The sequence below is a fragment of the Rhizobium sp. CF122 genome (assembly GCF_000282035.1).
In the GTDB taxonomy this organism is placed as follows: Bacteria; Pseudomonadota; Alphaproteobacteria; order Rhizobiales; family Rhizobiaceae; genus Rhizobium.
Genome location: NZ_AKKA01000081.1, coordinates 1 through 89,194 on the forward strand (window position 1 = coordinate 1; position 89,194 = coordinate 89,194).

At 59.1% G+C, this 89,194-nt stretch carries 72 protein-coding genes and 1 pseudogene; 40 read left to right on the forward strand and 33 right to left on the reverse strand.

Translation table 11 applies throughout. The features are described from left to right. Positions 1-9,625 (reverse strand): peroxidase family protein (locus PMI09_RS20075; protein ID WP_007798669.1); only part of this gene is annotated, 9,625 nt, incomplete at its 3' end. Positions 9,626-10,079: 454 nt separating this feature from the next. Next, a pseudogene (locus PMI09_RS20080) lies at positions 10,080-10,659 on the reverse strand (sigma-70 family RNA polymerase sigma factor). A gap of 184 nt (positions 10,660-10,843) precedes the next feature. Between PMI09_RS20080 and PMI09_RS20085 the strand changes: the two are divergent. The 5 genes from PMI09_RS20085 to PMI09_RS20105 all read left to right on the forward strand — a co-directional run bounded on the left by PMI09_RS20085 (position 10,844) and on the right by PMI09_RS20105 (position 18,786). After that, positions 10,844-11,089 (forward strand): pentapeptide MXKDX repeat protein, encoded by a 246-nt coding sequence (locus PMI09_RS20085; protein ID WP_007798675.1) that lies wholly within the window; start codon positions 10,844-10,846, stop codon positions 11,087-11,089. A gap of 87 nt (positions 11,090-11,176) precedes the next feature. Continuing rightward, the gene (locus PMI09_RS20090; RefSeq protein ID WP_007798677.1) at positions 11,177-12,019 is read left to right on the forward strand and encodes a cytochrome b/b6 domain-containing protein; all 843 of its coding nucleotides are present in this window, start codon (positions 11,177-11,179) and stop codon (positions 12,017-12,019) included. Then, a complete protein-coding gene (locus PMI09_RS20095; protein ID WP_007798683.1) occupies positions 12,016-12,792 on the forward strand; it encodes a molybdopterin-binding protein in 777 nt (258 codons plus the stop codon). The genes PMI09_RS20090 and PMI09_RS20095 overlap by 4 nt, the downstream gene beginning before the upstream one ends. 226 nt (positions 12,793-13,018) lie before the next feature. Next, positions 13,019-17,500 (forward strand): DUF4082 domain-containing protein, encoded by a 4,482-nt coding sequence (locus PMI09_RS20100; RefSeq protein WP_007798686.1) that lies wholly within the window; start codon positions 13,019-13,021, stop codon positions 17,498-17,500. Between the two features lie 101 nt (positions 17,501-17,601). Continuing rightward, positions 17,602-18,786, forward strand: a complete 1,185-nt coding sequence (locus tag PMI09_RS20105; protein ID WP_007798689.1) for a GTP-binding protein — start codon at positions 17,602-17,604, stop codon at positions 18,784-18,786. Between the two features lie 48 nt (positions 18,787-18,834). Here the strand turns inward: PMI09_RS20105 and PMI09_RS20110 are convergent, their stop codons facing one another. Next, entirely contained in the window at positions 18,835-19,074 is a 240-nt protein-coding gene (locus PMI09_RS20110) for a hypothetical protein (RefSeq protein ID WP_037083625.1), read from the reverse strand. Positions 19,075-19,104: 30 nt separating this feature from the next. Next, complete coding sequence (locus PMI09_RS20115; protein ID WP_007798692.1) at positions 19,105-19,899, reverse strand: TIGR01458 family HAD-type hydrolase; 795 nt, start codon at positions 19,897-19,899, stop codon at positions 19,105-19,107. 126 nt (positions 19,900-20,025) lie between these two features. Between PMI09_RS20115 and PMI09_RS20120 the strand changes: the two genes are divergently transcribed. Then, the gene (locus PMI09_RS20120) at positions 20,026-20,952 is read left to right on the forward strand and encodes a cation diffusion facilitator family transporter (protein ID WP_007798694.1); all 927 of its coding nucleotides are present in this window, start codon (positions 20,026-20,028) and stop codon (positions 20,950-20,952) included. 14 nt (positions 20,953-20,966) lie between these two features. On the opposite strand, the gene PMI09_RS20125 is transcribed toward PMI09_RS20120, so the two are convergent. Then, positions 20,967-21,404 (reverse strand): VOC family protein, encoded by a 438-nt coding sequence (locus tag PMI09_RS20125; RefSeq protein ID WP_007798696.1) that lies wholly within the window; start codon positions 21,402-21,404, stop codon positions 20,967-20,969. Between the two features lie 384 nt (positions 21,405-21,788). On the opposite strand from PMI09_RS20125, the gene PMI09_RS20130 reads away from it, so the two are divergent. Beyond that, entirely contained in the window at positions 21,789-22,085 is a 297-nt protein-coding gene (locus PMI09_RS20130; RefSeq protein ID WP_244423790.1) for a hypothetical protein, read from the forward strand. Between the two features lie 365 nt (positions 22,086-22,450). On the opposite strand, the gene PMI09_RS32265 is transcribed toward PMI09_RS20130, so the two are convergent. Further along, positions 22,451-22,744 carry a hypothetical protein gene (locus PMI09_RS32265; RefSeq protein WP_244423795.1) on the reverse strand — a complete coding sequence of 98 codons (294 nt, stop codon included), beginning with the start codon at positions 22,742-22,744 and terminating at the stop codon, positions 22,451-22,453. Between PMI09_RS32265 and PMI09_RS20135 the strand changes: the two genes are divergently transcribed. From PMI09_RS20135 to PMI09_RS20170, 9 genes are all read left to right on the forward strand, one after another. Beyond that, positions 22,718-23,953 (forward strand): sensor domain-containing diguanylate cyclase, encoded by a 1,236-nt coding sequence (locus PMI09_RS20135; protein ID WP_244423792.1) that lies wholly within the window; start codon positions 22,718-22,720, stop codon positions 23,951-23,953. The two genes, PMI09_RS32265 and PMI09_RS20135, sit on opposite strands and share 27 nt — an antisense overlap. Positions 23,954-23,976: 23 nt before the next feature. Continuing rightward, positions 23,977-24,123 (forward strand): hypothetical protein, encoded by a 147-nt coding sequence (locus PMI09_RS31430; RefSeq protein ID WP_007798706.1) that lies wholly within the window; start codon positions 23,977-23,979, stop codon positions 24,121-24,123. 3 nt (positions 24,124-24,126) lie between these two features. Further along, positions 24,127-24,573, forward strand: a complete 447-nt coding sequence (locus tag PMI09_RS20140) for a hypothetical protein (protein ID WP_007798710.1) — start codon at positions 24,127-24,129, stop codon at positions 24,571-24,573. Positions 24,574-24,925: 352 nt separating this feature from the next. After that, entirely contained in the window at positions 24,926-25,852 is a 927-nt protein-coding gene (locus tag PMI09_RS20145) for an ArsR/SmtB family transcription factor (RefSeq protein ID WP_007798715.1), read from the forward strand. Between the two features lie 106 nt (positions 25,853-25,958). Further along, on the forward strand, positions 25,959-27,470 hold the full coding sequence (gene arfA / locus PMI09_RS20150; protein WP_007798718.1) for an arabinosylfuranosidase ArfA: 1,512 nt from the start codon (positions 25,959-25,961) through the stop codon (positions 27,468-27,470). A gap of 245 nt (positions 27,471-27,715) precedes the next feature. Further along, entirely contained in the window at positions 27,716-28,816 is a 1,101-nt protein-coding gene (locus tag PMI09_RS20155) for an ABC transporter ATP-binding protein (protein WP_007798721.1), read from the forward strand. Further along, the gene (locus PMI09_RS20160) at positions 28,809-29,744 is read left to right on the forward strand and encodes a carbohydrate ABC transporter permease (RefSeq protein ID WP_007798724.1); all 936 of its coding nucleotides are present in this window, start codon (positions 28,809-28,811) and stop codon (positions 29,742-29,744) included. Before PMI09_RS20155 ends, PMI09_RS20160 begins: the two co-directional genes overlap by 8 nt. Continuing rightward, the gene (locus PMI09_RS20165) at positions 29,741-30,592 is read left to right on the forward strand and encodes a carbohydrate ABC transporter permease (RefSeq protein ID WP_007798726.1); all 852 of its coding nucleotides are present in this window, start codon (positions 29,741-29,743) and stop codon (positions 30,590-30,592) included. The genes PMI09_RS20160 and PMI09_RS20165 overlap by 4 nt, the downstream gene beginning before the upstream one ends. Positions 30,593-30,659: 67 nt before the next feature. Then, positions 30,660-31,985 carry an extracellular solute-binding protein gene (locus tag PMI09_RS20170; protein WP_007798730.1) on the forward strand — a complete coding sequence of 442 codons (1,326 nt, stop codon included), beginning with the start codon at positions 30,660-30,662 and terminating at the stop codon, positions 31,983-31,985. A gap of 98 nt (positions 31,986-32,083) precedes the next feature. Here the strand turns inward: PMI09_RS20170 and PMI09_RS20175 are convergent, their stop codons facing one another. The 6 genes from PMI09_RS20175 to PMI09_RS20200 all read right to left on the reverse strand — a co-directional run bounded on the left by PMI09_RS20175 (position 32,084) and on the right by PMI09_RS20200 (position 38,846). After that, a complete protein-coding gene (locus PMI09_RS20175) occupies positions 32,084-33,286 on the reverse strand; it encodes an MFS transporter (protein ID WP_007798732.1) in 1,203 nt (400 codons plus the stop codon). 92 nt (positions 33,287-33,378) lie between these two features. Then, positions 33,379-34,815, reverse strand: coding sequence for a M81 family metallopeptidase (locus tag PMI09_RS20180; RefSeq protein ID WP_007798735.1), 1,437 nt, complete (start codon positions 34,813-34,815; stop codon positions 33,379-33,381). Positions 34,816-34,823: 8 nt separating this feature from the next. Continuing rightward, positions 34,824-36,743: a beta-N-acetylhexosaminidase gene (locus PMI09_RS20185; protein WP_007798737.1), complete on the reverse strand. Its 1,920-nt coding sequence runs from the start codon at positions 36,741-36,743 to the stop codon at positions 34,824-34,826. A gap of 25 nt (positions 36,744-36,768) precedes the next feature. Continuing rightward, complete coding sequence (locus tag PMI09_RS20190) at positions 36,769-37,545, reverse strand: SDR family oxidoreductase (protein WP_007798739.1); 777 nt, start codon at positions 37,543-37,545, stop codon at positions 36,769-36,771. 27 nt (positions 37,546-37,572) lie between these two features. Then, a complete protein-coding gene (locus PMI09_RS20195; RefSeq protein WP_007798742.1) occupies positions 37,573-38,436 on the reverse strand; it encodes a MurR/RpiR family transcriptional regulator in 864 nt (287 codons plus the stop codon). 20 nt (positions 38,437-38,456) lie between these two features. Further along, positions 38,457-38,846, reverse strand: a complete 390-nt coding sequence (locus tag PMI09_RS20200) for a RidA family protein (protein WP_007798746.1) — start codon at positions 38,844-38,846, stop codon at positions 38,457-38,459. Positions 38,847-38,957: 111 nt separating this feature from the next. On the opposite strand from PMI09_RS20200, the gene PMI09_RS20205 reads away from it, so the two are divergent. The 4 genes from PMI09_RS20205 to PMI09_RS30540 all read left to right on the forward strand — a co-directional run bounded on the left by PMI09_RS20205 (position 38,958) and on the right by PMI09_RS30540 (position 42,444). Further along, complete coding sequence (locus PMI09_RS20205; protein ID WP_007798751.1) at positions 38,958-39,443, forward strand: hypothetical protein; 486 nt, start codon at positions 38,958-38,960, stop codon at positions 39,441-39,443. Between the two features lie 20 nt (positions 39,444-39,463). Beyond that, positions 39,464-40,924 (forward strand): M81 family metallopeptidase, encoded by a 1,461-nt coding sequence (locus tag PMI09_RS20210; RefSeq protein ID WP_037083643.1) that lies wholly within the window; start codon positions 39,464-39,466, stop codon positions 40,922-40,924. A 15-nt stretch (positions 40,925-40,939) separates the two neighbouring features. Beyond that, a complete protein-coding gene (locus PMI09_RS20215; RefSeq protein ID WP_007798756.1) occupies positions 40,940-42,040 on the forward strand; it encodes a D-TA family PLP-dependent enzyme in 1,101 nt (366 codons plus the stop codon). Positions 42,041-42,147: 107 nt separating this feature from the next. Then, a complete protein-coding gene (locus tag PMI09_RS30540; protein WP_007798758.1) occupies positions 42,148-42,444 on the forward strand; it encodes a hypothetical protein in 297 nt (98 codons plus the stop codon). A gap of 28 nt (positions 42,445-42,472) precedes the next feature. On the opposite strand, the gene PMI09_RS20220 is transcribed toward PMI09_RS30540, so the two are convergent. The 6 genes from PMI09_RS20220 to scpA form a co-directional block, all read right to left on the reverse strand. Further along, on the reverse strand, positions 42,473-43,606 hold the full coding sequence (locus PMI09_RS20220; RefSeq protein ID WP_007798761.1) for an ABC transporter ATP-binding protein: 1,134 nt from the start codon (positions 43,604-43,606) through the stop codon (positions 42,473-42,475). Positions 43,607-43,700: 94 nt separating this feature from the next. Continuing rightward, on the reverse strand, positions 43,701-44,903 hold the full coding sequence (locus PMI09_RS20225) for an ABC transporter substrate-binding protein (protein ID WP_443216194.1): 1,203 nt from the start codon (positions 44,901-44,903) through the stop codon (positions 43,701-43,703). 60 nt (positions 44,904-44,963) lie between these two features. Beyond that, complete coding sequence (locus tag PMI09_RS20230; protein ID WP_007798767.1) at positions 44,964-45,824, reverse strand: carbohydrate ABC transporter permease; 861 nt, start codon at positions 45,822-45,824, stop codon at positions 44,964-44,966. Beyond that, positions 45,821-46,705, reverse strand: a complete 885-nt coding sequence (locus tag PMI09_RS20235; RefSeq protein WP_007798769.1) for a carbohydrate ABC transporter permease — start codon at positions 46,703-46,705, stop codon at positions 45,821-45,823. Before PMI09_RS20235 ends, PMI09_RS20230 begins: the two co-directional genes overlap by 4 nt. A 13-nt stretch (positions 46,706-46,718) precedes the next feature. Further along, on the reverse strand, positions 46,719-47,876 hold the full coding sequence (locus PMI09_RS20240) for a Gfo/Idh/MocA family protein (protein WP_037083634.1): 1,158 nt from the start codon (positions 47,874-47,876) through the stop codon (positions 46,719-46,721). A gap of 260 nt (positions 47,877-48,136) precedes the next feature. Next, positions 48,137-50,275 (reverse strand): methylmalonyl-CoA mutase, encoded by a 2,139-nt coding sequence (scpA, locus tag PMI09_RS20245; RefSeq protein ID WP_007798776.1) that lies wholly within the window; start codon positions 50,273-50,275, stop codon positions 48,137-48,139. 371 nt (positions 50,276-50,646) lie between these two features. Here scpA and PMI09_RS20250 point away from each other — a divergent pair, with 371 nt between their 5' ends. From PMI09_RS20250 to PMI09_RS20280, 7 genes are all read left to right on the forward strand, one after another. Then, on the forward strand, positions 50,647-51,645 hold the full coding sequence (locus PMI09_RS20250) for a LacI family DNA-binding transcriptional regulator (protein WP_037083635.1): 999 nt from the start codon (positions 50,647-50,649) through the stop codon (positions 51,643-51,645). A 38-nt stretch (positions 51,646-51,683) separates the two neighbouring features. Continuing rightward, positions 51,684-52,979, forward strand: a complete 1,296-nt coding sequence (locus tag PMI09_RS20255; protein WP_007798783.1) for an ABC transporter substrate-binding protein — start codon at positions 51,684-51,686, stop codon at positions 52,977-52,979. Positions 52,980-53,053: 74 nt separating this feature from the next. Further along, positions 53,054-53,986 (forward strand): carbohydrate ABC transporter permease, encoded by a 933-nt coding sequence (locus PMI09_RS20260; RefSeq protein ID WP_007798786.1) that lies wholly within the window; start codon positions 53,054-53,056, stop codon positions 53,984-53,986. Continuing rightward, positions 53,979-54,863: a carbohydrate ABC transporter permease gene (locus tag PMI09_RS20265; RefSeq protein WP_007798789.1), complete on the forward strand. Its 885-nt coding sequence runs from the start codon at positions 53,979-53,981 to the stop codon at positions 54,861-54,863. Before PMI09_RS20260 ends, PMI09_RS20265 begins: the two co-directional genes overlap by 8 nt. A 3-nt stretch (positions 54,864-54,866) precedes the next feature. Beyond that, positions 54,867-56,576, forward strand: a complete 1,710-nt coding sequence (locus tag PMI09_RS20270; protein WP_007798792.1) for a beta-fructofuranosidase — start codon at positions 54,867-54,869, stop codon at positions 56,574-56,576. A 149-nt stretch (positions 56,577-56,725) separates the two neighbouring features. Further along, on the forward strand, positions 56,726-56,995 hold the full coding sequence (locus PMI09_RS20275; protein ID WP_007798795.1) for a hypothetical protein: 270 nt from the start codon (positions 56,726-56,728) through the stop codon (positions 56,993-56,995). A gap of 240 nt (positions 56,996-57,235) precedes the next feature. Continuing rightward, positions 57,236-58,261 carry a hydroxyacid dehydrogenase gene (locus PMI09_RS20280; RefSeq protein WP_007798798.1) on the forward strand — a complete coding sequence of 342 codons (1,026 nt, stop codon included), beginning with the start codon at positions 57,236-57,238 and terminating at the stop codon, positions 58,259-58,261. Positions 58,262-58,720: 459 nt separating this feature from the next. Here PMI09_RS20280 and PMI09_RS20285 read toward each other — a convergent pair whose 3' ends face one another. Further along, complete coding sequence (locus PMI09_RS20285) at positions 58,721-59,620, reverse strand: LysR family transcriptional regulator (RefSeq protein WP_007798800.1); 900 nt, start codon at positions 59,618-59,620, stop codon at positions 58,721-58,723. A gap of 126 nt (positions 59,621-59,746) precedes the next feature. Between PMI09_RS20285 and PMI09_RS20290 the strand changes: the two genes are divergently transcribed. The 4 genes from PMI09_RS20290 to PMI09_RS20305 all read left to right on the forward strand — a co-directional run bounded on the left by PMI09_RS20290 (position 59,747) and on the right by PMI09_RS20305 (position 62,608). Next, entirely contained in the window at positions 59,747-60,226 is a 480-nt protein-coding gene (locus tag PMI09_RS20290; protein WP_007798803.1) for a carboxymuconolactone decarboxylase family protein, read from the forward strand. A gap of 60 nt (positions 60,227-60,286) precedes the next feature. Next, entirely contained in the window at positions 60,287-61,039 is a 753-nt protein-coding gene (locus tag PMI09_RS20295; RefSeq protein ID WP_007798805.1) for an SDR family oxidoreductase, read from the forward strand. Positions 61,040-61,100: 61 nt separating this feature from the next. Continuing rightward, positions 61,101-61,520, forward strand: coding sequence for a cupin domain-containing protein (locus PMI09_RS20300; RefSeq protein ID WP_007798808.1), 420 nt, complete (start codon positions 61,101-61,103; stop codon positions 61,518-61,520). A gap of 77 nt (positions 61,521-61,597) precedes the next feature. Beyond that, positions 61,598-62,608 carry a mechanosensitive ion channel family protein gene (locus PMI09_RS20305; RefSeq protein WP_007798811.1) on the forward strand — a complete coding sequence of 337 codons (1,011 nt, stop codon included), beginning with the start codon at positions 61,598-61,600 and terminating at the stop codon, positions 62,606-62,608. Here PMI09_RS20305 and PMI09_RS20310 read toward each other — a convergent pair. From PMI09_RS20310 to speB, 12 genes are all read right to left on the reverse strand, one after another. Continuing rightward, positions 62,591-63,079 carry an RrF2 family transcriptional regulator gene (locus PMI09_RS20310; protein ID WP_007798814.1) on the reverse strand — a complete coding sequence of 163 codons (489 nt, stop codon included), beginning with the start codon at positions 63,077-63,079 and terminating at the stop codon, positions 62,591-62,593. The genes PMI09_RS20305 and PMI09_RS20310 overlap by 18 nt on opposite strands. Positions 63,080-63,297: 218 nt before the next feature. After that, the gene (locus PMI09_RS20315) at positions 63,298-64,917 is read right to left on the reverse strand and encodes an FGGY-family carbohydrate kinase (protein ID WP_007798819.1); all 1,620 of its coding nucleotides are present in this window, start codon (positions 64,915-64,917) and stop codon (positions 63,298-63,300) included. Between the two features lie 2 nt (positions 64,918-64,919). Then, the gene (locus PMI09_RS20320; protein WP_007798823.1) at positions 64,920-65,648 is read right to left on the reverse strand and encodes an SDR family oxidoreductase; all 729 of its coding nucleotides are present in this window, start codon (positions 65,646-65,648) and stop codon (positions 64,920-64,922) included. 26 nt (positions 65,649-65,674) lie between these two features. Further along, positions 65,675-66,934, reverse strand: a complete 1,260-nt coding sequence (locus PMI09_RS20325) for a sugar ABC transporter permease (RefSeq protein WP_007798827.1) — start codon at positions 66,932-66,934, stop codon at positions 65,675-65,677. Next, positions 66,931-67,752, reverse strand: coding sequence for an ATP-binding cassette domain-containing protein (locus tag PMI09_RS20330; RefSeq protein ID WP_007798831.1), 822 nt, complete (start codon positions 67,750-67,752; stop codon positions 66,931-66,933). The genes PMI09_RS20325 and PMI09_RS20330 overlap by 4 nt, the downstream gene beginning before the upstream one ends. A gap of 84 nt (positions 67,753-67,836) precedes the next feature. Beyond that, on the reverse strand, positions 67,837-68,922 hold the full coding sequence (locus tag PMI09_RS20335) for an ABC transporter substrate-binding protein (protein WP_007798835.1): 1,086 nt from the start codon (positions 68,920-68,922) through the stop codon (positions 67,837-67,839). 235 nt (positions 68,923-69,157) lie between these two features. Continuing rightward, positions 69,158-70,054 carry a helix-turn-helix domain-containing protein gene (locus PMI09_RS20340; RefSeq protein WP_007798837.1) on the reverse strand — a complete coding sequence of 299 codons (897 nt, stop codon included), beginning with the start codon at positions 70,052-70,054 and terminating at the stop codon, positions 69,158-69,160. A gap of 692 nt (positions 70,055-70,746) precedes the next feature. Next, a complete protein-coding gene (locus PMI09_RS20345) occupies positions 70,747-72,180 on the reverse strand; it encodes an NAD-dependent succinate-semialdehyde dehydrogenase (RefSeq protein ID WP_007798840.1) in 1,434 nt (477 codons plus the stop codon). Between the two features lie 22 nt (positions 72,181-72,202). Further along, positions 72,203-73,795, reverse strand: coding sequence for a gamma-glutamyltransferase (gene ggt / locus PMI09_RS20350; RefSeq protein ID WP_007798842.1), 1,593 nt, complete (start codon positions 73,793-73,795; stop codon positions 72,203-72,205). A 14-nt stretch (positions 73,796-73,809) separates the two neighbouring features. Beyond that, positions 73,810-75,192: an aspartate aminotransferase family protein gene (locus PMI09_RS20355; RefSeq protein WP_007798845.1), complete on the reverse strand. Its 1,383-nt coding sequence runs from the start codon at positions 75,190-75,192 to the stop codon at positions 73,810-73,812. A 121-nt stretch (positions 75,193-75,313) separates the two neighbouring features. Then, the gene (locus PMI09_RS20360) at positions 75,314-76,156 is read right to left on the reverse strand and encodes a lysine/arginine/ornithine ABC transporter substrate-binding protein (RefSeq protein WP_007798848.1); all 843 of its coding nucleotides are present in this window, start codon (positions 76,154-76,156) and stop codon (positions 75,314-75,316) included. Positions 76,157-76,222: 66 nt separating this feature from the next. After that, positions 76,223-77,278, reverse strand: a complete 1,056-nt coding sequence (gene speB / locus PMI09_RS20365; RefSeq protein ID WP_007798851.1) for an agmatinase — start codon at positions 77,276-77,278, stop codon at positions 76,223-76,225. 180 nt (positions 77,279-77,458) lie between these two features. Here speB and PMI09_RS20370 point away from each other — a divergent pair, with 180 nt between their 5' ends. From PMI09_RS20370 to PMI09_RS20405, 7 genes are all read left to right on the forward strand, one after another. Then, positions 77,459-78,157, forward strand: a complete 699-nt coding sequence (locus PMI09_RS20370) for a GntR family transcriptional regulator (protein ID WP_007798854.1) — start codon at positions 77,459-77,461, stop codon at positions 78,155-78,157. Positions 78,158-78,185: 28 nt separating this feature from the next. Next, positions 78,186-78,911: an ABC transporter permease gene (locus tag PMI09_RS20375; RefSeq protein WP_007798857.1), complete on the forward strand. Its 726-nt coding sequence runs from the start codon at positions 78,186-78,188 to the stop codon at positions 78,909-78,911. After that, positions 78,911-79,615 (forward strand): ABC transporter permease, encoded by a 705-nt coding sequence (locus PMI09_RS20380; protein ID WP_007798859.1) that lies wholly within the window; start codon positions 78,911-78,913, stop codon positions 79,613-79,615. The genes PMI09_RS20375 and PMI09_RS20380 overlap by 1 nt, the downstream gene beginning before the upstream one ends. Positions 79,616-79,627: 12 nt before the next feature. Then, positions 79,628-80,431, forward strand: coding sequence for an ABC transporter ATP-binding protein (locus tag PMI09_RS20385; protein ID WP_007798863.1), 804 nt, complete (start codon positions 79,628-79,630; stop codon positions 80,429-80,431). Between the two features lie 242 nt (positions 80,432-80,673). Continuing rightward, positions 80,674-81,117, forward strand: a complete 444-nt coding sequence (locus tag PMI09_RS20390) for a YybH family protein (RefSeq protein ID WP_007798866.1) — start codon at positions 80,674-80,676, stop codon at positions 81,115-81,117. Between the two features lie 407 nt (positions 81,118-81,524). After that, on the forward strand, positions 81,525-84,791 hold the full coding sequence (locus tag PMI09_RS30545; RefSeq protein ID WP_081499095.1) for a rhomboid family intramembrane serine protease: 3,267 nt from the start codon (positions 81,525-81,527) through the stop codon (positions 84,789-84,791). 669 nt (positions 84,792-85,460) lie between these two features. Beyond that, positions 85,461-85,670 carry a cold-shock protein gene (locus PMI09_RS20405; protein ID WP_007792156.1) on the forward strand — a complete coding sequence of 70 codons (210 nt, stop codon included), beginning with the start codon at positions 85,461-85,463 and terminating at the stop codon, positions 85,668-85,670. 741 nt (positions 85,671-86,411) lie between these two features. Here the strand turns inward: PMI09_RS20405 and PMI09_RS20410 are convergent. Next, on the reverse strand, positions 86,412-86,810 hold the full coding sequence (locus PMI09_RS20410) for a VOC family protein (protein WP_007798874.1): 399 nt from the start codon (positions 86,808-86,810) through the stop codon (positions 86,412-86,414). Positions 86,811-86,898: 88 nt separating this feature from the next. On the opposite strand from PMI09_RS20410, the gene PMI09_RS20415 reads away from it, so the two are divergent. Then, positions 86,899-87,606, forward strand: a complete 708-nt coding sequence (locus PMI09_RS20415) for a helix-turn-helix transcriptional regulator (protein ID WP_007798875.1) — start codon at positions 86,899-86,901, stop codon at positions 87,604-87,606. Between the two features lie 87 nt (positions 87,607-87,693). Here PMI09_RS20415 and PMI09_RS20420 read toward each other — a convergent pair whose 3' ends face one another. Further along, entirely contained in the window at positions 87,694-88,209 is a 516-nt protein-coding gene (locus tag PMI09_RS20420; protein ID WP_007798876.1) for a hypothetical protein, read from the reverse strand. Between the two features lie 448 nt (positions 88,210-88,657). On the opposite strand from PMI09_RS20420, the gene PMI09_RS32850 reads away from it, so the two are divergent. Next, positions 88,658-89,125 (forward strand): GNAT family N-acetyltransferase, encoded by a 468-nt coding sequence (locus PMI09_RS32850; protein ID WP_157213390.1) that lies wholly within the window; start codon positions 88,658-88,660, stop codon positions 89,123-89,125. Positions 89,126-89,194 lie beyond the last annotated feature (69 nt).

Sequence of the window (89,194 nt, forward strand, 5' to 3'; positions counted from 1 at the left end):
TGCCGTTGGCCGTCGTCGAGTGGTAGTCAGCCAGCGTCGAACCGGGGGCCAGTTCGATCACGTCTTGCGGCCGTAATGTGCCGACGATGGTGTCGTGGCCGCCATTCGACTTGAAGACGATGCGGTGCGCCGAGGTCAGTGTCGAGATATCGACCGTATCGTTACCCGTCGAACCATCGATCGTGATGGTGTTGGTAAACAATGTGGTTGCCGCGAAATTGCCGATCACCTGGAAGGTATCGCCACCACCGCCACCGGTGATCTGGATCTCCTCGATATTCGCAAGTTCCGCAACGACTACGGCACCGCGCGTGATCACGATCTCGGTGGCTGCCGCGACCGTGATGCCGGCCGCGATCGCATCGGCTCGGGCATAGACCCGGAAGGCCTCGGCGCTCGCGTCGCCCACGATCTGAACGGTATCGGTGTCGCGGCCGCCGTCGATGATGTCACGCCCTTCGGTGGAAGCGACGATGATCAGATCGTTGCCGCGATCGCCAAGGATCGCGTCGTTGCCCGGGCCGCCATTGATGGTGTCGTCACCACGACCGCCGTCAATGTTGTCGTCCCCGGCCCCGCCATTGAGGATGTCGTTGTCGCGATCGCCGAGGATCGTGTCGTCGCCATCACCGCCATCGACAGTGTCGGCCCCGCGGCCGGCGTCGATCGTGTCATTGCCGCCAAGGCCAGTGATGGTGTCGTCGCCACGGTCGCCCGTGATTGTATCGGCAAGCGCCGTGCCAATCAGTGTGTCCGCACCACGCGTGCCGACCAAGGTGATGCCGACGCCCGGTGTTGGCGGCAGCGCTGAATAGATCTGCTCCAGCGTTCCATGGCCGTCCTGGTAGATGGCCCGCACGCGCAGGCCAAGTCCCGCCTCCGCGTCGGTGACCGTGAAGCTCGTGCCATGGGCACGCTCCACCTCCCCGGCACCGAAGGTGAGGATGTCCTCATAGACGCCGGATCCGGGAACCGTCTCGACCTGCCAGAAATAGTCGACCGGTCCGGAGATTGTCCCGGTCAGATTGGTGGCGGTCACATTGTCGGCATCCGTGATACCGGCAAACGACACCGTCAAAACCGTGCCCGCAGCAGCCGTGTCGACAGGAGTTACGCCATCTAGGATGGACATCACGCCGGAAGGCGCGGCATTCGTGCCGCCGAGCAAGACTGAGCCATCGGAGAATTGCAGCCGTTCGATGTTCATCAACCGGTCGGTTCCGTCGGTGCCGAGATTGTCCCTCACAGTCGTAAGACCGCCGACCGTGGTGATCGTGTAGTCCGCCTGCCTGCCCGAGAAGACCGCCGTGTCGAAGGCAGCCGCGCCGGTGATGATCTCGCGCACGATGTTCAACTGACCAGGGTTCCAGGTGCCGTTCAGCATCTTCGTCTGGAGTTCCAGATCGGCCATGCTGTCGAAGGAGGCGATTTCTGGCCCGGTGTGGTTTGTGTCGCCCGCCGCATAGACGGCGATGCGGACGTTCAGCCACTTGTCACCATCGATGACGTCGTCGCCGCCGCGGCCCTCGATGATGTCGCTGCCGTCACCGCCAAGGATGATGTTGCCGCCATCGTAGAACGTCTTGTGTGCGCCGGGCGCCAGATCGGCCGCGTAGGCTGTATCGAGCAGGCTCTGCAGACCGTTGATCAGCGCGATATTGGTCAGCACGCTGCCCGTTGCGCCTTCTGTCGGCAGGGCCGCAGCGTCGACATTGTCGCCGTGCAGTACGTCGCCAAAATGCGAGCCGGAGACACCTTCGACGATATCGAAACGGATCAGCGGCGTTGCCGAACCCGGCAGTAGAGGCGTGTCGAAGAAGCGATCCGAGATGTCGATGTAGACGCCGCGCTCGTTATCCTTGAAGTCGGCCCAGTCGTAGCCGGAGCCGCCGATGTAGCGGTCCCCGAAGCCGGTCTTGCCGACCATTATGTCGTCGCCGCCTTCGCCGTTGAACTTGTCGTTCTCGCCGTCACCGATGAAGACATCGTTGCCGATGATCGGGTCGTTGCCGAGTGGGTCGAAATTGTCGCCAGGCGCTCCGTCTGACGTGCCTTTCTCGATCCAGTCGTCACCCTCGTTGCCCATATCCTGTTCGTTGGCCTTGCTGCCCAGGATAAAGTCGTTGCCCTGGCCGCCAATCGCTTCCGACGCGTCCTCGCCGGTGATGATGAAGTCGCTGCCGAAGCCGCCGATGATCAGGTTGACGCCGTTGCCACCCTGGATCACGTCGTTTCCGTCGCCGCCCTGAATGTTGTCGTCGCCGCCGATGTCGGTGATGATGTCGCTGCCGTCACCACCGCGGAGCTGGTCGTTGCCATAGCCGCCTTCAATGCGGTCGTCACCTCCGTCACCATAGACGGTGTCGTCGCCGGCTCCCGAGATCAGTATGTCGTTGCCGCTCGGATTGGCCGGGCTGCCAGGGTTGGTGCCGCCGAGGACGATGTGGTCCTCGCCGGTATACTTGATGTAGTTGCTGTCGGGACCAACAGTGTCGGGATTGTCGCGAACGACGAGCGGATTGAGCTCCGTGCCTCCTTCTGTCGGGTCGGCGCGATTGTCCGGGCCAAGCGCGGTGAACTGCTTGCTCTGGTCGACCTCGAGTGTCCAGGTCGGCGTTGAGAAGACAAGCGCCGACAGGTGCGTCGCGGTTGTGTTGGCCATGATGAGCTTGGCGAACGAATTCCCCTCCAGCTCGGCGTTGAAGGCCAGGCCAGCGGTGCGCTCGAGATAGTAGAAGCGGTCGCCGTCCTGCAGCTTCTCGAGTTGGTTCTCGAAGATGAAGTTGAAGGTCGAGCCGAGCATGCCCCCGAACGGGTTCTTCTCCTCGGCCAGGCCGCCGATCCACAGATCGATGGCGTCAAGACCTGTCGTGGTGACCCCGTTGGCCAGGCTCGTCCAGGCACCGGCTGAGTTAAGGAAGTCGAGCCGGTCGGCAGGTTCGCCAGCTCCACCGAGGACAAGGAGAGTAGCCGCGGCGCGCTTGGCCGCCGTCGTCGTGGCGCTGGTTATCGAACTATGCGTGCCGTAGGCGGCGATGAAGTTGATCACCGATTCCGGGTGCTTCAGATGCTGCACCAGGTCGGCCCAACTCGTGTACGGCTTAAGGTCGGAATTCCCGGTCTGCCCGTAAATGTCGCGGCGAACGGCATTCAGCGAGGGGATGCCGACATCGCGACCACGCGCGATGTTGATCGCCGGCAAGTCGAGGGGCAGGCCAAGCAGGTTGTTGCGCAGGGCTTCGGTCACGAACTCATCGATTTCGTTGCCGACCTGGCGGGTGACCCCGCGGATGATGGCGCTGGTCGCGTCCTCCGGAGTGGTCCCGCTCGCTGCGAAGGCCAGCGGGTTCAGGAAGGCTGCGATCAGGCCGGTCTGCTGATTGCCGGCTTCGTTCGGGTTTCCGTCGCCCACGACGTTGAAATTCTCGTCGTAGCGGTCGACTGTCTCCGTCAGCATCGAATGGCCGAAACGATAGACCGTATGGGCGAACTCGGCCACGATCGAGGGGTCGAGGTCGGCGTCGTAGACCTGTGTCGGTGCGAAGAACAGGTCGACGTTCGGCTGGATGGTGCGCGCGAACTCCTCGAACACCAGATGCTGGTACTGCATTTCGGTGCCGAATTTCGCGCTCTGGAACAGGCGCTCGCCATTCCACTGCAGGGCCGCGACAGCAGCCGGATCAGTCGGAAACTCCGCCGGCCCTGTGCCGGGCATCAGCCACTCCTTCAGGAAGTCGAGGTTGTTGGCCGCGAGGACCGTCTCCTTCGTCTGGTCGACCAGCCGGTTGTGCTCGTGATGGAAGATCGAGTGCACGGCGGTGAGGCCGATGTTCTCGTTCACGCGGCCGTCGCCGGCGATGTAGTGTGCGTCGAGCAGTTCGTTATCGTAGGAGAGGTTGTTGCCTCCCGGTCCGACGGGAACGGCATTTCCGGTATCCGCATCGGCATCGGGAGCAAGATCGTCAGCCGTCTTGGCAACGCCGTCGGCACCGGGGCCGGGAGCAAACACCGGCACGGCGTTATGCGCGATGTCATTGAGGAACGCGTGACCGGTGCGCACTGCATTGGTGAGCGAGATCGGCGCAAGCGGATTGCCCTCGACAAGGAAGTCGTCATCCGTGCCACCGATGCCGTCCGCCCCCTTCATCACGACCTGCGGGAAGCCATTCGGCCCCTTGGTGAAATTGCCGTAGGCGTCAGTGGCCAGAAGCGGCACGTTGTCGAAATCGGCATCGGTGAGATTGATGCCGAGAATGTCGTTGGCCTGTGCCTTGACGACCTTCCAGGTCGCCATGCCGCCAATCTCGACGTCATCGCCGCCGCCGAAATGCCCATCGGCGCCGAGATTCCAGTTGGTGATCAGCTTGCCGGTGGCGTGCGCTCCGGCACCGTCCAGACTGTAAGCACGCAGGAACACCTGGTGCGATGGATGCGAGGAATAGGTCTGGTTCTGGTCGACAAATGGCGTGGTGGTGTTGGTGCCAGCGTGGGTGTTGTCGGCGGATTCGTCGACGGTGGTGTTCGGGTCGTCGACGAGGATGCCGTCAGGCCCTGCCTGCGTTGCCCGCGTCACAACCATGAAGTTTGAATTGCCGCCGGGGACGTAGAGTGGATCGTCCGGCTGCAGCGGAATGTAGATTGTTCCGTTTCCACCCTTGGTTACGAGGTCTAGGCCGTGGTCGAAGAACTGGCCGAAGAATGTAAACCAAGAGTTGAACGGTGCCGAAAGGCCGACGTCAGGCGCGACCGCGTCGATCTTGAATACGTCGCGGTCGTCGGCCGTGCCGAAGAGCCCGTCGAGTCCAGGGCTCTTGACGATCGAGACCCCGTCTTTAAGGACGTCGTCATTCGCCGCGCCGGATACGCCGAAGTCAAGATGGCCGTTGAGGCCCGGATCGAACGCGGCGGCATAGGCCGACGGGTTGTTGGCGGTCTGGTCGACGACCAGGTTGCTGATCGTGCGCGGATCGGAATCGACGACACTGGTTGAAGAATTGTAGTTGGTGTTGGTGACGGGCGGCGGCCCGCCTGGCCCGAGGCTGAACGGATCTTCGTCCTGCTCGTTCAGGAAATTCGGCGGAACCACCCGCGGGAACGTGTTGTCGGCCGCCCCGAATTCGCTCTGGTCGATACCGTTGAGGTGGACGAGGTTGTTGTTTGAACCGTCGACAGTGCGCAGGCCAAGCGGCGAGCGAACGTTCGGGATCAGGGACAGGAGACTGGCGCCGTTCGCATTGGCTTCGGCAATCTTGATCTGATCAAGAATGAACTGCAGGTCGGACACGGCAAGATGAATGCCGGCGCCACCGGCGGTGACTTCGGTAAGCGGAGTTGTAACGGTCGGCGGGGCGACCGGTGCAGCTGCGATTGCATCAGTCGGTGCCGAGAAGACCGTTTCGGTCACACCATGAGCGTCCTGGTAGTAGGCCTTGACGCGAAGCGGCAGGCCGACGAGATCAGGCGTCACGCGGAAATTGACACCATCCGCGCTCAGGAAGGCAAGGTCGCCCGCCGGCAGTAGGATGATATCCTCAAAGACGCCATCGCCATTGCGATCGACTTGCCAGTAGTAGGAGACGGACTGGGTAATTGCCCCGGGATTGTCTCCATCGGTCACGCCTGCAATCGATACCTCCAGCAATTGGCCGGCTGTGGGCGTGCCGTCGGCGGCATGCGTCGTGGCGTCGCGAATCTCCAGCAGCCCAACCGGTTCGGCGTTGAGGCCGGGCACGACGACCTGGGCCTCGTCCGCGAACTGCAACCGCTCGATATGGGTCAGAGTATCCGTGCCATCGCGAGCAACCACACTGTCGACGACCGTTACGATGTCGTCGCTGAAGTCGGCCGTCCCCCTGTTGTCGATAGTGACGGTATAGTCGGCTCTGTTGCCCGAAAAGACGGCCGTGTCGAAGGCATCGCCACCGGTGGAGCTGCCGTCCATGATCTCGCGGATCGCATGCAGTTGGCCGGGATTGTAGGTTCCCGCCAGCATAAACGGCATCAACTGGACCATGTTGTCGAAGGAGGCGATCGGCGCGCCAGTGTGGTTTGTGTCCCCGGCCGCGTAGACGCCGATGCGCACGTTCAGCCACTTGTCGCCATCGATCAGGTCGTCGCCGCCGCGGCCTTCGATGATGTCGCTGCCGTCACCACCGAGGATGATGTTGCCGGTCGCGAATCCGGTCTGCGACAGCCCGGCATTCCCGAGCAGCGTGGCAAGTTGGTCGATCAGCGCAACGTTGGTCAGCGCGCTGCCGGTGGCACCACCATGGTTGATGATGGTGTCGGCGTTAACGTCGTCGCCGCGCAGCACGTCGGCATATCTCGAACCCGACAGGCCCTCCACCTCCGCGAAGCGGTCGAGGATCGAAGCCGGCGACGAGCCGATGGGCTGGAAAGCTCCGATGTTGGTCGCCGGTGCGCCGTGCGGTTGCGCCAATGCAGCCAGCGTAAGGTCAACGGTCACGCCAAAGCGGTCGTTCAGGTAGGTGACCCAGTCGAAACCAGACATCCCGTCCATCTTGTCCTGGGCGTCGCTGCCGGTGAAGATGTCGTCCCCGCCTTCGCCGATCATTTCGTCGAAGCCGCCGCCGCCAATGAAGATGTCATTGCCGATCACGTCGTCGGCCAGCACGGGCGAGAAGTTGTCGCCAGGCGCTCCGTCCTGGGTGCCCAGTTCGATCCAGTCGTCGCCCTCATTGCCGGTCGGCGGCAGATTGGTCTTGGCGCCGAGGATGAAGTCGTCGCCGGTCCCGCCAAACGTCGTCGAGATGTCTTCCGTGGTGATGATGAAGTCCTGGCCGCTGCCGCCGAGGATCAGGTTGCCCAGGACCGACATGTTGCCGACGACAATGACGTCGTTGCCGGCACCGCCTTCGATGCGATTGTCACCGAAAGAATCGGACAGGATGTCGTCGCCGTCACCGCCGAGAACCGTATCGTTGCCCGAGCCGCCCTCTAGCCGGTCATTGCCGCCATCGCCATAAAGCGTGTCGTCGCCATCGCCGGAGATGATAATGTCATTGCCCGCGGTGCCACCGAGGACGACATGGTCCTCACCGGTGTACTGGAGATAGTTCGTGTCCGTGCCATCCGTCGCTGGATTGTCGCGGATAACGAGAGGAACAACTTCGACGCCGTTGATCTCAAGGCCGCCGGTCGGATCCGCGCGGCCATCGGCGCCGAGCCCGGTGTGCTGCCGCGATTGATCGACTTCGAGCGTGAAGCTTGGTGTTGTGAAGATCGCGTTCGGCAAATGCGTCGCGTCGCTGTTCAGCATTACCAGCTTGGCGAAGGAGTTGTTCTCCAGCTCGGTGCCGAAATGCATGCCGGCCGTGCGCGACAGGTAATAGAAGCGGTCGCCGTTCTGCAGCGATTCAAGCTGGGTCTCGAAGACGAAGTTGAAGGTCGAGCCGAGCATGCCACCAAACGGCATCTTCTCTTCCGCCAGGCCCCCGATCCAGAAATCGACGTCGTTGAGGCCGCCAAGCGAGCCACCCTGATAGGCGCCGGTCGCGTTCAGGAAGTCGAGGCGGTCGATCGGCGCCCCAGCGCCGCCAAGGACGATCAAGGTCGCGGCCGCGCGCTTGTCGGCAAGCGTCGTTGCGCTGGTGATCGACAAATGCGTGCCATAGGCCGCGATGAAGTTGATCAGCGACTCCGCATGCTTGAGGTGGTCGGCAAAGTCGGCCCAACTGATATAGGGCTTGAGTTGACTGTCGCCGGTCATTGCGAAGAATTGAGACCGCGCGTTGTTGAACGAGGGAATGCCGGTGTCACGGCCACGCGCAATGTTCAGCGCCGGCAGGTCGAGTGGCAGGCCGAGCAGGTTGTTGCGCAGTGCTTCGGTAACGAACTCGTCGATCTCATTACCAACCTGGCGGGTGACGCCACGCACGATCGCGCCGGTCGCCTGTTCGGGCGTCAGGCCACTATTGGCGTAGGCGAGCGGATTGAGGAAGGCCGCGATCAGGCCGAGCTGCGGGTCACCTCCGACGGTATTGAAGTTCGGATCCAAGCGGTCGACCGTCTCGGTCAGCATCGAATGGCCGAAGCGATAAACCGTATGGGCGAACTCGGCGAGGATCGCCGGATTGATCGTCGTATCGTAGCCGCTCGGAGCCAGGAATTCGTCGACCTGAGGCTGGACCGTGCGGGCGAACTCCTCGAACACCAGATGCTGATACTGCATCTCCGTGCCGAACTTGGCGGATTGGAAAAGGCGTTCGCCGTTCCAGTCGAGCGCATCGATCTGGGCCTGCGTCAGCGGGAATGTCGTGTTCGGGGCAAGCGGGGTGTCGAGCCACTGGTTGAGGAAGGCGACGTCGCCGGTCGCCAACGCCACGTCCTTGGTCTGCTGGACAAGGCGGTTATGCTCGGAATGGAACACAGCGTGCACGGCGGTGAGGCCGATATTCTCGTTCACGCGGCCGTCACCAGCCATGTAGTGGGCGTCGAGAAGTTCGTTGTCGTACTGGCCGGCCGCAATCGGACCGGTGTTGACGATGTTGTCGGCATCCGCGGTCTTGCCTGTCGGATCGGCATTGTGCGCGATGTCGTTCAGGAAGGCATGACCGGTGCGGGCAGCGCCCGCGAGACTGATCGGCGCTGCCGGATTACCCTCGGTGAAGGTGTTATCCTGCATCATCACCATGGGGAACCCATTGGGCCCCTTGATGAAATTGCCATAGGCATCGACGGCCAGGACCGGCACATTGCCGACGTCGGCATCAGTGAGATTGATGCCGAGAATGTCGCGAGCCTGCGCCTTGACCACGGCCCAGGTGGCCATCCCGCCGATTTCCGTGTCGTCACTGGTACCGAACAGGCCATCAGCGCCGAGATTGCGGTTGGTGATCAGTTCACCGGTGGCCACCGGATCGCCATTGGCATTCAGCTCATAGGCACGCAGGAACACCTGATGCGAAGCATTCGAGGCGTAGGTCTGGCTCTGGTCGACGAAGGGCGAGGTCGTGTTGGTCGCGGCCTGACCCCCCGCAGCACGTTGCAGGACCATGAAGTTCAGAGCGCCGGGAGCCGTGCTAAAGAGCGGATCATCCGGATTCAACGGAATGAAGACGGTTTCGGTCTGGCTCTGGCTCTTGGTCACCAGATCGAGACCATGGTCGAAGAACTGTCCGAAGAAGGTCATCCAGGCGTTGAACGGCGCCGACAGGCCCGCATCGGCAGTGATGTTCGGGATGAAATTGACTGGAACGTCGTCGCCCGTGCCGAACTGACCGTCCAGCCCAGGGCTGATGACGGTGCTTGATCCCGGGGTCTGACCGGCTGCGGCCTGAGCTGCCGGGTTGTTGTCCGTCTGATCGACGATCAGGTTGCTGATCGTGCGCGGCTGAGAATCAACGACCCCCGCCCCCGGGGTCGCATAGGTGGTGCCCGCCTCCGCAGGTCGAAAAGAGGGGTCGGTGAGGCGCGGAAACGCCAAATCCGCAGCCCCGAATTCGGGGTGGACCAGATTGTTGAAAGAGCCATCGACGGTCCGCAGGCCAAAAGGCACCTCGGCGTTTGGCAAGATATCAGTGAGGCTCTCGCCCTGCGCATTCCGCTCCGCAATTATGATCTGCTGCAGGATGAAATCCAGGTCCGAGCGAATAAATTCTACCATGCCACCCTCCAATAGTTGCCATTCGCCTTGGACAAAGCTTCGCCGTCGCACCAAACCAAGTGCGTTGCCGGCTGAACACGCCGCCGAAGCTATGGCCGAAACAGTTGTTAGGCCCTCCCACGGACCAATCGTCGATGATTATGCAAGCTCGAGTATCTGTACGCGAGGGGACTAGGTCGCATGATCAGCTGGACAACGGTCCAGTCGCCGATGGCACTATTGTCGCTCTATGCCGAGTCCTTAGTCTAGCCATTGCTTAGACCAAGGTCCAAGAACTGACGGGTGAATCCACGACGAGGATGAAGACCACACATGGCGGATACCGTTGAAAAATTCGACATTGCTGGCGCTGCAGTGTCGCGATTCAATCGTCGCATTGATTTGCAAGGGATTGAGCGATGATGGGATGTCAGGCAGCTCCAGCGCGACTTTTTTGCAACTTCTGCCTCGATGATCATGTACCTGCCGACCACCTGTTGCGCGGGATCGAGTGGCCTCGCAATCTCTCTCCGAGCGCCTTGAGCGCCCGATGGATGCTGACTTTTACCGCCGATTCAGACTGGCCGGTACTGTTTGCAGTGTCGGCGACCGACCGGCCCTCCAGTTTCACCTGCCGGATCAGCTCCTGCTGTTTCGGCGACAACCCGTCGAGCAACCGCTCGACATCCATGCGGGCGGTCAGCGTATCCTCGCTGAAGTCGCTTTCGATCTCCTTGCCAAGCTCGGTCTCGGCCAGCCGACGTCCACCGCGGCCGCGATGGTGGTCGATCAGCTTGTAGCGGGCGATCGAGAAGAACCAGGCCGTGAAAGCTCGTTTTCGATCATAAGTGGACCGGCGAGCCTGCAGCGCCAGCAAATGTCTCCTGGACCAGGTCTTCCATATCCGCCTTCATCGCCGCAGCCATCCTGCGGCTGTCGTAACCGACAAGCAGCACACGCAATGCAGTTAACAAACGCCGATAGGCGGCCTCGTCCCCGTCAAGGGCCAGAAGCATCAATGCTTTCAGGGCTTCTTCCGAATAAGCGGTCGTCATGTTGTCAGCGAATTCATTCGGACAAACAGCCAGTCGGTTACAGGGCAGATCAAAAATGTTTGGCATCACGGATCTTTCACATGCGTGTGAGGCTGTAACGCATTTCGAGGCGCTCTCGAATGGGTAGGTGTGAGCCATTGGCACGCAGCCGGCGGACACGACAATCCGATTCCAGGAGAATCCCATGACCAAGCTTCTTTCCAGCCTAGCACCCTGCATGTTCCTCGTCGGCCTTTCGCTCGCCGATGCGGCGTCGGCTGAGGACGCCATGAAGTCCGACGCGATGAAGACGGACAATATGCAGAGCAGTGCCATGTCGAAGGACGCCATGAAGTCGAGCACCAAGACAGACTGCATGCACAAGGCCGGCATGGAAAAGGACGCCATGAAAAAGGCCGACATGATGAAGGCCTGCGACGCGATGAAGTAAGCGTTCTCGTATCTCGCGGCCGCTGAAACTTTATCTGCGGCGGCCGCGTATTCTCCTGCGAAACTTCCATACATCCGGAGAACAATCATGGCGACGATCGATTCCAGTAGGGAAACCGGCCGTACACTCATCTACCGCCACAGCCTTGCTGTGCGCCTCTCGCATTGGGTAAACGTGCTTGCCGTCACCGTGCTGCTGTTCAGCGGTCTGCAGATATTCAATGCTCATCCGGCGCTCTATTGGGGCCAGTATGGAGCCGACAACGACCCTTCCTTCATTTCCATGGAAGCCGTCGATGACAGCGGTCAGGTGAAGGGGCTGACGCATGTGGGTTTGCTCACCTTCGATACAACAGGCGTCCTTGGTCTCTCAAATGTCGACGGCGAGGCGACAGCGAGGGGTTTTCCAAGCTGGCTTACACTTCCAAGCTATCAGGATCTGTCGACCGGCCGGCGCTGGCATTTCTTTTTTGCTTGGGTCTTCGTCCTCAACGGCCTTGTCTATTTCAGCTATGGGCTGGTCAGCCGGCATTTCCATCGGGATCTCGCTCCAACCGTCAATGAGCTGACGCTCGCTCATCTCACCTACGAGGTCGTCAACCACGCCCGGCTGCGTTTTCCGAAGGGACCGGAGGCACGGCATTACAACACGCTGCAGAAGCTGACCTATCTGGCCGTGATTTTCCTGCTGCTGCCGTTGATGATCGCGACAGGGCTCACCATGTCGCCGGGCTTCAATGCTGTAGCGCCCTGGCTGCTCGATCTCTTCGGCGGACGGCAATCGGCGCGCACCATCCACTTCCTGACTGCCTTCTTGCTCGTGGCCTTTGTCGTCGTACATGTGGCTATGGTGATCCTGTCGGGTGTCTTCAACAATCTCCGTTCGATGATCACCGGCTACTACGCAATTAAACAGGGAGGCAAACAATGAGCCGCCTCATTACCCGCCGCCGCTTCCTCATTGGTTCGACCTTGACCGCCTCTGCACTGGGCTTGAGCGGCTGCGACGCATGGGTTGAAAGTGACCGGACGAAGTCGGTCCTGAAGATCGCCGAGGGTCTCAGCATGAAGACGCAGCGCTTCCTGCTTCACAACAACGCCCTGGCCCCTGAATTCAGCGAGGCGGATCTCTCGCCGGTCTTTCGCTCAAACGGCACCAGCATGCCGGATAATCCGCAATATCTCGACTGGATGAGCCGGCAGTTCTCAACCTGGAGGCTTGGGATTGGTGGGCTGGTCGAAAGGCCGTCGCAAGTCTCACTCGCACAGCTGAAGGCGATGCCTTCGCGCACACAGATCACCCGGCACGACTGCGTCGAAGGCTGGAGCGCAATCGGCAAATGGACTGGTGTGCCACTCGGCGCCCTGCTGCAATTGGTCGGGCTGAAGCCCGAGGCGCGCTATATCGTGTTCCACTGCGCGGATGAATACGAAAAGACGCTGAACGGCACCGGCTGGTACTATGAGAGCATTGATCTGGTCGATGCCCTCCATCCGCAGACGATCCTTGCCTATTCGATGAACGGCCGCGACCTAGAGGTGGCACATGGCGCGCCGCTAAGGCTCAGGGTCGAGCGGCAGCTCGGTTACAAGCAGGCGAAATATCTGACGCGCATCGAGGCGGTCGCGGACCTCGGCCATCTTTACGGCGGCAATGGCGGGTTTTGGGAGGATCGCGGCTATGAATGGTATGCCGGGATATGAGTTGGGCGAGGGGCTTTGAGTTCGCTTTGCCAGTGTGACGCGTAGGGAATGCGCGTCCAAGATGCCTGTTGGCGAAAGCGACATAGTGCCCTTCGCCAAAAGGTGATCGCCCGATTTAGCTCGAAAGGCGTACAGTGTATTTCGTTCTTTTTCGACTACAATTCCGAAATTGGCAGTTTGAACGATCCTCATCGATTTGATCGTGGTTTTTGCGAGAGGGCATACCATGCATCGCAAAGCTCGCCGCTGGGCTTCCCGCTCAGTGTTGGATTCGTTGGCTCCCCGGTGGTTAACCGCCGGCCGCAGGGCGAAGCCTCGTAATACAGCCAATGGGCAAGAGGATTACTCTCAACTTGCGCTTGGCACACAAACGACAGATGGGACCAGATATGGCGCTGCCGTCGATGGTCCCGTCAACGTCACCGCGCTCAATGAAGATGGCAATGGGCAGGGGGGCATGGTCTGCGACGCGCACGGTCAGGTCAACAGCGACCTCGTACTGCCGTCTTTGACCGACAGTTTCACAGCGATTTATGGAGCCGGAATTCAAAGCGGCGAATTTGCCGCGCCTCGGTCGTTTGCCGGCGAGCGGGGTCTTTCATCTTCAGGGCGGGATGCGACTTCATCCGACACAAAATGGTCACGCCATGGCACTCATGCTGGAACTAGCTTTATGGGCGCTGATCCCTTGGCTCCGTTTTTGCCGAACGGTCCTGCTCAGACAGCCTCAGGGCGAGGTTCGACCACTGTGGCTGCCGGGTCGGCTGCTTCGGGCAAGGTCGTCATCCTCGAGTCGACGCCGTCAGCGCAGGCGGCCGCGCATGAATCGCATTTCTTGGCGTTTGGCATGCCGTTTGGCGTCTGCGGGTGCGGCTACTTTACCTCTCCCACGCGAATGCTCGATTGGGCTCAAGGCGGCGGTATGCTTCAGCGGGACGGTCAGTTGCCCGGAACCAGGCTGACTGAGGGGCCGGACTATGTTCCGACAGCCAAGGGGACGATTGGCGCCTCGATGAGTGACCCGCTTCTCGATCGTGACTTGTCCCCGCTTTCAGGCTGGCGCGGAACCGCAGGATGGACCGAATCAACGGCCTGGAACGGATCGTTGCCAGGCGGCGGAGAGATTGGATCGGGGACCGTAACCTCCAAGGGCGTCGGCATCCTTTCCGGCTCGGTGACCAGACCGTCGGGCACGCAGAGGACAGCGACGCAGAGTCTGGCGGCGACGGCCGCCGCGACCAACATAATCGTGCAGGAAAATCAGAAGCAGGGCAATCCTGAGAGCGAGTGGGGCATCAACGGTGCGGGTAGCTCCAATATCGAGGGGTTCGCGACCGATATCAGCGTCGACAACGGCAAGACGATTAGCTTCAAGATCGATACGGATTCCACCAACTATCGAATCGATATTTACCGGCTCGGCTACTATGGCGGCATGGGCGCGCGCAAGGTCGCCACTCTGCAGCACACCGGATTGCAGAACCAGCCCGATCCGCTGCGCAATGCCTCGACCGGCACCGTGGATGCCGGCAACTGGGCAGTCTCGGCGTCGTGGACCGTGCCAGAGGACGCCGTCTCAGGCGTTTATATCGCCAAGCTCGTGCGTCAGGATGGCACCTTCGGCGAGAACCACATCCCGTTCATCGTGCGCGATGACGACAGCCATAGCGACATGGTCTTCCAGACCGCAGACGAAACCTGGCAGGCCTATAACGGCTGGGGAGGAGCAAATTTCTATGGCGGCAACGGCCCGGCGACCGGGCAGGGTGCTGGTCGCGCCTATGCTGTTAGTTACAACAGGCCGATCGTGACCCGCGGCGGGATTGGCACGTTTGCCGGTCCGCAGGATTATCTGTTCGGTGCCGAGTATGCCGGTATCTACTGGTTGGAACAGAACGGCTATGACGTCTCATACATGTCGGGCGTCGATGTCGACCGTTATGGCAGTCTGTTGCTCAATCATAAAGCGTATGTTGATGCTGGGCATGACGAATACTGGTCTGGACAGCAACGAGCCAATGTTGAGGCCGCACGCGACGCAGGCGTTAACCTTCAGTTTTGGAGCGGTAACGAGGTCTACTGGCGCACCCGTTGGGGCAACAGCTTCAGCAGCGACGCCACGCCCTATCGTACCCTTATCTCCTACAAGGAGACATGGTCGCCCGGTGCCAGCATCGACCCCTCCAATGAATGGACAGGCACCTTCCGCGACCCGCGCCTCAGCCCGCCCGCTGTCGGTGGCGGAAACCCGGAAAACTCACTGACCGGCCAGTTGTTTATGGTCGACGATGTCGGCAGCAATCTTCAGGCAATCACGATACCCTATGATGATGCCAACTTGCGCTTCTGGCGCAGCACCAGCGTTGCCAATCTTCAGCCAGGCCAAACGGCGACGCTCACCAAGAACTATCTTGGTTATGAGTGGGACGAAGCGACTGACAACGGCTTCGATCCGGCTGGTCTCGTGAAGCTGTCATCGACGACGCTTCCGGTGAGCACTTACCTCCTCGACTACGGAAACACGACCGGCAACGGTGTCTCCACCCACAATCTGACGCTCTATCGCGCGCCGAGCGGTGCGCTGGTGTTCGGAGCGGGTACTGTCTACTGGACCTGGGGCCTGAGCGACAATCACGACAAGGAGGTGACGCCGACCGATCCGCGCGTGCAGCAGGCAATGGTCAATTTGCTTGCCGACATGGGCATCCAGCCTGGGACGCTGCAGTCCGGGCTCGTCGCAGCGACCGCCTCGAGCGACCATGTTGCCCCGACCACCGTCATCACGGTACCCGCCACGGTGACGATTGGATCTACCGTTATGATTACAGGCACCGCAGCCGACACGGGAGGCGGGGTCATTGCCGGAGTCGAGGTTTCGACCGACAACGGGGCAAGCTGGCATCCAGCGATAGGCGATGAGAACTGGACTTATAGCTGGTCGCCTCAGATCGCCGGCACCTACACGATCCTCTCCCGCGCGGTGGACGACAGCATCAACCTTGAAACACCCTCGGCGGGACGCACGGTCACCGTCACCGGGCAGAGCTTTGTTTCCCTCTTTTCCGGCGCCGCGACACCAGCGGTCGTCAACACCAGCGATACGTCAGCCGTCGAGCTCGGGGTTCGATTCCAGACCTCTGTGGCAGGTACCGTCAGCGGTATTCGTTTTTACAAGGGCAGCCAGGATACGGGTACTCATACCGGTTCGCTTTGGTCGAGCACGGGTACGCGGCTCGCGACCATCACGTTTTCAAACGAGACCACCAGTGGCTGGCAGACTGCGTATTTCTCCAGTTCAGTGACATTGACGCCTGGGCAGACCTACACGGCGTCCTACCACACCAACACCGGTCATTACTCCACCACCGCCAACTACTTCACCTCCAATGTGACGAACGGCCCGCTGACAGCGCCAGCCGGCGGCAACGGCGTCTACACGTATGGCAGCGCCAGCCTTTTGCCGACCAGCACCTTCCAGTCGACCAACTATTGGGTCGACGTGATGTTCAACCCGGCCTCGTCAAGCAACACGACGCCGACGGCAGTTGCCGATGCGGGAGATGCGACCGAGAAGGGCGGGGTGGCCAATGGCTCGGGCGGCGTGGCCGCCAGCGGCAATGTGCTTGCCAACGACACCGATCCGGATGCCGGTGACACCAAGACCGTCACGGCGGTCAGCTTCGGCGCGACGGCCGGCACGCTCGGCTCGGCGCTCAACGGCACGTACGGCAGTCTCGTGCTCGATGCGTCGGGCACCTATACCTATGCCGTCAACGAGACCAATGCCACGGTGCAGGCGTTGCGCCAGTCGACCAACACGCTGAGCGAGGTCTTCAGCTACACCATGCGTGATACCGCCGGTGCCACCGCCACGGCAACGCTGACCGTCACCATCCACGGCGCCAACGACGCACCGGTGCTCGCAGCCCAGACCGCCACCCAGAACGCCACCGTCGGCACCGCCTTTTCGTTTGCACTGCCGGCCAACACCTTCACCGATGTCGACAGTGGCGAAACCTTCACCTACGCGGCAACCGCCGCCGATGGCTCAGCACTTCCCGCCTGGCTGAGCTTCAACGCCACGACGCGGACCTTCAGCGGCACGCCGACGACAGCTGGCACGTCCGGCATCAAGGTAACGGCGACCGACCTTGCCGGCCTTGCCGCCAGCGAGACCTTCAACATTGCCACGACGACAGCTCCCACGACCTACAGCCTGTTCAGCGCCTCCAATACGCCGGCCCAGACAAACCTCAACGATGGTCAGCAACTCGAACTCGGCGTCAAGTTCCAGTCGAACGTTGCCGGTGATGTCACCGGCATCAAGTTCTACCGCAGCGCCAACGACACCGGCCAGAACGTCGTCGACCTGTGGACCACCGCAGGCACCAAGCTCGCCACCGCCACCTTCACCAACACCTCGGCGAGCGGTTGGCAGACGGTGAACTTCGCGACCCCTGTCACGATCACCGCCAACACCACCTATGTCGCCTCCTACCACACGACCGGCGCCTATGTGGCGACCAATGGCTTTTTCACCAGCGGCGTCACCAGCGGCCCGCTGACGGCCCTGTCAAGTGCCGCCGCCGGTGGCAACGGCGTTTATGCCTACGGCGGGTCCGCCACCGCGGGTCTCTTCCCGACGAGCACCTTCGATTCAGCGAACTACTGGGCCGATGTGGTTTTCCGGCCGCAGCTCGCCGCATGAGGCATCGGACGAGATTGCGGGTAGGCTCCGGACGCGACTGATACAAAGCAGATTCTTGCGGTGGCAACGTCGTTCCGAAGGGCGACATTGAAGGGATGACGATGAACAGGACAGAAAGGCTACCGGTGACCGTGCTTGCCGGTTTTCTCGGGGCTGGCAAGACAGCGCTTCTCAGCCACGTGCTGGCCAATCGCGAGGGTCTGCGGGTTGCCGTCATTGTCAACGACATGAGTGAGGTGAACATAGACGCCAGTCTCATTCGAGAAGGCGGCTGCAACCTGTCGCATACGACGGAGACATTGGTTGAGCTGAGCAATGGCTGCATATGCTGCACCCTGCGTGACGACCTCTTGACGGAAGTGCGGCGACTGGCCGAAGAAGAGCGATACGACTATCTGTTGATCGAAGGGACTGGCATTGCGGAGCCACGCCCTATCGCGGCAACCTTTTCGTTCCGCGACGAGAACGGGGTTTCTCTATCCGATTTTGCGAAACTTGACACGATGATCACCGTAGTCGACGCCGCGAGCCTTTTAGCCGACTACAGTAGCGCCGATCTCCTCCGTGACCGTGGCCTGGAGCGGGACAGTCAGGACCGGCGGACATTTGTTGATCTCTTGGTCGACCAGATCGAATTTGCCGATGTTGTGGTGATCAACAAGATTTCGGACACGACCGAGGAAATTCGCGCCGAGGTCCGCAAGGTGGTCGCTGCACTCAATCCGGATGCGCGCCAGGTGGAAACCGATTTCGGCAGGATTCCTCTTGCGAGCGTCCTCAACACCGGCCTCTTCGATGAGGCGAAAGCGGCTGCGCACCCGCTGTGGCACAAGGAGCTGTACAGCTCAGGCGCCCATGTTCCCGAGACAGAGGAATACGGGGTGTCGAGCTTTGTGTACCGCACAAGACGTCCCTTCGATCCGATGCGGTTTCGAGCATTCCTGGATGAGCCCTGGCCGGGCGTAATTCGCGCCAAGGGCCATTTCTGGCTTGCCACGCGCCCGCGTCATGTGGGGCTCATGTCGGCTGCCGGAGTGCAGCGGCGCTGCGAACCCATGGGGCTCTGGTGGGCGGCCGTTCCTTGGCAAGATTGGCCGAGCCATACGCAGTTTCGTCAGCATCTGAAGAGCCAGTGGGACAGCGTCTGGGGCGATCGTCGGCAGGAGCTCGTGTTCATCGGTGTGGACATGGACGAGACAGGCGTCCGTGTCGCGTTGGACGGTTGTCTGGCCAGCGCCGATCCGCAGGACTGGTCCGCACTCGAAGATCCGTTTCCGGCCTGGTAGCGCGGGCAGCGCTGCTCGACATTGGCCTCGGCCTCGTCGATCTCGCAGTCAATCCTGATCGGCACCGCGCGCGTCGAACTGCTTGAGGACCTTGTAGCCAAGCACAGGCCGCCGCCGGACTTGCCGTCTTCGACACGGGCCCCGAAGGCCGCGATGCGTCTTGGCGGCAAGGTCCTTGAGGAACAACGCATTCATCGTCCCCTTCAGGCCGACATGTTGCTCGCCGATCTCTCCCCCGGCCACTGTGACGATCGGCACGCCTGCGACACCGGCCTGGTCGCGCGTCAAACCAGACAGCGCCCGCAGGCTCCGTTGACGTCAATCGCCGTTAGCAGACATTCTCAGGATGAGCTGGGTGGCCTCCTCGATACTTGCGACGATAGCCGTCGGTCGTGGTTCGACCTGCCTCTCGTCTCCGGCGCGGTATTTCCCCGTTCGAACCAGGATACCCGCGCCGATCCCCGCCCTAAGCGCTCCGGCAACATCGCTCTCGACGTCGTCCCCTACCATGGCGACATCGTGCGGGTGGCAGCCCATGCTTTCCACCGCTGCGGTGAAGAAATCTCGAGACGGCTTGCCGAACAGAATGGCTTTGGTGCCGGCGGCATATTCGAGCGCCTCGACGAAGGCGCCCGCGTCCAGGCTCAAAAGGCCGTCGTGATCCTTGAAAGCGCGATTGCGGGCCAATGCCAGGAATGGCGCACCCTTCTGCAGCTTGCGAAAGGCTGCGTTCAGGCTGTCATAGCCGAAGGCTTGTGCCGCATCACCGACGACGACCGCGCAGGGACCCGAGGTGCTACACTCGGCGAAATCCTCTTCAAGGTCCGGATGAACTAGCAGATGCGGCGCGTATCCGTTCTTTTTCAGCCAAGCACAGGCAGCCGCAGCGGGGGCGAACAGTCTGTGCATCTCAACCTCGATGCCATGAGATCGGAGATGTTGCGCAAGTTGGCGTTTGGATTGCCGCGTCGTGTTGGTCACGAGCCGGACAGGCAGGCCGGCCGATTCAAGGCTCACGATACACTGTGCTGCTCCCGGCAAAACCGTGTCGCCGTCGAGCAGCACGCCGGAAACGTCAAGAAGGACACCCTTGACCATAAGGTAAGACTGCATGAGGGCGGCGCGTCGGTCAACGCACAACAAAGCAGGCGACGGGTCCGAAGGGCTCCGGACGTCTTCACCATCGGTCCGGAAACGATAGAATGAACGCGGTGGCGTGCCATCGTGGGGGCAATGCGGATGTGGAGTGAGCAGGGTTTTTTACGCATTTCGATCGCTGCCACGGTTGTGGTTGCTGCGCTCGGTGTCGTTTTCGGCATATTGTCGGGCTCGTTTTCCATCGCCTTCGATGGCGTCTATTCGCTGGCGGACGCGGCAATGACGGGGCTCGCGCTGTGGGTTTCGAGCCTGATCGTCAAGTCGGCGCAGACCGATGCGCTCTCCGGCAGAATTCGCAACCGCTTCACCATGGGCTTCTGGCACCTGGAACCGATCGTCCTCATGCTCAACGGCTGCCTGCTCATGACGGTGGCAGTCTATGCGCTGATCAACGCGATCATCAGTATCCTCAATGGCGGTCACGAACTGCATTTCGGTGTCGCGATCGCCTATTGCGCGGCGACATTGCTCGTCTGTGTGGCCATGGCCGGAATGGGCATCAGGCTGAACCGCAGCCTGCAATCGAATTTCATATCGCTCGATATCACGGCCTGGATCATGTCCGGCGGGATCGCGCTCGCATTGCTGATTGCTTTTCTGGTCGGCCTTGCCGTCCAACCGACGCCCGCTGCCTGGGTCGCCAATTATGTCGATCCGGTCGTCCTGGCGCTCGTCTGCCTGGTGATGATCCCGCTTCCGATCGGCACCGTCTGGAAGGCGCTGACGGAAATCCTGCTGATCGCGCCGGTCGGTCTGAAGGACCATGTCGATGAGGTTGCATTGGAGACGGTTCGCCGCCTTGGTTTCCTCTCCTACCGCGCCTATGTCGCTCGCGTCGGCCGCGCGACGCAGATTGAGCTCTACTTCATCGTTCCAGAGGGCCTGCCGCCCAAGACGGTGGAGGAATGGGATGCGCTGCGCGACGAAATCGGTGCGGCAATCGGCGACGAGAGTGCCAATCGCTGGCTCACCATTGCCTTTACCGCCGATGTGGAATGGGCGGAATAGACGCCTTATTGCGCTCAGCTGAGTTCTTGGGCGAGTCCGATGAGAAGCCCTTCAGGCCCACGGATGTAGCAGAGCCGATACGCGTCTTTATACTGGACTACTTCGCCGACGAGCTGCGCGCCGCGCGTGCGGAGCCGTTCAAGCGTCTCGTCGATGTCGTCCACTGCGAACATGACGCGGAGGTAGCCTAGGGCGTTAACCGGGGCTTTCCGGTGATCTGCGACGACAGGCGGCCTGATGAAGCGGGAGAGCTCGAGCCGGCTGTGGCCGTCCGGTGTGCGCATCATGGCAATCTCGACCTGCTGATCGCCCAGTCCCGTGACACGTCCGGCCCATTCTCCTTCGATCACGGCCCGTCCTTCGAGCTCGAGGCCGAGTTCGCGAAAGAAATCAATCGTCCCGCCGAGGTCTTCGACGACGATTCCGACATTGTCCATCCGTTTGAGGGCCATGTTTCCAATCTCCAAGGTGTCGTTTCAATCTGCAAGGTGTCGCCTCGTCTAACAAAGGACGTTTGAGGCAACCCAACACCGACAGCCATCTACGCCCAATTCGTTGTTTTCCACATCAGAAGCTTGAACCACGGGCCGCCTCAAATTTCCGCCCCGTTTTCAAACGGTCTCTTAGATCTGTCGGCTATCTGGTAAGCCGCGCTGATGGTCATCGAGGGTAAATGCCTAGACGCAGCAACATCGAAACATGTCGCGTACGAAAACCGGTACCGTTTGGTACTTTTTTTACTTACGAGTAAGGCAGCGCGAAGTAGATAGGTGCAAGTCGCCTATAAGGAGGGTCGTATGGTCACCGCTATTTCGAATTCGTCGACATCGACAACGTTGCTTTCGACATCAACTTCTTCATCTTCGTCGGACGATGCAGCGAGCATCAAGCAAGAGATCGCCAGCAAGAAGGCCGAACTTGCCAGCACGAAGGACCAGAACGAAGCTCAAGCACTGCAAAGCGACATTTCAACGCTTGAGGCAAAATTGGCCAAACTGGAGAAGTCTTCGAATACAGACTCTGGCCAGCAGGGCGGCGGCCAGCCGCCAAGGCTCTCTGGTGAAGATGACCGCATCGGAACCAAGAACTTTGATGACGACAGCGAATTCGGCGAGCGGGTTGCTTACGTCTGATTTCAACGCTCCCGCTCTAAAAGCAGAGCGCTTTGGTGACGAATTCGCCCCCGTCACCCTGCGCCTGACCGGTGGACAGATCGCCGACTGCAGTGCGGTGCGAACGTGAAAACGTCCGCCAAAGCCGCTGGAAACCGGCAAAGGAATAGTTCCTTTCGCCAGACGATGACCGGGCCGACGTTCTCGGTTGCCTCTATCGGCATGGTGTGGAACACAGTCAGCCCCGCAACTGCGCCAACTCACCCGACCTCGATGGTATTTGGCGACCCCCAAAGGAAAGGTGCACGGATTGCTCGCGCGCAATCTCAGTGAAAAATTGGCACAAGAAAGATTGAAACTGAGGCTCTTTCTTCACGACTTCTAAATTAAGCGCGTGCATAGGTCATCTGCAAATGGCGGGTGGTCACACAAGCCAAGAGCGCCGGGTTTTTGGATTGCTCGGCGACCTTCCGCGCAAGAAACGCTGTTCGTTGAGAAAAATGCCCAGACAAATCGATGCCACCCGGCAATTCTTCTTCAGGGTCATTCTGCCACTTGTGCTGCTGACCGCACTGCTGCTCGTTGGTTCGGCTGGCGGTTTGATCTGGCTCGCAAACTATCAGACGAAGACCGCGATCAGTGAACAGGCACGATTGGCGCGTGCCGCAATTGACGTTCACGGCAAAGCCCTTGCCAAGGGAGCGTCAGATTATGGCCATTGGGATGAAGCCGTCGTTGCAATCGTCGATAACTTCGATTTTCCCTGGATCGACGGCAATATCGGCCACGCCGGCGAGGATAGCTACGGCTTAGCAATGTCGTTCGTGCTGGATCCAGAAAATCGCACCGTTTACTCTTATGTCGATAAAAAAGGCGGGGCGGTGGATGCCCGGTCTCTGTTATCGAACGGCTTCAACGAGATTGTTGCGCGCACTCGCGGCGGCGATCGCGTCAGCGCGACGTTTGGCCTGGTCAGCGCTGGAAATGAACTCGCTATGGTGGCGGTAGCGCCCTTGCGTCCTTTCGATGATAAGACACGGCCTCAGGATACGGGCTATCTGGTTGTGTTTGTGGACGTCTTGACCGCAGCCCGCCTGGCCGACCTTGGAAATACCTATCTGCTGCCCAATCTGAGACTCGCCGATATTGATGACGAAAGTGTAGACCCTCGTGCGCGAATCCGCTTTTCCGACGAGATAAAGGCGACGGCCCGCTATCTGGCCTGGGATCCTGCGCGTCCCGGTGATGCGCTTTTGCAAACGGCCGGACCGATTCTTGTCATCACCTTATGCGCCTTCGTGGCTCTGTCGATATTCGTACTTCGCTATTCGGGAGAGGCGGCACGGCTGATCCGCAGCAGCGAGGCGCGCGCCATGCGCGACGCACTTACGGGCTTGCCCAATCGCGTGCTGCTGCTTGATCGCCTGGATCGCCTCGTTGGCCATCTGAAAAGCCGCCAGCCGGGCGTAGCCCTCATGTATCTTGATCTGGATGGCTTCAAAGCGGTCAATGACGGGCACGGCCATGCGGCCGGCGATGAGCTTCTCTGTCAGGTCGCGGAGCGGTTGCGATCGCTCCTTCGCGAGCAGGATACGGCGGCCCGCCTCGGGGGCGATGAATTTGTGGTGGTGATGCCGGGGCTGACAAACCGTGACGAGTTGCGGACACGTGCAAGCAGGATCATCGAGACTTTGCGATCCCCCTACAGGGTGACGGACACTGTTGTCGAAATCGGTGTCAGCATCGGTATCGCAGTCTCGCCCACCGACGGACGAGAAAGCGCCGATTTGTTACAGAAGGCCGATCAAGCGCTCTACCTGGCCAAATCCAGTGGCAAAGGAACAGCACGATTCCACTCGGATCAGGCCCTTCAGGTGGTCGGCGGCTAGCGCATTTTGTGTAGGAAGTCGTCATGGAGCAGGTGCTGGTTCGCATGAGTCCTGAAGGATTCGCCGATTTTGTGGAAGTCCTATCTCGTCCGGCAGCCCCAGTTCCCGAGATGGTGGAGCTTGCCAAGCGGCCCGCGCCTTTGGAACCTGGCTACGTGGCGAAGCGGTAAGACGTGTCGCCATCGGCTCCCGAACCGCTTACCACCACGCATGACGTTTCTAACTTCTCCTGCGGAAAACCCACGCTCGATCGCTGGTTGAAGACGCGCGCTCTCTCCAATCAGCAAAAGGGCTTCACGGCCGTTCTCGTAGTCCACGAAGCCGGTCGAGTGGTCGGATATTATGGCCTTGCCCCTACAGCTGTGGTTGCCTCTATCTTGCCGCGCTCAATTCGCACGGGCCAACCACCCGATCCGGTTCCCTGCCTGCTTCTCGGTCAACTCGCTGCCGTCACGGAATGGGTGGGGTGCGGCTTTGGCACGGGTCTGGTCAAGAACGCCCTCCAGCGTTGCGTTCAGGCTGCCGCACTGATCGGCGGACGGGCCTTGATGGTCAACGCCGTCGACGACGAGGCCGCTGAAATTTTGGCGGCGGCGAGGTTTCACACCTTCGAAGGATGATCCGTTCGTCTTCCGCTCCATCGCAGACACGCCGCATCGCTCGGAGACTTCGGCTAACCGTTCAATGGCGGCCCCGTCCTGATCCGCGTGACTTCCTCCGCAGCGGCTGCGCCCGTAACCTCGCCTCATACGGCAGCTCGCAGCAAGACGCTTTGCGTATTTAAGCCGCTTCATGTCCTAGGCCGACGCAAGACAGCCCAGGCAAATAGAGTTGCCTGGAGGCCCGCCCTGATGCGTTTTCCTGCAGAACACGCCTGTGGTCGCTTCTGATCAATCAATCGCGATCGTCCAATTGATAACATCACATTTTCTGATATAAAACAACGATTGCGTTGTCGTAGATCGGAGTCCCATGAGCCGCAACTTTCTTGTCGTCGAGCCAGAAGAGGGGATGCCTATCCTCAAAGGGCTCGCATCTCCGGCTCGCATCGCCGTATTGAAGCTCTTGCACGAGAGGGGGGCGATGAACGTCAACGAAATTGCTGATATACTTGACCTGCCGCAGTCCAGCGTGTCAACCAACGTGCAGATGCTCGAAGAGGCCGGGCTGATCCAGACGGAAACCCAGAAGGCGCGCAAGGGCAACCAGAAGGTCTGCCGTAGCGTTTACGATGAGATTCTCGTCGTCTTCAAGAACGAAATCAAGGAAACCAAACCGGACGCGATCGAGGTGTCGATGCCGCTTGGGCTCTATACGAGCTTCGAAGTGACGGCGCCTTGCGGGCTCTGTTCAGCCGATGGCATCATCGGGCTACTCGACGTTCCCAATACCTTCCTCGATCCGGACCGGATGAAAGCCGGGCTCATTTGGTTCACGCGAGGCTACGTCGAGTATCAGTTTCCCAACAACGCGCGACTGACGAACACCAGCATCCGCGAGATTGAGTTCGTGATGGAACTGAGTTCCGAGGTTCCTGGCACCAGCGCCGACTGGCCCTCCGACATCACCCTCGCGGTCAACGGTGCCGACATCGGAACCTGGACGTCTCCGGGTGATTTTGGCGACAAACGTGGGGTTTTCACGCCCGACTGGTGGAAGCTGAAGGGCTCGCAGTACGGCAAACTGAAGAACTTCCGCATCAATGACGATGGCGCTTTCGTCGATGGATTGCGCATTTCTGATGTAACTCTCGCCGAGCTGAAGCTGGACGAACACCATTCAGTCCGTCTGCGCATCGGTGTGCGCGACGACGCCAAACATCCCGGTGGCATCAACATCTTTGGCCGCGGCTTCGGCAACTACGATCAGGACATTCTGCTGCGCCTGAAGACTCGATGAGTCTATCGGATTTTCTGAATTTTACGCTTGACCGCGCCTCGGGGTTCCGCTTTATTGATCGCAAATCGTGATATAAATCACAAACGACGATACAGTGGAGGGCAACATGAGGGCTGCGGTTACAGCGCACAGTAAATACACGATCTCTGACATCGATCCGCGCCTTTATGGCTCATTCATCGAGCACCTCGGTCGTGCCGTTTATACCGGCATCTACGAGCCTGATCATGCGACTGCTGACGAAAGCGGCATGCGCAAGGATGTCATCGAGCTCGTCAAGGAACTGAATGTTCCGATCGTGCGCTACCCCGGTGGCAATTTCGTGTCTGCCTACAATTGGGAAGACGGCATTGGCCCCAAGGAAAGCCGCCCGACGCGCCTCGATCTTGCTTGGCACACCTGCGAGAGCAATCAGGTCGGCATCCACGAGTTTGCCGATTGGTGCACGTCGGCCAACACCGAGATGATGCTTGCCGTCAACCTCGGCTCGCGCGGCCTCGATGAGGCGCGCAACTTCCTCGAATACGTCAATCATTCCGGCGGCAGCGAGTGGAGCGACAAGCGCATTGCCAATGGCCGCAGCGAGCCCTGGGACGTCAAACTCTGGTGCCTCGGCAACGAGATGGACGGCCCTTGGCAGATCGGCCACAAGACGGCGGACGAGTATGGCCGGCTAGCGCATGAGACTGCCAAGGCCATGCGCGCCTTCGACAGCTCGCTCGAACTCGTCGTCTGCGGGTCGTCGAACGCACATATGCCGACCTATCCGGAATGGGAAGCAACCGTGCTCGACCACACCTACAATGAGGTCGACTACATCTCGCTGCATATGTATTTCGAAAACCGTGCCAAAAACACGGCCAACTATCTCTCTCGTAGTATCGAGCTCGACAATTACATCGGAACGGTCGCCGGCGTAATCGACTACGTCAAGGCGAAGAAGCGCTCCTCCAAGAACGTATACATCTCGTTCGACGAATGGAACGTCTGGTACCACTCTAAGGAGCGCGACAAGGCAACGCTTGCCGGCGCAAATGGTTGGCCACATGCGCCGGCCCTCCTGGAGGATGACTATAACTTCGAGGATGTGCTGCAGGTCGGCTGCATTCTCAACACCTTCATCAACCGTGCGGATGTCGTCAAGATTGCCTGCCTGGCGCAGCTCATCAACGTAATCGCCCCGATCATGACGATCCCGGGTGGTCCGGCATGGCGCCAGACGATCTTCTATCCGTACTATTTCGCCTCCGTCTACGGACGCGGGACGGCACTGAAGCTGATGGTCGACAGCCCGACCTACAAGGTCGACGATCTAGGCGATGTTCCCTATCTCGACGTCTCAGCCGTGCATGATGCGGACAAGAAGACGGTGACCTTCTTCATCGTCAACCGCCATGGCACGGAGACGCTCGATCTCGACGCCAGCCTGCTCGAATTCGGTATTCTGCGGGTGATCGACGACCAGGTCGTCGCGCATAGCGATCTCAACATCACCAACACCGCCGACAAGCCCGACAATGTCGTGCCGAGGGCCGTGACCGGTTCAAGCATCGTCGACGGCAAGCTCAGCGCAAAGATCGCGCCGCTCTCCTACCGGATGATCCGCCTGCAAGTGTAATCTAAATCCTGTTTTCTGATACGTATCAAACGATATGTTGACAAAGCAATTGTATGATTTAACGTCAGCACACCGGTCTTGACGTGCCACTGGGAGGAAAAGATGGGAGCGAGCGCTTCTGTTTTGGCACTATCACTGACTGAGGGAGGTCCGTTTGTCGTAGCGGACGCTCTCTCGGTGGAAGCATGCCATCTTCGTGTTCATATCGGCATTTCGGGTTCGGCCTGCAATTCAGGAGCAGTCGGATGACCGCCAATATTGAAATCCAGAATGTCACCAAGCGCTATGGCTCGATGACCGTCTTGGACGGCTTGTCGTTGTCAATCAAGGCGAACGAATTCCTGGTTTTCCTTGGCCCTTCCGGGTGCGGCAAGTCTACGCTTCTTCGCATGATTGCGGGCCTTGAAAGCGTGGATGGCGGGACGATCTCGATCAATGGCGAGCGCATCGATACACTGCCGCCCGGCCAGCGCGACATCGCCATGGTGTTCCAGTCCTATGCACTCTATCCGCATATGACGGTGGCCGACAACATGGCCTTCGGATTGCGCAACATCAACGTTTCGGCCGATGTCATCTCCGCGCGCATTGCAGAGGCGGCTCGCATGCTAGAGATCGGCCACCTCTTGGAGCGCAAGCCGGGCCAACTTTCCGGCGGTCAGCGTCAGCGTGTCGCCATTGGCCGCGCGATCGTCAAGGAACCAAAGGCCTTCCTCTTCGACGAGCCGCTATCGAACCTCGATGCGGCGCTGCGCGTTCGCACCCGCGTCGAGCTTGCACAGCTGCGCCATCGGGTCAGATCGACAATGATCTTTGTCACGCACGACCAGATCGAGGCTATGACGCTGGCCGATCGCATCGTCGTGATGAACAATCGGAAGATCGAGCAGATCGGAACGCCGATGGAGATCTACTCACGCCCGGCAAGTCGTTTCGTCGCCACCTTTGTCGGGTCGCCGACCATGAACTTCCTGTCCGTCGGCCTCTCGGAAGAAAATGGTTTCCTGCGTGCCAAACTTCCTGATGGCACGCAATTGCAGACGGCGATCCGTGCAGGTGGAGTCAAGGCCGGCGAACATTCGCTCGGCATCCGTGCCGAGGCCGTCAAGCTCGCCAATGGCGTTGCAGCAACGACGACGGGGAAGGTGGATGTATTGGAACGCCTCGGCGACCGGACGCTTCTCTATACCCGTCTCAAGGATGGCAGCGTCGTCGTTGCCGAGGACATCGGCAACAGTCGCGTCATGATCGGCGACGAGGTGGCACTGGTGCTCGATGGAAGTCGCACGCATCTCTTTGATGATGCCGGTCACGCCTGGCACAATGAGGAGGCCGGTCATGGCTGAGGCGGCACTTTCCTCCGCCCGGTCTGCCGCTGGCATCACTGCCCGGCAGAAAGTGCAGAACATCAATGCGCCACTCTGGCGAAACGCACTCTTCGTCGCGCCCTACCTCTTCTTTTTCGTGACTTTGCTTGTCGTGCCGCTGTTCTGGGGCATCTGGCTCAGCCTTCACAAGGCTGACGCCTTCGGCGTCGGCCGCTTCGTCGGGGTCGATAATTACATCCGGCTCTTCAGAGACAGGGTCTTCATCCAGGCCGTCGGCAATACCTTCTACTTCGTGCTTCTGACAGTGCCGACGCTTGCTATCTTGGGTCTGCTTTTGGCGCTCGCCCTGAACCGAAAGACGAAAATGGCAGCTGCGCTGCGCGCCGTCTATTTCTCGTCCTCCGTCCTGTCCGTGACAATCGTCACGCTGATATGGCGTATCGTCTTTATCGGCAACTTCGGCCTGCTTGCCACCATCTACGGTTGGTTCGGCGTGCCTGCGCCGGCCTTTCTGTCCGACCCGAACCTCGCCATGATCGGCATAGCGATTGCCACTACTTGGTGGTGCATCGGCCTGCCAATGATGCTCTTTCTCTCGGCACTGCAGCAGGTGCCGGCAGAAATCTATGAAGCAGCGGCCCTCGACAATGCCAGCCGCTGGCGAACGCTCTGGTACATCACGCTCCCTTCGATCCGGCGGACTTTCGTGCTCGTGCTGATCATCCAGGTCGTGCTGCAGTTCCAGCTCTTTGGCCAGGCAAAGCTGATGACGCTCGGTGGCCCGAACAACGTGTCGAAGCCTATCGTGCTTTACATCTATGAAGCTGCGTTCAGGCAGTGGGACCTCGGTCTCGGTGCCGCCGCCTCTGAAATCCTCTTCATACTGATCCTGATTGCTGCGATGGCGCAGTACTTCATCTCGCGACGCAAAGGAGAAGAAGGATGAGCGCTTTATCCGGTGGAAACATGGTCGGCCGCTCGACCGGTGATCGCGTGATTCTTCTCCTGGCACTTGTCTGCGCACTGATCATGATGGCGCCGGTGCTGTGGGTGATCGGACTATCCCTCAAGGACAACAAGGAGCTGATGGCGGACATGAACTCCGTCTTCCATGCGCCTTACACGATCAACAACTATATCAATATCCTGGCAACATCGTCGGTGTTCCGCTGGATATTGAACAGCATCATCGTTGCCGGCGGCTTGACGATCTTCACGCTTTGCCTCTCGTCGCTTGCAGGCTACGGCTTCGCACGTGTGAACTTTCCGTTCCGTAACACGCTCTTCATCATCGTGTTGCTCGGACTTGCGATCCCTGAGCAGGCGGTGCTCATCGCTCGTCATCAGATTTTCTCCTGGCTGAAGTTTCACAACACCTATCACGGTCTGATCCTGCCAGGATTGTCGGCACCCTTCGGCGTGTTCCTGATGACACAGTATTTCAGGGCCATCCCGAAGGAACTCGACGAGGCAGCACTGCTGGACAATGCCAGCCGTTTCAAGATCTTCTGGAAGGTGCTGCTGCCGTTGACGGTTCCCGCGCAGGCAACGCTCGGCATCTTCACCTTCCTTGGTGCCTGGAACGATTATCTCTGGCCGCTGATCTCCGGCACCAGGAAGGAAATGTATACTCTGACGATCGGGATCGCCTCGTCGCAGACCAATTTTGCGCAGTCGGAAGGTCTCGGCTTTCTGATGTCGCAAGCGGTCTTCGCCGGCGCCCCGATCCTCGTTCTCTACCTGTTCTTCCAGAAATACATCGTGACGGCAGTGTCTGGCGCCGCCGTGCGCTGACGTCGAAACCGGCTCCCGGGGAGGGGGCCTAGCCAAGGGTCGCAGATCCTATGAGGAGGAGATGGAAATGACGCATACTTTGAGAAAATACATGCTGGCGGCGGCCTCGGTGATCGCGCTTGCCGGCGCAAGTCCGGCCTTTGCCACCACCGAACTGACGGTGCAGCGCTTCTTCGGGGCTTGCGACGCCGATTTCGGTACCAACACCGACGTCAGCAAGGCCGTTGGCGAATGCGGCATCATCACCTCGCTCATCAACAAGTTCAACGCGGACAATCCGGATGTGCATGTGACGGTGACGACCGTCGAATGGCCAGGCTACGATCAGCTAACCGCACAGTTCGCCGCCGGCGATCCGCCTGACATTGTCACCATCCACCAATCGGTGCTCGCCGATTATCAGTCCAAGGGCCTGCTGATGCCGCTCGACGAGGTGCTGAAGTCCGTCGGTGTTGCGGCCACTGACTTTACCGACGCCAGCTTGAATGGCGTGACCAAGGACGGAAAGATCTACGGTCTGCCGATCGACAACTGGACCATGCTGTATCACATCAACATGGACCTCTTCAAAAAGGCCGATCTCGTCAATGCCGACGGCACGCCGAAGCTGCCGACGAGCGTCGACGAGCTCTTGGCTCAGGCTAAGCAATTCAAGGAAAAGACCGGCAAGCCTTACTTCGTCCAGAATCTCGCCAATGAAGTCGCGCTTTATACGCGCAACCTCTACACCTACCTGTTCCAGCAGAATTCAGACTTCTTTGCCGATCCGAAGCAGGTCAAGATCAATACGCCCGAGGCCAAGAAGGTCCTTGAGATGTACAAGGCGGTCTACGACAACGGCTACACGACCAAGGATCTGGACTACGCCGCCGGCATCAACGCCTTCCTCGCAGGCGAAGGCGGTGTTCACCTGAACGGGACCTGGGTCATCGGTGACTACACGGCATCATCCGAAAAGTCCGGCACAGCGCTCAACGCCGGCGGCTATGCCGTCTATCCCTATCCGCAACTCTTCCCGGGCAAGAAGGCGCAATACGCCGACGGCCACAGCTGGGCCGTCTCGCAAAAGGACCGATCCGAGGAACAGACCGCTGCCATCGGGAAGTTCTTGAAGTTCTTCCATGACAACGATTTCGACTGGTCACGCACCGGCCATTTGCCGGCCGTCAAGGCGGTGTTGAATTCTGATCAGTTCAAGGCCCTACCGCATCGCGACACGATTTCGGCGATCGCCACGCTCGGCACGCCGCTTCCGTCCACCGTCCAGCGCCAGTTCGCGATCCAGGACATCATCGGCCAGGAAATGAGCGCAGCGGTCACCGGTCAGAAGGAGATCGACGCGGCCCTTTCCGACATGGAACAGCGCATCAACGAGCTGCTCGCCAACATCTGAGGCTCATACTCTCTCCCGAGCCTGAGAGCAGATGCCCGCCGCCGGTCTCGCGGCGGGCATTTTCGGTGACGTGGCTGACGGTTAAAACATTGATCGTCTCAGCGCCGTCGTTTGGTTCCATCGAAGAAGAGCAGCAGAAAAAGGCCCGAGAGGCCGGCCACAGCACCGATGATTGCCGTTCCGGAATAGCCGCCGAGGCCGGTGCCGATCGCAAAGAGGAGCGCGCTCAGCCCCGCGCTCAGGAAAATGTTGACGGATATCAGCGCACTGCCGAGACCCGGCCGCTCAGCAATCAGATCCTGCAGATAGGTGATTGGGATGCTGATGAGCGCCGCGGCGCCGATTCCACTGATGAGCGTCAACGCATAAGCATGCCATGGCGCGGACGCAAGGCCGAGTAGGACGAGGTAGACGACGTAGATGATCGTACCGATCGCCAGGGCCGTGACGTGGTTCATGATCCGTTGGGCACGGCCCCAGACGACGATAAAGACGACTTCGAGGAAGGCGACGATGCCGACCATGATCCCGACATCGCCAACGGTCCCATGCGCGGCTTCGGTAACGATCAGCGGCAGGATGGCGCCGTTAACATGAAGAGTGCTGCTGATCAGCGACACCGCGATCACACGAATGAAAACACGTGGCGAGATGACTTCTGCAAGCGCAGCAAGATAGGAAAGATGGTGTGTGGCCGCCTTGTCCGTGCCGTTCTGGCCCGGCAGGAAGGCTGCGATCAGGCCAAGACACACCATGCAGGCGAGGCTCGCAAAGAGATAGGCCGGCAGCATGCTTGTCGATCGCGACAGAAGTATTCCGACAAGGCCCGGCACGAGTACCCAGGAGAGCGAGATCATCGCCCGCACACCTGAGTTCACCGTTGCCACGTCGCCGCGTGGCATCCCGTTGGTAGTGGCGCGTACATTGGCGAAGAGCAGGGAATTGAGTGCGTTGTAGATCGGCAGCAGCAACAAGGCACTGACGATGAACGTTGCCTGCGCGGGAAAGAGGTAGACCGCGCCGTAACCGAAGATACCGAAGACGGCGACCGTCACCATCAGCGACCGATACTCGCCAAGTCGGTCCGCGAGATTGCCAAGGAGAATGCTCACGGTGACGTTGACGGCTGCGGCGGCAAATATCAGCGCCGAGTAGAGGGTGTTGCTCAGACCCAATTCGCGAATGCCAATAACCGATTGGTACGGCGAGGTTGCCGCTCCAGCAAAGCCAAAGGCAAAGATAGCAAGCATGCTGACCCGGATCGTCGGGTCGCGGAAAACATCGGGGAGGAGACGGCTCATGACATGTATCGTGCGGCGACAGGTCACCGGGTATTGCGGATGAAGGCGCCTTAGCAGCTTTGGCGTGAGGCCGAAACCTGCTCTGCGATGGATCAGTCTTGCCAGCGCGCCGAAAGGCGCACATGTGGTTCGTATTCGAAGTTGCGATCGAACGGGAAGATCGGTCGAGCGCGTCGGTTACTTACCAAGCCTTCGATGTCCTGGTTCACGACGCCCCCAGTCAATGCCATCAGGTTCGGATTGGCGATCGGCGCCAGTTCCGGGGAAAGATAACCGGACTTGACCACAAGCACCCGCACTGACTTCGGATCGAGCCCGAGACGCTCGAAATCCGCTACATTGTGATAGGGACGCCGCCGTGCCGCGAGCACCACCGTAATGCCCGCAGTGCTTATGACCGCCTGACGCTCGGCGGCCGGGCCTGGGTCATCGAGGAAAAGGACTTCCGCTTCGATGCTGACAGGCGAGCTCGACGCGTCGAGGGCTGCGCCGATGCGGAGTCCGATCCTTGCACCCTTGCCGGCTGCAAAGCATGCCGCGACGGCCGGTGGATCGGTGATACCGGCAACCAGCGCTCCTTCAAATCCACGTGCCAGCAGTGCTCTCAGCACGTCGGCCCGGTCGCCAACGCCGCCACCTGTCGGATTGTCGCCGGAATCTGCCAGGATGACAGGTGCTGTCGAGGCGTTCACCACAATGTCGAGCATGGCGTCGAGCGGACCGGTAACAGGACCAAAGACAAAGTGGTCGCGCGCATTCCAATAGGATAGTGCGATCTCTTCTGCGGCTGTGACGGCCGCTTGCTTGTCCGTCGCTGTGACGACTGCGCAGGCGGTCGCCCGAGGTTCATCCGCCCACACATAGCCGATCATCAAATTGGCATCGAGGATGCCCTCGCGCTGATCGATTGCAGACAGTGCTTTGTAGAGGCGCCTTGCGGGCTCGTCTTCGGTTGACGTTCGCTCGCCCGGCCAGAGAACCGGCACCGGAGCCCAGGCCACCCCTGGCCGCGTGCCCGATCTTAAGGTATCCACCAGCAGCGACCATGCACGCACCATCGTTTCGCGCACATCGATGTGCGGCGCGGTCCGGTAGGCCGCGAATATGTCGAGCTGGTCGATGATCCTCTGGCTGACATTGCCGTGCAAATCATAACTCGCTGCGATCACGCAATCAGGACCGACGACAGAGCGGGCAGCGGCAATCCAGTCACCCTCAGCGTCGTTCATTCCCTCGACATTCATCGCGCCGTGCATCGCAAGGTAGAGGCCTTCGAGCGGCAAGGCAGCTTTCAGCCGGTCGAGAAACTCGGTTTTGAATGCCGCGTACGCCACCCTGGAGATCGGCCCCCCGGGCACTGCGCGCGCATGCAAGAGCGGTAGGTGCTCAACCCCATCGGCTTTCAAAAACCCGAAGTAGTCCGAAGCCAGGAGATCCCCGCCGCGCAGAACGCGAAAGTCCTCGACTGTCATCAGCACCGGCGAATAGGTGCTGCATTCCGTGTGAATTCCGCCCACTGCAATCCGCATTCTCGGCCTCACAATTTCGGGCTCAGAGGCACGATCGCAGCGAAGCGATTCCAGTCCTTCATCGCCCGTGGCGTCCATGCGGCTTCGGCAATCGCCGGCAGGCGTGGGAAAACAAGCCGGTTGAAGTAGCCGCGTGACAGGAAATGTTCCGACCAGATGCAGGCCTGGACGCCCTTCATCTTGTCCTTCAGGTCCTCCGGAAAGTCGCCCTCAGCTTCATAGGCGTAGGTATGGGCCGGCGGCACGGTTCCGGCCCAACTTGCGCCGGGCTCCTGAAACGCCTCCGCCTGAACCATGTCGAGATAGTAGGCCTGGCCGGGAGTCATGACGACCTCGTAGCCTTCTTTGGCCAGGTCGATGCCAACCTGCGGGTTCTCCCAGGCCATCAGCAGTGTGTCCTTGGCTGCAACACCGCCACCATGCGCCACTTCGTTCCAACCGGCGAGCTTACGGCCGCGCGCCGTCAGCATGTCCTTCACACGCTTGAGGAAATGGGATTGCAGTGCGAACGTGCCTGAGATTGCCTCCTTCTCCATCAATGCCTTGGCAAGCGGAGAGGCAAGCCACGAACCGTTCGCCACCTCGTCACCGCCAATGTGGAGGTAGGCGGAGGGAAACAGCTCGACCATCTCGTCGAGCACTTTTTCGAGAAATTCGTAGGTCAGTGGCACCGCGGGATTGAGCGCATTGTTCGGATATCCCTGTACGGAATGATAGCTCTCCGGCGCTTCCTGGCCGTCGGTCAGACCGGGCAGTGCCGTCAACGTCGCCGTGCTATGACCGGGGATATCAATCTCGGGGATGATCTCCACGTTCAATTCCGCAGCATGGCCGACGATGTCGCGCACATCAACCTGGGAGTAGAAGCCGCCAACAGGTTCGGCAGCGTTGCCAAGCTGCGGCAGGAGAGGCTCGTCCGGACCGCGAAGGACGCCTGTCGTCGTGAGTTCGGGATAAGCCTTGATTTCCAGCCGCCATGCCTCGTCGTCGGTCAGATGCCAATGGAAGATATTGAGCTTCAGCCAGGCGAGGATGTCGATCAGCCGCTTGATGTCGGCTGTCGGATAGAACTGACGCGAAACGTCGAGATGGCAGCCGCGCCAGCCGTACCGCGGCCGATCCGAAATCGCGCCGGAGATCGGAAAGCGAAACGTTTGCGGTTGGCTGCGAGCCCCATGCAAGAGCTGCGCAAGCGACGTCAGTCCATATTGACGCCCAGCGGCATCGGCAAATGACAATGTGATCCGCGTGGCCTTGAAGCCGAGCTTGTAGCCTTCAGGGGCAACCGTCGTATCGAGCAGAAACTGCAAGGGCCGTCCCTGCGGCGAGGCAGCGAGATTGAACGGCGCATGATCGCTCTCGAACAGACGATGGCAAAGGGAAAGCACCGTCGAGACTGCCCGCACATCGTCTGTCGACGATCCTTCCGCGGGATAGAGAACGACGGGGAAATCCTCGCCTGGCTCGGCGTCGATTTCCGCCGGCCAGGGCTGCAATGAGAACGGCAGTGAAAGCTTGCCTTCAGGAAGAAGGACCGGCGGCGGCTCGTTCACGCGTCCTTCAAGAAGCAAATCGGAAACGGCAACCGTGACGTGCTTGCCATCCTGAAGCGTCACATAGGCGGACTTCGCACCATCGGTGCAATGGCGAGCCGGCCGGTGCAGGCCGCTGACCGTAAAAGTCCAGCTCTTTCCCGGCTCGAGAAGAAAGCCCTGCGGCGGAGCAAACTCATGGAAATTGGCGTTGCGACGCAGAAAGGTTGCGTTCCCACAAGCCTTCGCATCGATGACGCGCGTCAGCGAGGTATAGACCAGCGTGAAGCCAGAAAGCGCGACCTCGGAGAGATTGAAAAGGGAAAAGCTAAAGCGGCCGTTCGGACCACCATCCGGCTGCCACGAACTCTCCAGGCGAAAAGGCGCCAAAGTCATATCGGTTCCTCTCTTAATATGTCTTTTAATAGTGCTCGGACTGCGAGAATGTCCGAGCGATCTCAGCCTGACCGGCAGTCAGCCCGCAATCCACCGGCAAGCAGACGCCGGTAATCGCGGCAGCCTGCGGTCCGGCAAGAAACGCCACGGCGTTAGCGACATCGCTAGGGTCGACGACCCGCTGGAGCGGGTACCAGCGGCGAGCCTCTTCGAAGACGTTGGGGTTAGTGGCTGCACGCGCCTCCCATGCCTGCGTACGTACAGTGCCGGGCGCAACTGCGTTCGAACGGATACCGAGCTTTCCGTATTCTACCGCCACCAACTTGGTGAAATGCAGCAATCCCGCCTTCGCTGCGCTATAGGCGGGGTGGCCAAAGACGTTCATGCCGTTGACGGATGCGATGTTGATAACCGAGCCCTTCGACGCCTCGAGCAGATCTTCGACGGCGCGGAAGCACAAGAAGGCAGCCTCGAGATTAAGCGCATTGTCCATCCTCCAAATCTCGGGCGTGGTATCGTGGAGGCTGACGGCGCGTGCGGCCCCTGCATTGTTGACCAGCGTACGAACCGAACCAAACGAGGCGGCCTGCTTTGCCATTTCTGCGACGCTTGCTTCGCTGGTCACGTCGCAGCGGTGCGCGGCAAAGTGCTCAACTGGCCCCAGAGCGCGGGCGGCCTTCTCGGCGGCAGCAACGTCGATGTCGACCATCAGGATAACATCGTGATCTTCCGCAAGCCGCTCAGCAATAGCCCGTCCAATATCGCCCGCAGCACCGGTTACGATCGCTACCGTCTGTGTCATTTTGCATCCCTTTTTGGCATGGAATTGTTAGTCCCCGAGCAGTTGCCGGTCGTCGCCATCGCGGTGGGCAACGAGCTGTTGCTTGATGCGACGCAGGGCCACCGCGGCCTTTGGTTGGATCGCGTAAGCAACGAGGCTGGCGAGAATATCGACGACAGCCAGATAGGCGATCCGCGTCGAGGTGGGCCGGAAGATATTGCTTCCTTCCTGTAGGTCGATAGGAACAACAATTTCAGCTACTTGCGCGACCGGGCTATTACTCTGGGTGAGCGCGATCGTCGTCACCTTGGACTCGCGCGCAAGCGCGAAAGCGCGTACGAGCTCGGTGTTTCGCCCGGTGAAGGACGACCCGATCAACACGTCGGTCGACTTGGCGGCGGCGGCCATCATCAATTGCATGCCATGGTCGGAGCTTGCCGTCACATGTAAGCCGAAGCGAAACAGGCGGTTTTGCAATTCGCTGGCAATCATTGACGAGTTGCCGCCGGAGCCGAAGGCATAAATCATGTCGGCGCGCGAAAGCCGTTCAGCAGCCAGTTCGATTGCAGCAACGTCCAGCGAACGATGAAGCAGGAAAAGTGCGTTCTGTGCCTTGGTGATAATGTCCTGCGCGACATCACCCGGGTTGGTGCTTTTGGGCTCCGGCTTCAGGTAACGCATACCGACATAGGCTGTCCTTGCGAGCTGGACCTTAAAATCGGAAAAGCTCTCGCAGCCTAATCGCCGGCAGAAGCGCGTGACCGTCGGCGGCGACACATCGGCCTTTTCAGCAAGCTCGATGATCGAGGCGTTGACCGCAAACTCGAAGTCATTGAGGAGGATATCCGCGATGCGGTTTTCCGAGGGCGAAAGCTTGGCCTTCTCTTCTTGCAATGTCGAGAAAATGTCCATCCCGCCCTCCGTCGTTTGCGCTACTGGTCCTTCGGCCTATACGCTACGCAGTCGATTTCGACCTTGCAATCGACCATCATCGACGACTGAACACAGGCCCTTGCCGGTGGGTGTTCGCCGAAATACTGCTGGTAGATCGCATTGAAGGTCCAGAAGTCGCGCGGATCATCGAGCCACACGCCGCAGCGCACCACGTGCTCAACGCCGTATCCGGCTTCTTTAAGAATCGCCAGCACATTCTCGATCGTCTTGTGCGTCTGCGCGACGATATTTCCATCGATGACTTCGCCATTTTCCATGGCAACCTGCCCCGAGACATAGAGCCAACCGTCGGCTTCGACGGCACGCGCAAAGGGCAGGGGCTTACCGCCGGCACCTTTTTGAACCGTGCCATAACGCTTGATGGACATCGATCGATCCTTGCAAATTATTTTCGTATTAAGTTGACAAATGACCATAGAAAGCAGAATTTGACCAGTGAAAACTGCCATTAATGAAAAGAATTTCAATCCGGGGGAGATATGCGCGATCCGTTCAAGAACCCATTTCCTGCGTCCGACGTTACGCGGCACTCGATCTGGGAGATGCTGGTTTCCCGTGACATCGATGCATTCCTCGCCGCCGACTGGTCGATGGTGGAGCATGATTTCGTCGAGGAAGGCTTTATCGGGATCGATGGGCGCAAGCAGGTAAGCCCCGACAACTGGCGTCTGGCATTTCCGACGCTATCGGCCTATCGCGACGAGTGGCTGCGCCAGGCAAGGGACTTTGCGACGCAATCTTTCGCTGAAGATGCCCGCACCGCGATCTTTGCGACCACCACGCTTGAAGACATCGAGGTTGAGGGCGACATGGCGCTGGTGCGCAAGAAGTTCGACGGTGGGCTCACCAAGGCCGACGGTACGCGTGATGTGATGCAGTGGCAGACGCTTTACTATTGCCGCCTGCATGAAGATCGCTGGAAGATATGCGGCTTTACCGGCTACCTGCCGAACCCGATGGGCTGATCAACACAAAGGCCGAACCCTTGCGCATATTCACGGCGGCGCTCGCAACCGAGACCAATACCTTTTCTCCTATCTGCGTCGATCGGCGCGCGTTCGAGGCGTCTCTGTATGCGCCTCCCGGCCAGCATCCGGAAACCCCAACCCTGTGCTCGGCGCCCATCACGGTTGGGCGCCGGGTCTGCGCAGAGAAGGGATGGGAGCTGATCGAGGGTACGGCCGCCTGGGCTGATCCGGCCGGACTGGTGAACCGATCGACCTATGAGGGTCTACGCGACGAGGTGCTGAACCAGCTCAGGGCTGCTATGCCGGTCGATGCCGTTGTCCTCGGTCTGCACGGCGCCATGGTTGCGGCCGGCTACGAGGATACCGAAGGTGACATATTGGCGCGCGTGCGCGAGATCGTCGGGCCGGACATCCTCGTCTGCGCTGAGCTTGATCCGCACAGCCATCTCACAGCCAAACGGCTCGCGGCCGCAGATTTCTTCGTCTACTTCAAGGAGTTCCCACACACCGACTTCGTCGATCGAGCCGAGGACCTCTGGCGGATTGCCGTCGAGACCCTGGAAGGCCGGCTGGCCCCTGTCATGTCCGTATTCGACTGCCGGATGATCGACGTCTATCCGACCTCGCGCGATCCGATGCGATCCTTTGTCGACAAAGTCATGCGCCTCGAGAAGGAAGACGCAGACATCGTGTCCATCTCGGTCATCCATGGCTTCATGGCGGGTGACGTACCGGAGATGGGGACCAAGATGCTTGTTGTCAGCAACAACAAGCCTAAGAAGGGCGAGGCCTTAGCGCGTGAACTCGGCCTCGAGCTGTTTTCCAAACGCGGCACCTTCATCATGCCGCAGATCGACGAAATTGAGGCTGTGACGCAGGCCGTCGCTGCAACCTCCTGGCCTGTGGTCATCGCCGACGTTTGGGATAATCCCGGCGGCGGCACCGCCGGCGACGCTACCGTGCTTCTCCAAGAGCTCATAGATCGGAAGGTAAGTGACGCCGCGATCGGCACGATCTGGGATCCGATGGCTGTGCAGATCTGCATGGCGGCGGGGGAGGGCGCCGAGATTCCATTGCGTTTCGGCGCAAAGTCTGCACCCGGCACCGGCAACCCTGTGGACGGCGTCGTCAAGGTGGTGAAGCTCGTCGAGAACGCACAGATGCGGTTCGGTGAAAGCTATGCGCCGTTCGGGGATGCCGTGCACATCACGCTCGACGGCATCGATATCATCCTGAATTCGACGCGCGCCCAAAGTTTCGATCCAAGCCTTTTCTCCGTCATGGGGATCGATCCGACGTCCAAGAAGATCCTGGTCATCAAGTCGACCAATCATTTCTACGCCTCCTTCTCGAAAATCGCCGCGGACATCATTTACTGCTCGGCCGGAACGCCTTATCCCAACACTCCAGCCAAGACAGCCTATCGTCGGGCGCCGAAGAATATCTGGCCGATGGTCGCCGACCCTCACGGCCGCTAACGCGGAGAGCGTCATATGCAGGAAAATCCGTTCGCCGTTGTCGCCAAGCCGGGCGACAGGGTCGCCGATCTCTCGACGCCGCGGCCAATCATCGACGAGGATCGGCTGGCGGCAAACATCGCCCGCACGCAGGCCTACATGGATAAGCACGGCCTGAACTTCCGGCCGCATATCAAGACGCACAAGATCCCAGCGCTCGCCGCTGAGCAGATCGCGGCGGGTGCGAAGGGCATCAACTGCCAGAAGATCAGCGAAGCGGAAGTCTTCGCTGCGGCCGGCTTTGAAGACATCCTGATCACCTTCAACATTCTCGGCCGGCAAAAGCTCGAGCGTCTTGGCGCGCTCAACGAGCGGATCTCCGGTCTCAAGGTGGTTGCCGATAGCGCGGTGACGGTCGATGGTCTGTCCTCCTATTTCGCATCTTCTAAGCCATTGACTGTTCTCGTAGAATGCGACACCGGCGGCGGGCGCTGCGGCGTCCAGACGCCGCAAGAAGCACGAAGCCTGGCAAAGCGGATCAACGACGCCCCCGGTCTTACGTTCGGTGGCCTCCTTAACTACCCAAAGCCCGCCTCCGCCGAGGCGGTGCAAGCCTTCCTCAGCAAAGCACTTTCGCTCCTAAAGACCGATGGGATCGCGTGTCCAATCGTTAGCAATGGCGGCACGCCCAGCCTCTTCGAGGCGCATCTCGTCACGGCCGCGACCGAGCATCGCGCAGGTACCTATATCTATAACGACCGCTCCATGGTCCGCGCCGGCCACTGCAGCGAGGCCGACTGTGCCATGCATGTGCTGGCAACGGTGGTGTCCCGTCCAACGGCTGAGCGCGCGGTCATTGACGCCGGATCAAAGGCTCTGACCTCCGATCTGCTTGGCTTCGCCGATTTCGGGACAGTTGTCGGCTATCCTGAGGCGGTGATTACAGGATTGTCCGAGGAACATGGCGTCATCGACCTGTCGAGGTGCGGCGACCGTCGTCCTGAGATCGGCGAGAAGATCCGCATCATCCCCAACCACACCTGCGTCGTCTCCAATCTGTTCGACACGATGGTCTTTCATCGTGACGGCGTTGTAACGCGCATCGAGGATGTTGCCGCCCGCGGCCTCGTCTGGTAGGAACACAATCGCTCCAAGCGCCTTCCTTTGATGTAGAGCCCTTGACCTTACGCAATTGAAAAACATCTTCTTTCGCGCGAGCATTAGGCGCGCGGGAGGTCAAATCGATGAGAATCTCGGTTGCATTGGGAGTAGCAGCAAGTCTGTTGGCGATCTCGGCGGCTGAACCGCCGGGGCAATGGCAAACCTATCATGGCGTACGGATGGATTCCGATCCGGTGCTGTTGGCCCGGTTCGATAGGGCGTATCGCTATTGCGAGCCCGAAGCCGTCTATCGTGGCTCACCCTATCCGGCAAATCCTTGGCACGTGACCGCACTTAGAAGCTGCATGTACCGATTGGGGATCGTGGACCGGGGCGCCTATTCCTACCCCGCCAATAGGCTGTTTTATCCTCTGTATTGAAGAGGCGAGGCCACACGGTCGGGAATGATCATGCGGCCGTCGGATTGATGAGGTTCATGTCGATGTCCGTCAGTTCCACATGACGCTCGAATGATATGCCCGCCTCATCGAACAGATGGCAGTCTGCAACATTGATCCCGGCCCCCAGCGGCTGATCCGGGCGAACTGCCGCGCTCCCTGGTAACATTGCACAGAAATTCTCGCCTTCGCCGTCAAGCGATGCATAGGCCACCGTCTGTGCGCCAAGCCGCTCGATGACTGTCGGCGTAACAGTGAGCGTGATGTCGCCTGTGCCAATCTGGATGTGCTCGGGCCGTACGCCGAGCGTAAGGGATTTGCCCACGACCCCCTGACGCTGCGCGACCGGGATCACCGCCCTTTGCCCCTTGTAGTCAATTTCGACGCCGGCATCGCCGACGCCGGTGCAGGTGACATTGAGGAAGTTCATCTTGGGATTGCCGATGAAGCTCGCGACGAAGATATTCGCAGGCTTGTGGTAGAGTTCCAGTGGCGCACCGGTCTGTGCGATCTCGCCCGCATTCAGCACCACGATCCGGTCTGCCATCGTCATCGCCTCGATCTGGTCGTGGGTCACGTAGATCATCGTCGCCTTTAGCTGACGATGCAGCTTGGCGAGCTCAATGCGCATGTCGGCGCGCAAGGCAGCATCGAGATTGGAGAGCGGCTCGTCGAACAGGAAGATCTTCGGCTCGCGCACGATCGCGCGACCGATCGCCACGCGCTGGCGCTGACCGCCTGAAAGCATCCCGGGCTTCTGCTGCAGGCGCTGATCGAGGTGAAGGATGCGCGCGGCATGCTCGACCTTGGCCTTCAGCTTCTCCTCTTCCATCTTTTCCACACGCAGCGGGAAGGCGATGTTCTCGAAAACGGACATGTGCGGGTAAAGCGCGTAGGACTGGAACACCATGGCGATTCCGCGCTTGACCGGCGCCAGGTCATTCACCCTGAGCCCGTCGATGACGATGTCGCCCGCCGTCGTGGCATCAAGGCCGGCGATCATGCGAAGAAGCGTCGACTTGCCGCAGCCAGACGGGCCAACGAAGACCACGAACTCGCCATTCTTCACCTCGAGCTGGACACCCTTGATGACTTTGAAGTCGCCAAAGAACTTCTGGACCTTGTTGAGATGGAGCTGTCCCACAGTGCTTTCCCCGGCCGCCGGCAAGGCGGCTTGCTGTTTGATGCGGTAAGAAAGGGGTCGCGCAAAAAGCGCGGCCCCTCGCTAAAGCAATGGCCTATTTGTACTGCTCAAGATCGGTGGCAGCCTTCTTCAACGCGTCCGCCGGCTCAGCCTTGCCGGTCACGACCGACTGAACCATTTCAATCATGACATTCTGGAAGCCCTTGTAATCCTTGAAAAGCGGCTCCGGTCCGCCATAGGAGATGCCGTCGATCAGCGGCTTCCAGGATGGATCCTCCTTCACGAATTCATCAACCTTTGCGGACGGACGCAGCGGCGTCAGGCCTGCACCACCCTGGAGCTCGTACTCACCCTGTGGGCCGGGAGCGGTGATGTATTTGGCAAATTCGATAGCCTTGTCTTCAACACCCGATCCCTTGAAGATCGCCAGGCTGTCGGTGATCAGCAGCGTACCTTCCCCCTTGGCCGATGGACCGAGCGGCAGCGGCGCGATACCCCAGTTGATCTTGGTGTCCTTGAGACGGGAGGCAGCACCAGAACCGGCCTGGATCATCCCGACCTTGCCATCGAGGAAAATGGCGCGGATTTCGTTTTGCTCGTAAGCCGTTGCGCCCTCGACGGAATAAGGCGTGATGTCCTTGTAGGCCTGCAGGGCTGCAAGAACTTCCGGGCTATCGGCTACGATCTTGTCACCATCGATGATCTTGCCGTTGTTGCTGTAAACCCAATGCATGAACTGATGCATGGTGTTGTCGAAGGTTTTTGCCGGTAGGCCGTAACCAGCAATTCCGGTCTTCTCCTTGATGGCCTTTGCATCGGCGATTTCTTCGGCCCAGGTGGTCGGCGGCTTTTCGGGATCAAGACCGGCCTGCTTAAAAAGATCCTTGTTCCAGTAAAGTGCCTTGGTCGAGAAAGCGATCGGAACGCCCCACTGCGTGCCATCCGAGGTCACTGTATCGACAATGTTCGGATAATAGCTCTTCTTCTCTTCGTCGGTCATTGGAACAGGAACGATGAGGTCGTTTTCGGCAAATTCCTTGAGCGTGCGCGAGCCAACGTAAGCCATCGCGACCGGCGTGCCCGCGGCTGCCAACGTTGTTGCTTTGTCCTGGCACTGTTCCCAGCCGACGACCTCCGGCTTGACCGACCAGCCAGGGTTCTTGCCCTCCCATTCCTTGATATACTTCTCATGGATCGGATCGATCTTGTCGCCACAATAGATCCAGCTGATCTCCTTGTCGGCGGCCTGAGCGGTCACGGCGCTGAGCGCGGTAGACCCGAGCAGGGCAAGGGCCATCAGCCCGGTCTTGAATTGAATTGTCACTTTGTTAGCTCCCTTTTTTCTCTGGTGGTTGACTTACTGTTTCACCGCGCCCGCGGTCAGCCCGCTGACGAGATACCGTTGAAGGAAGAAAATCACGATCATGGCCGGCGCGATGCCGACGAAGCTTGCAGCCATCAGTTCGTTCCAGACCACTTCTTGACGGCCGAAATAGGCGAAGAGTCCCACTGGCAACGGCGCATACTCGGTTTTCGAGTTGAAGGTCAGCGCAAAGATGAACTGCTGGGCATAAGAGCCGATGAAGGTGGTGATTGCGACCACCATAATGCCGGGCATGGCGATCGGCAGAATGACGCGGCGCAGCGTATAAAAGTGGCTGGCACCATCGACGAAGGCGGCTTCATCCAACTCCCGCGGAATGCGCATCATGTAGGTTCTAAGCAGCCAGATCGCCGACGGTATCAGGAAGGCAACGCCAGGAACCATGATTGCGAAATAGGTATTGAGCAGGCCGAGCGAGCGCATCAACCGGAAGAGCGGAATAAGCAGCACCGCGCCCGAGAACATGTTGACCGCCAGAAACGCGCCGAGCAGCAGCCCGGCGCCCTTGAAATCGAAGCGGGCAAACGCGTAGGAGGCAGGGATGACGAGCACCAGAACGACAGCGGTCACGACTGTCGAAATGAAGAAGGAATTGAAAATGTAGCGCGCAAAGCCTGGCACGCTGATCCACATGGTCCGGTATGCCTCGAAGGAGCCATTCTCGGGGATGAAACGATAAGGCGAGGAAAAGAGCTGGCTGAGCGGCTTCAGCGATACAAGGAAGCCCTCGACGAACGGGGCAAGCACGAAGGTAAGAAACACCAGAATGCCGGCATAGATGCCGATGATCTCGTACCACTTGTACCGATTGATCAGCAGATGGGGTTGTTTCATCGCTTGTCTCCGGAAGCAAGGCGGCTGGTCAGTCGGAAGTAGCAGACGCAGAAGATCGACAGGAAGATGCAGATCAGCACGGCGCGCGCGGCGCCTTCCCCGTATTTGTTCGAGCCGATCGCCGTGCGGTAGGTGTCGATGATCATCGTCGTCGTTTCGCCGCTTGGACCACCACGCGTCAGGATCCAGATGATGTCGAAGGAGTTGAAAGTGGCGATGAGTGACAGCATCGACATGGTGATCATCGAAGGGACGATCAGTGGCAGGGTAATGCGCCGGAAACGATAGAAGCGGCCGGCCCCGTCAGTCCAGGCGGCTTCATAGAGATCCTGCGGAATCGCCTGCATGGCCGCCAGCATGTAGAGTGTTACCAGAGGAACGCCGATCCAGACGTCGGTGATGATCGTCGCCCAGAACGCCGTGGAACCCTGTGCGAGAAACGCGACGGGAGCATCCACCAAGCCAAAGCGTTGCAGCATGCCGGAAATCATTCCGAACTGCCCATTGTACATCCAGCCCCACATGAAGATGCCGATCGCCATCGGGACAATCCACGGTGGCATGGTCAGTACACGGAAGAGCGCCCTGCCAGGTACCGCAGAGTTCAGCATCGTCGCCCCGAAGACACCGATGATCATCTTGATGGAGACGGAAAAGAACGTCCAGATGAAGGTGCGAATGATGACTTCGGCGAAGGTCTCGTTGAAGATCTTCTGATAGTTGACCCAGCCGACCCAATTGGTCACCTTCTTCAGTGACGCATCGGTGAAGGAGAGGATGAACGTGTCGACGAGGGGATAGGCGACGATCACCGCGACGTAGAGCACTGCCGGAAGGAGAAGGATCCAGGCGAAGATGACTGCGTTGCGTTGGACGCTCATCTTGCCGCCCTCCTCAAGCCGCTCTTGCGTGCAGGGCTTCGTCGAACCTGTCCCACACGGGACGCAGATCGATGACCGCCTTCTTCATGCGCGCCTCGTCCATGGATAAGGCGAGAATGCCGGCTTCGAGGGCGTTAAGCGTAGAGACGGGAAGGTCCGTGCCTGTGCGCACACTGTCGAGGAGGTCGGCGGCCATCTGTTCATCGGCACCGTAATGCTGCGACAGCTCGGTCGCCACGTACTTGTTCTCGACCACCTTCTTGCCGGTCAACTGCTCATGAACGTCGAGATAGCCGCGGACGAAATCGCCCTCGGCCATGCCCCGCGAGCCCATGATGGCAAAGCGGCGAAACTGATCGGGGACGTTGAGGTTGGTATGGAAGTTCATACCGACGCCGTTGGCATATTCGACGATCGCCACCTGATAATCGATGATGTCGGCATCGCTGTCGAACACCTTGTCGGACCCCATCCAGCCGCTCGGCTTGCGGTGGAAAAGCTCCAGATCATTGATGCCTTCTCGGGCGGGATCGTTGGCGGGCGTGAAGCTCTTGCGGCCGCCGAAGCTTGCGACGCGCTCCGGTCGCGCGCCGACGACGCCATTGTAGAGATCGAGGTCGTGGCAGCACTTCTCCAGCATGAAGCTGCCGGAATAGCGTTCGTAACGGCGCCAGTCGCGCATGAAGAATGCGCCGTGGTAAGGCTCGATATGCTCCGAGGCCTCGATCGAAACGATCTGGCCGAGCTTGCCAGCAGCCTGGATAGCGCGCAGATCCTTGTAGAGCGGTGAATAGCGCAGAACGAGACCGACCATCAGGCGCTCATGGCCGAACTTTGCCATCAGACGCGCGAGCTCGATGCTCTCGGCGATCGTCGTGACAATCGGCTTTTCACAGAAGACCTTCAGGCCGCTTTCGAGACCCAGCCTGATGTGGTCGAGATGCATGTGGTTCGGGGAACCGATCATCAGCAGATCGAGCTTTTCGCTGGCGATCAGCTCTTCAGGGGAGGCATAGGCCGTACCGGTCGGAATGCCTTTTTCGACGAGGCCCGGAAGACCCGCCGGATCGGGATCAACATAACCGACGATCTCGAAACTTTCATCGACAGACTTGAAGACGTAGCCAAGGTAGCCGAGCCGGAAACCTAGCCCGATAATTCCCACGTTCATGCTGCTCTTGTTCCCACTTACGTAATTTATTTTCGTCAAGTTGGGACAAAAATTCGAACTCGTCAACACGAATCCCGCGAAAAGTTGAAGCTATGAAATTAATTTTCATCTTGGCCCGTTTCCTGGGCTTATCAACTTTCCGCTGAAAATATGGAATCGTTTTCGCCGTCCACGAGCAGCGAACAACGAGGCTCCGTTCCCGCGGACGATGGATGCAAAGGCGAGGGCGATGCCCCGCAAGGCGCAGCAGCACGTAAAATCTAGCGATTTCGTCGCTTGCCTTCGAGCAGATCGAGAACCGAATTTGCCGCATCCAGCACATTCGTTCCGGGGCCAAAGACGGCTGCCACGCCATGGTCCATCAGGTACTCGTAGTCCTGCCGCGGAATGACACCTCCGACGACGACAATGACGTCGTCAGCGCCCCGCACCTTCAGTTCCTCAATAAGTTGCGGTGCCAAAGTTTTGTGGCCGGCGGCAAGCGACGACATGCCAACCACGTGCACCTTGCTGGCGACGGCGAGGTCGGCCGCTTCCTTCGGCGTCTGAAAGAGAGGTCCCGCCAACACGTCAAAACCGATGTCTCCAAACGCCGAGGCGATCACTTTCGCGCCGCGGTCGTGGCCATCCTGACCAAGTTTCGCAACCATGATCTTCGGCCTGTGTCCAAGGATCCTGCCGATTTCGCTCATGCGGTCCTTCAGCACCGCCAGCTCGGGCTCGTCGCGATAGGCTTGACCATAGACGTCCTTGATGACTTCAGGCTCAGCCACATGATCCCCGAAGGCGCGACGCATGGCATCCGAGATCTCGCCAACCGTCGCCCGCGCGCGCGCCGCTTCAACGGCTGCCGCAAGCAGGTTGCCGTTGCCGCACCTTGCCACGTGCGCAAGCGCATCGAGTGCTGCTTGCACGGCGGCTCCATCGCGGCGGCGTTTCGTCTCTTCGATCCGCTTGATCTGGGCGGTGCGCACCGCAGCATTGTCGATCGCCAGGATCTCGATCTCCTGCTCTGACTCAAGGCGGTATTTGTTGACGCCGACAATGACCTCGTCACCCCTGTCGACGGCCGCCTGCCGTCGCGTCGCCGCTTCCTCGATCAACCGCTTGGGCAAGCCATCGTTGACTGCCTTCGTCATGCCGCCGAGCGCCTCGACCTCCTCGATCAGATCCCACGCCTTGTCGGCAAGCTCCTTCGTCAGGGTCTCGACATAGTAAGAGCCGGCAAGCGGATCGACGACCTTCGTCACGCCCGTTTCGTGCTGAAGAATGAGCTGCGTATTGCGCGCGATGCGTGCCGAAAATTCTGTTGGCAGGGCGATCGCCTCATCGAAAGAATTGGTGTGAAGTGATTGTGTGCCACCCAGTACTGCCGACATCGCCTCAAAGGCGGTGCGGATAATATTGTTGTAGGGATCCTGCTCCTGCAGCGACACGCCCGACGTCTGACAATGGGTGCGCAGCATCAGCGACGAAGCCTTCTTTGGCTCGAACTCCTCCATGATGCGCGTCCACATAAGACGCGCGGCCCGCAGCTTTGCAGCCTCCATGAAAAAGTTCATGCCGATGGCGAAGAAGAAGGAAAGGCGACCGGCGAAATCGTCAACGTTCAACCCCTTGGCAAGGGCCGCGCGAACATATTCGCGCCCGTCGGCAAGGGTGAAAGCAAGCTCCTGAACGAGCGTCGCACCCGCCTCTTGCATGTGATAACCGGAGATCGAGATCGAGTTGAACTTTGGCATCTCCTTGGCGGTGTATTCGATGATATCGGCAACGATCCGCATCGAGGGTTCCGGCGGATAGATATAGGTGTTGCGGACCATGAACTCCTTGAGAATGTCGTTCTGGATGGTCCCGGAAAGTTCGGCGCGGGACACGCCCTGTTCCTCACCGGCAACGATGAAACTCGCCAGTATCGGGATAACCGCACCGTTCATCGTCATCGAGACCGAGACTTTCTCCAGCGGGATGCCATCGAACAGGATCTTCATGTCTTCGACACTGTCGATCGCAACGCCCGCCTTGCCGACGTCGCCGACGACGCGCGGATGATCGCTGTCATAGCCGCGGTGGGTTGCAAGGTCGAAGGCAACCGAAACGCCCTGCTGCCCGGAGCTAAGCGCCTTGCGGTAGAAGGCGTTGGAGGCTTCCGCGGTGGAAAAGCCGGCATATTGGCGGATTGTCCACGGCCGACCAGCATACATCGTGGCACGCGGTCCGCGGGTGAAGGGTGCAAAGCCTGGAAGCGATCCCAGGTGCTCGGTGCCTTCGATATCGGCCTCGGTATAAAGCGGCTTGACGTCGATCCCTTCGGGCGTGCTCCAGACGAGCGTTTCGGGCGAGACCTTCAGCTCTCGTTCGGCTAGCGCCTTCCAATCGCCAAGCGTCTTCTTCGTCATGTCATCCTCCGGCATTGTTCTTTGCCGCAGGCTAGCACTTTAACAGCCCGGGGCGCGATAGAGCCTTCGGATATTTTATAAAGGGTTGCCGTGTTCATCGGCGTTGCGTCGAGCCGTTACTCTCGATTCCGACGGCCGAACACACGTTCAGTCCATGGCGTTAGCCTACGACACCAGGAGGAGGGGTGGCAGAACGTGAGGCAAGACTTGCGGCCCGGGCGCGCCCGGATCAACGTCGCGGGAATCGGCGAGACAACCCACTTGTCGCTTGACGGACGGTGAAATGATTGGTCGCGCCCATGGGGGCGCACCTTGACACAGACAGGAGAAGAAGATTATTGGGTAACCGATAACCCACGGAGGAGCCAAGGTTGACGACATCGCTGTCTGATATCGCAGAAAGGGCAGGAGTCTCTGTAAAAACGGTCTCAGGCGCGCTCCATGGCGGCTCGGCTCGGATGTCAGACGAGACCCGCGCAAGGATCAAGGTGATTGCCGACGAGCTCGGCTATGTCACCAATCTTGCCGCACGCGGTGTTCGACAAGGATGGCTGCCGCTCATTGGCGTCATCGCTGACGAGCTCATCACGTCTCCTTTCGCAACGGAAATCATTCGCGGCCTCGACGGTGCGGCCCGGAGTGCGCAAATGGCCGTATTTGCCATGAACCTCAGCGGAAATCGCGACGTTGCGTCAGTACTAGAAGAAGTTCGCCGGTTCCGGCCGCGCGCGATCGCATTTGCCGCCATGTATCACAAGGCAGTGGCGCTGGCCCCCGAGCTTTCCAAGAGCGTTGGCGTCATGATCAATTGCCGAGAAGCTGCAGGTCGTGTGGCGTCCCTGGTGCCGGATGAGGAGGAGGCAGCGGCAGAAATAACTAGGTACCTGATTGCTGCCGGGCGGCGGCGCATTGCCTTTGTCAACCTTCCTGGCATCCTGGCAGGGGAGTTGCGTGAAAAGGGCTTCAGAAGCGCGTTGGACGAAGCGGGGTTGGCTCCTGTTGCCGTTCTTCCTGCTGTCCGCCGGAGCATCTACAGCGATCGCGCGCCAAGTCTTGTCCTGCATCATGTGGCAACGCTGATGGAAGCAGGTGAACGTCCCGACGCGATATTGTGCGGCAACGACCGCGTCGCCATGGAAGTCTACGCCGCGCTGCGTCGCCAAGGCGCTGCAATCCCGGACGACGTCGCAGTAGCAAGCTTCGACAACCAGGTCGAAATTGCCTCGCGTCTTGATCCGCCCTTGACGACCATGGCGCTGCCGCATCGCGCCATGGGTCGCCTTGCTGCCGAGATTCTGCTGGCCCCGCATCCCGGGGAACCGAAGCTGCGAAAACTCCCGTTCCAACTCGTGGAGCGGTCTTCCGTTTAAAATGTCGTCGTACCATGTCCATCAAGGAGGAGACTAACATGGGTAAACGTTTACTATCTGCATTGCTTTTGACCTCGGCCTCGCTTGCCGCGTCCGCCGGCTGGGCCGATGCAAAGACCGTCATCCACATGATGCACCAGGGCGATCCGGGTTGGGTCAAGGCCTATGCGGACGTCGCAAAGCGCTTTGAGGCAGCCAATCCGGATGTCGACATCGAATTCATCTATGCGCCACACGACGCCTACAATGAAAAGTTCAGCGCCGCCGTCATGTCCAAGCAATTGCCTGATATCATGGAAATCGATGCGCCCTTCCTCGCCAACTATGCCTGGTCGGGCTATCTGCAGCCGATCAAGTCGCTGATCGATAAGGACGTCATCGACGACATGACGGCCTCAAACGTGTCGCAGGGAACCTATCCCATCGACAAGGAACTCTATGCTGTTGGCCTCACCGACTCCTCCGTCGTGCTTTACGGCAACAAGAAGTACCTGGAAGCCATCGGCGCCCGCATTCCGAAGTCGGTCGACGATGCGTGGACCAAAGAGGAATTTGAGGGCTATCTCGAAAAACTCTCGAAGCTCGACGGCGTGAAATGGCCAATCGACACCTTCCGCGGCTACGGTATTAAGACCGAATGGATCACCTATGCCTACGGTCCGCTCCTCGAAAGCGCTGGCTGTGACTTGATCGATCGCAAGACCTGGAAGGCGACCGGAACGCTCGACAGTGACGCCTGCGTCGGCGCGCTGACCATGGTCCAGACCTGGGTGAAGAACGGCTGGGTCGTACCGGGGTCGTCGGGCACCAACCAGTTCTATGCGGAAGGCCGTCCGGCTGCTCTCGCGCTTGGCGGGCACTGGTTCTACGCGGAAGCAGCCGCGGCAATGAAGGACGACATCGTCGTCATGCCGCTGCCGAAGCTCGGCGACAAGGGTGTCAGCCCCAACGGCACCTGGATCTGGGGGATCACCAAGACCTCCGAGCATCCTGATGTTGCCGGAAAATTCCTGAGCTTCTTGCTGAAGGACAAGGATTATCGCGAATACGCAAAGCACGAGTCGGCCTTTCCCGGCCTGAAGAGCTTCGCCGAATCCTCCCCGCTCTATGCGCCGGGCGGTGCAATGGCGGTGGCCTTCGAGCAGGCCTCGAAGACTGCGGTCGCCCGGCCGCCGCATCCAGCCTATCCGGCTATTACCTCCGCCTTCATGCAGGCCGTCGACAAGGCCTTCAACGGTGGCGACGTGAAACAGGCGCTGTCTGAGGCCGCTCAGAAGATCGACGAGGATATCGACGACAATGACGGCTATCCGCCGTTCAACGCCCAGCAATAAGCGCCGAGCACGGGGCCGGGAAGCCCGGCCCCGAAAGCGCTCGTCATGACAGAACAAACTGCGAGGAGGAGACGATGACACTGCAACAATCAATTGCCGCTACCCGACCGCGCGTCGGCAGGCGCCGGGATCCCGGCCGGCTCATGCAGGAACTGCTGATGATTGCGCCAGCAGTCATCCTGCTCGCCTGCTTCCTGATTGCACCGTTCCTGTTGTCGTTCTGGACGTCGATGACCAATCAGCCGCTGGTGCCGCGCCCGACACCGGTGCGCTTCATCGGCCTGCAGAACTTCGTCCGCATCTTCAACGACCCGCTGTTTTGGACCTCGTTGTGGAACGTGACCCGTTTCACCATTTGGGTTCTGCCGGTCCAGTGCGGCATGGCATTTGCCACGGCGCTACTACTCCACCAGAAGATTCCCGGCCGCAACGTGCTTCGCGGCATGTTCTTTCTTCCCGCCATCACGTCGATGGTCGTCGTTTGCGTTATCTGGGGTACGCTGTTCCAGTATCCGAGCGGTCCGCTGAACCAGATCGTCGGCTTTCTGTCCGCTGGCCACATCCAGCCGATCGATTGGCTCGGTAATCCCAAGTGGGCGATGTTCTCTATTGTCCTTCTGTCGGCCTGGCAGGCCTACGGCTTCCAGATGATTGTCTATCTCGCCGGTCTTCAGGGAATTCCTGATGAACTGTACGACGCGTCACGGATTGACGGAGCCAACGTCTTCCAGCGCTTCTGGCACGTTACGATGCCGGGCTTGCGACCGACCCACGTCTTCGTGCTTGTGATCACCACGATCCAGGCCTTCAAGCTCTACACCCAGGTCGCCATCCTGACCCAGGGCGGACCGAGCGGAAGCACGGAAACAGTCGTTCACTACATGGTGAGAACCGGATTCGAGCAGCAGAAGCTCGGCTATGCCTCCGCCGTCTCGGTGATCCTCTTCGTCATCGTTCTCGTAATCGCGCTCCTGCAGCGCCAACTTTTGAGACGCTTCGATGTCTGATATCGCTCTTCCTCGTGTCGTGACCGCCGAACGCTCCGGCAAGATCTCGCTTCGCATCGTTCAGACGGCCGCAATCTTCATCATCGCGCTCATCGTGATCTCGCCGCTCTTCATGCTCTTGATCGCGAGCCTCAAGGACGACCGCTTCCAGATCTTGGCGGACATGGGTAGTTTCCGCGCTTTCTGGGTCTCCAATCCAACGCTCTCCAACTTCAACGAGATCGCCCATTTTTCCGGCGAACTCGCCTATGGCCGCTATCTTTTCAATTCGCTGGTGATCCTCGCCGTTACTGTCGCGTCGGGCCTTGTCGTCAATTCCATGGCCGGCTTCATCCTCGCCTGGGGTTCACTGCGCGGCAAGGCAGTGCTTTTGTCACTCGTCGTCGCACTCTACGTCATCCCGCAGGAAAGCATCATCATGCCGCTGGTGGTGATGATGTCGCGGGCAGGCCTGACGGACACCTTCGCGGTCCAGATCCTCCCCTGGGTTGCAAGCCCGCTTTACATCTTCCTCTTCTACCAGTTCTTCGCCCAGCTTCCGAAGGAGCTCTATGAAGCAGCCGAGATCGACGGAGCGTCGATCTTCAGGATCTACCGTTCGATCTACCTGCCGCTCAGCCTTCCCGCTCTTGCAACGGTATCAATCCTGATGGGTATCGAAAGCTGGAACCAGTATCTCTGGCCGACGCTGGTGACGCAGACCGATTATGCCCGACCGATCTCCGTCGCGATCGCCACCTTCTTCGGCCAGGACAGCATTTATTGGGATCGCGCCATGGCAGCCTCGGTCCTGATGATGATCCCCATTCTCGCTCTCTATCTCGCGTTCCAAAGGTGGTTCGTGAGCTCGTTCGTCGGCTCCGCCGTGAAAGGTTGATTGATGACTTACCAGGCAACGTCCACTCCCTCAGTCCGGGAAACCGTGCGCGTCGAACTCGATGCGGGAGCGATGATACACCTCTGGCTCAAGTCGCGTCGACCAAACATGGCGGCTGACCTCAAGGTCAGGATCGACGGCGTCGACCTAAAGCGAGTGATCGCGACGCAGACGGAAGAGTTCCAGTTCAACGAGGTGCTACTGCCCCATGCCGGAAACGTAGAGCTGAGCTACAGCCCCTTAGACGCCGCAGTCTCGGTCATCTACGCGTTCCACCCAGGGCGCGTTCAAAAAGAGGGTATTCACATTCTGCACCATGCAGCCGAGAACGCTCCACCGGCACTCCTGGACGGCTATCATTTCAGGCCGCCCTTTGGTTGGATGAACGACCCGAATGGCTTCGGCCGCTTTGGCGGCAAGGCGCATCTCTTCTACCAGCATTATCCGCACAGCCTTCGCTGGAATACGATGCACTGGGGGCATGCGGTCTCAGATGACTATATCCGTTGGAAGCATCTTCCGATTTTTTTGTTTCCCTCAGATCAACTATCGCAACGAAACGACGGAAGGGGCGGCGCGTTCTCCGGCTCAGCCATACCGGGAGACGGACCTGATGGTTCCATCCGCGTCTTCTTCACCGAGCAGGTGCGCGACCGCAAACCGGAGGAGCAGATCCAGCTCTGCGCCTTAAGCGGGGACGGTCTCGTCGCGCAAACACCCTCGATTGTATTGCGGGAGCGGCCGCAGGGGTTGGACCTGACGCTCGATTTCCGCGATCCATATGTATTCAAGGGGCCGGACGGATACTGGAAAATGCTGCTCGGCAGTCGCGACAAATCCGGCGGCGTAATTCTGCTCTACGAGACGCTCGATCCCCGGGGCGCGGAGGGATGGACTTTTGTCGGCACACTTCATCGGGAGGACCGCTACGGCATGACGGCGGCGGAATGCCCATGCATCGTGCCACTCGGCGACATCGAGTCCCCGGAAACGCGCTGGGCGTTGATTTTCGGTCTCCTCACCAGCCGCGATCCGGCAACAGGCCGCCGCAATTTGACCAAGGTAACGATCGGCCGCTTCGATGGCCGAACCTTCAAACCTGAAACCGAGCAGGAGCTCGATTTTGGCTCCGACGCATACGCATTCCAGGCTTTTGTCGACGATGGCGGTCCAGTCGGAGTCGCCTGGTTGGCAAACTGGACGGATGTCTCGAAAAAGGAGGACTTTCCGACGGCCATGACGCTGCCCCGCCGGGTTCTATGGGACGGTTCTGCCCTTCTTACACCTCCTATCGAGAGCGTCGATAGCCTTCGGCATCTGGCACTCGACGCCAGCCGTCTTACTGCCGGCGAACAATTAGCCTTGGAAACCGGTGCGATCGAGATCGAGATCGATCTTGCGGCACCCGGGGCGCCGTTCGAGCTACGTTTCGGACATCCCGACATCGATCTGGGAGTAAGGCTCAACGAGGACGGATTGGAGGTGCTGTTTTCTGATCGAAGCGGCAACGCTTCTCCACGCTATATCGCAGCGGGCGCGCGACCGTCACAAGTGCGCATCTTTCTCGATGCCGGCTCGATCGAAGTGTTCGCCGATAAGGGCCGCTGGGCCGGGACAAAGCGGCTACCGAGCTTTGCAGGCATAAGCTCGGTGCAGCTTCTGGCCGATGAGCGCACGATTTCGGCCGCGCGCATCTGGCAACTCAAGATTTGATGGTAAGGGAGGAATTTATATCATGGCATCTGTCGCAATAGACGAAGTGCCTAACGCCGCGCGCGATACTTCTCCAAGCGTGGACGCCCTTTCTGTGATACGGTGACGAGGCAGCATACAACTTGTAAACTCAATAGTGGGAGGGTGAGATGACGACGTTGTTCGTAAGGCACGAAGTCTCGGACTACGCGACCTGGCGCCAGGTGTACGACGATTTTAGGTCCGTGCAGAAGGCAAATGGAGTTACGGCGGAAGCAGTCTATCAAGCCGTCGACAACCCCAACGACGTTACCGTCACCCACGAGTTTGCCACGAGTGAAGCAGCTCAAGCCTTCGGTCAGCTTCAGGAGTTAAGGGCTGCAATGCGTGCGGGGGGCGTACTGGGTGCACCGACGGTATGGCTCACCAACAAGGCCTGAAATCAGCTTACAATGTCGTTCGCATAGGCATAATGGAAGCTTTGGCTGCGCCTCTTTGGGTGCGAAGAAGACTCCGCAGACGTCTGCTGATGGCGCGTCTCGTGTGACATGGCTGGCTCCTCAACAGCAGTAAAAACGTCCCTCCTATCCTCAATTCCTCAATCGGCAGATCACGGTGGAAGGAGAGGACCGTCGACATACCCTTAATACCGTCCACTTTTTTATTCGTGGGGAGGAAGCATGAGCCGCGCTGTAGTCATTGTCGATCCATTGCCACGGACCCTTGGCCTAATCATGGGGCCTGACGTCCGCACGAGGTTGGAGCGGCTAGGGGAGGTCGTCATTTCTGAGGAACAACAGATGTCCCCGGAGCTCGTAGACGAGCTTTTGCCAGATACAGTGCTGATCTTCGGGCAGACGGACATGCCAAGGGAGCGCCTGGATCGAGCGCCGAAATTGAAAGCGATTATCAACGTCGAATCCAACTTCTTGCCGAATATCGATTACAAGACTTGTGTGGAGCGGGGAATTTGGGTCATCACGCCTGCTGCAGCATTCGCCTCACCGGTAGCCGAGGCGGCGTTGGCGATGGGGCTGGATCTTGCGCGCGGCATCACTCAGGCGGACCGAGATTTCAGGGCAGGGGTCGAGCAATATGGTTTGGCCGGCAACGCAACGACCTTCAGATTCGCCGGAGCGCCGGTAGGTATCATCGGGTTCGGCGACCTTGGGCGACAATTCAGGGAGCTGATCCGGCCGTTCAAGAATACAGTTCGGGTTTTCGATCCGTGGCTTCCTCTGGAGATCATCACAAATGCGGACTGCATTGCGAGTTCTATGGAAGAGGTGCTGACGGACAGCCAACTGGTTTTTGTCTTTGCCAGCGTGACGAGCGAAAACCAATCATTCCTGGGCAGGCGGGAGTTCGCGATGATGAAGAGAGGCGCCGCTTTTCTACTTATGAGCCGCGCCGCGGTGGTAGACTTTCCCGCCATGTTGGCGGCCGCTGAATCGGGTCACATCCGTGTCGCTACCGATGTCTTTCCTGAAGAGCCGGTTCCCGCAAATGACCCCGTGCGATCTGTACCAGGGATGCTTCTTTCGGCACATCGCACCGGCGGAACGCGCGATGCGTTCTATGCCCTGGGCTCCATGGCCGTTGCCGATGCCGAACTGATTATGAGAGGATTGCCTCCGCAACTTTGCCGGCGGGCAGATCTGGCGACGGTCAATCGGCTCCGGTCGAAACCTGTCACTGTCTCCTAATATCCATTCGTCCCCGCCCCGGCAGAAAATAGGTGATTGATTTCAACACCATGCCAGCGACTGTTCGATCATACTCAGACGTGGCAATCGCAACCGCCCTTACGAGCGACATTCGGTTTCGACCTGACGGGAGGCTTTCGGAATATGCCCGGACTTTCCGCTATCCGATCTGTCGTTGGCTCGCAACGAGCAATTGTTCGGATCGATAGCTGCTGCTGGAAATCCAGTCCCGAATGGTTGTGGCCGTCAGTATCTTCTTGAATCTTTGCCTCCGGCCATGTCCTTCGGGCCGCTTCACGAAGCGATTCTAGGACCGGCACAGTCTTTTCGTAGTCCATATCCAGAGCTTTGGCCGCATGGCGAAACGCCTTACGGTCTAAAAGTAGATAAAGTACGCGCGTCCTGCCAATTCGCCTGCAGAATGAAAATGCCCGCAGATTCTCGCCAGAGCTTGGTGTTCTACGATCCCATAAATGGATCCTCTCTGACCGCCTGTGCCAGGAAATCGAGCACTGTACGAACCCGCAACGGCAGGTTCTTGCGCGTGGGGTAGACGACATGGATTGGCAGGCGCGCGGGAGGGAATTCAGGCATCAGCTTCACCAGCCTGCCAGCCTCTATGTCGTCGCAGGCAAGGAGATGCGAAAGCACCGCAAGACCGCCTCCGGCCAACACCGCGCGATGTACCGCTACTGCATTGTTGGCGATCAGGCGCGGTGCAATGCGCACGGAAATCTCATCCGACCCATCCGAAAACGTCCACGATCGTCCATCTCCGGCGCGGCTGTAGCAGATGCATTCATGACCACTGATCTCATCCGGCGTGTTGGGCATACCATGTTGCTCCAGGTAGCAGGGCGCTGCGACGAGGAAGGCCGTCGTCCAACCGATCCGCCGGCACATCAAGCTACTGTCTGATACTGCCCCGAGCCGCACTTCGAGATCGATGCCATCGCCGATCAGATCGGATGGCTCCTCGCGGAAAATCAGTTCGACCGACAGTCCGGGATGGCGTCCGAGCAGCCCCGCAAGACGCTCGCTGACATAGAGACCGAGAGGGGCGGGCAGGGTAAGCCGCACCCGGCCGGACGCTATGGCTGTCTCGACGCAGGAGGCTTCGTTGAGGGCGTCCACCGCCTCGACAACCCGCAGCGCCATCGCGATCACTTGTTCGCCTTCGACGGTCAGGGCAAGCGCATTTGTGCTACGATGCAGCAGGCGCGTGTTGAGATGTCCTTCGAGTGCGGAAACCTGCCGGGAAACTGCTGGCTGTGTGAGATCGAGATCGATTGCCGCTGCAGAAAACGAGCCTGTCTCCGCCACACGCAGAAAGGCTCTCAGCGCAGATACGATATCCATCTGTCCCCCCATAGGTTTCGACATAAGCCTTATGTCGCAGTTTAGGTCGGAAGAGCTTTACTGTCCAGATATTACGGATATCGTGTGTCCATAAGGATGCCAGATATCCTTAATAAGGAGAAAGACATGACACAGCGCCTCAACTACGCACAGCAATCACCCGAATTCTTCAAGAAGCTTTCAGACCTGAGTATGGGACTAAAGGACAGCGTCATCGAACAGAAACTCCGTGACCTCGTCAACATCCGCGCCTCACAGATTAATGGCTGCGGCTTCTGCCTCGACATGCATGTCAAAGAGGCCAAGATCCACGGCGAAAGCGAACTGCGCCTGTATCATGTCGCGATCTGGCGTGAATCGAACCTCTTTGTTCCACGCGAGCGGGCAGCCCTTGCGTGGACCGAAGCCGTCACGAACCTTCCCGAAGGCGGAATCCCCGACGAACTCTACGAGCGGGTCCGCGGCCAGCTCTCGGAGAAGGAAGTATCCGACCTGACCTTCTCGATCATGGTGATCAATGCCTGGAACCGCGCCAGCATCGCCTTCAAGGCAGTCCCCGGTTCCGCAGACAAGGCCTACGGCCTCGACAAGGCCGGTCTCAACTAAGCCTACGACCTCAAAGCCATCAACACCGCGGCCGACAGCCGCCCTGAAGGGAGAAATCCTATGAAGATCGTCATCATCGGCGGGACCGGCCTTATCGGTTCCAAGACAGTTGATCGCCTTAGCAAGCAGGGCCATGAGGTGATTGCCGCCTCTCCAAACACCGGCGTCAACACGATCACCGGGGAGGGGCTGGCCACGGCACTTGCTGGCACCGAGGTCGTTGTCGATCTCGCCAACTCGCCATCCTTCGAAGACAAGGCGGTGCTGGAATTCTTCGAGACCTCGGGCCGCAATCTGTTTGCGGCTGAAAAGGCTGCTGGCGTCAAACACCATATAGCGCTTTCGGTCGTCGGAACCGAGCGACTGCAGGAAAGTGGCTACTTTCGCGGCAAGCTCGCCCAGGAAAAGTTGATCAAGGCTTCCGGCGTTCCGTACACGATTGTTCATTCGACGCAGTTCATGGAGTTTTTGAGCGGCATCGCACAATCCGGCACGGTCGGCGACACAGTTCACCTTTCACCAGCCTATGTGCAGCCGATCGCCTCCGATGATGTCGCCGACGCGATGGCAGATGTGACCCTTGCTGCCCCCGTCAACGCAACGATCGAAATTGCCGGCCCTGAGCGCTTCCGGCTCAATGAACTCGTTGCTCGCTACCTCAAGGCGATGGGCGATGCCCGCAAGGTCGAACCGGATCCCGAGGCGCGTTATTTCGGCGCCCGGCTGGAGGATGGTTCGCTGGTCTCCGACAACAACCCACGTCTGGGGCGGATCACCTTCGAGCAATGGTTCGCAACCTCCGCGCGGAAATGACCGAGCGCCGCTGCGCCATAGCTCTTAGGTGCAGCGCCCAACCCTTGAAAGGAATCTCGATATGATGAAGTTGATTTTTGTCACGGCTGCCCTTGCAGCGGTATCTTTCAACGTAGCCCTCGCCGATGACGCCGGCGGCAAGGCTTCCAAGGTCACGCTCGTCTATGAGCATGAACTGCCGAACGTTCCGGGCAAGAGCATTAAGGGTGTCCTGGTCGAATATGGTCCAGGCGGGTTTTCTGCGGGCCACACCCATCCGAACTCCGCCTTCATCTACGCAACGGTTCTGGAAGGCTCCATCCGCAGCCAGGTCAATGATGGGCCGGTGAAGACCTACAAAGCCGGAGAGAGTTTTTCGGAGATGCCCGGCGATCGTCATGGCGTCAGCGCAAACGGCAGCAAGACAAAGCCTGCAAAGCTGCTTGCGGTCTTCGTGGTTGACACCAACCAGAAGGAACTGACTTATCCCCTGAAGAAGTAAGTCAGTGCGGGCCGGGTGTTGATCGCACACACGGCCCTTCCGCATGAGGCCGCAACCTATCGCGATTGGAGCCTGCCATGTTCAACGAACAACTCTCGTTGCCGCTTGTTCTGATCAATCTTCTCGGAGTTGCCGGCATTGTCGTATGGCATCTCCAGGGTCGCGACCGTCCAACTGCTCGGCTGGTCGTTCAGATCCTGTTTTTCGCAAGCATGACCGCCGTCCTCGCCCTTGCAGGCATTCTGCCGCATCGCGTTGACGAGACGCACTCAACCGGCCTCATGGCATTCCTGTCCATCTCAGCCAGGGTACTTTGGTGGACACATCTGGCGTGGACGCTCATCGGCTTCGTGCGCATCTATATCGTTCTGGAGCGAAGGCCGCGGGAGGCGCGACTGCTGCAGGATCTGATCGTTGCCGTTGTCTATCTTGGTGTGGCCTTGTCCATCCTGGGTTTCGTCTTCAAAGCGCCCATCGGCACCTTGGTGGCGACCTCCGGCGTCGTCGCCATCATTTTCGGCCTCGCGCTGCAAAATACGCTCGGCGATGTGTTTTCGGGCATCGCGTTGACATTGGGGCGCCCTTTTGCCATCGGCGACTGGATCGTGCTCAGCGACGGTACAGAGGGGCGTGTCATCGAGAACAACTGGCGCTCCACATTTCTGCTCACCGGCGCTCACAACGTGGTCGTTCTGCCGAATAGCGCCCTGGCGAAAGTGGGCCTTACCAATCTAAGCCGTCCTGACGAGACGCATCAGATCACTCTGCTTATCCGTGTCGCGGCAAGCCACAGTCCGCAGCTCGTCGAGGAGGCGATGCGAACCGCCCTGCAACGCTGCACATACATCGTCCAAGACCCGCCGCCGATCGTCGCTCTGAAGGGGATCGACGCTGTGGCAATCGAGACCGAATTGCAGTTTCGCGTGACCAGTCCGGCAAACAGGACGCCAGCGAGGAATGAAGTCATCGACCTTGTCCACAATCACTGCCGGGAAAGCGGCCTCTCCCTTGCGATGCCGCCCCAGAGCTATCTCTACGCATTGCCGGGCGCAAGCGACGTCAAACTGCGCTCATCCGGCTCTCTCTAGCACCCATTCGAAGCTGCTCTTCCAAAGCTCCGCCGGGATATCCCTGGACAGCGTCTCTATCAGATCGGATAGCCTGACGCTGCGTAGTTTCTGGCGCCACGCTTCGTCGGCTTCCCACATGATGCGCGCCACGGCGCAGGGACCACTTTCGCAGTAGCCGAGCGGCCGGCAGGGGTTGTTGGCTCTGATATTGTTGCAAACAAAGGTCCGCGCGTTGCCCTCGACCGCCTCGACGATATCAAGAAACGTCAGCTCTGCCGGTGCCTTTGCCAATCGATAGCCGCCCGACGGACCGAGGGTCGTATCGACGAGACCGGCTTGCGAAAGGCTCTGCAACGCCTTCGAAAGATATTCCTTGGGAAGTCCGTGGAACTCGGCCAGCGCCTTGGTGGACAGATAGCGGCCCGCAGGCAGACCGGCGAGTATGGCGCAGCAATGTAGCGCCCATTCGACTTGGCTTTTCAGGATCATCAATTCAGTCCGGATCGATGCTGAACCGCATCTATTAAGGATATAAAATATCCCTATTTCACCATGAAGTAAACAGACTGACCTGTGCCGCAATAAAACTTGCCCGCATGCCTCCAACGATCCAGCAGTATCTCGATACCACTTGGACCAGCGAACCGACTTGCGGCTGCCAATACGCTCGACGCAGCGCTGTCGGAGGGCAGGGGCACAAAGCCTCGCTAGGTCATGTCACGCAGCTTTCGGCCGGTTTCCTGCAGCAGCTTGAAGGCCTGATATCGCCGATCGTGTCTTTCTCTCATCGCACCCGAGGCAGGCCGGAAGACCTTTGCAATGCGCGACATGACGCCCATCGCGCTTGATATGTCGGAGTAGCAGCCACCGGCAACGGCACCGAGCATGGCAGCGCCAAGCAGCACCGGCTCCCGGCTCGTCACGCTGGCAACCTCCGTCGACGTAGTATCGGCGATCATCTGTAGAACGAGAGGGCTGTTTGCTGCACCACCACTGGCTATGATGAGGTCGATATCGATCGCCTTGGCTTCTAATGCGTCGAGCAGCTGCCGCAACCCGTAGCCAAGCCCGGCGAGGCCGGCAACGTAAAGCGCAACAAGCGATGCTTCATCCTCGTCAAGCGTCAGCCCGGCAATCAACGCACGCGCATCAGGGTCGGCAAATGGCGCGCGGTTGCCCAGGAATTCCGGCACCACAATGATCCCCCCGGCAAGATCAGCGGCGCCGTCGCCGGCGCGGGCGGCTGCTCGCTCCAAATAACCAATGAGCGACAGACCCTCGACCTTGGCGCGTGCCTCGATTTCGGCAGCTGCCGGATGCATGGTCACCAGATGGTCGATGGCCGCGCCTGCCGCCGACTGTCCACCCTCGTTCAGCCACAGGCCCGGGACCATCGCTGAAAAATACGGACCCCAGACGCCGTCAACAAAGGTCGGCTGCTCTGTGGTCGCCATCGAGCATGCCGAAGTACCGAAGATGTAGGCCAGGCGACGGCCGATCTCGGCGCTGCCCAACGCTTCGTTCTCGACCGCCCCAAGTGTCCCGATCCCGCCGGCATGCGCATCGATGAGGGCTGCGCCAACCGGTGTCCCGACCAAGAGACCGAGGTCGGCCGCCGCCTGGCTAGAAAGCCCCGTGCCAAGCGCGGCTCCCGGCGCGACAATTTCCGTCCCAATCCGCTTGAAACCATCTCCTGCCAGATCCTCAAGCCCAATGGCGCGAAAATAGTCAGCGTCCCAGCGCCCTTCATGGGCGAGATAGGTCCATTTGCATGTCACTGTGCAGACCGATCGCGACAAGCTGCCGGTCGCACGCCAGGTCAGATAGTCGGAAAGGTCGAAGAAGTGGGATGCAGCGTGATATTGCGCGGGTAGGTGCCGTTTCAGCCACAGGAGCTTCGGAGTTTCCATTTCCGGCGAGATGCGACCGCCGACATAGCGCAGAACGGCGTGCTCGCCGCCGTTGATCTCGTCGGCTTCCGCAACGGCCCGGTGATCCATCCAGACGATGATGTTCCTATCGGGATCGCCGGAACTGTTTATACTGATCGGGCGTCCGTCCTCGGAGACGGCGACCAGCGAGCAGGTCGCGTCAAAGCCGATGCCGGCGATGGAGGCCGGATCGATGCCCGCCTCTTTGACGGCCTGGCGGACGGTGCGCGACACTGCCCGCCAGATGTCCTCACTGGACTGCTCTACGATGCCACCAGCTTCATGCCAGATGGCAATCGGGTGCTTTGCCGATGATAGCAAATCACCGCTCTCGCTGAACACTCCGGTCCGCGCGCTGCCAGTACCGACATCGATTCCGAGAAAGTGACGTCTCATATCTAGAGATCCGTGCTGTGAGGCAGAATGACGAGGTCGCGGATTGTCACATTCCGCGGCCGCGAGAGCATGAACATGACGGCATCAGCCACTTCGCTTGCCTCTATCAGCCCACCTGCTGCGATGGCTTCTTCGAGCTTCGCCTTCGGCCAATCGCTGATCAGGGCCGTGACAACGGGTCCCGGCGCAACGGCGCCGACGCGAATGCCGTGCTTCATCACCTGTCGGCGAACCGTGTGCACGAAAGCCTGTACCGCAAATTTGGAGGCGGTGTAAATCGGCTCCCAAACGACGGGAACGAGACCCGCAATGGAACTGGTCATGATGATGTCGCCGGTCTGCCGCTCAACCATGTGCGGCAGCACGGCCTGAACGGAACGGAAGGCGGCATTGATATTGAGGTTCAGCATGCGGTCCCAGGCATCCGGATCTCCCTCAACCACGTCTCCGCCAATATAGGCACCGGCATTGGCGTGGAAGATATCGAGCTTGCCGAACTTCTCCAGGACCTGCGGCATCATCGTCGCAACACTTTCCGGGCTTGTCAGATCGACGACCAGCGGGAGCGCCTGTGGCCCCAGTTCGGCGCAGATCCGCTTTAATGAATCCTCAGCCCGGTCAATGAGGGCGACGTTGACACCCTCATTGATCAATGCCTTTGCGCATTCAAGGCCGATCCCCGAGGCCGCGCCGGTGATTGCAGCGACCTTTCCAGAAAGTTCCTGTCTCATAGCATTCCTTACCTTTTGTCTGGGTTTTACGCGCGTCCGTGGGACACTCGCGAACGGCGTGCAAGGGAGTCGACGATAACGGCAATGGCAAGAACGGCGCCGGTGATCATGTAGCGAAGCGACGATGACAGATCGAGCAGCGTCAGGCCGTTGGCAATCGACTGGATAACGATGATGCCAAGCAGTGCCGAATAGGCGCTGCCGCGGCCGCCGAAGAGGCTTGTGCCACCGATAACGGCAGCGGCTATCGCATTCAGGTTGACGTCGCCGGTGCCAGCCTGCTGGCTTGCCGATGCAAGGCGCGCAGCAGACAATACGCCGCCGAGTGCAGCCAGCATCGAGCAGAGCATGAAGGCGCTCGTGTAGATCAGGCGCACGTTGATGCCGGCGCGGCGCGCGGCCTCGCGATTGCCGCCGACCGCCGTCATCGAGCGGCCCCACTTTGTGCGGGTCAGCGCATAGCTCATCGCTACGACAAGGCCGACGAAGAGACCGAACATCCACGGAATGCCGCGGTCCTGGTTGAGATAAAAGACGATCAGCTCGAGCACCACGGTAATAATAACCGCACGGAACACGAGACTGCCAAGCGACTGCGAAGACAGGCTAGCCTCGCGGCGCCGCACGACGGTCCGGTAATCGGTCACGAACATCACGATCCCGGGAATGGCGGCCAGAACGTAGGAAACGGGGTCCGGCATGACCAGCAGCTGGCCGAAGTTCACCACTGCAGAGCCGTAGGGCAGATTAATCGAACCGGTAGCGCCAAGTAGATAAAGCTGCATGCCGAGAACCGCCAGAAGACCAGCCAGTGTCGAAACGAAGCTCGGCATTCCGAGGCGGTTGAAGAGCAATGCATAAAGCGCACCGATGACACCGCCGGCGGCAAGAGCAGCGACAATCGCCAGCGCAACCGGCCAGCCTTCGTTGACCCAGAGCATGCCGACCAGCGCCGAAGCAAAGCCACTGATCGAGCCCACGGACAGGTCGATCTCGCCAACCATTAAGATGCAGACGATGCCAAGCGAGATGACGCCGACGGTCGATGCATCGAAAAGCAAATTGACGAGGTTGTTGGCCGAGAGGAAGATGGGATTGAGCGACGCAAAGACGGTCCAGATGAGAACTAGGCCGACGACGACCGGCAGCGAGCCTAGATCGCCCGATCTCACGCGATCGGCAAAGGCCCGGATGGCGCCGCTCACGCCGGTTTCATGTTTGACGCGAACGTCGCTCCTATCCAGCAACGGTGCGGATGGCGCGCTCTGATTGGCGTTGCTGCTCATGGGGTTCCTCCGTTAGTGATCTCGCGCGGCGCCTGGCGTCGGCTTGCCCTGCGGGAGACGGAATTGTCGGCGGCTCCTGTGATGGCGCTGACGAGTTCCTGATTGGTGGCGTCGGGATAGAATATTCCATTGTTGCGGCCGAGACGCAGGACGACGATGCGGTCTGCCACGGCCCGCACGTCCTCCATATTGTGGCTGATCATGATCACGCCGAGGCCACGGTCGCGGACCCGTTCGATAAGATTCAAGACCTCCGCCGTCTGCGCCACGCCGAGCGCAGCGGTCGGCTCGTCGAGCATGATAAGCTTCGGCTCCAACAGCAGCGATCTCGCAATCGCCACCGTCTGACGCTGGCCGCCGGAAAGCGAGGCGATCGGAATGCGGACACTAGGGATGCGCGCCGACAGCTCATTCAGGAGCTTCCAGGAGCGTACCTCCATCGACACTTCATCGAGCTTTAGCGGACTGGTCTCCCGGCCAAGGAAGATGTTGGCCACCACATCGAGATTTTCGCAGAGCGCGAGGTCCTGGAAAACCGTCGCAATACCGAGATCAAGTGCCGTACTGGGGTCAGCAAGCGTTACGGGTTTGCCCGCGAAAGTGATCGTGCCCGATGTCGGCTGGTGGACGCCGGCAAGAATTTTGACAAGTGTCGACTTGCCCGCACCGTTGTCGCCGACCAGCGCCACGACTTCGCCCGCATGCACGTCGAGATCGATATCCGTCAGGGCCGAAACGGCGCCGAAATTCTTGGAGACGCCACGCAGGCTGAGCACCAGCTCGCCAGTCGGGGGCGCGTCATGTTGGTTGTCCATCATCGAGGCAAGCCTTTCCGTATGACTTCGTGATGCCTGCAATGAGCCCCCCGGCGACATGCGCCGGAGGACCCTCGGGAGGAGTTCTTAGCTGCCGATACCAAGCTTCTTGCAACCCTCGGCGTAACGATCGCCGCAAAGCTGTTCAGGCGTCTGGATCGGCTTACCGTTGACGGTCTTGTCGATGATTTCGGCCTTCAGGTTCTCTGCAGTCACAAGCGCCGGCGTGAAGAGCTGCGTCGGTGTGTCGAACAGCTTCGTATCCGCCTTCGGCGTCTCACCGGAAAGCAGTTGCAGTGCGACGTTGGCGGCGGCGGCAGCAACGATCTCACTCGGCTTGGAAATCGTGTTGTACTGATCACCAGCAATGATCAGCTGCAGGCCGGCAATCGTCGCGTCATTGCCTGTCACTGGCGGGACCGGATCCACACCGGCAGCCTTGAAGGCAGCGACTGCGGCACCACCAGTACCGTCATTGGCCGCTACGACACCAATGATCTTCTTGCCGAAGCGGGTAATCTGGCCGCTTGCCCACTGCTGTGCCTTCGGCGGCGCCCACTCCGGCGTATCGTATTCGGCGAGAACTCGATACCCACCCTCGGCGATGCCGGCATGGATACCCTTCTTGATCAAGCCGGCGGCTGCGTCGGTCGGAGAGCCGTTGATCTCAAGCAGACCACCGTCTTCTGGTTTGACGTTGTTCTTCTTCAAATGCGCGACGAGCGATACGGCAATCATCTTGCCGATCTCTTCATTGTTGAAGGAGACATAGTAGTCGGCTGCCGCGGAAGGGATCGGGCGGTCATAGGCGATAACCTTGACGCCTTGGCTCTGTGCCATCTTCACCAACGAGGCAGCAGCGGTGGAGTCAACCGGGTCGAGGATGATCGCCTTGGCCCCTTGCGAGATCGCGGAGTTGAACTGCTGTTGCTGACGGGATGCATCGCCGTTGGCATTCTGGTAGATCACCTTGCAGCCGGCGCAGAGCTTGGCCATTTCCGCCTGGAAGCCCGGGAAGTCATGCTCTTCGTAACGCGTCGAGCTCTGGTCGGGCATCAGGAAGGCCACAGTCGCGTCGGTGACTTTGGCCGACTGTGCAAAGACGGACGTTCCGCTGAAAAGGCCGAAGGCCAGGATCGCGGCGCCTGCGAGTTTCGTTTTGAGTTGCGTCATTTCGGTTTCTCCATTGAAGAGATCGATTGTTGCAGTTACCGTCTCAGGCGCATGGTTGGCCTGAGTGCAAAGCGCACAAAGCCTCTGCCGGAACCGCGGTCAAAGACCATCGCCGGCCATGCTGCTGAGGCGCACCTGTTATGAATCTGAAGACAAGAGCTCTCGCGCGGAGGCCGCCACGGTCTCCGTTCGAACTTGCCATCAATGTGTCCTGTCTCCTCCCTGTCCTCCCTAGTTAGGCGGCCTCCACCGCTTTTTCGTTTTGTGCCCGCAAGGCTCGAAACCTGGAGGGCGGCATCCCTTTCTGCGCGAGAAAGTGTCTGTTGAAATTCGAAAGGTTGTTGAACCCAGAAGCGTAGCAGATATCGATAACGGGCATGTCCTCGCTGCTCATCAACAGCTGGCAGGCGAGGTTGATGCGCAGGCGGTTCACATACTGAACCACCGAGAAGCCGGTATGTTTGCGAAACGACCTGGAGAACGCACTTGGCGTTTGACCGGCGATCGCCGCCAGGTCGGTTTCGGAAAATGGCTCCGTTAGTCGCTCACGGATAAATGCCAGGGCCTTGTTGGTGCCGATCGACATATAACCGGACGGATCGGGCTGATAGTCGGACGTGGTCAGCGCCACGCGATTGTTGGCAGCCGTCAGAAGTTCGACAAGCTGCATGAAAAGCGCGATGCGACGCGCACCGGTGGCATCCAGCATCTCCTGCATGATCGGTTTGGCGAGTGCGGCGGTCTCGACAGGGAAGAGGACGCCCCGACGGCTGTCGGCGAGCACCGAGCGAAACCCTTTGAGTTCTGGCAGGATGGCAAGCAGGCCATCGATGAATTGCTCGGAGAACTGCAAAACCATGCAGCGCTGCTCGATGCGCCGGTTGTCGAGGACTTCGCTTACCCAATTGTGCGGAAGGTTCGGGCCGGTCATCACAAAATTCCCCGGCTGGAAATCGCCGATGAAGTCACCGACGAAATAGCAGCCGGAGGTTTCGGTGATCAGGTGGATTTCATATTCGGGATGAAAGTGCCACCGCACCGTATGATAGGGATATCCATGCGACCACATCTTGAAGGACTCGCCGGAACGTATCTGGACGACTTCCAGATCGGGCTCTGATACATCCCTCATACGACTACCCCTCCCAGGGTCTCCTCACTCTGTTACTGGGCTAAAAGCAGGTGGAGCTCTCCCGGTTCCATCCCGCGACCATGAAAGAAGTTTAGCCGGATGCGACAGGGCGCTCCACCACATTTGCCCCTACGCACCGATACTTTTTTGTCATCCGATTCATGCTTGCCTGGATGCCCAGCCGTGCATTTCCAGCTAAGTCTGCATCAGCGGCGTTAAGGTCACGGCTCATCTAGGTTCAGCGTGTTCTTCTGGTGCTGCCACGCAGAGCAGGGTGCAATTTTTAGGGGCTGGCTTGAAACGCAAGTTTTGCCGGCCTTCGAGAATCGGATTCTGGCGGTCGGCCTAACCGTTCATCCACGCCAGATTGGCGGAACCAGAATCTTCCAACTACCGATACAGCAATTCTGCGAAATATTCTGCATTGCAGCCGAATCCTGGTCGGCAACATTTTTTGCCACACGGCCTGATATTGCAGACAGTGACGACAGGATACTCAAGTTTTATGACCCAGCTGTTGATGGAGTTCGTCTTACATAGTTGCGAGTTCGAGCGACCCGCGCCGTCGGGGCTCGATTGCAAAGGGAAGGCCACTTCCTCTTATCAGTCGGCTTTGGATTTCCGCTTCGAGGCTACCGGACCAAGTGACCTGCCGCGGAACCTTCATCCGGCTGCAATTAGAACCTCAGCGATCAGATGGATTCCGTCACCAGCTTCGTGTTGAAGAAGCTTTCCATCGCCTCCGTCCCGCCTTCTGACCCATAGCCGGAGTCTTTTATGCCACCGAACGGCAACTCCGGCAGCGCCAAACCATGATGATTGATCGAAACCATGCCGCTTTGCATGTCGCGCCCGAGTGCGGCACTTGTCTTTGCCGACGTGGTATACGCGTAGGCCGCAAGGCCATAAGGCAGGCGGTTGGCTTCCGAAATGGCGGATTCATACGTCGAAAAAGCGTTGACGACAGCAATCGGGCCGAACGGCTCTTCGTTCAAGACGCGGGCGTCGAGTGGCACGTCGGTGAGGACCGTGGGTTTGTAGAAATTTCCTTGGTTTCCAATCCGTTCCCCGCCGGTCGCGATCCTCCCCCCGCGAGAGATGGCGTCAGCCGTGAGAGCTTCCATGGCTTCGACGCGCTTTCCGCTGGCAAGGGGGCCCATTGTTACCTCTGCGTCCAAGCCATTGCCCACCTTGATGGCCTCTGCCGCTTTCACGAAGCCGGCGAGGAACCTAGAATAGACCTTCTCCTGGACGAGGAAGCGAGTCGGAGCAACGCAGACCTGGCCGGCATTGCGGAATTTCGAGCCGGACAGGATCCGCACGGCGACATCCACGTCGGCATCGTCAAAAACGATTGCTGGGGCATGACCGCCTAGTTCCATCGTCATCCGCTTCATATGCACACCGGCAAGTGCGGCAAGCTGCTTGCCGACAGCTGTCGAACCGGTGAACGTAATCTTGCGAATGATTGGGTGCGCAATGAGGTGGTTGGAGATATCGGCGGGAGTGCCATAAACGAGGTTGAGGGCGCCGGTTGGCAGTCCGGCATCGGCGAATGCGTAGACAAGTTCGGCACAGCTCGCCGGTGTCTCCTCCGGTCCCTTGAGAATGATCGAGCAGCCTGCAGCAAGACCTGCCGCAACTTTACGAACGGCCTGGTTCAAAGGAAAGTTCCAGGGGCTGAAGGCGGCAACGGGGCCGACCGGCTCTTTGAGGACGATCTGCCGAACATGGGCGAACCGGGGAGGGACAACCCGACCGTACGCCCGCCGGGCTTCCTCGGCGAACCAGTCGATCATATCGGCTGCTCCCAACGTCTCCGCCCTGGCTTCGGCGATCGGCTTGCCCTGCTCGAGGGTCATGATCGTCGCGATCTTCTCAACCCGGTCCCGCAGCAACTGCGCAGCCTTGTGCAACACCCTCGCACGATCGAAAGCGCTGACCTGACGCCAGATGTCAAACCCGGACTCGGCTGCGACAAGTGCGGCATCGAGGTCGTCGCGGCCGGCATTGGCGACAGTTCCGATGATTTCACCTGTGGCTGGGTTGACGATCGGCAGGCGATCGTTCGAACCGTCCCGCCAAGTGCCATCGATAAAGAGTTGGGTTTCTGGGTAGTCCGACATCTGGTTCTCCGATGCTCTTGAATCAGTAACCGAGGGCACAACCATCCTTGCGATGATCCGACGCCCCGAGCAGGGTTCCGTGCTCTTGGTCAATCCAAATCGCCTGCGCGCCGCCAATGGCCCATTTCGGAGGAACCACTTTGAGGCCTCGGCCCTTGAGATTTTCGCCAATCGCGGTTCGAATTGTTTCCTCCGCTTCAATCGTTAGCGTGCCGGGGAGGGGGAACAGACGAGGAAGATCGATCGCCGATTGGATATCCATGCCGAAGTCGAACAGCTTCGACAGAAAGTGAGCATGTCCCATAGCTTGATAGTGACCTCCCATAACACCGAACGAGAGGGTCGCTTTGCCGTTTCGCGTGACCATTCCTGGGATGATCGTATGCATCGGCCTCTTGCGCGGGCCGATCGCGTTTGGATGCCCCTCCTTCAGCACGAAACTCTGGCCGCGGTTGTGGAACAGCACGCCCGACTTCGGTGCCATTAGTCCGCTGCCGTAGGGATGGAAGACCGAATTGATAAAGCTGACGGCATTGCGGTCTTTGTCGACCACCGAGATATAGACCGTGTCCGAGTGCTCGACGCCTTCAATGACACCCGCGACATTACCAGCTTCTTTCAAGTTGATGCTCGAGGCAAGACGGTCGGCAAGTTCATCCGACAGAAGAAAATCTGCCGGGACATTCGAGAAGGCGGCGTCTGCAAGCCAACGTTCGCGCGCCGCATAGGCAAGCCGGGTCGCCTCGACTTCAACATAAAGGTTGTCGGGATCGAGGGGGTCGCCTGACGGGGCAAAACGCTCAAGAATCTTGAGGATCATCAATGCAATGATACCTTGCCCATTTGGTGGGCATTCATGAACCGTCCAGCCGCGATAGGTTGCGCTGATAGGGGTGACATATTCCCCAGCGGCGGATGCGAAATCCTCGATTGTGTGCAGACCGCCGAGCGAGCGAAGATAAGAGACCATGTCTTCGGCGACATCGCCGCGATAGAAGGCATCCCGGCCGTGGCTGCCGATCGCCGACAACGTCTGTGCGAGTTGCGGCTGACGCTGAATGGATCCAACTGCGGGAGCTTCATCGTTGTCGAGGAAAATGCGGCGCGTCGACGGGTCGAGTGCGAGCATAGCGCGCTGATGCGAAATATCAGCGGAAACGCGCGGTGTAATGCCATAGCCGTCATGCGCAAGCGCGATTGCTGGCGCCAAGATATCGGCCATCGACATGCGCCCATGATCTGCGACGAGGCGCGTCCAGGCGTCGACAGCGCCGGGAACGGTCACCGCGTGAGGCGAAGACCGCGCGATCTCGGAAACTCCCTGGTCCTTGAACCATTTGAGATCCACGGCCGCGGGTGTGCGACCAGACCCGTTATAGGCGATCACCTGGTCGCCTCCGTTGGGGGCTAGCAACGCGAAACAATCGCCGCCAATGCCGGTGGAGCCTGCCTCCACCACGCACTGGACGGCGCAGGCTGCTACTGCCGCATCGATGGCCTTGCCGCCACTTTTGAGGATGTCGATAGCCGTCATGGTTGCCATGGGATGGGAGGTGGCAGCCATGCCGCTATGGCCAACGGCAATCGAGCGCCCCGGTTGTTCGAAGTTCCGCATGCTGTTGTCCTTTATCAATAGAGGTTGTTGGCGCGCGCCCAGCTGTAGGTGTCATCAAGGGCCCTCTCGGAGCGGTCGAACATGTCGTTGATCTGTGTTTCCGTGATGATGAGGGGCGGGCAAAGAGAATAGTTGTCGCCGAGCGCACGGGTGACGACGCCATGCACTTGGGCCCGCTTGCCGGCATGGACCGCGATAGCGTCCGCCGGCTTGAACGGCTCCTTGGTTTCCTTGTTGCGAACCAGCTCGAGCGTGCCAATCAGGCCGCGTCCGCGCGCGTTTCCGACAAGTGGATGGTCACTGAGCGCGTGGAGCCTTCGTTGGAAGAGCGGCGCCACCTGTTGCACATGCCCGACGATGTCGCGCTCTTCATAGATGTTCAGGGTTTCCAATGCGACGGCGGTGGCAACCGGGTGTCCGCTATAGGTGAAGCCGTGCCCGAAGGTGCCGATCTTTTCGCTCTCGGTGACGATGGCTGCATGGACCTTCTCGTTGACCATCAGCGCGGAAATTGGCTGGTATGCCGCAGACAGCTGCTTGGCCATGGCGATCATATCCGGTTGCAGCCCGAAACTCTCGGAGCCAAACATGGTGCCCAGCCGGCCGAAACCGCAGATCACCTCGTCGGCAATCAGGAGAATATCGTACTTCCTCAGGATCGCCTGGATCTTTTCGTAATAGGTTGGCGGCGGAACGATGCACCCACCCGACGCCATCAAGGGTTCAGCGAAAAATGCCCCGATCGTCTCAGGCCCCTCAGCGAGGATCAGATCCTCGAGCGAGGCAGCGCAGCGGGTCGCAAAGTCTTCCTCGCTCTCGCCCGGCTGGCCGTAGCGATAATATTCCGGGCAATCCGTATGGAGGATCCGACCGATCGGCAGATCGAAGTCGCGATGGTTGTTGGGGAGCCCCGTGAGACTTGCCGAGGCAATCGTCACCCCATGATAGGCGCGCCAACGGGAAATGACCTTCTTCTTTTCCGGTTTGCCGATCGCATTGTGGTAGTACCAGACAAGTTTCAGGGCCGTGTCGTTGGCCTCTGAACCGGAATTGGCAAAGAATACCTTCGACATCGGAACCGGAGCCAGGCGGATCAGCCGCTCGGCAAGTTCGATGGCCGTCTCATGCGATTTGCCGCCAAAGCTGTGATAGAACGGTAGCTCCTGCATTTGCCGTGTGGCAGCGTCGACGAGCCGTTGCTCACTAAACCCAAGCGACGCGCAGAACAGCCCACCGAGCCCCTCGATATACCTATTCCCATCGCTGTCGATGATGTAGATCCCTTCACCCCTGGCAATCACAAGCGGGCCGTCCCTTAGATGTTGCGACGCATTCGTATAGGGATGAAGGACAAACGCCGCGTCGCGCGCTTCCAGGGAATTGAGAAGAATGGTCACGATAGTTCTCCAGTTGTGATCGAGGCGAGTGGAAAAATTCGCGGCAGTTTCACGCAGCCGCCGAGTTGTCCGAGCACTCGACGGCTGTCATTTTTCTGCGTTAGAAGGGGCGATCGGTCGATTATTCGAGGCCGATCTTCATCCATTTTTTCGCGAGCGTGTTGATTGTCCCGTCAGCCTTCGCGGCGCTGATCGCCTCGTCGAACATCGCTTTCAATTCGGTGTCGTCCTTGCGCAGGCCGGCAGCGATGCCTTGACCGAATACACCACCGATGAAGGTCGGCCCGGCAATCGTGTAGTCCTTGAAATCCTCTTTCGATAGCGTCGCGCTCAACGATGTCTTCTGTGCCACGACAGCGTCGATGCGTCCTGCCTGCAAGTCGAGGTCATGCTGCTCGACGGTCTTGTATTCGCGCGGCTCGACGACTCCCTTGAAATAGGAATCAAGAAACGCGACGTTTGCGGTGGAGACCTGCGCGCCGACCGCCTTGCCTTTCAGGGCGTCGCGAAGGGGCTGCAATTCCTGTTCGACCTTTGCTTTGTCACCTGCGAGATCGATAGTGGTTCCGGTGCCAGGGAGATTTGCGAGCGGGCCCGATTTTTCAACCATCAAGGCTGCGGCGGTCGGAGCGTACGGTTCGCTAAAGGCGATGACGGCGAGGCGCTTCTGCGTGACGATCATCGATGCCATGATGGCATCGAACTTCTTGGCGTTCAGCGATGGGATGAGCCCGTCCCAGTCCTGCGCAACAATGTTGCATTTGATCTTCATGCGGGCGCAAAGATCATTGGCGAGATCGATCTCAAAACCGGCAAGCTTTCCGTCGGGGCCGGTGAAATTCCAGGGCTCGTAGGCGCCTTCAGTGGCAATGGTGATTTCGGTTGGCTTGGTTTGGGCGTAGCTGCTGCTGGCAGCAACGATGCTGAGAACCAGGCTGGCGAGTGCTAGTTTGCTTTTCATCATTTTCATTCCCCTTTTTGGTTTGCCGCTCATTCGCGTGCGGCGGTTGCTTTTGATCAGCGTGAAGGCTCAATCGTGCCGGGACGCGCGGATCCTTATCGCCTCTGCGGCCAGACAGAGGAGTTCGAATAAAATCTGAGCGGCGACCTGCGCCGTGTTCGTTGTCGGATCGTATTGAGGGGCGATCTCGACAACGTCGCCGCCGACAATGTCGAGACCGGAAAGGCCGCGAAGGATGCCAAGCACCTGCGTGGAGGTGAGCCCGCCGATCTCCGGTGTGCCGGTGCCCGACGCAAATGCCGGATCAAGAGCGTCCAGATCAAAGCTGACATAGGTCGGGCCGTCGCCCGCTATCGCGCGGGCCTTTTCGATCACCCGTTTGATGCCGAGTTCCTCGACCTCTTCGGCGTGAATGACAGTCATTCCAGAGGCGTAGGAGAACTCCCAGAGATATTCGGAATTGCCACGAATACCGATCTGTATTGTCCGGCGCGGGTCGAGCACGCCGTCGAGCACGGCTTGTCTGAATGGGCCGCCATGGTGAAACTTGCAGCCCTCAAACGAGCCGCTCGTATCGCAATGAGCATCGATGTGTATCATACCAACCGGACGATCGCGGCCGACGGCGCGAAGCAATGGCAGCCCAATGGAGTGGTCACCGCCGACTGAGAGGGGCACAACTCCAGCCTCGACGATGCTGCGAACATACCGTTCTATATCCTCGTGCGAACTGGCAAGATCGAAACGGCTGCGAAAGGGCACGTCACCCACGTCTGCGACGCCGACATGCGCAGCCGGAACCGCACGCAGCACGTGATCATATGGCCCGACTCTCTCGACGTTGCGAACGGCGCGAGGACCGAAACGCGCGCCAGGACGGTTCGTAACGCCTAGATCAAATGGGATGCCCAGAAGCGCGACATCAATACCCGTAAAAAGAGGCGCAACATCTTGCCGAAAAGGTGCCTTCAGCAAAGTTGGGACGCCGCAATAGGGGGCTTGGCGGCTGTCGCCTTCTGCGAAGACCAGGTCCGCAACCTTACGAAACTCTGGCTCGAAAATGTCAGCCCCAGATGCATTCTGGTACCGGGCACGGAGTTCCTCAAGGCATAGTATCTCGGGCATGTAACTCCTCCAGTCGCCGCTATCTCGATAAGCTTGCCAATTGCCGACAGAAACCAATTGAATGTTGTGTCCAATATTGTATACATATTCGTATTCCACTTGATCCTGCAAGAGGAAAAAATATAGCGTTCTTCGCAAAGGTCCCGACATTGGGGTCCGTGGACATGAAAGGGGATTGGCTTGACACTCAGCAAGAACGAGCCGCGCGGCTCGCTGCGTGAATCGACATATGCTCAACTGAAGGATTTGATCCTCACCGGACAGCTCCGGCCGTCCGAGCGACTCTCCGAAAACACGCTCGCAAAGAGGTTTGGAGTAAGCCGAACTCCTCTTCGTGAAGCACTGATGAAGCTCGAAGAGGAAGGCTTGGTCGTTGGCCAAAGAAACCTTGGCTACACGGTTTCGGATTTGGATATTACCGCCTTCTGCAATCTTCTTGTTGTCAGGGAGGCGCTGGACGTTTGCGCGGCGCGGCTTGCCTGCACCACGGCAACGGAGGAAGACCTTGAACGGATCCGCGGCGTCATCGCGCAGATGGTGGAACTCAAAGAGACAGAGGAGGACACCCCTTCCGATGCCGCGCGAAACCTCGATCTCGGACTCTACATCCACCGGGTAATCCTGGAGGCGACGGGCAATGAGGCGCTCGTTCGGCTAAGCGACCAGGTGTATCAGCAACTGCGGCTGGCGCTGTGGCTCGAGGTTCTGTGGGTGGATCTGGAGCATACCGATCTGGATGAGCATCGCGCGATAGCGGATGCGATCTGCGCGCGTGATCCCCAGGCGGCCGAAGCGGCAGCTCGCGCGCATGTTCAAAGCTCGCTCAAGAACATGTCAAAGCTTCAGCGCATTTGGGCGCACCGGCGGGCTGTGGACTAAGCGTCGGCAACGAGAGGCTAGAATAAGTATGGAACTCATCGACGGATATCTGACGCTCGTTGGATTTGGGGAAACCGGTTGGGGTGCCTTGCTTCTTGCCGCGGCGGCAATGACGCTCGGGGTTTCGGTCTGCGGTTTCCTGACTGGCACTATCCTTGGATCGGTCATCACGTTCATGCAGCTGTCGCGCTATATGCTTCTGCGATGGCTTGCGGACGGCTATACCACGGTTCTGCGAGGAGTGCCGGACCTACTGGTGATCTACCTCTTCTATTTTGGCGGAAGCGCGTTTCTCGGCTATCTCGGCGGCTTGTTTGGCTATCACGGCTTCATTGGCATGCCGGCCTTTCTTACCGGCACATTGGCGCTGGGCGTCGTCTCCGCCGCATACCAATCCGAAGTCTTTCGCGGTGCGTTCAAGTCCGTTGCCAGCGGCGAGCTTGAGGCCGCCAGTGCCGTTGGAATGCGGCCTTGGCCGAAGTTTCGTCGTATCATCGCGCCGCTGGTTCTGCGCTACGCGATCCCTGGATTGGGCAATACCTGGCAACTCGTGCTGAAGGAATCGGCGTTGATTTCCGTTACCGGTCTCGTCGAACTTCTGCGTCAATCTCAGATCGCAGCCGGTTCGACTCGGCGCCCTTTCGAGTTCTACCTGACAGCTGTCGTGCTTTATCTGATCATCACCTGGGCGTCGTCGATGACTTTCCACCGTTTGGAAACGAGAACGCTTCGTGGCACGCGGAGGGCTTTGTGATGGACTTGGCCTTCATGTGGGAAACGTTTCTTACCCTGTTGCCTGGCCTCCCGCTCACATTGGAGCTGGCCGCGACATCCATTCTAGCCGGTGGTATCCTTGCAGTCATCATTTGCTTCATTGCGGTCGTTGGCGGACCGGTCGGCCGAGGCTTCGCCCAAGGCTATGTTTTCGTCTTCAGGGGATCGCCGCTGCTCGTACAGATGTTCCTCATCTATTACGGGCTGGGACAATTCCGGCCGTTTCTGCAGGAAGTCGGCGTCTGGGCCTTCTTTCGCGAACCCTATTGGTGCGCGGTTATAGCACTGACGTTGAACACCGCGGCCTATACGAGTGAGATCTTCCGCGGTGGCCTCCAGGCAGTGTCTGTACAACAGGTCGAGGCGGCACGAGCCTGCGGCATGTCGGGCCCGCTCCTCTTGCAGCGTATCGTCTTGCCAATCGCCATTCGCCAAGCGCTGCCAGCTTACGGCAACGAGATCATCCTGATGCTGAAAGCGACGGCGCTGGCCTCCGTCATCACCATAATGGAGGTCACTGGCCTTGCAGGAAAGCTGATCGCGGACAGCTTCCGGGCGTTCGAGGTCTTCATCGTCGCCGGCGCTATTTATCTGGCGATCACCTTCCTCGTCACGCGGTTGCTGATGATTGTTGAATTCTGGCTCTCGCCTCATCTGCGCATGAAGCCGCCAGCCTTGACCTAACGGGAGTTATACATGTTTGACAGGGGAACAGTACCAGCGACCGACAACAAAAACAAAACGGCTGCTGTTTCAGTTAAGGACCTTCGCAAATGCTTTGGTCCGCTTGAAGTTTTGAAAGGGATTTCTCTCGAAGCCCAGGAAGGCGACGTCATCTCGATTCTAGGCTCGTCCGGATCAGGAAAGTCGACGATGCTCAGATGCATCAATATGCTCGAGGTCCCCGATAGCGGTGAAATTCGCATCGGCGGCGAAATGTTCGCTCTCAAGAAGGGCCGGTATAAGACCGAGCCAGCAGATCGGCGACAGGTCGATCGCCTTCGCGAGCACATTGGAATGGTGTTCCAGAATTTCAACCTCTGGTCTCACATGACGATCCTTGAGAACGTGATCGAAGCGCCTGTGTATGTCCAGAAGCGCAGCCGGGCGGAATGCGTCGAGGAGGCCGAAGCCTTGCTCGAGCGAGTCGGGATTGCAGACAAGCGTCATTTCTATCCAGCGCATCTATCCGGTGGACAGCAACAACGGGCGGCCATTGCCAGAGCGCTTGCGCAACGGCCAAGGGTCATGCTCTTTGATGAACCAACCTCGGCGCTCGATCCAGAGCTTGTCGGCGAAGTCCTGAAGGTCATGCGCTCACTTGCGGAAGAAGGCCGGACGATGCTTGTTGTCACCCATGAAATGGCTTTTGCCAGGGACGTCTCCAGCAAGGTTGTGTTTCTGCACAAGGGCGTTGTCGAGGAAGAGGGGGATCCTGCCTGGATTTTTCGAAACCCGAAATCCGAACGTTTCAAGCAGTTCTTGTCGAATGAACGGTAATTTGGGAAGGAAACCCGAATTAAGTCTTGTGATGCAACATCCGTTACCAGCGGCAGCGCGAGCGCAGCTGGTGCAGCGTTGCCGAGATATCCCGATACTGGCGGTCATCCTCGCGAAACTCGCTCAGGCGACGTGCGAATTCCTCGGCAACGATAGCCGCGCGCCGATTGACAGTTTGTGAATGACGATGTCGGATTGTCATTCTTCCGATCGTCCTTTGTTCAGGAACAGGAGGATCGCAGATGACCGAAGAGACCAATCCCAACCTCGATGAGGAAGCGATTATCGCTATGCTGATGATGCGCGCCTCCGCGCTCGGCGATAAGAATGCCAAGAATGCACTCTCCTACGAGACCGAGGACTCCGTCGAATTTTCGCTGGCGCCACCACTTGTCTACCACGGCAAGGACGAGGCGGGCCTTCAGGACTGGTTCGATACATGGGACGGACCGATCGGCGGCGAAGTGCACGATGCCAAGCTGACGGTCGGCGGAGACGTCGCTTTCTGGAGCGGCTTGCTCCATATGACGGGAACGAAGACCGATGGCGCCGAGGTGGATCTGTGGTTTCGCCAGACACTCGGCCTCGTGAAGCGCGGCGGGCGCTGGTTGGTGGCCCACCAGCATGCTTCCGTTCCGTTCGCCATGGATGGAAGCGGGCGGGCGCTGCTTGATCTGAAACCTTAGCCCGAGTGTTTTACGCCGCGCTCGCTACCGGATCCCGCTCGCCAAACTCGAACTCGATCCAGTCATAGTCTTAATGCGTCACCACGGCGTTGCCGTCGCCAATCGCGGGCAGTCGATTGATTGGGTTCGTCCAATCAATCGTCTAGTAGATTGTTTGGCTGGACGCGGCGTCCCACACGCTATCAGGCCACCGTGTAAACGCGAACTCCGAGTGCCTCAACCAGTCCGGAACCCATTGAAATCACTAGCGGTGATCTGAAAGCGAAAAGTCCGCATTTCGCATCACGTAGGCTCCAAAACTCGAGCAGGATGAAATCGAAAACACTTCCAAAAAATGTCCAGTGCCGACGCACACGGGAATACAGCCTAACGCAGCGTGCACTTCCGAATCCAGTTGACAATACAGGTTGCATTTCGTAGCGACGAAGCTCAATCATCACTCGCATTTTGATTCCGTCAATGTTCTCCTTTTTTGTATGGCATTGCGCATGACGGCCTGGTACTACCAATATCGAGGCCAGCAGATGGGGCCGGTTTCGGCCTTAGAAATCAAGATTCTAGTCCAGGCAGGCCAGCTTGAGCCCGAAACCAGGGTTTGGTACGAAGGCTTTGCAGATTGGCGAATTGCTTCCGATATCCCAGAGCTAAAAGGCGACGACGAAGGCAAGTCATTGTCGGGGCGTTCGGAGTTCCAGGACGATGCATCCGGGCGAGTTGACCCACGGTCTCCCGACCTGCGATCAGAGGCGGCAAAGTCTTTTCAGACGACTGCTTACCGATGGGACGAAGGCAAATTGCTTAGGGCCGTGCTCGGCAGCTTCGTTTTTGCGGCTTTGATAGTTGCGAACATATGGATCTCGGAAGGCGCAGGCCGCTTTCCGGGAATTGTTGTCTCGTGGCTCGGCGGCGCATTTTTCGGGTCGATCTGCGTATCAGGGCTGCTCAAGCTATTCTCAAGGGAACTTGCTCTTGCGGTATCGGGCGACGGCATTGTGTTGCCGAGTTTCAGCACTCAGCCGATTCCTTGGCAAGCCATCAAGGACCTCGGCAGATTTCAGAGCCGGCATGTAGACAGTCTGAGGCTTGAGCTGGACGCGGGTGTTGCCGACGGCATTCGCAGGCGTGGGTTTCGGGGTTTCCTTTGGTCGATCATGCATGCCTCGAAAGGCAAAGCGACCGTAAATCTCAAGGTGCTAAGCGGGAATCCCGATCGAATTTTCAATCGTTGCTTTGAAGCATGGGAGCATGCTCGTGGAGCAACGACGACTGGCGGTCAGGAGATCGCCACCGAGAATGTCTCAGAAGCTGAAATATCGCTCAGCCCACAGGTCCTGAGCTATGTCTTAATCAGTCTGCTCGTCGCCATCTACGCCGGCGAACTGATATTCGGTGTGGACCCTTCGCAGGCGGGTTCGCCGAGCATCCAAACTTTGTTCATGCTCGGTGCGACGCAGCAGGAAGCCTTGCTTCAGGATCATCAGTGGTGGCGTCTATTCACCGCGCCATTGCTGCATGGATCAATCGTTCACCTCGGCTTCAATTGCCTTGCGCTTTGGTTCGCGGGCAGACTACTGGAACGCTTGATTGGCTGGCGCTGGTTTGCGGCGATCTTCTTCGCAAGTGCCCTGGGCGGGGCCATTGCTTCCGTTTTGTTCAACGCGCCGAACATCGTGGGTGTCGGGGCATCCGGCGGTATCGTTGGACTGTTCGCGGCCACCATGGTCGCCAGTTTTCGGGGTCACCTCGCACCGCTTGCTTCTGCGCTTAGAATTGGCGCGGCGCAAATGTTGGTTCCAGCGCTCATCCCATTCCTGTCCGCCGCCAAGGACGGGCAGATGATAGATTATGCAGGGCATTTCGGCGGCGTGGTGGCAGGTGGTGCTGCCGCTCTTGTCCTACTGATTGCTTGGCCGCGGGAGCGGTCGACGCCACGCTTTGGAGGTGCCGCGGTAGCCTTCAGCGGCCTCTTTGCCATTGTGGCGATAGCGTCCTTGCTGCCTATCGCACGGTTGCGAGAGGAAATGCTAGCTGACCCATTCCGGCAGTTCTTCGCCGGACGCTACGACGACGCCGCGGCAACGTTCTTGTCCAAGGCCGAAACAAATGGCAAGCCGGCTCCATACTACCGGCTTTGGCGATATCTGGCTCAGGAGAGAGGTGGCAACGACAAGGCCGTGCCCGACCTTCAGAGCGCTGCAGCCAAATTAGAGCCCACCCAGTGGCCATACCCTATCTACGACCTCTTTCTTGGGAAACTCAGCCCGGAGGAGGTCGCCACAAAGGCCGAAAATGGTGACGAACTGTGTGAGGCTATTTTCTACGCGGGTGAATGGTACCTCCAGCGCGGCAAAATCGCTGAAGCGAACCGTCGGTTTCAGGGCGCTGTATGGTCCTGCCCCAAGACCTTTATGGAGTACGACGGAGCGGTCGGCGAGCTGAGACTGCTGGCGGCGTCCGCGCAAGAAACCAACAATGCCGCACAAAGCACCCATTCTGAGAAAAATGGCCCTAAGGCTGATCAGTCCGCCAAAAATAGCGCGGCCGACCGTGGGCCGCCCTCGAACCCCAACTCAGATGTAAGGTCCCCGAGCCATTTAAAAGCGCCAGACGTTAAGACTGAGCGGAAACCAGGCGGATCAACCATTCAAACCAAATTCGACTATCGTGCGCGTAAAATCCAAGAGACTGAAGTCACGGTCGATGGGCGAACGATCGAGACGACCTTTGAGGCGTCCATCGGGAGGCCGCGCAGCATTGAACGCAAGAACAAGGACGGGCGGCGGATAAGCGCCACGCTCTTTGATCCCCTCAATACTGAACCGTGGACGAGGGTGGAACAGAGATACGGTCCAAGCGACATGCGGTCGTTCGAAATGCAGTTCAAGGACGACAGCACGAAGGTTGGCGTGGCGTTCGACGCGTCCGGCGCGCAGCGGAAAGTGGACTACTACAACAAAGCGAGCGAGTTAACTCGCACAGTCGAGTTTGACCCCGACAACACGAGGCCATGGTCAACGATCACCACGGAAGTTGACGGGGAAGGGCGTGCTCTAGCGGAGGTCACCGTCATGGACGATGGTTCCAAGAACCAGGTCAACCACGACTTGGAAAACAAGGGGAAATGGACCCGCTACGAACAGGCAGTTGACGCAGGTGGCCAACTCAGATCGGTCGCACAAGAGAATGACGACGGTACCAGCAACTACGTGACGTTTGACATCTCCAATAGCCAAGATTGGTCGAAGCTTGAGCAGTTCAGAAATCGTGCTGGCCAGTTGCAAAACCAAACAACGTTTTCCGATAGCGGCGCTAAAATCGTGACCAGTTACGATGCGGGAGGCACCTCATCGTGGTCGGTCTATGTGCAGCACTACGATTCGGCCGGCTCGCTCCAGTATGTCGACCAAACAAACGATGATCGGAGCCATTACTCAATTACCCATGACGTCGACAACAATCAGCCTTGGGAACGCTATGAGCAGGTTGCGACCAGAAGCGGTGAGATTGCGTCCCAGACGAACTTCAACGACGACGGAACACGGGACCATATCGTCTTTGATACGACTGGAGACTTCCCGTGGGTGTCAAAGTCGGACAGTTATGATCCGTCGGGAAAGCTGATTGCAACGCATTTGATCGACGATGGCGGAGGTCGTCGAACGCTGAGTTATTGAGACGTTAACATGCGAACCTAAATCCGTTTGTTAGCGAAATAATCTGTGCGCAGCTCCAGACGCGGTTGACCGAAGGGCCGCGCGTATCGGCAGCGCGATAGGCTGCTCAGGCGAAAGCGGGGCACCACGGCCGGAAAGGACTAGGGCCGGCGCGGGCTTCCCATATGCGGTGATTGCCGGTTGATATCCCGGCTGGTCAACTCGGCCAACCACTGCCTCTACTTTCTCATCGACACGGAGATCGACGGACAGGACCGCGACCTCGGCGAACTCCTCGACGCTCAATTCGGTTGGATCCGTCATGCTTCAACCTCCTCGGGTTTGCCGAAGCCGCCTGCCTGCTTTAGCGCATTGCAGCGTCGATGACGCAGTGAGAGAGGCAAGTATGCGTCGCGGCAAACAAGGTGAGATTCAGCGTCAATCAAGATGAGACGCGCTATACAAGTACCCATATTGCGTGGCTGAGGCGGCAAAACCCGTGACTGGGGGGGAGATGCCGACCTTCACGTTCGCTTCAAATTGGGAATGATGTATTCCATCGGGTCCAACTCTGATCTTTTCCAGGCGAGATCAGCCTTAGCCAGCGTAGCTGTGAGAGGCGTATTTTCGCTTGCGAAGGACAAGCGTTGGCTACATGTTGGAGCCGTCTCGCAGTTGATGAGGTAAGCAATGCCAACGGGTACAGTCAAATTCTTCAATGCCGACAAGGGGTTTGGCTTTATAAGCCCCGACGGCGGTGGCAACGATGTGTTCGTACACATCTCGGCTCTTCAGGATTCTGGCATCCAATCTCTTCATGAAGGACAAAAGGTGTCGTTCGATACGGAGCCAGATAAAAGGGGCAAGGGCCCCAAAGCTATCAACATCGAAGTGCGGTAATCCTTGAACGCATTGGAAGCTCCCGCGGACTGAAGCGTTCAGTTACCAATTACGGGCTGCGGTCAAGCTCCTTCTCTCCGCGAGCGTGTTGACATCACCGGTTCACACAGCCCTGGCAGCATGGGCCGACTGCCTATGCGATTTCACCGCGTGTATGCGGTGATCGCCCTTGATGATCATCCGAGGAGAATGCCAATGAACCGCGCTTTCATGGTTGCAGCGGTCGCTGCACTCTTTAACCTTACGACCCTTGCGCCATCTGCGGCGGCTCCTGTTTCATCGAAGACACAGCAATCCAACCCAAAGGCAGTGGGTCAGCAGAAGGCCGAGTCTACCACACCGACGACCAATCGATTTCTCACTCCTCGAATGATGGATCGCAAGCGCCCGATGAATCCAGTCTGTGACCAAGGCTTTAAACCTGGCGCTCCTTCCAGCTGTCACTACTGACGCTCCAGCGAACATACTACTGGTCTACATCGGGTGCCCGGAAGGGCTGGACACTTTTCGAAAAAGTATAATGATGGCGTAGCAAATTTCGATATCCAGCCGTCCACTAACCATATTGTTTTTGTTTATTTTCCGCGGCCCGGCTCTGGATGAAACGCATTCGGCGAACCGCGACACGGGCCTCCGTACCGTGGGAGCCTGAAGCCCGAGAGTTGTGTGGGTTGCGCTGGTCCTCTTTGCGCCAATTGCGGTCATCGGCGAGCCGGAAACGAAGACAGGGCCTCTAGCGAATCAACGACCTGCGAAGCGCTGTCTTGCAGCGTCGGTTACGGGTGTATACAGCGCAACGCGCGTACCTTCAGGGTCGCAAAACTGGGCGGTGCGATTACCCCATGGCAAATCCTTGGGCTCGTGTACCACCGCGATCTGGTCTTTCAGCCGCGCGAATTCGGCATCGACATTTGACACCATGAACTCGAGAATGGCGGTCCTGTTCGCACCCGGCTCCGCGCTGCCTTCCTTGAACAAGGCGACGGTTTCAGCGCTTCCGATTGCCAACGCTGCGCCGGGCGTAACGATCTCCGCGAAAACCGGAGCCAGCCAGTCCGCGTGAAAACCGGTAACGAGCTCGTAGAAAGTCACCATGGCTCTGATGTCTGAGGCGATGATGCGTACGGAGGCCAGTTTCATGTTTTTCTCCCTGGGTGTTTGACTATCTCTTTCCCTGTCTCTGTGCCACATCCGTGCTGACACCGTTGTGGCAGCAGGAGTCACTACCATGCGGAAGGCGGATCGCCTTTTCCAGATCATTCAGATCCTTCGCAGATCAAGCCGCCCAGTGACCTCGGCGCAACTCGCGGAGGAACTCGAGGTTGCGAGACGAACCGTCTACCGTGACATCGCTCATCTGATCGCCCAGCGCGTTCCGATCGAAGGCGCGACAGGGTATGGCTACGTGCTCGACCCGGGCTATGAAATGCCCCCATTGATGCTGACGCCCGACGAGATCGAGGCAGTCGTCCTCGGCGTTCAGATGGTGACAAGGTTGAACGACGCGACCATCAGAAATGCCGCCAGCGATGTCATGGCGAAGATCGCATCAGTAATGCCACCGGACCTTCTTCCGTACATTGCCGACCCCTCTGTTGGTATTAAGCCAGGCGAAGTCAGTGACGAGGCGATGCTTGATACCCGTCCAATAAGGCGTGCGATCAGGGAAGGCCGAAAGCTGTATCTCGATTACCGTGCGGCAGACGGCGAGCTGACCAGCCGCGTCGTATGGCCTGTACTTTTAGGCTATGAGGACTCCCATAGCCTTTTGATAGCGTGGTGCCAGTCGAAGCAGGATTTCCGTCATTTCCGGACGGACGGCATTCTCAAAATCGAGATTCTAGATGAAGTTATCGGAGTATCCAAAAGCAAGCTGAGAAAAGAATGGCAGCAACGGCGTTGTGCCGAATTGCTCAAGCGCGGCCCGTCCCGGTGACCGCAAAGGGGCCGGAAGGCGACAACGCGTTCGGCCGGAACGCGCCACTAGCGGTCATGTTGTGCGCCATCCAAGGCCTCGATCGCCTCACGGGCAAGTTTCCAGAACGATCGCTTCGGGGCCGTACACTTCTAGCCAACCCGCACACGCCCTATCCCGATAACTCTGCTCGACCATCAGCGCGCCATCGGCGTCGACAAACAGCTTATAGGTTGGCATGAACACCGCCTTGTCCCGTCCACTTCCAAAAGACACGGCGTACGGCGCGATCTCGCAAGGTACTCCATAGCCATAGCAAAAGCCGGAGGGACGCCCATCGGGTCCGCGCTCTAGCGAAGCACTATTTGGATGAGGTTTTAGCCTGTTGAAATCGCCGATTTCGCAATTGCGGACTCTGCCGCCCCCATAGCGTTCCGGAATTTTGTCGGTCACGATCTGCTCGACCGCCAGCAAGATGCGGCGTTTGCCGTCGATGTTGAGACCAACGTTGCCCTGGAAATCAACCGCCTGTATGTATTCCGGCTTCAGAGGCGGCAGCGGCTCCTTTGAGGTCTTGTAGTATATGCTGACCATGCGCAAGCGGCCAATCAGCACGCAACCCATCACGAACTGCGAGTCTTGGAAACTGTCGCTAAACAGCAGGCGGTAAGATTCATGCTCGCCTCTCGTTCCGCCGCTAGGATGAAAGGTCCTTCCAAAGGGGGCACCCCTTCCTCTTGGCACCGATCGTAGAACCTGTCGGCTTCAGGTAAGAGTTTCCGGCATTGCCGATCGAATTCGCTCGCGCTAGCCATTATTGCAAGCGACAGCACGGTGATCGCTGCAGTGAAGGCAAGTTTAAGATAGAACATTGACTGTAAACCCAACGCCTCGCTGTCCTATCACAGCGCAATTTTCAAAGGGTAAGGCAAACGTTCTAAAATTGGGTATCTGGAAGTGGCCGTGCCTCAATGACAGCTTCGCGCGCCAGAAGCGGACATTGCGGCTATCGCAGAATTCCGTACCATGCGCCATCGCAGAAGTTAGGAAAACAAGTGTCGCTTTTATCGGGATGTTCGCGAGGGTGCTCGTGCAGGTAACGATCCAGCTCGTCAGAAATCCAGGTTCACATGAACGGTCCGCCATTGCCGCGTCGCTGATTGAGTTCAACGCGTCTCGTATCGGGCGTCCGACCGAAGATAAACTGCTGGCCTTAACTGTCACTGAGCCCGAAACGGGAAATATCATTGGTGGGCTTTGGGGCAGCACGATTCATGACCACCTGCATGTCGATCTACTGGTAGTGCCGGAAGCGCTTCGCCATGGTGGTATTGGCCGTCGTCTCATGGCGCTCGCTGAGCAAGAGGCGATAGATCGCGGCTGCCGAGGCGCGTGGCTCACGACCCATAGCTTCCAGGCGCGCGGGTTTTACGAACGGCTTGGGTATGAGGCCTTCGGCATTATGGATGATTTTCCACCGGGACACAGCTTCATCTTTCTGCGGAAGCGATTTGAGACGCCCGGAGACGTAGCGCGATGAACCAGCTGCCGTCATCGCCGCGCAGCACGCCCCTGCGATTGTTGCCGCCGCTGGCATCCCGTTCCTTCC

Excerpts from the sequence above, each read along its gene's own strand:
- PMI09_RS20085 (WP_007798675.1), top strand. The coding sequence starts at position 10,844 with ATGACCAAGCTTCTTTCCAGCCTAGCACCCTGCATGTTCCTCGTCGGC.
- PMI09_RS20090 (WP_007798677.1), top strand. The coding sequence starts at position 11,177 with ATGGCGACGATCGATTCCAGTAGGGAAACCGGCCGTACACTCATCTAC.
- PMI09_RS20095 (WP_007798683.1), top strand. The coding sequence starts at position 12,016 with ATGAGCCGCCTCATTACCCGCCGCCGCTTCCTCATTGGTTCGACCTTG.
- PMI09_RS20100 (WP_007798686.1), top strand. The coding sequence starts at position 13,019 with ATGCATCGCAAAGCTCGCCGCTGGGCTTCCCGCTCAGTGTTGGATTCG.
- PMI09_RS20105 (WP_007798689.1), top strand. The coding sequence starts at position 17,602 with ATGAACAGGACAGAAAGGCTACCGGTGACCGTGCTTGCCGGTTTTCTC.
- PMI09_RS20115 (WP_007798692.1), bottom strand. The coding sequence starts at position 19,899 with ATGCAGTCTTACCTTATGGTCAAGGGTGTCCTTCTTGACGTTTCCGGC.
- PMI09_RS20120 (WP_007798694.1), top strand. The coding sequence starts at position 20,026 with ATGTGGAGTGAGCAGGGTTTTTTACGCATTTCGATCGCTGCCACGGTT.
- PMI09_RS20125 (WP_007798696.1), bottom strand. The coding sequence starts at position 21,404 with ATGGCCCTCAAACGGATGGACAATGTCGGAATCGTCGTCGAAGACCTC.
- PMI09_RS31430 (WP_007798706.1), top strand. The coding sequence starts at position 23,977 with ATGGAGCAGGTGCTGGTTCGCATGAGTCCTGAAGGATTCGCCGATTTT.
- PMI09_RS20145 (WP_007798715.1), top strand. The coding sequence starts at position 24,926 with ATGAGCCGCAACTTTCTTGTCGTCGAGCCAGAAGAGGGGATGCCTATC.
- arfA (WP_007798718.1), top strand. The coding sequence starts at position 25,959 with ATGAGGGCTGCGGTTACAGCGCACAGTAAATACACGATCTCTGACATC.
- PMI09_RS20155 (WP_007798721.1), top strand. The coding sequence starts at position 27,716 with ATGACCGCCAATATTGAAATCCAGAATGTCACCAAGCGCTATGGCTCG.
- PMI09_RS20160 (WP_007798724.1), top strand. The coding sequence starts at position 28,809 with ATGGCTGAGGCGGCACTTTCCTCCGCCCGGTCTGCCGCTGGCATCACT.
- PMI09_RS20165 (WP_007798726.1), top strand. The coding sequence starts at position 29,741 with ATGAGCGCTTTATCCGGTGGAAACATGGTCGGCCGCTCGACCGGTGAT.
- PMI09_RS20170 (WP_007798730.1), top strand. The coding sequence starts at position 30,660 with ATGACGCATACTTTGAGAAAATACATGCTGGCGGCGGCCTCGGTGATC.
- PMI09_RS20175 (WP_007798732.1), bottom strand. The coding sequence starts at position 33,286 with ATGAGCCGTCTCCTCCCCGATGTTTTCCGCGACCCGACGATCCGGGTC.
- PMI09_RS20180 (WP_007798735.1), bottom strand. The coding sequence starts at position 34,815 with ATGCGGATTGCAGTGGGCGGAATTCACACGGAATGCAGCACCTATTCG.
- PMI09_RS20185 (WP_007798737.1), bottom strand. The coding sequence starts at position 36,743 with ATGACTTTGGCGCCTTTTCGCCTGGAGAGTTCGTGGCAGCCGGATGGT.
- PMI09_RS20190 (WP_007798739.1), bottom strand. The coding sequence starts at position 37,545 with ATGACACAGACGGTAGCGATCGTAACCGGTGCTGCGGGCGATATTGGA.
- PMI09_RS20195 (WP_007798742.1), bottom strand. The coding sequence starts at position 38,436 with ATGGACATTTTCTCGACATTGCAAGAAGAGAAGGCCAAGCTTTCGCCC.
- PMI09_RS20200 (WP_007798746.1), bottom strand. The coding sequence starts at position 38,846 with ATGTCCATCAAGCGTTATGGCACGGTTCAAAAAGGTGCCGGCGGTAAG.
- PMI09_RS20205 (WP_007798751.1), top strand. The coding sequence starts at position 38,958 with ATGCGCGATCCGTTCAAGAACCCATTTCCTGCGTCCGACGTTACGCGG.
- PMI09_RS20215 (WP_007798756.1), top strand. The coding sequence starts at position 40,940 with ATGCAGGAAAATCCGTTCGCCGTTGTCGCCAAGCCGGGCGACAGGGTC.
- PMI09_RS30540 (WP_007798758.1), top strand. The coding sequence starts at position 42,148 with ATGAGAATCTCGGTTGCATTGGGAGTAGCAGCAAGTCTGTTGGCGATC.
- PMI09_RS20225 (WP_443216194.1), bottom strand. The coding sequence starts at position 44,903 with ATGGCCCTTGCCCTGCTCGGGTCTACCGCGCTCAGCGCCGTGACCGCT.
- PMI09_RS20230 (WP_007798767.1), bottom strand. The coding sequence starts at position 45,824 with ATGAAACAACCCCATCTGCTGATCAATCGGTACAAGTGGTACGAGATC.
- PMI09_RS20235 (WP_007798769.1), bottom strand. The coding sequence starts at position 46,705 with ATGAGCGTCCAACGCAACGCAGTCATCTTCGCCTGGATCCTTCTCCTT.
- PMI09_RS20240 (WP_037083634.1), bottom strand. The coding sequence starts at position 47,876 with ATGAACGTGGGAATTATCGGGCTAGGTTTCCGGCTCGGCTACCTTGGC.
- scpA (WP_007798776.1), bottom strand. The coding sequence starts at position 50,275 with ATGACGAAGAAGACGCTTGGCGATTGGAAGGCGCTAGCCGAACGAGAG.
- PMI09_RS20255 (WP_007798783.1), top strand. The coding sequence starts at position 51,684 with ATGGGTAAACGTTTACTATCTGCATTGCTTTTGACCTCGGCCTCGCTT.
- PMI09_RS20260 (WP_007798786.1), top strand. The coding sequence starts at position 53,054 with ATGACACTGCAACAATCAATTGCCGCTACCCGACCGCGCGTCGGCAGG.
- PMI09_RS20265 (WP_007798789.1), top strand. The coding sequence starts at position 53,979 with ATGTCTGATATCGCTCTTCCTCGTGTCGTGACCGCCGAACGCTCCGGC.
- PMI09_RS20270 (WP_007798792.1), top strand. The coding sequence starts at position 54,867 with ATGACTTACCAGGCAACGTCCACTCCCTCAGTCCGGGAAACCGTGCGC.
- PMI09_RS20275 (WP_007798795.1), top strand. The coding sequence starts at position 56,726 with ATGACGACGTTGTTCGTAAGGCACGAAGTCTCGGACTACGCGACCTGG.
- PMI09_RS20280 (WP_007798798.1), top strand. The coding sequence starts at position 57,236 with ATGAGCCGCGCTGTAGTCATTGTCGATCCATTGCCACGGACCCTTGGC.
- PMI09_RS20285 (WP_007798800.1), bottom strand. The coding sequence starts at position 59,620 with ATGGATATCGTATCTGCGCTGAGAGCCTTTCTGCGTGTGGCGGAGACA.
- PMI09_RS20290 (WP_007798803.1), top strand. The coding sequence starts at position 59,747 with ATGACACAGCGCCTCAACTACGCACAGCAATCACCCGAATTCTTCAAG.
- PMI09_RS20295 (WP_007798805.1), top strand. The coding sequence starts at position 60,287 with ATGAAGATCGTCATCATCGGCGGGACCGGCCTTATCGGTTCCAAGACA.
- PMI09_RS20300 (WP_007798808.1), top strand. The coding sequence starts at position 61,101 with ATGATGAAGTTGATTTTTGTCACGGCTGCCCTTGCAGCGGTATCTTTC.
- PMI09_RS20305 (WP_007798811.1), top strand. The coding sequence starts at position 61,598 with ATGTTCAACGAACAACTCTCGTTGCCGCTTGTTCTGATCAATCTTCTC.
- PMI09_RS20310 (WP_007798814.1), bottom strand. The coding sequence starts at position 63,079 with ATGATCCTGAAAAGCCAAGTCGAATGGGCGCTACATTGCTGCGCCATA.
- PMI09_RS20315 (WP_007798819.1), bottom strand. The coding sequence starts at position 64,917 with ATGAGACGTCACTTTCTCGGAATCGATGTCGGTACTGGCAGCGCGCGG.
- PMI09_RS20320 (WP_007798823.1), bottom strand. The coding sequence starts at position 65,648 with ATGAGACAGGAACTTTCTGGAAAGGTCGCTGCAATCACCGGCGCGGCC.
- PMI09_RS20325 (WP_007798827.1), bottom strand. The coding sequence starts at position 66,934 with ATGAGCAGCAACGCCAATCAGAGCGCGCCATCCGCACCGTTGCTGGAT.
- PMI09_RS20330 (WP_007798831.1), bottom strand. The coding sequence starts at position 67,752 with ATGATGGACAACCAACATGACGCGCCCCCGACTGGCGAGCTGGTGCTC.
- PMI09_RS20335 (WP_007798835.1), bottom strand. The coding sequence starts at position 68,922 with ATGACGCAACTCAAAACGAAACTCGCAGGCGCCGCGATCCTGGCCTTC.
- PMI09_RS20340 (WP_007798837.1), bottom strand. The coding sequence starts at position 70,054 with ATGAGGGATGTATCAGAGCCCGATCTGGAAGTCGTCCAGATACGTTCC.
- PMI09_RS20345 (WP_007798840.1), bottom strand. The coding sequence starts at position 72,180 with ATGTCGGACTACCCAGAAACCCAACTCTTTATCGATGGCACTTGGCGG.
- ggt (WP_007798842.1), bottom strand. The coding sequence starts at position 73,795 with ATGCGGAACTTCGAACAACCGGGGCGCTCGATTGCCGTTGGCCATAGC.
- PMI09_RS20360 (WP_007798848.1), bottom strand. The coding sequence starts at position 76,156 with ATGATGAAAAGCAAACTAGCACTCGCCAGCCTGGTTCTCAGCATCGTT.
- speB (WP_007798851.1), bottom strand. The coding sequence starts at position 77,278 with ATGCCCGAGATACTATGCCTTGAGGAACTCCGTGCCCGGTACCAGAAT.
- PMI09_RS20375 (WP_007798857.1), top strand. The coding sequence starts at position 78,186 with ATGGAACTCATCGACGGATATCTGACGCTCGTTGGATTTGGGGAAACC.
- PMI09_RS20380 (WP_007798859.1), top strand. The coding sequence starts at position 78,911 with ATGGACTTGGCCTTCATGTGGGAAACGTTTCTTACCCTGTTGCCTGGC.
- PMI09_RS20385 (WP_007798863.1), top strand. The coding sequence starts at position 79,628 with ATGTTTGACAGGGGAACAGTACCAGCGACCGACAACAAAAACAAAACG.
- PMI09_RS20390 (WP_007798866.1), top strand. The coding sequence starts at position 80,674 with ATGACCGAAGAGACCAATCCCAACCTCGATGAGGAAGCGATTATCGCT.
- PMI09_RS20405 (WP_007792156.1), top strand. The coding sequence starts at position 85,461 with ATGCCAACGGGTACAGTCAAATTCTTCAATGCCGACAAGGGGTTTGGC.
- PMI09_RS20410 (WP_007798874.1), bottom strand. The coding sequence starts at position 86,810 with ATGAAACTGGCCTCCGTACGCATCATCGCCTCAGACATCAGAGCCATG.
- PMI09_RS20415 (WP_007798875.1), top strand. The coding sequence starts at position 86,899 with ATGCGGAAGGCGGATCGCCTTTTCCAGATCATTCAGATCCTTCGCAGA.
- PMI09_RS20420 (WP_007798876.1), bottom strand. The coding sequence starts at position 88,209 with ATGGGTTGCGTGCTGATTGGCCGCTTGCGCATGGTCAGCATATACTAC.
- PMI09_RS32850 (WP_157213390.1), top strand. The coding sequence starts at position 88,658 with ATGTTCGCGAGGGTGCTCGTGCAGGTAACGATCCAGCTCGTCAGAAAT.